Here is a 115,343-nt window from a genome sequence, read left to right on the forward strand (position 1 = left end):
CAACTATTTCTTGAAGTCCTTTCATAGCTATTGGAGGTATTATCGAAATTTTAAAGAAGCACTTGATATTATTGCTCAAGACTTTGAAAATGGCTTCATCGAAACAGCTGAAAACCGGAAATCTGAAGAAGTACCAAAATTCAAACTAAATACCTCCTTGTCAGTCGCCGAATTGGCCTATTTGTTTAAAGCCTTGCATGAATACGGTATCATCGAAAGCAAAACCAAAACAGACATCTATCGGTTTGTTTGCGAAAACTTCAGCTCTAAACAAAAAGATACCATACAGGAAAAGTCATTCGCCAACAAGTTTATAAACCCGGAGTTTAACGCCATCGACCGCTGGCAGGAAATTTTCTACAATCTAGGAGCGATTGCCAAAAAAAATAAAGAAAAACAAACGAATTAACTATTTGTATTTCAAATAATTAAGTCGGGGTGGTGCCACCGTTAACCACTACCCCGACCTTCTCCTTCTGCATTCCTTTGCTTCCGGAATAATCCACAAAACAAAAATTTCGGAAACACATGGAATCAAAAATTATTTTCGAAAAGCTCATCCAACTCGAACAAAAAATCGATGAGCAAAACCTCTTGAAAAAGGAAGTATTAACCTTTGCCGATGCCTGCAAATACCTCGACATTTCAGCATCGCACCTCTACAAGCTAACCAGCCAGAAGAAAATCCCGCACTTCTGTCCGCAAGGAAAACGACTGTACTTCAACCGCACCGAAATCGACCAATGGCTACAGTCGAACCGGCAGGATACCTCCGATGAAATCGAAACCGCAGCGGCTAACTATATCCTAAAAAACAGAAGGAGGTAAACGATGGAAAAGCAACGATTTTCTAACGACGAATTGGTCTGCATTAACCAACGGCTCGATGAATTAACCCGCAAACTCGAAGGCACACAACGAACCTCTCCCGACCAGATTTGGTACGACAACCAAGAGTTTATCCAGATCATGAATATCAGCAAACGCACCGCTGCCTATTGGCGGGCAGTAAATATGGTGGGCTATTCGCAGGTTGGAAACAAAATTTACTACCGTCTTTCCGACATCCTTCAACTGCTCGCCAAAAACGCAATTCCCCCGGTTGAATCTACAAACCCTAAAAAACTTCCCAATGAACTCGACAACGATCTATAGAAATTTCAATATACCCATTGAAGACAAACTGCTGACTGCTGTTTTGCGTGAAATTAAGAATGGTAAATACCAAGTCGAAATTAACAGGATTCGGGAATGTGTCAGTGCCGGGCAAGACACGAAAGCCGACGAACTGAAAAAAGCTCTCCTGGCATTCACCCCATCGGCGACCTTTAAAGCAGGCCGGAACCAGAACACGATAAAACAATACAGCGGTTTTGTCCACCTCGACTTCGATAAACTTGATCCGGATCAAATTCAATCGATTACCGAAAAAATCGCCGCAATCCCATACTCCTTTGCTTGCTTCAGGAGTCCAAAGGGTGCCGGGTTGAAAGTCTTTGTTAAGGTCAGTAACGATTTGAACAGCCATGCGCTGGCTTACGCAAATGTTAAGTCTTACTATGAGGCGCAGCTAGCCATCGAAGCCGACCCGAAATGCAAAGACATCACCCGCCTTTGCTTCGTATCATTCGACCCCGAACTGTACCTGAATCCAAACTCATCGACATTCGAAATCACTTCAACTACCCAAAGCGAAACAGCCTATATGACAGCCTCATATCACAACCAAACAACCCGGCTCGATCAAATAGTTGCCTTCACCAATCAAAAGGAAACCTACATTAATGGCAGCCGAAATAACTACATCTATCTGTTCGCCTGCAACTGCAATCGATCCGGCATCCCGCAGCAGGCAACCGAAGCCTATGTCGTGGCTAATTTTCAACACGAAAACCAAGCTGAGATCTTAAAATCGGTTGATAGTGCCTATCGAAACAATGCTGCGGATTTCGCAACGTTTGCAAACACTGCAGCCTTGCAGAATCCGGATACCGAAGAACATCCCACCGAAAATTACCTGAAAGCAACTCCACTCATCCCCGGAAATATATACGAAAGCTTGCCCGACATCCTGAAAAGTGGAGTCTTGCCTTTTGATGGCGACCTTCGTAAACGCGATGTTTTCTTCACCGCAGCAATTACCATCCTCAGTGGGTGCCTGCCAAATGTAACAGGCATTTACGCCGGAGAACGAGTCTATCCGCATTTGTTCTCTTTCATTATCGCTCCGGCTGCCAGCGGGAAAGGAGTAATGAAAAATGCCAAGCGTCTGGCCGATAAGTATCACGACAAGCTGGTGGCCGAAAGTAAAAAAGCACACGAGGCATACAACCAGAAGCTCATTGAGTACAAAGATACCCTGGCAAAACGAAAAAAGAACGACCCAATTCCCCCCAAACCGGAAGAGCCAAAAACACGCCTGCTTTTCATTCCGGCAGATTGCAGCCAGGCCATGCTGCTACAATTACTGCAAGATAACAACGGGCAGGGAATTATTTGTGAAACCGAAGCCGACACCATGAGCGGAGCAAACAAACAGGATTGGGGAAACTACTCTCCCATTCTGCGTGGCGCGTTCCACAACGAAAAAATATCGGCTGCCCGTAAAACAAATCGCGAACTCATCGAAATAAACGAACCTAAACTCGCCGTATGTCTCTCCGGTACACCTGCTCAGGTGCCCAAATTAATCGGTTCGGCCGAAGATGGCCTCTTTAGCCGATTCCTGTTTTATGCCTACAAAAACGAAATTGTCTGGCAGGATCCATCGCCAAAACCACAGGGAATTGTTATGAACGATCATTTTGCCAAGCTCGCCAACGATATTTTAACCATGATCGACTTTCTGGAGCAGTCCCCAACCGAAATCTCGCTGACCCAACAGCAATGGGGTACATTAAACCGAACATTTTCTCTTAGGCTGCGTGAGGTAACACTCTATAACAACGAAGAAGCCGCCAGCGTGGTCTATCGCCTTGGGCTCATGCTTTACCGAATGTGTATGGTGCTAACCGCATTACGAAAATTCGAAAATGCTGAAAACTCCCGACAAATGGTTTGTACCGACGACGATTTTAATACGGCCCTTGTAATTACCGGCATTTACCTCGAACATAGCCTAACCATGTTTTGCAATCTGGCATCGCAACAGGAAGCAACTGTTTACAAAATGCCAAACAATAAAAAGAAGTTTTTCGAAAACCTTCCCGACGAATTCCAACGAAAGCAAGCGCTTGAAATAGGTAAAAATTTCGACATGAGCGAACGCTCTATCGATGAGTTCTTAAACAATTGTATCCCTACTCTGCTCGAAAAAATAAAAACCGGCTATTACAGAAAAATAAAAAATTATGAAAACAATAACTGAAAACCTCTTAAATTTAACCCTTCGTTGCCCTTACCGAAGGGAAGCCCCTTTTTCAGGGCAAAAACACTTAAATTGTTTTCTGTAAAAACTGATTATAAAATCCAAATCCCAGACTTGCAATATCTTGTCTGAAGGCATTTTAACCACTAGATAAAAATGAACCAGGAACTCGAAAAAACACTTTGGGCTACCGCCGATAAGCTCCGAAACAACATGGATGCTGCCGAATACAAACATATTGTATTGGGCCTTATTTTCCTTAAATACATTTCCGACAGCTTCGAAGAACTCTATGACAAGCTGAAAGCCGACGAATATTCCGATCCGGAAGACAAAGACGAATACCTGGCAGAGAATGTTTTCTATGTGCCTCCTTCTGCAAGATGGAACTATTTACAACATCAAAGAGCAAAACTTCCGAGCATAGGCAAGGATATCGACGATGCCATGGATGCCATCGAAAAAGATAACCCCAGCCTGAAAGGCGTTTTGCCTAAAGACTATGCCCGCCCGGCGCTCGACAAAAAACGCCTCGGCGAATTGGTCGACCTCATCGGTAATGTTGGCTTTAAAGAAAAAGGCCACAGCAGCAAAGACCTGCTTGGGCGTGTTTATGAGTATTTCCTCGGTATGTTTGCCGATGCCGAAGGCAAACGTGGTGGACAATTCTACACGCCCGAAAGCATTGTAAAGCTTCTGGTAGAAATGTTGGAACCCTACCAAGGGCGTATTTACGACGGCTGCTGCGGTAGCGGTGGTATGTTTGTGCAAAGCGAAAAATTCCTCGAAGCGCATGGCGGTAAAATTGGCGATATTGCCGTGTACGGGCAGGAAAGCAACCCAACTACCTACAAACTGGCGAAAATGAACCTCGCTATCCGGGGTATCGATGCCAAAATAGAGCTGGGCGACACCTTCCACAACGACCGCCACAAAGACCTGAAAGCCGATTTTATCATGGCCAATCCCCCATTCAACATTTCCGACTGGGGCGGCGAGCAATTACAGGATAGTCACCTGTGGCGTTTCGGCGTGCCTCCAGTTGGTAATGCCAACTATGCCTGGTTACAGCTGTTCATTAACAAGCTCAACACCAACGGCACGGCCGGTATTGTACTGGCCAACGGCTCTATGACTACCAATGCCGGTTCCGAAGGCGATATCCGCAAGCAGCTCATCACCGAAGGGCTGGTCGACTGCATGGTGGCTCTGCCTACTCAATTATTCTACAACACCCAAATCCCGGCTTGCCTGTGGTTTTTGGCGCGTAACCGAACCAACCACAAATTCCGCAATCGTTCCGGCGAAATCCTGTTTATCGATGCCCGCAAAATGGGGGTCATGACCAGTCGCAAAAACCGGAAGCTTACCTCAGGCGCCGAGGGAGAAGAAATCAACGACATTCTGCAAATTGCCCATACCTACCACAATTGGCGAAACATAGGCGGCAATTATGAAGATATTCCCGGCTTCTGTAAATCGGCTAAGCTGGACGAAGTCGAAGCTAACAACTACGTGCTTACTCCTGGTCGCTATGTGGGTACCGAAGAGGCCGAAGACGACGGCATCCCCTACGAAGAAAAAGTAGCCGCCATTTCCGAAAACCTTAAAACCTACTTCGACAAATCAATCGAATTGCAGGAGCGCATTAAAAATAACCTGGCTAAAGTGGGAATTGAGCTATGAGTAAGAATTTTAAATACCAAGAGGATATGAAGGCCATTCGCGAACAACACAATTGCGAGTGTCCTGCCAAACATCTTAAGGCAATAAGCCATATGGAAGCCTATCGATTTGTTCATGAGGACATCAACCACAAAAGTAATTTTCTCCCTCAACTCAAAGATGAACCAGCTCGTTTTATAGACAATAATGGGAAAAAGAAGTGTGACTATTTAAGTTTGTCATTTTTTACAAAAGCTGAATCTGCAAAATCAAGATTTTCAAGCTTGGCTAAGACTGTTAAGAATATACACAAAACACTCGGCACTCATATTGCTGTCGGCGCTTTGGATTCTAACGACGGACTAAAAACGGAAGATTGCTCTTCAAATCATTTTGATTTATACGAGTTTGAAGAAGCTGACCTGAAAAACAAATTTGCTATTATAGACAAACTCTAATGGAAAAGGTAACTGGCATAGATATACAAGCTGACTGGCTAAACGACTTAGTCAAGGTAAGCGACCTTATATACTTCGAGGGACCTTTGCTATCCCATTATCAGAGTATATCAGGCGATGATTATTTGTTTTATTGGGTCGATACCGACGATACATACAACCGCTGGTTAGTATTCAATGTCAACATTGTTAAAATTCAGGACTACTTAAATCGAAGAATATCACTTTACAAACTGATTACAGAAATTGATTCCGGCATGCTTTACAAAGTTGATATCGATAAAGATATTCAATACCATAATGTGGTCATGCTATATGTCCATAAATTGCCGGAAAGTTATATCCCGGATACCGACAGCATTTATTGTTTCGAACCAGTACAGGAGCAAGTTGACCTGACGAGTTTCTCAAAGAATCACAATCAAGGTATTTTTCAAGCGTACTTCGGTAATTCAGGTAAGGTGGGGTATGGCACCATCGATGCCGAACTATGGGCAAATTCATTGATCCAGCTAGTCGAAATACAAAAAGGTTTAAAAAAGGACTTCATAAACCAAAAAAGAAAGCAAGCCAAAGAAAACGATAGCCACATCGAGTTGAAGGTTTGGCGCGAATCGACAACCTTTCAATATATTGGGAACACCCGAAACTCGTTTGGAGCGCTTTTTAAACCAATCCACGAAGGCATTATGTATCCTGGCACCAAATCCTATGAAGATGAATTTGTCGACTATGTGATTGGCTTTTATGAGTCATCTAGTGACCCCGAAGTTTTCCGGAAGTACATTCAAGGTCTGGATAAAAAAGTTTTGAACAGCTACAAAAGCTTTCTGAAAACAATTACAGCAGCAAAAACCAACTTCAAGTTAAATTGGGTGAATGCCGGATCCCTGCATAAATCGTCAAGTGACATGGATTATAAAAAAGCTGGCTCGATTTTAACACATTTGGAATCATTAGAATTTTCCGATTCTGAGGACATTATCATAACAGGTAAATTCACTGCTCTAAATTTGAGGACAGGTCACTACGAATTCGAAGATTTCGAAGACGAAACAAACCGGTCGAAAGGATATTTCGACAAAGACCGCCTCGATGCTGCGTACCAAATAAAATGGGACAAAATTTATGAGGTGGTGATAAAGCGTAAAGAAGAGCTGAAAACCGGCAATAAAAAACCGACGATTACAGATTTATTAATCTCATTTGTTGAGCAAAATTAAACTATGACCAACTGGAAAGAATATAAATTAGAAAATGTAATTAAAGTAAAACACGGTTTTGCTTTTAAGGGTGCTTTTTTTTCTAAAGAGCCGACTAATGATATTTTATTATCACCAGGAAACTTCAATATCGGTGGTGGTTTTAAAGCTGACAAATTCAAATACTACAATGGCACTTATCCAAAATCTTACATTTTAAAAGAAGGTGACATAATAGTAACAATGACCGATTTAAGTAAAGAGGGTGATACTTTAGGTTATAGTGCTAAAATCCCGCCTCACAAGGGTATTAAATATTTACACAATCAAAGATTAGGGTTACTTCAATTGATTGACAAAGATTTTAACATAGACTTTATATATTGGCTATTAAGAACAAGGGAATACCAACACTTCATAGTAAGTTCAGCAACAGGTACAACTGTAAAACATACTTCACCAACAAGAATATGTGAGTATGTATTTAAAGCACCTAATTACAACACCCAAACCGCCATTGCAGAAATCCTTTCATCCCTTGACGACAAAATAGAACTCAACAACAAAATAAACCAAGAGTTAGAAAACCTTGCCCAAACCCTCTTTAAGCAGTGGTTTATCGATTTTGAATTTCCAAACGAAAACGGAGAGCCTTACAAATCATCAGGTGGTGAAATGGTAGATAGTGAGTTAGGCGAAATCCCTAAGGGATGGGAAGTTGGTACTTTTGGTGATTTATGCAAAGTAGTAAATGGTTATGCCTTCAAGAGCAAGGATTTTGAAGAAACTGGAAGTAATGGCATTTTAAAAATTAGGAATGTCAACGGAAGCGTAGTAGATATTATAAATACTCAATTTGTAGCATCTGATGTTGTAACATCTGTTCAAGAGAAATTTAGAGTTTTAACAGGGCACATATTAATTGCAATGACAGGAGCAGAAGTTGGTAAAACTGGTATTGTACCCGAAACTAATAAAAGCCTTTGGTTAAACCAACGTGTTGGCAGATTTGAGCCTATCATTGAAAACACTATCGTTTTTATTTACCATATGTTTAATGTTCTCAACTTTACACAATCAGTTAGAAATTCAGCAATGGGTAGTGCTCAACCAAATATCAGTGCATCAGGTATTGAATCAATAAATTGCATAATTCCACCTAAAGAAATTAGTCTAATGTTTTCATCCATTAATCAAGATAGTTTCAATTTAACACTAAAAAATTTAGGTGAAAACCAAGAATTAGCATTTTTAAGAGACACTATATTACCAAAATTAATATCTGGAGATTTAAGTATAAATGAATTGGATTAAAGAAAGTATAGCTATTTCTCCGAGCTTTAACCCTTGTTTAGACCAAATTAGGGTTATTGATGAAGAAGTATGCAATAACCCTTCATTATGTGTTGACACCTGTAAGACCTTAATTGAATCTATTTGTAAAACAATTTTAACTAATAAGGCAGTTGTTTTTCAATCAAATATATCTTTCAATGGGTTAGTGCATTTGACTGTGTCTAATATCTTACAAGCTGATGATTTATTCAGAAATGATTTAACAGAGTTAGCAAGAAGAATGTCATCAGTTGCTCAAGCATTAGCCGATTTAAGAAATAATCACGGCTTTGCATCTCACGGCTTAGATGTACTTAATCCACGTTTAACCGAAACAGTTTCTCAATTCGCATACAAAATCACAGATTCTATAGGTGGTTTTATTCTTAATTGTTACTTAAACAATAGAGTTGTTTCAACTGATATTCGCATTCATTATGAAGATTGCAAAGATTTTAACGAAGATTTCGACCAAAATAACCCTTTAAATATCGGTATAATATCACTCTCAGCTTCAGAGGTTTTATACAAGCAAGATTATGAAGCATATAAAGAGGAATATTTCATATTCCTTGAAGAATTAGAAAATCAATTAACTCAAAATGTCGAGTAAATGGCAGTAATATCAGAAGACAACATAGAGCAAATCATCATACAGGAGTTTATAGCGTTAGGCTACCAATACATTAATGGCACAGCCATTTCGCCTGACGGCTCAATGCCCGAACGTGAATACAACGAAGTAGTACTCAAAAACCGCTTACAAGAAGCCATTGCCAAACTCAACCCCACTATTCCGTATGAAGCCCAAGAAGAAGCCTTGCGTAAAGTGTTGCGTTCTGATAGTCCAGAGTTATTTCAAAACAACTACCAATTCCATAAATACCTAACCGAAGGTGTTGATGTAGAATACCGCAAAACAGACCGTATTGCAGGCGATAAAGTTTGGCTCATAGATTATGAATCCCCAAGCAATAATGAGTTTTTAGTCATTAACCAGTTTACCGTAATAGAAGGCAACACCAACAAACGGCCGGATGTTATTCTGTTTGTCAACGGCTTGCCTTTAGTAGTTATAGAACTAAAAAATGCAGCAGACGAAAATGCAGATGTCAATGCAGCGTTCAATCAATTACAAACCTACAAACAAACCATACCAAGCCTATTTCAATACAATGCTTTATTGATAGCTTCTGATGGTTGGGATGCTCTCTATGGTTCGCTTACTTCACCCAAACAGTTTTTTGTGCCTTGGAAATCTATTGATGGTAAACTTGTAGCAGACGAGAATATCCCTCAAATGGAAGTAATGGCAAAAGGGATGCTCAACAAAGAAGTATTGCCAGACCTAATTCGTCATTTTACCATATTTCATCAAAACAAAGAACAGATTACCAAAATAGTACCTCGTTATCATCAATACTTTGCGGTCAATAAAGCCATTGAACAAACTAAACGGGCAACAGGTTTTTCTCTCCCTCCTTCGGGGGGAGCTGGAGGGGGGCTTGGAGACCAAAGAGCAGGTGTTATCTGGCATACACAAGGAAGCGGAAAGAGCCTTTCTATGGCGTTTTACGCTGGTAAATTAGTGTTGGCACTCAACAACCCAACCTTAGTTATTTTAACCGACCGTAACGACCTCGACGACCAGTTATTCGAAACCTTCTCGATGAGCCAGGACATTCTGCGCCAAACACCGGTGCAGGCCGAAAGCCGTGAAGATTTAAAACGGCTGTTGTCTGTAACTTCCGGAGGGATTGTGTTTACCACCATCCAGAAGTTCCTGCCCGAAGTAACGGAGCGTATCGAGCTCGAAAACGGAAAAACAAAGGCCATAAAAGGGCAGTTCGAAGAATTATCTGACCGACGTAATATTGTAGTCATAGCCGACGAAGCACACCGCAGCCAGTACGACTTTATGGATGGCTTCGCCAAGCACATGCGCGATGCCCTGCCCAATGCCTCGTTTATTGGCTTCACTGGAACACCCATTGAAAATACAGACAAAAACACCCAGGCCGTTTTTGGCGATTATATAGATGTGTACGACATTCAACAGGCTGTCGAGGATGGCGCAACTGTGCGCATTTTCTACGAAAACCGCCTCGCTAAAATTGCTTTAAAAGAAGACGAAATACCGCGCATCGACGAAGAGTTCGAAGAGCTCACCGAGAGCGAAGAGCTCACCGACCGCCAAAAGCTGAAAGCCAAATGGGCACGCCTCGAAGCCATCGTGGGCAACGAACACCGCCTCTCTCTTATTGCTGCCGACATCGTGAAACACTTCGAAGAACGGAACGCAGTACTCGACGGTAAAGCCATGATTGTGTGCATGAGCCGTCGCATCTGTGTCGACCTCTACGACGAAATCATCAAAATCCGCCCCGACTGGCACTCCGCCGATGATGCCGAAGGTGTGGTAAAAGTCGTCATGACGGGCTCTTCGTCTGATCCACTCAATTATCAGCCGCATGTACGCAATAAAACCCGCCGCAAAGCAATGGGCGAACGACTAAAAGATCCGAAAGACAGCCTCAAACTGGCCATTGTGCGCGATATGTGGCTCACCGGCTTCGATGCCCCAAGCATGCACACCCTGTACATCGATAAACCCATGAAGGGACACAACCTCATGCAGGCCATCGCTCGTGTAAACCGGGTATATAAAGATAAAGAAGGGGGCTTGGTGGTCGATTACATCGGTATTGCTACCGACCTCAAAAAGGCGCTTTCAACCTATACCGAAAGTGGCGGAAAAGGAAAACCGGCCTTCGACCAGGACGAAGCCGCTTCGGTAATGATGAGCAAATACGAAGTGGTCGCCCAGATGTTCGCCCAACAACCGGCCGATAAATCGGAACCACGTGGGTTCGACTATAACAGCTTTTTCGGACTTTCACCCAAAGAAAAACTATATTTCCCAATCAAAGCAGCCAACTACATCCTTGGCCTCGAAAACGGGAAAGAACGCTACCTGCAGGCTGTAACAGCCCTGAGTAAAGCCTTTGCCATTTCGGTACCTCACCCCTATACCATCGACATCCGTGACGAACTAGGCCTCTTTCAGGCCATTAAAGCGCGAATCGTTAAGGTCACCCAAAGCGGAAAAACCCGCAGCGACGAGGAAATCGAAACAGCAATAAAGCAAATCCTGTCCGATGCCGTTGTAGCCGACGAAGTGGTCGACATCTTCGATGCCGCCGGAATCAAAAAGCCCGACATCTCCATTCTGTCCGACGAGTTCCTTGCCGAAGTAAAAGGAATGAACCATAAAAACCTGGCTTTCGAGCTGCTCAAAAAGCTGCTTAACGACGAAATAAAAATCCGGCAAAAAACAAACCTCGTGCAATCAAAAAAGTTCTCCGAAATGATTGAAAACGCCGTTCGAAACTATCAAAACAACCTGATAACATCGGCCGAAGTCATTGAAGAACTCATTCGCCTGGCCAAAGAAATCAAAGATGCCGACCGCAAAGGACACGACCTCGGCCTCGACTTCCGCGAATATGCCTTTTACTCCGCACTCGAAGTAAACGACAGTGCCGTAGCCGTACTAGGAGACGAAATCCTTCGCCACATCGCCCGCGAACTGGTCGGCACCGTCCGCAAAAACACCAGCATCGACTGGACAGTCCGCGAAAACATACAAGCCAAAATGCGCATCGCCGTCAAAAAAATCCTCCGCAAACACGGCTACCCACCCGACATGCAAGCCAAAGCCACCGAAACCGTCCTCGCCCAGGCAAAACTCCTGGCCAACGACCTAAACGACAAAACCTACCAACTCGGAAATTCAAGCTACTTATATGCAGCTGAACCGGGAGAATAGAAACCCTAAGTTATGAACAGCTTTTCGTTTATAGGAAAGATTACTACAGACCACAACGGCACACAACAATTAGTTGACTTCTATAACTATGCATTAAAATTCGAAAATTGCTGGTTTACAATTGAACTTAGCCAATTAATTTGGTTTGACGCAAACCTGTCTGCCGAATTGTTTTTGTATTGTCATTTACTAAAAATTAAAAACAAGCTAAGATTCTTTATTGACTATTCGGTATTAAAAGGGGAATTGGGAGTATTATCGCGCAATGGCTTTGCATATTACGTCGTGCATAATAAAGAATTTTTTAAACCATGCGATGACCGGGATTCGGTTATTCCGCTAAAAGCATTTAAGATTGACGATGTTGACAATTTTGTCTCGTATATAGAACAATCTTTCCTGAAACAAAGAGGTTTGAATTCCTTGGATAAAGAGTCAAAGGAACGAATAAAAAGTAGTTATTTTGAGATTTTCGACAATGTTGGGATTCATGCAAATTCAGAAACTCCTATCTTCTGCTGTGGTCAGTTTTTCCCTGCTTCAAAAGAAGTGAAATTTACGCTGACTGATTTTGGTGACGGGTTTTTAAAGAAAATAGCTTCTTACACGCTCAATGAAATTAAAACAGCAGATAAGGCAATCAGTTGGGCTGTTAAGGGAGGAAGTACAAAAGAAAACAATATCAAAGGAGGAAACGGCCTAAAGAGGATTATGATGTATTGCTTTAAGAATGGAGGAGAATTAAGTATCGTTACGGACGGCTGTTTCTGGTCTCTTCAAGGGCAATCGATAAATTCATACACACTTCGAAATCACAGAAAAGGTGCAACAATCCATCTTACTTTTCGTTATTTAAAATAAATATTTTAATTTTGCAGCCCTTTTTGTACATTTGAAACATGAGACAAGTGAGAATCTATATTAAAGACGTTATTGGTACATCTAATGCCATTATTCAAAAGTTTGGCATCCAAGTTTTTGATAAGACTTCTGAGATTATCTCGCAAGGGGATTCTGCAATTTTGGATTTTGATGGGATTACAAACCTCACTTCAGGCTTTTGTAATTCTTCCATTGGCCAAATCTATACCAAATTTCCAACAGAAGCACCGGTTAAAGTTTCTATTGAAAACATTAAAACCAATTCTGTTTGGTTTGAGAAAATTAATGATGCGATAGAACTGGCTCAGAAACCAGAAAAAGCAAAAATTATTGACGATGCTATTTTAGCACTATTTGAATAGTAATGTCAAAAATATTAAGCTTAACAGAGTGTGCTCCTGATTCATTTCCTTGCTATTTTTTTGATGCTAATGTTTGGATTGCATTATTGAGATACAACCAAACGGATAAGAAAGAAAAGCGCTTTGTTCCTTACATTGATTTATTCGAAGCAATTATCAACCTCAATACAATTACCGATCCCAAAATTGTAAAAAGGATCAAATATCAACCCCAAATTGCTGTCACGAGCATGCTGGTCTCCGAAATCATAAATGCATACTTGCGTAACGTTGCAATGCCCGCGTTCTTCCCGAATAGCAAGCCAGGCGAAAAAAACTTCAAACGGGATTATAGACAGTTTAAATATTCAGATTACGACAAGCAACTCAAACTTATCGTAGATGATATTCAAGCTTACTCTTTCGTTTACAAACTCATGTGTGACAAATTTGATTCCTTGAATTCTATTGATATGCTGAACTCATTAACGCGTGATATTGACTTCAACGACCTATATTATCAACAATTAATGGAGGTAGAAAACGTCGCAATAGTGACAGACGACAAAGACTTTTCTTCTTGCTCCGTTAATGTCATAACGGCAAACCCCAAATTACTACGATAAAACGCCCTGTGCCTTAGTAGCTTTTTAGTGCGCAAGCTAAAGAAAGCACCCGAACACTCCACCCAATTCCCTGTCTTGCCTCACGGCGTTTGTGCCACGCTTGTGTTACCACAATCCCGTCACTCACTTGTTCGTCTCTGTCAGCTCATTACGCTTCAGATGCTGCGGATTCCAATCCGCTGACTTTTCTAATTGCTGAATTGTTTCGATAACTTGCAGTTTCTGAAAACTGCTACTGATAACTGTCCACTTCCTCCCCTCCCGCCCGGCAATAGTTACATAATAGCTTCCTATAGAACACCCGCTACGCCTCCCGCTCCGTAAGCCCTAACGCCCTCCAGCCGGTACGCTCCGTGCCTACGCGTACCCGCTTTCAGGCTAACAGCGGCCTTGCTACTTTGCCTTTCCGTTGCACTCCAAGCCAAAGCAGCAAGAAGATTAATTATGGGCTTACTTACGCGCTTAAGCGGCTCCGCTCTGTCCTATAGGGCCATTATGTAAAAGTTGCCTCCCCCCGCACGCATGACTGCAACTTCTGCACTCTCTGCAACTCTGCAAAACGGCCACAAGAATTCCCCACCACCCGTCTAAGGCGCAGGGCATAAGTGTTTAACGGCCATTGCCTGCGGCAGCTTCGCTGCACTTCACTTCAGGACACTTCGGCGCTGCGCTACCGCGCAACGAACCTCCGTGCCCTTCCGTTCAGTTTCGCTCAGCCACCTCGGCAACCCGCACAAGCTTGCTGTCTTCACTCCATTCCATTTCATTCCATTCCGTTCCGCCACCAAACTTGCCTTTCCCACCCCAACCAGCGGCTTGCCCTGCAATAGTGTCTACCCCTGAAAAACCCCACAAAACGGAACCTATTCCGGTGGAAATGAACAAAAAAAGGAAGCAAAGTTAGGGGGCTATTCACAGGCCAGCCCACTGTCCGTTCAAGGTCAAGCCCTTCGGGTTTTGGTGAAAAAATCTCCACCCTCCGGGTCGTATTTTTTCACCAAAAACCTTGACCGTACCCCACGCCCCCAATGGCAAAGGCTTTCTTTTTTTTTCCTTTTTTTCTTTTGGAAAATGTTCTACGGGATCTGAATAACAAGTCTAAACCCCTAATAATGATCGAATACTCTCGTAAAACCTACAAACCAAGCTTTGAACCTACCAATGATTTTTTGATCCCAAACTGGCACTGTATCGTTGCGAAAAATTGATGCTTTTTCATTTGATATTTACAGCAAATCAGGCCAGACAGAATTTGGCCTTTCCTGAAGATGTAAAACAATCGGTATTACGCTTGTTTCTTGCGAGTGGCTAAATACTTGAAGCATATTTAAGCAATGGTTTAGCCCTACATATTTTACCATTATAGATCAGTACGAAACAAAAAAGCCCTCTCCAAAAAAAGAGAAGGCTTCACGGTTTTGAAAACTCTATATACCCCGATCGGCTAATAAACCGCCGCAACTTTCATTGCGTTACCCTGCGAGAATTGGTAATAACTACCATTCACTTCCTGATAGAATTCTATTGCCAGAATATTGACAACAGACACATCATTCGAAAGGACTGGAGTACCAGGAAGAGCACTGGCCAATGAAATCAAAGTTGTTGGCTCACTTACCGAAGTATATTCGGAACGTTCAACAGCAGTTAATTCATTTACAGAAACGTCTTTGGGTTCATAAACCTTTGTTGTCTCATTGTACGAGAAGTCAGAAACAACGGTCAGTACATTTAATAACCTAAAATGAGTTGCACCTGCAGGCACATAAAGACTGTCAAGCGGATTAAATGACGGTACCTCCAACCTTGAACTTTCCCGGCCAGTTGAAGGTGTCAATGTGTATGGTGCTTTAAAAACACCACCAAATGAGGTGAACTTGTTGAACTCAAATCCTACTAAATAATGGGGAACTTGAGTAATCAATACCGCACGTTTGCCCCTTACTTCAGAACCATCTTCCAAATTGATTTTTTTCATAATGGCAGTAATACGGCCGGTAACCTGGCTGTCACCATTACTTTTTATCAATCCGGAAATTCCGTTTCGAAATGATTTTCCCGTTGTTGCACTTCCAGCAAACTCATTCATGTTTTCACGAGTACGCTTAAACGCTGGATCCGTTGCGATTTGTTCTGCACTTGGTCCTCCAACCATTCCGGCGAAATACCCTTTGTTGCCTTTGATACGAAAATGCCGGATATCACCGATTGTTCCAACATATTTCAAGGCACTTTTTTGTCTTGCCATATTAGTATTTGTTTAAATTATTAATATTATAAAAATACTGTATCTTGCTTATATGTAACACCATACAAAAACGCAACGAAATGCAATTTGATGTAAACGCTCAAACAATTATTAAAACTCACTTCGAAATTGACAAAATTGTTGACGGCGATGGTTTAATCGTCCGGAATATCATATCGAACGACAAAGTAGAAGTCCGTTTCTATGGGATTGATGCGCCTGAGTTGTCCCCCTGTAAGAAGCTTAAGCAAGATGAACTCGAAACCCACTTGGCAGGAAGCTTTTTAATCAAATTAGGATTCCTATCCTATGAGTATTTAATGTCGAAAGCACAAGTCGGAACACCTGTTACTTTGATTCAGGAGGTAGAAAACAAAAAAGACAAGTATGGCAGAACCTTAGCTTACGTAATACTACCAAATGGCAAATGCCTAAATGAAATCATGGTGAAGAACGGCTATGCCAAGCCATATGATAAGATTTATTGTGCAGAGCTCCCCAAGTATCAGCAATTAAATCTGAAGGCCAAGAAATCAAAAAAAGGTCTATATTCGTACTCCAATTGGTGATGTAACCGGTTATTTAACCAGCGTTTGGAGAAAATTACTTTCCTGCTGATATCTTCTCTACATTTGCACTTAGAAAGTACTTTTTGTTGCCTATTTGGTGCCCAATATGTGTAATATACTGATAATGAATCGATGTTACATTTTGTATCGGAAAGTAACCAGCACAAAACAAGCTTCCAGGTAACCATTATACAACCTACGAACAGCCGTGTTTATCAAGGCTTTTTGTAGGTTTTTCTTTTTGATTTTTTACGTAGACATCTGTTCTTTAGATGACTTAATTCTAGAATGGTAAGAGTCATTTGTCTCTGGTTACGATCCTTTTTTTAACCTGAAAAAGACAGTTTTGAGATTTTTATCCGGTTTTTTTAATCTTTCTTTCCGAATTCATTCTTCTTAAAAACTTCTATGACTTAAATCTGTTGAAATTTTAAACACTGTTGAAATTTTATACATCAAATCTAATCCGCTAAAGATCAGCACAATACTGAAATGTTCGTTACATTGTGTTGAATTATTCAGCACAATGTAACGAACTTTGATCAATTTGCTTCAGTCGCAAGTAGTTTTCGATCAGGCTGTTAGAGGTTTTTCCACATAGTGGCATTCAATTTGGGTAGTTAGTTTTGAAAGCAGATACGCTACAGAATAATTAAGCCTGTAGAATAATTCAATAAACCTCGCAAAACTCAATGTCATGAAAAAGCTTCTATGTACATCATTAATGCTGTCAATCCTGTTTTGGTGTGTTGCCATGGCAAGCATACAAACCGATGATAGCTGGAACGAAAATCAACCGGTGAGTCAAACGGGGCAAACGATTCAAATTATAACTTCGCCCGGACTAGCCGAAATCACGAACCAATGGGGCTCTGCCTTTATGCATATCAACCCGACGATCCAAATCTCGGTTACAGAATTGTCGGATGAGATCAACCTAAGTGATGAAATGCTTCTGGTGACTGACCAGTTTCAAACGGAACAAAATACTTGGAATATGGTCGTAGCGCATAGTGCTATTGTTACGATTGTAAACATTGAAAATCCATTTCTTAAGGAAATTTCGCAGCGTGGTGCAGTTGCCGGCGATTTCAATCAGTTCTTAGCCGAAAATGAAGACAACAGACTGAAATGCTATATTTTAGATGATCAGCAGCTCGTTGCCTCCGTCGCTTCGTTCAGCATGCTTGGAGTAAATGAAATTACTGCCCAAAAAATTTCAGCCCCAGCTAAATTGGTGGCCGCAGTGCAAACGGACAAACATGCGATCGGATTCTGCCGGCTTACCGATCTTATTCAAAACGGAAACAACTCCTTCCCTGCTCAAATCAACATTCTTCCGATTGATAGGAACAAAAATGGAATGCTGGATAGTTATGAGAAATTCTATGACAAACCCGACCGGTTTACAAGGGGTGTTTGGTTAGGAAAATATCCGCGGGAATTATGCAATTGTATCTACCTGTCGGCAATTGCAACGCCTACAGAACAAGGGGTTTTTGATTTTCTGACATGGATAAATAACGAAGGACAGCAGTATCTGAGTCAAGCAGGTTACTACCCTATCTCGAGATGGGAAAAAACGTCAAATTTAATGGCCTTTGAAATGACGAATCAGCAAGTTCAGGAAGCTGAAAATGAAGCAACCGGAACTTTGTGGAGATGGGGATTGGTGATCGCATTACTGGTAACCGCCTTGTTCGTAATAATTTATCGCCAGAAAAGGCAGAGCACGATGGTCGTACATAGTGAAGACATTGTAATGGCTCCCGCTTTAAATGAGAACTCGATCGTAGCACCTGCAGGCCTGTATTATGGCAGGACACATACTTGGGCATTTATGGAAAAGGATGGTCTGGTAAAGATTGGAATTGATGATTTCCTGCAGCATGTTACCGGTCCGGTGACGCAATTGAAAATGAAACTGCCCGGTGAGCTTATTCGAAAAGATGAACACATTCTGACGCTTGTTCGTGATGGCAAGCAGCTGGAGATTTCTTCACCTGTTTCCGGTGTAATTAGGGAAAACAATTCACTGCTGTTGTCAAAGCCTTTTCAGGTAAATAACGCTCCTTATGGTCTTGGTTGGGTTTATTCCGTTGAGCCGACAAACTGGTATCGCGAAATACGCTTTTTGTTCACCGCGAACCGCTATCGCGAATGGCTCGAAGATGAATTTATCCGTCTGAAAGACTTCTTGGCTGATTCAGCCAATGCCAACAAGGTAATTTTGCAGGACGGCGGAGAACTTGCCGATAATTTCCTTGGACAAATGAGTCCGATCGTTTGGGAAGATTTCCAAAAGGCTTTTCTGTCAAGATAACGGGTTATTCAGAGTTTTTGAATTGGGTGCATCGATTCAGGACAACGAGCATCGGCCATATGCTCAATAACAAAAGAGTCAGTTAACTATGGTTATCATTTAAAGCCTATCTTAGTTAATCATTGATGAAACAACGCCTGTATCACTATGCATTTGGGATCGAATAAAACGGATCGAAAAAATCGGATCGGGATGCCCAACTTCTCAGGATATCTCAGATTTCGGTCATCCATCTACGGGCGGGTTGTTATGATAATTGCCGGATCGTTATTTTTACTGTTCATAGCCTATGGCATCATTTTCCGTTCGGTTAATGAGGGGTATATGAAATCCATTCTTCGAGAAAACGGGAATAATGTCGGCTTATTGGTTGAACGCGCATTGTATCATTCAATGCTGGATAATGACCAAACTTCGTTACTCCAGATTTTGGATTTGATCAATACCATGTCGGGAATCGACAACGTGAGCATGTACGACAGTGAGAATAATCTGGTTTACACTTCAATCAATAATAATTCGACCAATCAAAGCAATCCGGATTGCATAGCATGCCACGAAAACTTCGGTCAGATGTTCTCGGAGCAACAACGCTCCTATCGCATTATTGACAGGCAAAGCGAATGTATCATGAATCCCGAAATCGGAAATATCAGGCACCTGATGATTAAATCGCCGATTTTGAATAATCCGTCGTGCTCGACCGCTGCTTGCCATGCGCACAACCCGAACGAAAAAGTACTGGGCTCACTATTGATTAAGATGCCCCTTGCCGGACTGGATAAAGCACTTCAAGAATCAACTACTGAGTATTTTCTGTTTGCAGCTCTTGTAACAATTTTACTCATCGTGTTTTTAATTCTTTTTACCAATTCCCAAATCAAACAGCCGCTGAATGAGATTATAAAAGCCAGTGAAGCGGTGGCTCATGGCGACAAAGACACCCGCCTGCAAATTAAACCGAACCAACTATCGGATATGCGTACAGTTTCGTATGCATTCAACGAAATGCTCGACAATTTGCAAAGTGCCAATGTTGAATTGAAAAACTGGTCGGAACAATTAGAATATAAAGTTCGAAAAAAAACAGAAGAGGTGAGTCAGGCACACAACGAACTGATCAATATCGAACGGATTGCATCGCTTGGCAAACTGTCCCTATCGGTAGCACACGAAATTAACAATCCGCTTTCGGGGATTTTGGTTTATGCCAAGCTGGCACAAAAGCAATTAGCCAAACCCGATCTGACTCCGGAGAAAATAAATAGTATACTCAAGCATTTGAAGTTTATTGAATCCGAAACCAGACGTTGCGGAGATATTGTAAAAGGCTTGCTCGACTTCTCACGAAAAGATCAGGAAGGGTTTGAGGCAAGACACTTGCATGAAATTCTGTCGGATACCATTGAATTGATGCTTCACCCCATGAAAATTGCGAACATTCACTTTATTTCCGATTTGGCAGCCCGCAAAGATCTGATATCATGCAGCCCAAATCAGATAAAACAGGCTTGTATGGCTATTCTCGTTAATGCTTCGGAAGCCGTGCGTGAAAATGGCGAAATCATTGTCCGGACATTAAATCCTGACGAAGAACATATCCGTATTGAATTCACTGACAACGGATTAGGAATAGCGGAAAAGGACATTCCATATATTTTCGAACCTTTTTTCTCAACCAAAGAAAAAAACAACGGCATAGGACTTGGGCTTTCTATTGTTCACGGCATTGTTCAAAACCACAAGGGAAAAATTGATGTCAAGTCAGACCGTCAAATAGAAACAACATTCGGCATTGTGTTGCCATTACATAGAGAATAACATAACCGAACAATTATGCATCGAAAAATTTCCATATTAATTGTTGACGATGAGCCTTCTGTTCGCGATTCGCTATACAATTGGTTTATCGAAGATGGTTATCACGTATCTTGTGCTGAGGATGCCAAACGAGCGCTACTCATGCTTGAAACTGAAAACTATGACATTATTTTAGCGGATATTAAAATGCCTGGAATGGATGGGCTGGAGCTACTGAGGCACATAAAAGCGATCGATCAAGATGCCATTATTATCATGATGACTGCTTTTGCAACTGTAAATACAGCAGTTCAGGCTCTCAAGGACGGCGCTTTCGACTACGTCACCAAACCCTTCGACCCCGACGAGCTTTCGCACCTGATTCGGAATGCATCCAGGCAAATCAGTCTTTTAGAAGAAAATGAAGTACTTAAGGAACGAGTGATCTCGCTGGAAAATGTTGAAGGATTGATCGGGAAAAGCGAAGCGATGCAAGGAGTTTTGCGCGATATTGAAAATGTTGCCGCATCCAATGCATCGGTCATTATTACCGGTGAAAGTGGTACCGGAAAAGAATTAGTCGCCCGGGCAATCCATGCCAATTCTCCACGAAAATTCTTCCCGATGGTCAGCGTTCATTGTGGCGCATTATCTGAGAGTTTGCTCGAAAGCGAACTGTTCGGCCACGAAAAAGGGGCTTTTACCGGAGCGATTTATTGCCGTAAAGGGCGTTTCGAAATGGCTGACAACGGAACAATTTTTCTGGACGAAATCGCGACCATTTCAGCCAAAATGCAAATCGAATTGCTTCGCGTACTCGAAACAAAAAGTTTTGTTCGTTTGGGTGGAAATAAGGAAATAAAATCGGACTTCAGGGTGATTTGTGCCACCAACCGCGATCTGAAAGTAATGGTAGACAACGGACTTTTCAGGGAAGACCTGTTCTATCGACTAAACGTGGTAAACATAGATATTCCGCCATTGCGTGAACGTTCTGAAGATATTCCACTGTTGGTGGATCATTTCATTAAAACATACTGCACAAGTATGAATAGAGAGTTAATGACTATTGAACCGGCAGCTCTGAGCCGATTGACTGAATTTCCCTTTCCCGGAAACATACGTGAGTTGGAAAATATGATTGAACGGGCGATCGTTGTGGGCAACGGAAAAAAAATATGTTTGAAAGACCTGCCAATCGAAAAGCTCGATACAATGCCGGCTTTTGAGAGTCTGGAAGAGTTGGAAAAACATCATATTTCACAGATCCTTCATAAATATGACTGGAATATATCGGCTTCAGCCAAAGCGCTTAAGATCGACCGGGTGACACTATACAACAAAATTAAAAAGTACAATTTGAATCATGGTAGCTGAGTCGGTATTCGTAAAATACCTGCTTTTATTGCCAGCTAATTAGCAAATGAAAGTCTGCTACCCCAAACTACCAGTTGATGAAACCGGAAAATATCACCATAATCTTAATGAGCTATCCTGAGAAGGATTTTCCGGCGGACATTTTACGCACTGTGGAGTTGCAGTTTTCTGTTCCGGTATTGTTGAAAGAAGAACACTGGGATTTAAGTAACTATTATGAACCTTCGCGCAGGCAATACAATGCCAATCTGCTTTTACATGAAATTGAACGTGGCCATGCTTCGGAACAGGGCAAAACGCTCGGGCTTTTAAACGTCGATTTATTCATCCCAATCCTAACCTTTATATACGGACAAGCATTTCTGAACGGACGATGTGGCTTGGTATCGGGTTACCGGCTCCGGAACGAACGCTATGGAATGGAGCCCAATGAACAGATATTTGCCACTCGATTGCAAAAAGAAATCATTCATGAACTTGGACACGCTTTCGGGTTAATTCATTGTCTGAATCCTTCTTGTGTCATGCGATCAAGTACCTATGTGGAAGAAATTGATCAGAAAAACGCTACGTTTTGTCTTAAATGTAGTCGTCAACTTCATGCTGAATGACGTGTTACCGAAGGAATCGAATCAAAATTACATTCTGCTAGCCATCTCTTGCCACACATCGATTCGTATAGAATCAAGTATACAAAAAACAGTCTGCTTACGGGGCATTCGCAGCGATCTCCGATTCGAGAAAGATGAGCGGCACCAATCTCGCATTGAAAACCGATTGATAAAGAATGTACTTACCGACTAGAAAACTGTAGCCCCGGTCATTTCTATCTTTTTTTTGTGCCTGTCACGTTTAAGCCGACTTTAATCCGTAGTTTTGCAGCCATAAGTTGAAGCGGTCGCTGAGAGGCAGCAAATGAGCGAGGGGCCTTAAAATACCAATTGCTTGTTTTAAAGACACTGAAGTGATGAAAAGCCTGTTTATCGATCCAGAAATAATACGATCCATATGAAATTAAAGAAGCTTGTTCCGGGTTTGGCCGAAGCAATTATTGAAGCCGGATTTGATCAGGAACCCAAAGAAATAGAGCGTGTAGCGGTACCCAAAATTATGTCGGGTGGCGATTTAATTGTTGTTTCCCCCGAAGGTACCGGAAAGTCGACCGCTTTAGTTATTGGAATTATTCAGCAGCTAAAGAAAGCCGTTGAAGAAGCTCCTCGGGCAGTTATAATGGTTGAAACGAAAGAAAAAGCCTATGAAATGGAAGAGCAATTTAAGTTGCTCGGTAAAAATACAGATCTGCGAACTTTTGTGGTTTTTGACAAAGGAATTCTACAATACCAGAAGGATATGATTTACGAGGGGCTTGACATTTTGATCGGAACGCCTAAACGTATTGATGAGCTGGTAAGTGCGACAGGTATTCCGATGAGCAAGATGAAAATTTTAGCCGTTGATGATGCCGAGCTGTTTTTTATTCCCAAATATCAACCTGTGATATATCGACTGGCTTACTTGCTCCCTAAATCACAAATTATTGTACTAGCCAATAGATGGCACGAGGGAATTGGAGATCTTGAAGAACGTGCCCTGAAGAATCCTTCAGTAGTTGATTTGATGGACGAAGATGATCAGAATTAAAAATTGAAAATAGCTTTTGGGGATCACAAATAGCAACTGACGAAGAAAATTCCGGGCACCAGGCTAATGGCTCTTCTGGATTATCCCGATCGTTACTATTTGTGATTCTGTTCTATTTTAAGCATCGCCTTGAATTTAACCTGCGGACATCTTATTCCAATTCGAACTTAAATACGGTGGCCAAATCGTTCATCCCAGCATCGGGCATTGTTAAATAAAAACTATCAGTTGTGAGTTGCCATTCTACTTTAGCGTCAGAACCAAGCAGCCGAACATTTCTTATTGGCGAAGGCGGAATATTACGATGATATCCGCCAATAGCACGCATTTCGATTCGCTTTCCGGCTTCGGGTTTTCCTAAAAAGAAAACATACATCGCCTTTTTATCTTTGGCTATGGTAAAGCGTACATCGTCAGCGGTGTAATTAACCGTTGCCGACTGTCCTCCATGGTGTCCGTCTCCGGCACTTGCTGTTCCGTAACCAAAAATGGTATGAGGATGGGTGCCATAAACGGCCTCTCCATTAATTTTCATCCAATCACCAATTTGTTTCAGAACATCGCGTTGTTCCTGGTTAATTACGCCATCGGCTCGTGGGCTCACATTTAATAGTACAATGCCATTTTTACTCCACACATCCACCATGTTTCGAATTACCAAGTCCGCCGTTTTGTAAGGGTGCCCTTCCACGTACATCCAACGGCTTTCTCCCAATGTGATATCTGTCATCCAAGGCAATGGGTGAACATCTCTGCGGCCTCCTTGCTCATAATCCAACACACTGCATTCCAAAGGCATATCGTCTTGTTTATGACAGGTTACAACTTCTTTGTTCTGTTTTAAACCGCTGTTGAAAAAGTTTGAAGCCATTTCCATCCGTTTCTCTTCTGGAATAAGGTTCAGCCACGAGTCGTACCAAATAATATCAGGACTGTATTTATCGACCACTTCATTTACCTGATCAAGCCAATATTGATTGAATTCATCTATGGTTTCGAAATTGCCAAAAAGCATACGCAACTTTGGGTCCTTTGTAGCTGTCGGAAGATCGGGGTGATAAACATAGTGACTATTGTACCCTATTTCCCAATTGGCAGTATCTTTCGCATTTCGCTGGCCGTTACGGGCATGATGAAATGTGGCAATCGTTTTTAAGTTTCTTTTTTCCAGTGCCTTAAACATTTCTCCTAAAACGTCGCGTTTCGGTCCCATATCGGCAGCATTCCACGGGTTTACTTCGCTATCCCACATGGCGAAACCATCGTGGTGCTGTGCCACCGGGCCGGCAAATTTTGCACCGGCCATTTTAAATAGCTCAGCCCAGTCATCCGGATCGAAATGCTCGGCTTTAAACATCGGAATGAAATCTTCGTAGCCAAACTCATAAATGCTGCCGTACGTTTCTTCGTGATGTTTACGTACTTTACCGTTGTCCATGTACATGTGATGTGGATACCAGGCACTTCCATAGGCCGGTACGCTGTAAGGCCCCCAGTGGAAATAAATTCCGAGTTTCGCATCGGCAAACCACTCCGGAGCAGCTTTGTGCTGTTTCAACGATTCCCAGTTGGGTTCGAACTGTTTTTGCAGTTTTTCTTGTTTGGTCGCTGAACACCCAGCTACTAAAATTGCACTTAGTGCAAAAAGTATGATTTTGTATCTCTTCATCGCCATGAATTATCAATTGATCGTTCAACTGTTTTCGCTTTATGAAACTCGAACACAATTTTTGGTTACTCTTTTATTTGTCTGCAAGCTTATAAACCCTGATATAATCAATCTGCGTTGTTCTGTCTTCTTTGCTCGCATTGGCAACCTTTCCTCCATCATCCGGTATGGGGTTCCAGTCGTAGGCTTCGATTGAGAACTGCAAGAACAAATTCCGATCGAAGGGCACCGGTGGATTTAAGGTGTACACATACTCTCCATCCAGATAAAACAATAGTTCTGTGGCACTTTTCCAATAGAAACCGTAGGTATAGAAGCGGTCTGAATTCTTTGTTGGCGGAGCCATTTTTTTCTGATCGCGTTTTTCGTCGTTGCATTCCGTTTTCCGGTGAATGGCATTGGAATGCATGATTTGATCCCAGTCGTTAGCCCATTTGTGGGTTTGTTCGGTAAGTTGACCAACCGATTCGGTAATGTCGATTTCGTGCTTATTGCCGCAAACTCCGGAGTGACACAACCAAAAGCCACCACCCATTTCGGTTTTATTCATTTTCATTCGGCACTCATAATAGTGCCCAACAGAACTTGTTACATATGAACGCAGAATTCCCCCATAATATTTGTAAGTGAAAGAGTTGCCCGAGGAGTTCATAGTCACGGGCTTGGGTAATTTACCTGCTTCAATGGTGAGGTATCCATTGCCAATTCCAAAACTTTCCTTTTGAAACAGTGCAGGCACACGTCCAGTCCAGTTAAGATCAGGATGTCCCAGTGGGTCGATATTCCATTTCTCCTGGTCGATTTCGGAACCATTAAATTCGTCGCTCAACGCGTCGACTTTTTGCCACATTTTGCCATCAATGGCAGGTTGTGCGTAATTCATGAGGCAGAAAAGGCTCAATAATACTGATGCTATAAATCGTTTCATTATGCGTTAATTTGTATTTATTTCAATTTCAGCTTGTAGTCGTGTGCCCCGGGCGCAAAATTGCTTCGGTATGTATCAGTTCCACTTCCCCATTTTTCCCAATTTACTTCAACACGGTTATCTCCCAATACAATCGCTAAGAGTTTATCTTTCATTGCCATAGCAATGGTTTCATACTCTTTTTCGAAGGCAAGATTGTTGACCTCTTTCGGATCTTTTGTAAAGTGATACAAACTTGGGTCTAATTCTTTATAGCTAGCGTTTAGAGCCCAGTCCATATTTTCACCACGGTTATGATTGGGTCTTGTTTGCAAGGAGAATACATACTCTTTGGTTCGAATAAATGCACGAGGACCAGTTGCGGCATGGCTTTCACCAATTACGTAATCCCTTACAGGGGCTTTTCCCTTAGCCACTTTGGCCAGGTCTAACCCATCAAGATAATCGAAATCTGTTTGTTCTAAGTTTGCACCTGCCGCAGCCAGAATGGTCGGAGCGATATCGACAAATTCAGTAAAATCACGCACTACTTTTCCTGCCGGGAATTGCTTTTTATCTGATGAAACTACCACCACCGGATTATGGCTATCAACATCCCAGGGTGTACATTTTGAAACAGCGCCGTGCTCGTTTAACTTCCAACCATGGTCGCCATTTACATAAACAATCATCCATGGTTGATTATGACTTTCGCTGTAGGCAATGAAAGCATCAACCGATTGACCTACCAACTGATCACCGTATGCACAAAAAGCGTAATAGTCCTGAATCATCTTTTGTTTTTCCACATCCGTAAGGTGGTCCGACGCGCCATAGTTCCGAAACTTTTTTATTTGAGCAGGCATCTTCTCAAGCTCTTTTTCATCTAGTTCGGGTACTTTGTAGGTGTGTTTTTGAAAACGTTCACGATAATCAGCCGGAGGTAACACAGGCGTATGCGGAAAGTCGTACCCCAGATGCACAAAAAATGGTTTTGAATGATCGATTCCGTTAACTGTTTGCGAACCAACGGAGAATGTAGATTCGGTGTTTTTAAGATAATCCTTCAGGACAGCGGTATAATATCCGTCTCTGGTTTTACCAGCGGGCTGCGAACTAACCCCGGAGAGAATCATTCCTTTGTCTAAATGTTTCCCTTTCGCCTGATTATAATGACGTAAAATATCGTATTTTTCAATAAGCTTCTCGCTACTCCCCTTGTAAACAGGCCTTTGCTCTTCCAATTCCAATGAGTTGTATTCGAACTCGCCATCCGGAGTTACGTAGAAAACGAGATTTTGAATCGGTTTATCCAGCTTTTCTCCTTCCAATTCAGTAAACCAGTCCTTTCCCCAATCTGTTAGGCCGTCTTTAGCCATTTTTTTAAAGTCAATATCATTTTGATAGATCGGGTGCGCACTCGTTTTTCCATCCTTTACGGTTTTTATTCGAACCCCAAGTTTGCCAACATGAAAGGTTTGATAGCCCAAATTCGCCATCTGTTCGGGCAGAGTGGGTTTGCAATGCTCAGCATTATTGTTGTGATATTCGAACTCATAAACTCCTGAGCGAAAAGGGTATCGCCCGTAATGCATTGCAGCACGCGAAGGTGCACATACCGCAGAATGACAATACGTATTGATAAATGTTGTTCCCATTTGGGTTAAGCGGTCGATTTGAGGCGATTCAACGTAGCCTAACTCGCTCATTTCCCTATTGTGAAGTATTTTATTAAATGCTCGAATTGCATCATAGCGATGGTCATCGGTTAAAATCCAAAGCACGTTTGGTTGTTGCTGAGCTAAAGCTGTTTTTGCGAAAGAGCTGACACAAACAAGCGCTGCAAATCCGATTTGTTTTATTTTGATCATTTTTTATCGATTAATTTTAAACACAAAGGCATACTCACAAGGTTTAGCCTTAGGAAGTTGGATTTCTAAAGCAGATTTGTTTTGTTCCCATTCAAGCGTATCGCTGTGACCAATAAGCTCCACCGATTTAATTTTCACATTATAGAGCGTTGAACTGAGGGATTTAATGGGTAGAATACCCGTTTCGGGCCAACCCAAAGCAATTGCATACAATTGCCCGTCGCGGGTTGTGAAGCGGATGTCTTCATCGCCAAATCCATCAAACTTCTGGTCGGCCAAATGACCTGTAAGCGTTTTTGTAGAGCCCTCGCCGTAAATTAACCAGGGGCGACTTTCGTAAATGGCTTCGCCATTAAGTTTTAGCCATTTCCCCATTTCGCGTAAACGCTCTTTTTGTTCATCCGGAATAAAACCATCGGGATGAGGTGCCACATTAAGCAATAAACACCCGTTTTTACTTACAATATCCACCAGATCATCAACTAAACGGTTGGTGGTGTAAAGTTCAATGTTTGATGACCAGCTCCAGGTTTTTGGGGAGATGGAATTGTCGGTAAGCCATGGTTCGGGATATATTTCCGGCATGCGTGAACGTTCCAGGTCTACCGTCCCTGTTCCAAGCGGAAAATCAGGACGCTTGAAAGTCAGTACAAAGTCTTGTTTGTTTTTTGCCGCATGGTTGTATGCATAGGCCATCATTTCCTGGCGAACACTTTCGGAGAGTATTTTTATGCGGTTATCAAACCAGAGCAGATCTGGCGAATAACCGTCAACGACTTCTTTTACTTTTTCCAGCCAAACGCGCTCAAATTCTTTGCTTGGCATGGGATCAACCGCATAAAATCCTTCAGAGTCTTTCACTTTCCAGGCCGATTCGGGAAGGCTTTCGCCATAGAGTGAACCTGGTTCCGGATTGTAACAGTCGGTTCCTTCATTCCAAGTTGGAAACCATCCCCATAGCCATGAATGATGCAAGCTCACGACATATTTTAGTCCACGGGCACGGATGGCTTTTTCCATTTCGGCCACGACATCGCGCTTAGGGCCCATATCAACCGAATTCCATGGGTTTACCTCAGAATCCCACATGGAAAAACCATCGGCATGCTCACCGGCAGGACCGGCAAATTGTGCCCCTGCTTCAACAAAAAGATCGGCCCATTCATCCGCATTGAATTTTTCCGCCGTAAACATGGGAATAAAATCTTTGTATCCGAACTCATTCAAAGGGCCATAGGTTTCTAAGTGAAACTTGTGATTTGGGTGCCAACTGTTGTACATATTGGTACCATACCAATCGCTTTGTCCGGTTGCTTTTGGAACGGAATAAATCCCCCAGTGCGTGTAGATCCCGAATTTCGCATCCTGAAACCAGACAGGGCATTCGTATTGGGAAAGCGATTCTTAGGTCGGCTCAAAGTGTTTTTCGATCGTCGTTGTTTCGCTGTTGACTTGAGCTGTACAGCTACTTAGTATCGCTAATACGAAGGCAATAAATGTGTTTGTGATTGATTTGTTCATTGTGTGTTTTTTTTATTCAGTTTTCAGCAGTATCGAATTTCCCAAACGACCAACCGATACGATATAGGTTCCTGATGGCAGGCTTGACAAGTCTATCGATGATTGATTATTATCGAATTGAATTTTTTTCAGCAATACCAGACCACCATTGACCGAGTAAATGGAAACCGGGCATAAACCCAAATTCTCTCCTTCGGTCTGGATATAAACAATTCCGGAGGTCGGATTTGGATACACCTTGTACTCCGCCGCTTGAACGATATTGGTTGATGTAACCACGGTTGATACAATATTTGAAGTCAAGGTTTGGGTGTAAATATTTTCACTCCAACTTCCTCCCTTTGGACGAATTGCGGCCAAGAAAATATAATCATCCGCCACTGCTTGCGTTTGCGATGTTTTTACGGTAACCAACACTGTATCCTGGCCTGCAGGTACGGTAAGGCGTCCCTGGCTGAGATAAACATCAGCCGGAGTACGGAAGGAAACAACAATGTCGCGTTCTGAAAACACATTGTAGGCAATCTTCAGCATAAAAACCGTTGTTGTGTCCGAAAACTCTGCCGGAAAGTCAACATACTTTATCCATTCGGTGTCTGGAATAAAGTTGGTTCCCTCCTCTTTGTATTGAGGAATGGATAGCGTTGCGCCTGCATATAACACCCGGTTGCCGCCTTCCAACGCGCCACAATCAGGAGTTGCTGAACTGGTAATGCCATCCAAAACGGTTCCGGCACCAATTGCAGCTGAACCTGTTTTCAAGGTGAAATCACCATTCGCCGCATCCAAAAAGTTAATATCTGCATCCGAAAAATTGAAGGATGCATTCGTTTGGGGGTTGAATTGATATCCCCATTGAGCGCAATGGCTGGTATAGGTTTCGAAATCATCGGTTTCGATGCTGGCACCGGCCGGACTTGTTGCCCACGAAACCAGTCCGCCGGTGCTTGTAATTACCTGACTGTTATAGCTCATTCTGTAGCCCGGCCCATTCATGAAGATATTGTTGGCAAAATGGCCATTTTCGATTAGGCCCGTAGTGTCGGGTGGTACTATGCCTAGTTCCGCCCAGTTGCTAATCACAATGTTCCAGATGCCAATATTTTCATCGATATTCCAAATGGTGTTATTGTAGTAATTTACCGGTTCGTGCATCGCGTTGTACCTTGGCCCCAGGTATAAAAACTCACCTACTTTTTCAATATCATACGGGCCATCGTAAGCATTGTGTTTAATATTGTACACCAGGTTGTGATGCGCGGTGTAGTTTTCAACATCTTCCATGTAAAAGGCCGTTGCTTTCACCCGCATATAGTTCCCGCTCGATACCGGCACTCCTACAACATCATGTACTTTGTTATAAGCGATCACACTCCCTTTCAGGTCGATCGAGCCTATTTTACCTGTACTCGTCGCTTCTATTGGGCCAGCATCTTCTCCAATTTTCATCGCGCCATAAAAATCGCAATCCATGATGGTAACTTTGGCATCACCGCCATCGATCCTGATCTGGAACCTCCCGGCATCGCCGAAAGTACATTTGTTAATCTGGGTATCGTCGCTTTTACTGATATGGATTCCCGATGTAAAAATTCCGATCCATCCAAAATCTTCAATCCGGCAATTCTCGAAGGCGTTCTGCTGGCCGCCGCTAAGTGCAACCATGTTTCCCCACGAGTGCGCGATATGGCAATCTTTAAACGTATTATTGGAACTGTTATACAGGTATATTCCTTTTTTATCCGATTCACCTTGTCCGTAGCCGGTTGGAATCCAGAACGGATACAGGTACCGCATGGAACACCCCTCAATAGTTGCGCTGCTGGTATTTTGCATATCAACATTTCCGGCAATAAAGTTTATGCCTTTGATGGTGACACCCGAACTATTGCTCAATACTAAAACACGCTCGCGAACCTGTACTTCAATGCGGGTCGAATCCATGTTTTCACCCGATTTGGGCAAATAGTAAAGCGTTCCATTGTCGGCAAACCATTCACCGGGATAATCAATCAGGTTTTTATGCATCACAAATCCCCAGCTGAATTTGTGCTTAGTCGTTGTAATCGCATCATCACTTTTCCAATCGCCGTTGTTTAGTGGCGTAAACGAAACGCTGTTGCCCGAATTGGCCGTAATGGTTCCGAATACGTACTCGGCCATTTTTCCGGTAAGTGCGCGTGCAATCCCGCCTGTTAAGTCCACATCGGGCATAGTGGTTTCTTCCAAAGTGATGTAGCCCGTACCCGAAGAGCCGGCATCTTTTTTAACGTTACTTAAAAGTGCATATCCATTATCCATGTCCATGGGCTCCATCATATTACCCGAAACATTGTTGGGGTGCCGGGCCATCATCTGTGTTTCCCCATTGGCAAATAACTGGGTGAATGGCGTTTCGATGGACAAGCCTGAAATATCGGCTTCCATTACGCCCTCAGTCATTCCGGTCGATTTTGTCCAGTTCGTCACAATATTGGCTCCCGAAACCAATACATAGTCATTCTGATAGTTTACAAGCTTAAGATTGTTTTTGGTTACTGTAATCTTCTCTCGGTAAATCCCTTTGTGAATGACAATTGAATCGCCTTCTGAAGCTTGGCTTATGGCCTCGGTTATGCTGTAAATCTTTTCGGTTTCTTTGGATATGGCCGACTGTTCCCATGGAATTTCGAGCGAATACACATGGATTGTGTTTTGACTTTGGGCAACTACCGGAAGGAACAATAAAAGAAAAAAGAAATAGTTGATACGTTTCATTTTTAACAGGTCGTTAATGATATTCTAAGTTTCTTGAACCCAATTTGAGAAAAGGCGCCCATTCTAATTTTTGTTATTAGCTGTGCCTTTCAATGCGTTCGTTTGTTGCCGAATCCGCTCCGTCTGTTTGGCGTTTAGCCTGTGTGTGTAGTGAAACTCGGGGCTATAGTTGTAGTGATGCTCTTTCATGTCGGGATCATCCACATCCTGACTCAGATCGCAATCAAAGCGCACGAGAATGGTGTGGTTCCACTTGCCATCGGCATTAATAATGTGCGAAATGCCCCAGGTGATGCCACGTCCGTCTTTGGTATCGGTAAAGGCGTCGGGCACAAAAGGCCCCGCAGCAACAGGAAGAAGTTCGGTGATGGATGCGATTTCGAAGTTCACCCAATCTTTAGCATACTGGATGGTGTTATGCTCCTGTCCGTCGCGCTGAACGATGGCCGCAACCCCTTCGCGGAAGGGAAACAAAGTAGTTTCATGCCCTGAATTGATGACCGGGTTGAGCGGGTGTTTCACGAATGGCCCAAGCGGATCTTCTGCAATCGCCAGTCCCTGCATCCGAATTTTTGAAGGCTTCAACTCTTCGCGTTTGTCAAAATCGCCTTTGTAGTATAGGTAGATTTTACCATCGTGTACCAACGGATAGGGATCGTGAATGGAATATTGATCCCATGAACCTTCGGGGCCGTTGGGGATGACGATTTTACCCGTGTGATGCCAGGGGCCATCTGGTGAATCGGCCCATGCAACCGAAACCGGACAGAAATCGCCGCGCAGGCCGCTGGCCTCCATAAATGCCTGAAAATATAAATAGTATTTTCCATTGAATTTCAATATATCCGTAGTGGTTACCGAACGCCATCCCGGTTCTGGTTTGGGCGGACGAGGCACGGCAATACCTTGTTCTTCCCATGTGAAACCATCTTCGCTGGTGGCATACCAAATGTCAGACAAGTCCCAGTCGGCCGATGGGATGACATCAGTAGCCTCTTTTGCACGAGCCATTCCAACAGGACGTACCGGCGATTTGCGGCCGGTATACCAAACGTAGTATTTTCCGTTTTCGAAAATCACTTTCGAGGGATCGCGACGGGTGATGGTACCATCTCCCCCATTGTAGTCAAATCCCTTCAACCCGGTATATTTAAACTGCGAGTACAGTTCTGTCTGTTCGGGTCGAATGGCTTCGTAAGCATCATAATTGCGTTCAACTGCCGCGCTTAACGGTCTATTCGGCTTTTCAGCTGGAATTAAAAATGGGAATTCATCCTGCGTTACTGATTCTGATTTTTGGTTTTGTTGGCAGGACGCGACTAACAGACTTGCTCCCAACAAATATAAAAATGTCTTCATAGCTTATTTTGTGGTTAAGTTTTATTGATTTATTTCTTTCGCCTGATCAGTCGTTAGTTGACCAAGATTTTGTCTGTCAATATCCTATTCCCAGATTCAATGGACAGAAAATATAGGCCTTTTTGAAACCCTGCAACATCGATTGTAACCAAGCCCTCCTGCCCCGCCAATGCACTGGAATACATTAGTTTTCCGCCGACTGAATATACCTGCAACGATTTTAAGGGCTCTTTCACAGCACTGAAATCGACGGTTAATCTCGACGAAGCGGGGTTCGGATACACCTTTAAATCCCCTATTTCAAAATCGTTGATTCCAACAGTAGAACCGACCGGAACCAACTCCCACAAACTGTCATCTTCGGGATCCAGCTGTCCCTTGTTTTCGATTTTCGCAAACTCGAGCTCCATATATTGTCCAACCTGCACATTCCTCGATTTCCGCTCATTTCCTCCGGGTAAAATTTCATAATAGGTTGAACCGTCTATTTCATATTTCCGCAAGTACCAACGAGGTTTTTCGGCTTTTTCATTGAAAAAATCGGTTTGTTCAACAAATAGTTGCTCTTGTGTATCATTGTTGTAATCCCCCATGGTATAGCTCCGGTAAACTTCCATGTAGTTTTTTGTTCCCCTGTTTTTCAGGTAATAGAAATACGGATATTCAAACGTAAACTCCCATACATCCGAGCTGTCGGTTTTCGTTTCAGGGGAAAGTTCCAGCTTCGACTGACCGGAAACGGTGTGCAGGTATTCGCCGGTGAGTTTATTTCTAATCCGATAATACAACGAGTTGCTGACAATCGACTTTGGTGCTTCTGTGATAGTCGTTATTTGTATTTTATCTGAAGGATATTCAATCTCGATCGTTTCATCGCCGTCGAGCGCCTTGTAGGCAAAGACGCCATGTTTCCCGTTATCAAGCCCGGTGTTATTCCGGAACTGAATGTTGTTTGTTGGGAGATCATACTCGGCGAATTGGATCTCCTCTCCGTGATCATAGGTCAGATCAATGGTCTTATCATCCGTACTCTTGGCCCACGCTTCAGTAAAATCGTTATTCTCAAACACCAGATTATAAGGCGAATGGGAGGAGATAATCCATCCGTATTGGCCAATCCATTTGTTGTTGGTGATGGTGATGTCGTGGCACTGCTGAATTTCGCGGTCGATATTGATACCTCGGGCCGGAGTGATATGCTCAAAGGTATTGCCGTCAATCAGAAAATGGTGCCCGAATTCTTCAATATGGATCATATCCACATATAGACTATACCCTTTAAAATGGCAATTGGTCACATTTACATACGAACATTTCGACGAAATGCCCAGCCCGGTGCCATCCATCAAGCAGCTGTCGATAGTGCTATTGTTTTGATTCCAAACGACCGGATACTCAGTATTTCCGGCATCGAGTGAAATGGCGCGTACATTAAAGATACCCTCAGCATTGAAATCCGGCTGGAAAAAACATTTTTTCATTGAGAAAAAGGGTGCCGAGTCAATGCTTTCACTTCTGTTCAAATAGTATCCTCCTCCGGTAAAATTGATGAAGGAAACGTTGGTAAAATCGACATTGGCTCCATTTCCGCCAAAACACTGTACCTGGCCATTTCTGAACACCACATTCTTAAAACTGATTCCGCTGTAGTAGAGCCCTCCATCCGTTGCATGAGAAACACGTGTAAACACGTATCCGGTTGATTCATCAGCACTTAATTCGATATTGGCCACCGTTACATTTCCCGACTGAATTTTAAGACTATTCAGGTTTTTAAAAACGGTACCTACTTCATAGGCTCCCATTCTTTCCGAAGTAATGGTTACAGGCATTTTTCCGGAAATACAGACTGCCTTAGATACGTTAAAAGAAGCGCCTTCAAAATCATAATCCACACTATTAAACAACAGGGTATCACCCATTTCCATGGCTGACAGGGCCGTATTGATTTTACTCACCAGGCTTGTCCCGCTTGCTGATTCATACACTTCATCAAAGTCAACAAGGGTTTGGTGCGGGGCAGGTAGGTCGGTAACCGTGAGATAGAGATTGGCAAAAATGCTGTTGTCGGTGTACGCCGCCCTGACCTGAACAAACTGCGAATTATCGGGATTATTGCCCAACATATAATCAGCTGGAACGACCAAAAAAGTATCCAAAATGCCGGTGAGGTCAGCGCTTTGATTGATGACCAACTCATGAGACAACAGCAACGTGTAAGGACTTTTTTGGTAAGTCAATAATTTAAGATGAACCGAAACGATGTTCTCGGCAGTGTAGGTTCCTTTAACAAAAAGAGTGTCTGTTCGGGCAATGCTTCCTACATTGTTTCCATGCACCGGATTGTCAGTGCCATTCACATTTTGCAGCGTTAGTACTTGTGCTGTGCCTACTGTTGCCAAACCCCAGAAAAAAAGAATAAATAGCACTGGCTTAACTAAAATGGGATGGATTTTAAATATTGTTTTCACTCGTATATTTTAAAATTAATGTGTTTTGAATCCCACACGGAATTCCAAGAGATTATATATTACCTGTTGTTGTAGTTTGTACCAGGCGACAATTTTCGCATAATTCCTTCCTTTTTTACTACATTTTAAGGGTGAAAACTTCCAACGCCTCGCCGTGGCGGATAAAGAGCTTGCCATTGTATATGGATGGGTGCGCCCAATGCGGGCCTTTCCCTGCTTCCATTTTAAAAACGCTCACGGGCTCAAATCCTTTTGGCGTGGGTTCTACCAGAGCCACGGTTCCGGTTTTGTCGATGTATGCGTACAACATTCCATCGGCAAAAATCACTGCCCCTTTGTTCTCATAGTCGGTGAGGTACATGATTTCTCCGGTGTTCCAGTCGGCACAAACCCATTTGCCTTTGGCATTGCTGTAAAAGTTCGACCCGTACAGGTAACCATCCACCAGCACCACCCCGTGATGATGGCAGTCGAAGGTCGGATTTACCCACTTTTCGCTTACCGATTTGCCATCGGCCGCCAGGGTTAACATCACCGATGGACAGTTGTAGCCGCTGGTGATGAAAATTTCGTTTTCCTTGTAGATGGGAGTATTGGTCATGTTGATACCGATTTCTTCCACCCCTTTTTCCACCGAATGTTTGAAGTAAGGATAGTGCCAAACCAGTTCGCCGTTTGCCGGATTCACTGAAATTAATTCTTTCGAGGTGAAAGCCAGAATCTGGCGGATGCCCTTGTGCTCGTACAAAACCGGAGCGGCATAAGAACGTTTTTGGTTCAGCGGCTGGCTTTGCCATACCAGCTCTCCAGTGTTTTTGTTGAAGGCCACCATCGTAGTTTTTGGGCCACCGGGAACGCTGATCACCAGATTGTCCACAATCAGCGGCGACTCGGCAAAACCGAATAAATGGTAATCGGCTGCAAACTGTTTGTCGACTTCCTGTGCCCAGATTTCGCCACCGGTTTTAGCATCGATACAAGCCAGTCGCCCTTGTCCGCTGATGACATACACCCGGTTGTTTTCGATGGTGGGTGTACATCGGCTGGCCGTGTACGATTTGGTCCAGGCTGCCCCGTAAGCGGTTTGCCAGAGTATTTTCCCACTTTGGTCGATGGCCGACAAATAATCGAGCGAATCGATTTTCCCGGTTACATAAATGAGGTTTTCGAATTCAACAGCAGAAGAATACCCATCGCCAATTCCTTCAATGGTGAGCAGTTTTGCAGGACCGGTTTCGCCCCACGATTTCAGCAAATCAGTTTCGGGGTAAATCCCGTCGCGATTTGGGCCACGCCATTGGGCTTGCTGAGCTTGAACGATCAGCATCCCCAAAGCGAAAAGTATTGTAATTGTAATTTTCATCTATTTCACTCCTTTAGGTTCTTATGGAATCAACATGCCGGCAATCAACAAACATTGATTTTCCCGAACAGGATATCCACTGATTTAGTTATGGTATGAAAGTACCTTCAAATCTGCTTTTTTACGGGGGAGTAATTATTCCTTTTGCAGGTGCATTTTCAGGGAAATGCCCGCCTTCAGATAATCGCTTCCTACTTTCCATGCAAATCCTTCCGGTTTCCAATAGACTCCGGGCACCCAGTATTCGCCGCCAACTTCGTAAGCTCCCAGGTCGGGAGCGCTGCCGTTGAACCCATCGGTAATTCCTTTCACCACAACTCCTTTGTCTATCAGCGGTGATCCGGCCATGGGGGCAAAGCGGTTTGCAGCATCTATGGAAAACGGAACTTCGGCAAACTGCTCGTTGTATTGGAAATCGTTGTCGGCCTCGTCGCCCATAAATTCTTTCTCGTCGACCCGGAATTTAGTTCCGTCTCCCGAATGCCACCAGGGACGAACATCCGAAATGTTGTTGTATAGCGTATTGTCTCTTACATTAAACCGTTCGTTATTTCTTACCGGCACCCAACTATCAATGACAGATTGCTCCGGGACACCCACATTCCAGAAAGTATTGTTGTAGATTTCATTTTTCAGGGCATTCCAGTTGAAATGGAGTCCGCCCCATTCTACGTCCCAAACTACATTGTGGTGCACAATGTAACCGGCTGCGTTATTGTCGAGGTAAATACCGGTCGCTTTTTTCCCGGCATGTTCGGCACCATAGGCATCGTGAAACCAGTTATGATGTAGCTCAACATTAACAGGAATGCTTCGTCCGGTGACGTAAAACAGTCCGCCATCGGCACCAGATATCAAACACTTTTGAACATGATTGTATCCGAATTCACTATCGTTACCAGTAACTTTAACACCATCGCGAGCCGAACCGTAAAAAGAATTTTTAAGAATTCTATTTCGTGCACCAGCACTGTTTAAAAGTTGAGCATGTATTCCGCTGGTATTAAAATATTGTACGATACAATTTTGCACCAGATTATCTTCCGATTCCTTGCTTAGATACAAGCCATTTATCGTCCCATTTTCCAATACGCATTTCTCGATCCGGTTATGATTGCCGGCAAGAACCTGTACAGCCGCATCATTGAGAGCTGCACCTTTCAAATTGGTAATTAATCTTTCGGCACCATGTTTTACCATGCAGTTGGTTATCTCATTGAAATTCCCTTTAATAGTGACCATGCCACCAAAAAAATTGAGTCTGTTCAATCGAATATGATCAGCCTTAATTTCGGCAGTCTGGCTGCGTGCTGAAACTTCCACCAGTTCGTTATTCGGATTTTTTCCTTCAGGAGCATAAAAATAAAGCTCCTTGTTTTTAGCATCGTAGAACCATTCGTTAGGAGCATCAAGAGCTTCCAATTTGTTCATCAGGTAAAAAATTCCACGATGGCTATTTTCAAATCGAAAGGGCGAATGCGTATCGCCAAAAGGCCAATGGTCGGGCAATGTGTCAAAATGAATCCGATTCAAATCTTTATTATAATCGGTAATGGTGCGTTCCCAACTGCATCCGCTATGAGCGCCGAGGTAATGAATGATTCCACCTGTCCAATCTATGTTTGGAATTTCGTTGTTACTTATGTACGACATCGACCAGGTTCCTTTCGTTTGATCTATGTACTTGGCATCCAACGAATACTCGTTGTTATCCGAGTCGTTTGGCCAACGGGCAATTTGCATCTTTTGTGAATTGCAAAAAACATTGTTTCCATCGCCCATGTCAAGCTTGATACCGCTTTTCTTATAGATATTTCCGGAGTGTTTTTGCCAGCCGGTAACTGGTTCGGTAGCCGAAACAATTACCACATCATTCTCGAAACCGGTGAATGTAATTGGTTTTGAGCTTGTACCAGAGTTCTTTGGCACAATGGTTTCGCGATAAGTTCCGGCGTGAATAAAGCAAATATCTCCTTTCTCCATGACATTTGCCGCTTGCGCGATGGTTTTGAACGGTTTGTCGGCCGAGCCATTGCCCGGGTTCAAAGCATTTCCGTTTACATGGTATTCCTTTCCGAACGCATTGAGCGAAATAAACAGGAATAGAAAAAACTGAGTTATTGATTTCATGGTATCGTGTTTTTAAAATTCAAACGTTAAGTCGATTTTGATTGGTTCGTCTACGTTGCCATAATAAGCTTTGTTTTTCCCTTGCGGCCCCGATTCTGTAGCCTCCATAAACTTGGTTCCCATGGCGGGGATGCTTTTCACAAACGAGATGTCGCCTTTGGGGAAATCAGTAACTGCTGCCCCCTTGCCCGGATCGGCTGGTTGTTGGGGGGGTGAGCATGCGCAAAAAAGTGAGGTCGGAATGGCAATACACCGTGAAGCCGTTGTTGTTTTTACCGTTCAGCTTCAGCCAGTTGATCCTCGAATAAAATCCTTTAAACTCGGGATAAACAAAACCCGAATCGCCCGTAACGGTGTTATTGTAGTCGTTTTCCCAAACCCTGAACTGAGTTCCCTTCATCCGGTTGCGCCACACACGATATGGCCCGTCACCCAGCCATTTCATGCCTTGTACCTCGTTTTCGGGGAATGAAAAAGTGATGCCCATGTAGCCTTCAACAATTTTCTGATTTTTCAATTCAACCTTCAGATCCAGCAAACCATCGGGATAAACGGTCCATGTGAAGAAATCCTGCGTCATCTCCGTATTGTCAGCCCAATCGTAGTACTTTTTGCTTTTCTTGAACAAGCCGGTTATTTCAACTTTTTGTTCGGTCGAAGATAGTTTGACCTCTTCCAAATTGGTTTTGTTGCCCAGGAAAACAGGTCCTTCGTGTAACGGAATCAACACCCCATTTTTCAATACTTCTTTTAAAAGTCCGGTTTTGGCAAAAAATTGATACGTCAGACTGCCTGCTTTTATCGTGATGGTTTCTTCTGATTTTTCAACCTTCAGGCTTCCCTCTTTACTGAAATTAATTTTGTCGCGATTGAGCTGTTCTGGCAATTTCACCGGGTAGCTCCAGGTGAAAATCTCCATCCCGTGTGGGTCGGTGGCCGTGAGGTAAAGTGCATCGGCTGTGCTCCAGTTGGCCGCTTTATCGACACTGAAATTGCCTTTCTCACCGGGAGCCAATGCTGGCAATTTCACCTGGCGTTTCTCCATCACGGTATAATCGGCAGAGCCATTTGGTCCATCGAACCGAACCCAGTTGGCGGTCATCGTGCATTCGTTCAGGTTGGTGAAATGGTAGCGGTTTTCAACTTGAAAAACACCGGAGAAATCACTTCGGACGTAGCGCACCGGAATGTGAACGGGCGACCAAATTTCCTTGATGGTGAAAAAACTCGCTTCCTTCTCGCCGTATGGGCCAACTATGCCATCAGCACCATGGTTTCCATCGGTGTCGATGATGCCACCTTTGTCGGTGCGCACCACCCCTTCATCGGCAAAATCCCATAGAAATCCGCCTGCTGCCAGTGGCATTTCCCACATCAGCTTCCAATAATCGTCCAAGCCGGCACCATGACCACCATCGTACAAACCGTGCAAAAACTCGGTGGGGAAATAGATTTTGTCTTTGCTGGGCGAGTCGAAGGCAAACTTATAATAATCCGGATAGTGCATGGTATTGGTCTTTCGGAACACATTCCATGGGTGAATGACTTCGCGCTGCTGGATGTCCCACCTGGCAAATTCGTCATCCAATTTAAGGTTCCAGCCGGTTTCGTTTCCGTTGGCCCAAAGCACAATCGACGGGTGGTTTACATCACGAACGATGAGCTCCTGAATCAGTTTTTTGCCAGCTTCGGTGTCGAGATAAGGCACATGCCAGGTGCAAAGTTCATCAATCACAAACAATCCGAGCGAATCGCAAACTTCCAGAAAGTGAGCATCGGGTGGATAATGGCTCATGCGCACGGCATTCATGTTCATCTCTTTCATCATTTTTACATGCTCTATGCTCAAAGCTTTGGAGGTGGTGCGGCCCGATTCAGGATGAAAAGAATGTCGGTTCACCCCTTTGAACTTTATCCTGGTATTGTTAACATAGATGCCATCACTCTCGCGGATCTCAACCGTGCGAAATCCAATGCGCTTAGAAATTTCGTGCAGCGTTTTGCCATTTTTATCAAGCAACTCAACCTGAAGTAGATATAAGTTTGGTTTTTCAGGATTCCAGGTTTTAATGCCCAAAGCCTTGGCCGAAAGGGAAATTTTACCTTCTGCTATCCGGATGTTATCCGTTTTCAGGTTTTGCAATTTGTTACCTTCCAAATCAGCCAGCGTTAGCTTAGCTGAAGCCGCGTTGGATGAAGAAATGAAAATATCGGTCTTGATATCGCCAGAAGCCTGTGCATCAATAGCAATGCGACTGATATGCTCTTTGGGCAAAACCTCCAGGTAAACCGGACGGTAAATTCCACCAAAAATCCAGTAATCGGCTCTGCGTTCGGCAGCATTGATAGATGAATTGCTTGACTCTTTGTTCACTTTCACTTCAAGCAGGTTTTCGGCTCCGAATTTGAGCAGTTTGGTGATGTTGTAGTTGAATTCGTAAAAAGCGCCCTGATGAATGGCTCCGGCAAGTTTTCCGTTGACTTTCACCTCGCAATCGGTCATCACCCCTTCAAACACGATTTTCACTTCCTTTTCTTTCCATGTGACCGGAACATGAAACTGGTGTTTATACAGCCCATATTCGTTTGAAATCTTTCCTCCGAACTTTTCATCGTGGCCATAGTTATAGTTCCCGAATCCCTGCAATTCCCAGCACGACGGGACGGCAATCTTTTTCCACTTCCCGCTTTGCATACCATCAGAACAGAAAAAATCCCATTGTACGATGTGGTCTTTATCGGTGCCCGAAAGGTAGTTTATGGTGGTCGTATTTTGGGCGATGACAACATTTGTCAGTCCGATAAGGATCATTAAAAAAGTTGCGATCAATGTTTTCATTCTTATATTTTATTTCAGTAATTTTTTTTTTAACAACGGAAATAGCGAAAGACACGGAACAAAGCAATCCATTCCTAATATTCATGTTCCGGATTAACAATACCATATTGTCATTTATATTTCCAAATCAATCGTTTTATTTCAGCCATCGGATAGGAACCAAAATTTACGAGCAATCCTAGTTCCATCCTCGTTGCTTTTAAGTAGTTGAGCACCTGTGCCTGATGTTCGTTGGTAAGCTCTTTTACCGCCTTTATCTCGACAATTATTTTGTCGTAACAGATAAAATCCGGCTTATAGACCTTCTCTAGCTGTTGCCCTTTGTATTCCAAATCGAGCAAAACTTGCGAACTAAAGGGAATGCCCTGTAACCCAAACTCTATTTCCAAACACTCTTGATAAACTGCTTCCAGAAAGCCACAACCTACTTCTTTGTAAACTTCGAAGATTGCTCCTCTGATTCTGTATGCTTCGTCGGCGTGAATTAACTCCATAGTCTTGATATTTAAATTACTCACGTCAAGTTACCACTTCTGGTTATAGCTATAATAATTATTTTTTATATACAATAATTTTGGGCATTCTCCCCGGGTTCCACAAGAGCAAAACGCTCAACCACGAATGGCACGGAAGCCGCGGAATAACAGCCAATAGTTTTCTGTTGTTGAAAAATACAATCCGTGTATTCCGTTTTTTCCGTTGTCCGAAAAAGAAAAACAACCACAGAAGGCACGGAAGCCGCGGAATAACAGCCAATAGTTTTCTGTTGTTGAAAAATACAATCCGTGTATTCCGTTTTTTCCGTTGTTCGAAAATGAGAAACAACCACAGAAGACTCGGAAGCCGCGGAATAACAGCCAATAGTTTTCTGTTGTTGAAAAATACAATCCGTGTATTCCGTTTTTTCCGTTGTTCGAAAATGAGAAACAACCACAGAAGGCACGGAAGCCGCGGAATAACAGCCAATAGTTTTCTGTTGTTGAAAAATACAATCCGTGTATTCTGTTTTTTCCGTTGTTCGAAAATGAGAAACAACCACAGCAGGCACGGAAGGCACGGAAAAAAGAGTAATTTTACTTCAGATATGAAATCTGTCCTCGTATTCTGTATTTTTCGTTGTTCTACCTCCATTTTCATCAGAATTCAAAAGTTAAATCCAACACAATCGGCTTGTCATCGTTCCCGAAATAGTGCTCCGTGTTTCCGTGTGGCCCCATGGTTTCCGGATCCTGAAACTTGGTCCCGATGCCCGGGATGTTCATCACAAACGAGATATCGCCCTGCGGAAACTGCGGATGTAGCCTTCCGTTCTTGTCTTCGGCCGGTTTCGCCGGAGTCAGCATCCTTAAATAAGTGTGCGGTGTTCGGCAATACACAGTGAAACCGTTGTCGTTTTTTCCCTTCACTTTCGACCAATAGAGGCTTGAGAAAAAGCCCTTAAACTCAGGGTAAACAAAGCCCGATTCGCCGGTAACGGTGTTGTTGTAATCATTCTCCCAAACCTGGAAACGTGTGCCTTTCATCCGGTTGCGCCAAACGCGGTAAGGGCCATCGCCCAGCCACTTCATGCCCGCTACCTCGCTTTCGGGAAATGAGAACGTGATTCCACGATAGCCTTTCAGGTTTCTGAAACCTTTCAATTCCACTTTCAGATCGAGTAAACCATTCGAGTGAACCGTCCACCGAATAATATCGGAGCGCGTTTCTTTCACGGTTGACCAGCCCGGCGACCAAACCGACTCTTCGAAAGTGGCCAGGATTTCCACATTTTCGCCTGTCTGATTCACCGTTACACTTTTGATTTTATCTTTTTGATTGAGAATGATCGGGCCGTTGTTGAGCGGAATTATCGTGTTACCTTTTTTTACTTGCTGAAGCAAACCGTTTTCTTCAGCAAAAATGTAAGTCATGCCATTGGCTTCAACAGTTATGATTTTATCTTGTGTTTCAACGGTAACAGTTCCACTTCCACTATTATCGACATCCTTAACATTCAACTGCTTAGGCGTTGAAGCCGGGTACGACCAGGTAAAAATTTCTTTGCCATGCGGATCGGTCGCGGTGAGATGTAGCACATCAGCCGATTGCCAGTTTTGCGGTATGGCGACTGTGAATTTTCCTTTTTCAGATGGAGCTAAATCAGGTAAACTAACTTCACTTTCAGCAAGGATTGTGGACTTTCCACTCCCCTCAGGGCCATCAAACGTCAACCATCTGGCTGTCATTTTACAATCACCCAAATTGGTATAGTGGTAGCGGTTTTCAATTCTGAAAATGCCGTTAAAGTCGGGGGTAATAAAGCGATCTTCGATGTAAATTGGCGACCAGATTTCCTTGATGGTGAAATAGCTGGCCTCTTTCTCGCCATAAGGGCCCACAATGCCGTCGGCAGCTTTGTTGCCCTGCAAATCAATCTCGCCATTGCGATCAGTTCGCGCAACCCCCTCATCAGCGAAATCCCATAAAAAACCGCCTGCGCTCAAGGGCAGACGCCACATTTTCTCCCAGTAGTCCTCCAGTCCGGCACCATGTCCACCATCATACAAACCATGCAGAAACTCGGTTGGAAACAATATTTTTTCTTTTGAATAGGCATCATTTACCAACGAATGATACTTGCTGTAGTGAATGGTGTTGGTTTTCTTGAAAATACTCCAGGGGTGAAGTACTTCGCGTTTTTGGATGTCCCACATGGCGTAATCATCATCCACTTCCGGATTCCAGCCCTGTTCGTTGCCATTGGCCCACAGTAAAATTGACGGGTGATTTACATCGCGCACCACGGTTTCTTTTACAATTTTGCGGGCGACCTCGGTATCCAACATGGGGTTGTGCCAAGTGCAAACCTCATCAATTACAAAAAGCCCAAGCGAGTCGCAAACATCCAGAAAGTGAACGTCAGGAGGATAGTGGCTCATGCGCACTGCGTTCATGTTCATGTCTTTCATCATTTCAACATGCTCAATGCTGATGGCTTTTGAAGTAGTGCGGCCTGATGTGGGATAGAACGCATGGCGATTGACGCCTTTAAATTTGATCCGCTCGCCGTTTACATAAACACCGTCACCTTCAAGCACTTCAACTGTTCGGAAACCGATTCGCTGGTCTACTTGATGAAGTACGGATCCTTTTCGATCTAGCAAACTGAATCGCAACACATACAGATTTGGCTTTTCGGGATTCCAGCTGAGAATATCGATTGCCTGAGCCGAAACATTCCATTTGCGAGTTTCTTTCTCCAGTTTGTCTATTTTGAGATCCTGAACTTTATTTCCTTTCAGATCAAAAAGTGAAAGTGAAATCTGATCGCCTATTTGGGTGTCAATAAAAACATCGGCAGTAATCCGACCATCCGCTTTGGCATCAATAGCCAAACGGTCGATGTTGTCTTTAGGTGAGGAAGTTAGATAAACCGGGCGATAGATTCCGCCAAAAATCCAGAAATCGGCTTCGCGCTCGGCGTGGTTCACCGATTGATTGGCCGATACTTTGTTCACTTTCACCTCGAGCAGGTTTTCAGCACCGAATTTCAGTTTATCGGTAATGGTGTATTTAAATTCGTAAAACGCTCCTTGATGAATTTCGCCCGCCAACTTTCCGTTGGTCTTCACCTCGGCATCGGTCATCACCCCTTCAAATACAATTTTTACGTCGCGGCTTTTCCAGTCGGCCGGAACCTGAAATTTGTATTTGTAAAGTCCGTATTCGTTGGACTGTTCTTCCAGTTTGTCGCTGCCGTAATTATAGGTACCGAAACCTTGCTGTTCCCAGCACGAAGGAACACCAATTTTAGTCCATTCGCCACTCATACGGCCATCGGAGCAGAAAAAATCCCATTCCACCAAATGATCTTTGTCGGTTCCGGATAAGTATTCAATTTGAGTGGTAATATTTGACACGCTTTGTGCATTCCCAGTCATGTAAGGAAACATAAGAGCAGTCAGCAGAAAGTAGTATAGCTTGATATTTTTCATTCTTGCCAGGTTTATCAGGTTATTCGTTTCGGGACGAAAAGTAGCGACAACGGATTTAAATATGTAACTTTAACGCTGCTTTAACGGTAGCTATAACGGTTTTAACGACCGGGATAAGGGGCAAAATTTCATTGAATTAGAAAAACACCCCCCGAAATAAACAAATGAATAAAACGGAATGCTTTCAACAGAGAAAAAACTAGAAATTACCGAACGAATCATAGCTAGTGATACGCTGAAAAATGCCCCAACGAGCATTGCCATTCTTCGCTATTTAGTTCAGGCAAATCTGGAAGAGCGCTCCCTGAAAGAAGGGATTATTGACATAGAGTTTTTTGGCGCCAAGCCAGAAGACGAGAACAATAATCCCCGGGTAAGGGTGAACATCTATAACTTGAGGAAGAAGCTTGCAAGTTACTACGAACAGGAAGGAGCCAATGATCCCTGGCAAATAAAAATTGAAAAGGGCCAATACGGGGTTACTTTTGAAAAAACAGAATTTAAACTCCGAAAGTTTCCGAAATCTGACCGGAAGCAAGTTTTGCCCTGGATGTTGGCTTTTCTGGCATTATCAATAACGGTAGTCAACCACTTTCCTCACCGAAAACCTCTTATTTGGAAAAATTTCTTCAACAATAAGCAACAAACCTATTTATTTGTTGGCGATGCGTTCGGCTATGGAGGGCATACGGTTTCAGGGTTGAACGGCTGGACTCGTGATTTCAGTATCAACAGTTTGGATGAATACTACGAAATGCTGGAGAAAAAGCCAGAGTTGAAGTCGATCACGGTCCCAACAGACTACAATTATTCAACTCGTATGGCAGAAAACGCCACACACGATTTGGCCCGTTTTTTTACCCGATGGGACAACGATTTTGAGATAAAATATGCGACACAGTCGACTTTTAGCGACATAAAAAAAGGCAACATCATTTATATTGGCCGCTTTAAGGATCAGAAAGATTTCACGTACTTATTTAACGAGGCCAACACGAAATTTAAAATACTGGATAATCAAATTCACTTTCTCGGAAACGAACAGCTACCAGCGGAAACGTTTGCCATGTCTCAAAACGACACCGAGTTAGACTATGCCTTGGTTTCGCGGGTTCCGGGACCAAACAACACCGAGCAATTTTTCTTTTTCTCGAACCACGATATTGGTGTGATGGCTACGGTGGAGTTTTTTACCAACCAGGATTCCCTCCGTGCATTCACCCAAAAGCATTTGGACGGGAACAGCTCCTTTACAGCTCTGTTTAAGTCTAAGGGAAAAGAACGCGTGAACCTGAGTCTGGAAGAAATTTTAGTAGTGCCGTTTAATCACTAATTGTACCCGACAGGCAGTCCCTCCTATCCCACCAATCTTGCAGGCTAAACTGAGATTGTTTATTTCCATCATTGTATTTCATAATGTTACGTCGACCCAAAACAATCCAACGGCACTTGCAAATCGTTGAATCGACTCTCACAGATCTAATTCAATTTGCATCACACCAATTAAAATGCCAGGAATACAGACTTAATTTTTAGTCCATGTTCCTGGCAATCGTTGGCTTATTTGTATGCGATTTTTTTGGCAGAAGTCCTTTTCCCTGAAGTAAAAATCGTTTACTACCGAGTTGTCACCTCAATTGCGTCGCTTTGCAATCCCTTTGACTTGGCGACGAGTTTAAGAGCGCCTGCTGCCCCATCGTTTGAGTTTAGGATCACTAGCGCCAGTCCGTTAAAGGCTTTGCGTTTGTTGTCCTTAAACGACTCCAAAGAAATTGAGCTACCATTGTCGACCCCCACAATTTTACCGGCACCTGAAACTTCGAAGTTGACCTGATTATCAGCCAGCGGACAGAAATTTCCATCTTTATCTTCAATTCGTACGGTCACATAGGCTAAATCTTTCCCATCGGCAACAATCGTATCTCGATCAACCGACAGTACGACCTTGGCAGGTTTTCCGGCAGTTTTGATTTCTTTGTCAGCCAGTGCTTTTCCGTTTTTGTAGCCCACTACTTTAATGGCTCCCGGCTGGTACGGCACATCCCAGCTAAGGATGTTGGGCGAATCGAAGGTTTTGGGTTCGTAGCGAAGAAAATCGACAATCAAGCTGGTTTTGTCCTTCCCTTTCACTTTGCGACCAACTGATTTGCCGTTCACGAACAACTCTGCTTCGTCGCAATTGGTGTAGCAATAAACCGGCACAATGTCGCCAGTTTTTATGTCGCAACCCGAGTTTTTGTCGGCCAGGTTCCAATGTGGCATTAGGTGAATCATGGGCTCGGTAGTCCACTGCGCCTGGTAGTTATAGAAACGATCTTTGGGAAATCCGGCTAAATCGACTGCCCCAAAATAAGAGCTTCGTGAGGGATAATCGCTGTTCCAGTGGTCGCTATTGTCGATATTGTCCAATCCGCCATACGGACTAGTTTCTCCCAGATAATCGAAACCGGTCCAAATAAATTCGCCTAAAATACGCGGGTTTTCTTTTTGGAAATGGAATTCAACATCGGGCGGGTAAACCCATGGCGGGCCAACAATATCGTAACTCGTAACCTGCAATGATTGGTGTTTCTCGTATTTATCAACCGGATAGTGGTATACCCCGCGACTGCTGGCCACACCCGAGGTCTCCGATCCGTACAGTGGCACATCAGGATAATTCTCAGAGAACCAACTATATTTCACCGGCTTGTAATTGGCTCCGGCAATATCTACCTGCTGCACCATATTAAAATCATAAGCAGCTGGAAACGAGTTGAAACCTGCGGTTGTTGGTCGCGAGGCATCCAGTTTCTTCACGGTGGCATTCAGTTCTTTGGCCATTTTCCAGCCAATGGTGGGTTTATGCTGTTCCAGAATCTCGTTGCCAATGCTCCACATGATCACTGATGGATGGCTGCGGTCGCGCAGTACCATATCACCCAGGTCGCGCTCCCACCATTGGTCGAAAAACTTGTTGTAGCCGTTTTTCACTTTTTCGATTCTCCAAACATCATACGCCTCGTCGATTACCAGAATACCCATGGCATCGCAAACCTCCAAAAACTCGCGCGAGGGTGGGTTGTGACTGCACCGGATGGCATTCACGCCCATGTCTTTCATGATTTCCAATTTGCGCTCGTCGGCACGTTTGTAAACCGCCGCTCCCAGGGCGCCGTTGTCGTGGTGCAGGTTAACGCCATTGAAACGAACCTGCTTGCGGTTGATGAAAAAACCATTGGCATCGTAGGTAATGTGCCGGATCCCAAATGTGCTTTTATAGGTATCCATGACTTTGTCGCCTTCCGAAATGGTAGTAATTGCCTTGTATATATTAGGTTGATACACATTCCACAAGGCAGGTTTCAGAATGTTTGTAAACACGCCCGACCAGCCTTTTTCGCCTGCAGGGATGGTAATTTCGTCCGAAGCAGTGGCAACACTTTTTCCGGCTGCATCGATATACTCATGTTTCACTTTAATGGTTTTGCTTTCGCCCGATTTGTTCACAATCGTTGTTTCGTGCTGCACCACTCCTTTTGCTTCGGTCGCGGTAGGTGTAGTGATGTAGGTTCCCCAAAGATCAACATACACCGGCTCGTCCACCTTCAGCCATACCGATCGGTACAGTCCTGCACCGGGATACCACCGCGAAGAGTAATCTTCGGGTGTAAGGCGCACCGCCACCACATTGTCCGAACCATCATACTTCAGGTATTTGCTGATATCGAACTCAAACCCGATATAGCCATACGGGCGGTGTCCCACTTCGTGCCCGTTTACCCAAACCACGGAGTTGTACATGGCACCTTCAAACTCAATGCGCACCACTTTGTCTTTTGCAGTGGCCGGCATTGCAAAATGCTTTCGATACCAGCCCGTGCCATGAACAGGAAGCGCCCCCATCCGGCAATCGTACTTCATATCGAATGGCCCTTCAATGGCCCAGTCGTGCGGCAAACTTAACTTTCGCCAATTCGAATCATCAAAATTTGACTGTTCTGCTCCCTCGGCTACATCGTTGTAAAAGAGCCAGTTCTTGTCGAAGTTTTCTTCGGGGCTGTACTGGGCAAAAGCGGCAGTAGCCCAGAGTGTAATCATAAGTACGGTTAATAAATTTCTCATATTCACTTTATCTAATTATTAAACTTAATGATCTATATCGCTAAACTCAGCAGGATACAATTCGATCCGATGAGTTTCTTTAACTGGAATCACCGCTATGGATTGTTCCTGAATGCCAGCCGCTTTGATGAAATGACCGAGTAGCCGTTAAAGCCCAAGTCATTTTTTTTAAAACTGACAGGACTTGACAGGCTGTAAATACCACCATACAGATGGCCAATAATGTCATCAGTCATATTTTTATTGACCATTGCCCCTTTTTGGTTAGCGGCCTCTAAGGAGTTAAAAGGAGAGTCAAGGCTTCCCTTGCCGTTTATTCCGGCTGATGGCGAAACATGGTAGTCAGTTTGAGCACCGGCTGCCCAAGCAACGGTGAGTCCCCAGGCAGATTGCATCAAAAATATTTTGATCATTTTTTTTGTTCGTTGGTATCATGCTGTGTTGCTAATTATTCAATAACAGCTCTAAACGTTTCAAGGAAATCGTAAAGGGTTCGTTTCCCTGACAGTGATCAGCTGCATAATCGACGTACAGAGTCGGGCAACAAGCATGTTGTTTCTTTAGAGTATGCCACTCGTTCCATTTGGTTGCATACGTTTCAAGAATATGGTTTGCCTCCTCGCTGTCAAAGAGTTTTCCGTCGTCCATTTGAGCAAATAGAATCTGGGTGCGGAACACCAGTTCGATCAGTTCGTATTTTATTCGTCCGTACGTAGTTGAAACCCTCAAAAACTCCTCGTCTTCTTTGTTCAGGAGTGAAATGCTTTGGGCAATTTTCTCCATTTTGTACCAAGTTGCCAGATTTGCTGCCTTCTCGGCCAGTACCTGTTCGGCTAAACCATTTTTCACGTAAACCGACATGTCCTGTGCAGAGAAAAAGTGGTCGCGAATCCACCACGGTTGCATCGTCTGCAAACTGGTGGTCTGCCCCTTAAAAACCGCATCAACCGATAGCAGACACAGTTCGCGCAGCTTGATAATATTTTCGGGAGACATATTTAGGACAGAAGAGGCATATTTATGGAAAAGCTCTTCTTCGGTTTTCTGTGGATTTCGGCAAAACTCGCGGATAATGTATTCGTTTAATTTAAGCCAGAATTCGTTGCCAAAGTAAGGGCCGTACCAGCCGTCGCCCCAGGTCCAGGTCCAAAAGCCTTTCACTTGCGGAGCATTGTACAAATCACGCAAACCCTTTTTCTCAATCATTTCGGGCCAGCCTTCGATGATTCCTTTCCCAATGTAATAAGGGTGAGCGTTTTTGCCATACATTCCCGCTTGATTGATCGACACTTCCACAATTTGCTGATGAGTTCCGATGCCAAGCGTTTTATTGAATGGAAGACCGCGCAGAAAGTCGCCATGTACGTGCTTTATCGAAAAATACAAATCAGGATGGGGCGCAACAGCATTCGTTACATCCAGATACATATCGGGATCGAGGTGAAGCTTTTTCTTCATTTTACCCCAGTCCCAGGTTCTATAAATCAGCTTTTTATTTCGTTTTACGCACACCTCCTCTCGCAACAAATTAAGGATGAGCACATGGTCTTCGGCAGAATATACCGGACGAGTTCCTTCGTGAAAAGGCGTATCGTGCAGGTAAGTTTCACCAAAGCGAATGGTCAAACCGTCTAATTTCGGAAACCTATAGAAGATCTCATCAATCTGTGCAACCAAAAGCTCCTGTGTGCGGGGTTTGTTAATCGACAACATGCCATCCAGTTGCATTTTGTCGCCATATTTCTGCATGATGGATCGGGGAACCACCAACACATCCATAAACGGGAACATGGGCACGCCGGCCTCCCCGGCAGCATTCACCATCAGGTCAATTTTGGCAGCATGGCGCTCAATCCATAGGCGCTCTTCACTATTTTCGGGCACAGCTGTAGTGTTCCACCGATCGTACGTGAGCGCACACTGAATTTCAAATTTAGGCACCTGCCCGTTGTAGCCCAATTGCTTAATATACTCAGGTTTTGTGTAGTTGGTCGTAAACAATGGTTCACCCGGATTGTGATGCACCATATTGAGCAACACCGGATAGCGTGTGGTCTGTTCTATGTGTTTTTGCGCATTTGCCTGCCAACCCGCAAAAGATAGAACCGCATAAAGTAAAAATGTAAATCGTATTTGCATTATTCTTTTCATCTGATTACTAATCGTTCCAATGTGCTTCTATAATTTTCTGAATTTCAGGATAGTTCTCGTCCGTTTCACGAAGTTCTTCCCGTTGTTTAGCGAGTTCTGTTTTTAGCTCACTAATTATCTCTTTGTAAGCCGGATCATGATAGCGGTTGTGCAATTCCTGAGGGTCGTTTCTAAGGTCGTACAATTCCCAACTATGTGGGGTTTCATTCGCAATGCCATGATAACTTTTTGCCCAATAATGCTTGCCGAATTCAGATTCGGGCAAATAGTGTTTTCCGTAGTAAAAAATCAGCTTGTAATCTTTGGTACGGAGTCCAAAATGTGCAGGCACGTAATGATGTACGATATGCATCCAGTAGCGATAATAGAGTCCGGTTCGCCATTTCTTCTCTGGCTTTCCTTCAATGGTATTGATGAAACTGTGACCCTGCATGTAATCGGGCGTTTTACTGCCAGCAATTTCAATCAGGGTTGGCGCAAAATCGGTATTGTTGATCAGCAGGTCGATGCTGCTCCCTGGCTTTATGGTTTTGGGCCATTGCATGATGAAAGGCATACGCATTGACTCCTCATACATCCAGCGTTTGTCCTGCAAATCATGTTCACCCAGCATCATTCCCTGATCGCTGGTATAAATGATAATGGTGTTCTCCCACAAACCTTCTGTTTTCAGGAACTCGAACAACCGGCCAAGGTTATCGTCAATGCCTTTGATGCAGCGAAGGTAATCCTTCAGATAACGCTGGTAGGCAATATGTGCCGACTCCAGCCCTTGCAATGAGTCACCGCAGAAATAGCTGTTGTAAGATTGGTATTGATGGCGATCGGAAACAGATGAACCGATATAGTTTCGGAGAGAATCATTCACTCCCCGGCTGCCTTCCGAGCCCCAACCGGGTTGGTAGTACATACTGGCAGGTTCTGGAATTTCAGTGTTTCTCAGGTAGTCGGAATAGCGTGGAGCATACTCAAACATGCCATGTGGTGCTTTAAAGTGATGCATCACAAAAAATGGCTTCTTCTTGTCGCGGTTCTCCAGGTATTCAATCACAGAGTTCGTAATTACATCACTGGAATGGCCTTCAGTTTTTACTGTATTTTGGGGCCAGTTGCCTTTACCTTTTTCATTAAAAACCGGGTTGAAATATTTCCCTTGGCTCGGCAGCACCTTGTAATAATCGAAATTGGCTGGTTCGTTTACCAAATGCCATTTGCCGATGATTGCTGTTTGATACCCCTGCCTTTTGAGTTCGATGGGCAAATATTGTTTTTCAGTTTCCAAGGAGCCGTCCAAATCCAACACTCCATTAGTTTGCGGATACTGTCCGGAAATGATGGAAGCCCGACTTGGCGTACAAATTGAATTGTTGCAAAATACATTTTTGAACAGCATCCCCTCCGATGCCAGTCGGTCGATGTTTGGCGTTGGATTCAGGCCAGCCAATCGCCCGCCATAAGCACCAATGGCATGCGCAGCATGGTCGTCGGCCATGATAAAGATGATGTTGGGCTGTTTGTATGTTTCTTGTGCAAAAACTGTTGCAGATAGTACCAGCTGCAAAAGACACAATTTAGCTTTCATTTGTTAGTGTTTTATTTTTAGTCAATTAAACCAATTTCAATACGGAATTTAATTAATTCCTTTTGAACAAAGTTTCATTATCGCTCCTTTTTCGACTACCTGTATTACAAACTCGTTCGACTTTTTGGAGTAGGCAATATCGGCGCTATTCCCATTTTTACAGGTAACTGATTTCTCCTTCTCCGAGTGCAAAATTTCGTTTTCAGGAAGGTTGAAAACAGTTGCGCTGTAATTGTTTCAAATTCGTTCGTATCGTTTCTGACATCCCTACATAGACCGCATTTTATTGGTGGCAATACACTAAACGCATCGTCACATTTTTTATAGCCATCGTTAGGTTGATTACTTATTCGTTCTGTCCTCAAAATTACACACATCATATCGTAAAACTCAGTAAAATAAACATTTAAACAGTAGTATAACGGTTAATTTAACTGTAAAACACCCCTGAGTTCGAATGAATTTACACCACTTGCTATCGCCGTGTTTTTGTACTTTTACGAAACTATGAGCAAGCCTATCAACCAAAATCAACTTGATGAATACCTAAGCAAAATTTGCAAAGACGAAATTTTTGCCAAATCGCCCCGCTATACTGAAATTTTATCCTACCTGGTTGAACAGGCTCTAAACGGAAACGACCTAAAAGAACATGTCATTGGGTTGGATTTGTTTGAGCAGAATTACAATGCTGACAAAAATGACGGCATTGTACGGGTTTATATGTATAATCTTCGCAAAAAACTGGAAACCTATTATGCCGGTCCCGGTCGGAACGACAGGTTAATTTTTTCAGTTGAAAAGGGTAGCTACAATCTTAAATTCGTATCCGTTGCAACCAACAAGAATTCGAATCATGAGCTTCAAAAAACAGCTCCCCCGAAACGACACAAAAATCTGGTACTTCCGGCAGTAATTTTAATTGTCTCGTTGATTGCGATTGGCTATTTTTCCTTTTTCAACAAAAAGCAATACTGCTGGAAAGCGTTTTTGGAAAAGGATGCGTCAAACCTATGCATTCTCGCCGATCAGGTGATATTGCACCGGAAAGGAGACAATCCAGAATATCTGGTTATTAATCCAGAAATCAATAGTTCGTCCGATTTTATTAGCTACACGAAAACTCACCATATCGACTCCTTAAACCTGATGGATTATACGTTCTTTACCAAGGCTATTCCTTATTCAATTCATCAATTGTCCCGATTTTTCACGATCCGTAATCGGGATTTTTCACACATCGCGGAGAGCGATTTCAGGTATAACGATACAAAAAAGAACAACATCATATACATTGGACAATATAAGACCATGAGTATTTCGAAAGAGCTTTTCCTGAAAAACAGCAAGATTTTCAAAGCCCACACAAACTACTTTGTCACCGTTAAAAACGCTAAGGAAACTCACTATAAACCGAAATTCGGAGAAGGTGTGCGCTCCGAATACGCGATGGTGTCCTATATGCCTGTGGGCAACGCGAGCAAAGCAATTTATTTTGTCTCCAACCACGATATTGGCACCATGGCGATTGTCAATAATTTTACAAACGAGGAGTTTTTAACCGATTTTTATAAGAATCTCCCATCATCATCGTCATATTTTAATGCCCTTTTTAAAGTAAACGGAGTGAATAGAACAGAATCCAGTTGTGAGCTGGTGGAGCTGGAGATTCTCGAGCAGCAGACATCAACACCCTACTCCACAGGTGATTAAACACATAAATGGCGATAATCTGGCAACTCTTCGGTTTCTTTCAAATAGTGACTCGATTGAACCATTCCTGAAGATATCGATGAGCTGTAGTCCATATTTCATTCAAATTGAAACATTATCGGAATAGAAAATGCGAAGCTAAATCCTGTGCCTGTTGTCATCGCGTCATTCACGCTAAAAAACTGAGGTCTGATGTATTGGAATCACAATACGCAAATCAGAATTGCTTAGCCCTCACAAACGAATGTATTAACTAATAATTTCAAATTACGCAAATTACTTCTTAATGTTGCTTAACACATTTTTAACGTTCGCTTAATAGCTAATTGTATTTTTGACTGTATCTTTGTAGTAGATTTTATTTCATAAGTTTAGGTTTGATTAGTTTTATTGGTTTAGTTAGGTTTGAAAAGGGTAGATAGAGATCTACTCTTTTTTTTTGCTCCCTACCCAACTACGCCATTACAATCCAATCCGTTCAGATCGTCGTAAGCAAGCACACTCCGGAATCCCACCCATCATTTTTTTTCAAGTATTCTCATTCTCAAACCACTTCAGATTTAATAATACCGCAAACTCTTTCACACCTGCTTTGAATGTTGTAAATTAATGGATTATTGCTCCTTAGATGAATCTATATGCTTACGTTTTCAGTATATGTACTTCAAGAGCTGTCGATTCCCGACAGCCGATTCTAGCAACCAAATTATTAATTTTAACTAAACAATATGGGTAATACAAATCACGAAAGCAAGTGCCCTGTTACGGGGGCAACTTCAAAACACAGTGCGGGTGGTGGTACATCAAACCGCGACTGGTGGCCAAATCAATTAAACCTGAATATTCTTCGGCAACATTCACCGCTGTCAAATCCTATGGAGGAAACGTTTAATTATGCCGACGAATTTAAACGTCTCGACCTTAAAGCTGTGAAAAAAGATCTGATGGATCTGATGCACGACTCGCAGGATTGGTGGCCGGCAGACTTTGGCCATTACGGTCCGCTATTTATACGCATGGCGTGGCACAGCGCCGGAACATACCGTACTGGCGACGGACGAGGTGGCGGAGGACGCGGCCAACAACGTTTTGCCCCTCTAAACAGCTGGCCCGACAATGTCAGTCTTGATAAAGCGCGTCGGTTGATATGGCCTATCAAACAAAAGTATGGAAAGAAGATTTCGTGGGCCGACCTGATGATTCTCGCGGGAAACGTTGCACTAGAAAGCATGGGGTTCAAGACTTTTGGGTTTGCCGGTGGTCGCGAAGATGTTTGGGAACCGGATCAGGATGTATACTGGGGAGCGGAAAAAGAATGGCTTGATGCTCAACGGTATTCAGGTGAACGCGATCTGGAAAATCCACTTGCTGCAGTTCAAATGGGATTGATTTACGTGAATCCCGAAGGTCCGAATGGTGTTCCCGATCCGCTTGCTGCAGCTGCCGATATTCGCGAAACATTTGCCCGAATGGCTATGAATGATGAAGAAACAGTCGCATTAATCGCTGGCGGTCATACTTTTGGCAAGACTCACGGTGCTGCCGATCCGAACAAATACGTTGGGCCTGAACCTGATGCCGCCGGCCTGGAGCAGCAAGGACTTGGCTGGAAAAATACATTTGGAACGGGCAATGCCGGAGATACGATTACCAGTGGACTAGAAGTTACCTGGACCAAAACTCCGACTAAATGGAGCAATAACTTTTTTGAAAATTTGTTTGACTACGAATGGGAGCTGACTAAAAGCCCCGCTGGTGCTCATCAATGGAAACCACGCGGTCAAGCTGGTGCCGGCAGTGTTCCTCATGCACACGATCCGGAGAAACGACTTGCTCCAAATATGCTCACAACCGATTTGTCGTTGCGATTCGACCCTATTTACGAGAAAATATCGCGGCGTTTCTATGATCATCCGGATGAGTTTGCCGATGCTTTTGCCAAAGCGTGGTTCAAACTAACCCACCGGGATATGGGGCCGCGTAGCCGTTATTTGGGACCGGAGGTGCCAGCTGAAGATTTAATTTGGCAGGATCCAATTCCATCTGTCACTCATCAGCTGATTGATGATCAGGATATTGCATCACTAAAAAGCAAAATAACAGCATCCGGACTACCCGTTTCCCAACTGGTATCAACCGCATGGGCATCTGCTTCAACCTTCCGGGGTTCCGACAAACGAGGAGGTGCAAATGGCGCGAGAATACGCCTTTTACCACAGAAAAACTGGGAAGTCAACAATCCGGCACAGTTATCCAAAGTTCTTGAAACTCTTGTCAGTATTCAGACAACATTCAACAAGGCACAAACTGGTGGAAAACAGGTTTCTTTGGCCGATCTGATCGTTTTGGCAGGATGCGCCGGTGTTGAAAAGGCAGCTAAAAATGCCGGACATGATATTATTGTGCCTTTTACTCCGGGTCGTGCAGACGCTTTGCAGGAGCAAACAGATGTGGATTCGTTTGCCGTACTTGAACCGAAGGCTGATGGCTTCCGGAATTATGTGAAAGCAAAATATGCGATACCGGCAGAAAAAATGCTGATTGACCGATCGCAGCTTTTAACACTTACGGTGCCTGAGATGACCGTTCTGATTGGTGGCCTCCGGGTATTAAATACGAATGCCGACCAATCCAAAAACGGAGTTTTTACAACACGCCCTGAAGCACTAACGAACGATTTCTTTCTGAATTTGCTCGACATGAATACGATGTGGAAACCAACCTCGAAAGACGAGGATCTGTTTGAAGGTCACGATCGTAGTACAGGCGAACTAAAATGGACGGCAACTCGTGTCGACCTGATTTTCGGATCCAATTCAGAACTACGCGCTCTGGCAGAGGTTTATGGATGCTCCGACTCACCGGGGAAATTTGTAGCGGATTTTGTTGCAGCCTGGAACAAAGTAATGAACCTGGATCGGTTCGATCTGACAAAATGAAAGGCGATTAGCAGTGCGGTGGTGTCAAAATCGTAGTTGCAAGATTAAAGGTGGTTCGACAACGAATCACCTTTTCTATTGCCCTTAACTCTCCGCTGTTTTAGTTAGAGTTACTTCCATCCCCTTCCATTCTATGAATAGGGATATCGCTCTGCCTGAATACAAAAAGAGCTGTCTGAAATGAATCAGACAGCTCTTTTATGCGTGCGTATATGATAACCTTATACTAGTCTAACATTAATGGCACTCAGTCCTTTTGGTCCTTCTTGAAGATCAAAAGTCACCTCATCATTTTCACGGATATTTTCTTTCAATCCGGTTGAATGTACGAAATACTCTTTTGGTGAAGTCGCATCTTTGATGAAGCCGAATCCTTTCGATTCATTGAAAAACTTTACTGTTCCTTTGTTCATGATATGAAATTAAATTATTGACGGCAAGGTACGCTTAATTATCAGAAGCCAAGCACTTATCGCAATTTAATTTCGATTTAAGGTGATATAAGGGATACTTTAGAGATCAAAGTGTTAAAATCGTGCGCTCTATTTTTCATGTAAGTCCTCCAACGAACAAATTTTTTGGAATTTGTTTTTCTTCAAGAAATCGCGATTGGCTACAATTGCTCAATTGTTCGCTCCAACTCACTCGTTGTAACTCCTAAGTCTGTGGCAATCATCTTGTAAAAGTCGGCTTTCGATTCGTGCCTCCAGATCAAATCAGCATTGGTTAACTGAGGAAACTCTCTTTTTAGCTTTATGGCAATCGCATTCCATTCATTCAAATCAAATTCTTTATCCATCCTATAGTTTTTAATTTATACCCAAACGTCCAACTCAATCCATCTTTTCGGAGATCTGTTAGGCACTTTCTGCTAATTGAGAAGTAAATTTCTACCAGAAAGTTCAAGCCAAGCCTACAAAGATACTGATTATTAGGACGAAAACCGCATAAAATTCAATAATAGTTTTCAAGCCAGTGCTTTCCTTACACTTTACAGTTTGAAAACGGTACTTTAAACTCCGATAAAGTGAGCAATTCTGCGGAAATCGAAGTCTTCAGCATTCTGTCGGCTTTGTTTCCCGATCGACTGGCATCTTACCTAATATTGTTGAACGAAAGCTAAAGTGCCTAGTCTCCAGCACCTTTAGTGTTCTACAATAAATAATTTGATTATGAAAATAGCACCATTTTAATTGAGCGGGCTTGTTTTTCCCCTCCCTCTCTCACCAACGGTGCCAAAGCATCAGGGCAGGGCAACGCCCTGTTAAAGGAATAGTTGCGATTTGTTGGCAGCCCTGCAGGGACGGGAGCGATAAATCAGTCCGAGACATGCCGCTCATCAAAATCAACTCGATATTTCTTTAGAAATGCCCGGAGTTCCTCCTGAAAACTAAAGAACAAATACCATATTTGATTCACAATTCGTTAGGGAGGGTTGAATAAATCGGGTTAAATGAACAATTAGTCAGCATGTTGACTAAAAACAAATGCCTTTTCGGAAGATTAATTGCTTCCGAAAAGGCATTGCTATCGCTACGAGGAATGCATGTTCGAATACTGTTATTTTTTATCGTCTAGCGGCACGTAGAATGTAGTTGTAGTTGGGCAATAAATCCCCCAGGTTAAACCATTGATTAGGCCATTCACAAATGATTGGTTTGTCTTAATAACATAGTTTTGTCTCCCTTTTACAAATTCTTCCGCTTTAAGATTCGTTTTTCCACCAGGAATCAAACCATATAGCCAATGACTGTTCCATTGTTTTTGAACTTCAACAACAGGGTCATTTTCAGACACATTGCCAACTAATATCCGATTATTGTAACACGAAGTTAATGCAACAGCACAAATGGCTGCAAACAGAATGTTTTTCATTGAGTATAGTTTTTAATTTATATTCCGCAAATATATGTCAAACTACAAAATGAGTCAATAGTATTATTTATAATTCTGTTTACTCAGTTTTTAGATGTCGTTTTCCGTCTGGAATTCGTAATTTTAACCGGCCGATTTTAACGGACTAAGTATTGAAAAACTCCAACAAACATGAATACCAATAAAGAACTGGAACTAGCCTATAAATTCGTCAATTTTACGAACCGAAATATTTTCCTGACCGGAAAGGCCGGAACTGGCAAGACAACCTTTTTGCACCGGCTAAAAACGTCGACTTACAAACGCATGGTTGTAGTTGCCCCAACGGGTGTTGCAGCAATTAATGCCGGAGGAGTAACCATTCACTCGTTTTTCCAGCTTCCGTTCGGCCCTATTCTTCCGGAGCAGGACGGTCGTGAGGAGGCAAACAATACAAAGCCAATTACCGGCTATCGGTTTACCAAACGCAAAATTGATATCATTCGCTCGTTGGACCTGCTGGTTATCGATGAGATAAGTATGGTTCGGGCCGATTTGTTGGACGGAATTGATCAGGTTCTACGAAAGTACCGCAACCGTTTTCAGCCTTTTGGAGGGGTACAAATACTCATGATTGGCGACTTGCAACAGCTTGCGCCGGTAGTGAAAACCGAAGAATGGAATCTGCTGAAACCCTACTACAGCAGCACGTTTTTCTTTGGCAGCCGGGCTTTTCAGCAAGCCAATGTTATTGGTATTGAGTTGAAACATATTTATCGTCAGGCCGACGAAACCTTTATTCGCATTTTAAATGAAATTAGGGAAGACAAGTTGAGCCAGCCTTCACTCGATATTTTAAACGGGCGACATATTCCGGATTTTAACCCCGATTCTACGGAAGGTTACATTCGATTGACAACGCACAATCTGGCAGCCGATCGGGTGAACAGTCAGGAATTGGAAAAACTGACTACCAAAGCGGAAATTTTCGATGCCGAAATTGTAGGCATTTTCCCCGAGCATGCCTACCCCACCGCTTTTCATTTAAGGCTGAAAGTTGGTGCCCAGGTGATGTTTGTTAAGAACGACAGCTCGATGGATAAGCTTTACTACAATGGAAAAATTGGTACCGTTGAAGCCATCGACGACAAATTGATTTATGTGAAATGCCCGGGCGATTATGCCACAATTCCGGTAGACCGCGAACTTTGGAATAACATGAAATATGAGTTGAATGATAAAACCAAAGAGTTGGAGGAAAAAATTGAAGGTTCCTTTTTTCAATACCCGTTGCGGTTGGCGTGGGCTATAACCATCCATAAAAGCCAGGGCCTAACCTTCGAGAAAGCCATTATTGATGCGCAAGCAGCCTTTGCACACGGCCAAACCTACGTTGCTTTGAGCCGTTGCAAGAGCATGGAGGGACTGGTGCTTAGCAGTCCGCTCTCGACCAAAGCGGTGATCTGCGATCGTGAGGTGAATGGATTCAACCAAAATGTAACCGAAAACCAGCCTGACGAAAAAGTCCTGTCACAATCTAAGAAAGCCTATCAACTCTCTCTGCTCGATGAGCTTTTCAACTTTAAACCTTTTGAATACCAAGCCAAACAAGGCCAAAAGATATTGCAGGAAAACAGCAGTTCGTTTATCGGTTCGTTGGCCGCTACAATGGATACAATTACTGCTCAATGCACCGACGAAATTATTCCGCTGTCGGCTAAATTTATGCGGCAGGTGAACGAACTAAGCTCCCACAGCGAGGATATTGAAAACAATGAGGAGTTGCAGGAACGCGTTAAAAAGGCGAGCCAGTATTTTCATGAAAGATTATTGAAAGAATGGCAGGAAGAGTTAAAATCAGCTTCGTTTGAAACCGATAACCATGCGGTAAAAAAAGACGTTCAGGAGAGGCTGCTTAAAATGAAAAGCATGTTGCAGGTAAAACTCACTTGCTGGCAATTGTGCACAAATGGCTTGGTGGTATCCGATTTTCTTTCAGTACGTGCGAAGGCGCTGTTAACCGGGGTTCCCGAAGCGAAGGAAACGGCAACTCCGACCAAAGGGATAGACACCAAAAACCCGGAATTATTCCGGAAATTACAGGTTTGGCGTAAGGAACTTTCGGAGGAACGCGACGTTCCTGCCTTTCAGATTTTAACTCAAAAAGCACTTGTTGCCATTGTAAACGAACTGCCGTCAAACAGCAAAGCTTTGCTCGCCATTAAAGGAGTTGGTAAAAAAACGATTAAACTGTACGGGAAGGATATCTTGCAATTACTGGCAGACTATGTCCGCGACAAAGATCTGGATGTGACGGTTCAAACCGAAATAAAGCTCGAAGAGAAAGCGCCGAAAGGTTCGTCGAGAGAGATTAGCTATCAACGATTTTTAGCCGGTGAAACCATCGGCCGGATCGCTACCGAGCGCAACATGGCTGTTACAACCATTGAAGGGCATTTGGCCCACTATCTCAGCACCGGCAATCTGGACATCAAGCAGTTTGTACCCGAAGAAAAAATTGCAGTAATTCAGTCTCATTTTGAGAAACACCCTGATCATGGTTTAACCGATGCCAAAAATAGCTTAGGCGAAGACTACAGCTACTCCGATTTGCGATTTGTAAAGGAATGGAGGGGGCAAAAATGACGTTTCTGCTCTAAGGAGCATGCATGTTCTAGTCGCAGCTATTTTTGTTGCAAATCCACCAATGGGAGGCTTACAAAACCGGACGCGATGTTGTGGTTTCTAAACAATCTCCGAAAACACAACTAACTCGCAGCAATCGGATAACATCAGATCAGATCGGTTTGCTGCGAATTATTGCAATTGAAATCGAATAATTGATGTTCCACTATTTGTTGATAAACCTTTGGCGGCAGGAAATTCATCAATCGCTTGTCGCCATTGCGTATCAGTTCTTTAATGTGTTCTGAGGTTTGCTTAATAAGCAAGTCAGAATCAATTTTGAGCAGCAATATCTTCTTGGTCTGGTTTAAATACTGCCATAGTAATTTTTTAGAATCGTTAAAATGGTTGTCATCGGGATAGACCACTTCACCACTTTTTGTATCGATATACGGAAACAGGTAAAGTTTCACATTTTCATGAAAAAGCTTACCAACCGATTCCAAAAGACCACCACGAAGGTCGCGGTACAACGTTTCGTCTAAAATGAGATCGAATGTTGGCATCCCCATAATAATCCGCAGCTTAATCATTTTAAACTGTCCAAAATAGTTCACCAACTCAAAATAACGGCTGAAGTTTGAAACCATGACACTCTGCCCTACCATGTTCAACAAATCAACACGTTGAAGGAAATCCGTTTCATCTACTTTACGATCCTGCATGAGATTATTCAACGAGATTTCGCAAAAGGCAATGGTGTTATCATCGCGATAATCTTCGTCTCGCTTAAAAACATCGAGACTTTCATTCAGAAACTCTATCACCAGATTATTCACCGGACGAAAGTAACCACGCATAAGCAGTACGTTCTTTTTATACAACATATCGCCCGGATGCTGTACTTTCCCGCTTTCGTCAAACATGATTGCCGGTGTCATGTTATTGCTTACGAGCATAAGGTTCAGAATCCGGTTGTCTACCCATTTTAAATCAGGTCCTTCAACATAGACATAATCCACTTCTACCCGCTCAATATCAAGGCTATCCAGCAAAGCCAGCAGTACTTTCCGGGGATCTTCCCACTGAAATAAAGCACCATAAATCAGGTTGATGCCAAGAGTCCCTAAGCTGTATTGCTGAAGCAACGTATCTCGTTCGTGCAATTTTACGTGAATAAAAATCTTGTTGGGATTTTTTCGTTCAGTTCCTTCAACCGCAATTCCCAACCAACCATTTCCCTGGTTCGTTTTGTTGTAGTTTAAGGTCTCTACCGTGTTGGCAAACGCGAAAAATTTCTGATCGATTTTCTCGTCCAGAATGGTCAACATCTCATTATATTCATATTCAACCATCTTTTTCACCCGGTCTTCGGCCACATATCGCGAAGGAGCTCCTTGATTGTAAAAGTAGTCACTGAAACTTTTGTCATAGGCTGAGATGGTTTTTGCAACTGTATTTGAAGCTCCTCCAGCCTGAAATAAATGCCTCGCTGTTTCCTGACCTCCGCCAATCTCTGCAATTGAACCGTAATAGTTTGAATCAATATTGATGTGAACCGATTTTTCTTTTGTACTAAGTGCTTTCGCCATAAATTAGTTGATTTTGCGTTGCCAATGTTTCAAATCGTATCCTAAAGGAAGAATAAAATTCCTTAAATGTAACAGGTTCCGGAAGCTTTTGTTTTCTGGAATTTACAATGCTTTTTGTCGATTATTACAATTAAGCATTTGACGCGATTCAAACAAATCCATTCGGTCCGGCAAAACGGAATAAAAACGGATTGCTTTACTCGTTTCCAAAACCTGAAGGCTTCATGATTGTTTATAGTTAAAAACCTAAATTATAAAGAATTATGAATTTGCTCGATCAATTAAAAACGATGACAGTTGTTGTTGCCGATACGGGAGATTTTGAATCAATTAAAGCGTTCAAACCTCGCGACGCAACCACAAATCCATCATTGATTTTGGCGGCCAGCGGCAACGCAAAGTATCAACCGCTCATCGACAGTGCGGTAAGTTTCGCAAGAGCAAAGGGCGGTTCCAAACGCGAACAACTCAGTTTATGCATGGATAAATTGTCGGTGAATTTTGGAACTGAAATTCTGAAAATTGTTCCCCAAAGGGTGTCTACCGAAGTCGATTCACGCCTGTCGTTTAACACTGAGGCAACGGTAGCCAAAGCCCGCCAACTGATTCAGCTATATGCAGATTCGGGTGTGCCAAAGGAGAAAATTCTGATTAAAATCGCGTCGACTTGGGAAGGTGTAAAAGCTGCTGAGGTGCTCGAAAAAGAAGGCATTCATTGTAATCTTACGCTGTTGTTCAGTTTGGCTCAGGCGATTGTTTGTGCCGAAGGTGGCATTCAGTTGATTTCACCTTTTGTTGGCCGAATATATGATTGGTACAAAAAGGACCTTGGGGTCGACGATATTCCGGCAACGGAGGATCCGGGAGTAAAATCGGTGACCGAAATATTTAAGTACTACAAAAAATACGGTTATAAAACTGAAGTTATGGGTGCCAGTTTCCGGAAAGCCGGGGAAATTATCGAATTAGCTGGTTGCGACCTGTTAACCATTTCGCCGACTTTACTCAAAGAACTGGGCGAGACCGATGGCACGCTAGTAAAAAAGCTCGATGCCAATGATTTAGGTGACTATAACCAACCAAAACTTTCGCTGGATGAAAATGCCTTTCGCTGGATGTTGAACGAAGACGCGATGGCGACTGAAAAATTAGCCGAAGGGATCCGAAAATTTGCAGCCGATATCGTTAAACTTGAGGCAATTATCAGCAAAAAACTATAATTCAACTTTACGGAAAATGCTAGTAATCAGTCACTATGGCTGCTTTGTACTATCCGAATTACGGTTGAACGGTTGCTGATTGCCTGTCTGCCGAGTGGGCGTCATTGCCTTTTCTTTTTCCCGGAGAAGACATTCAGGATCCAGCTTTCGCGAATCGCCTGAGCTGTCTCCACAATCTCGTCGATCCCGTTGTTTAAATTCGTAATGGTTGAATCAACTTTTTGAGTCATTTCGCTGTCGTAGGTCACCTGGTGAGCCAGGCCATCTCCTTGAGTCAGTTCATTGGCAAAAAGCTGTAATTCGCCCAGCAAACCGGCAACCTGCATCGAAACCTCGTTAAATTTATTCAGCAGTTGAACAGTACTACCTGTGATCAGCGAGTCGTTCACGAGCTTTCCTAAATCACCATCTCCGTGATTGATTTTTTGAATTACTTCATTGGTATTTGTCGAAATCAGGAGTAGCTGTTCGCTAATCTGATCGACACGGGTTGCCATCCGGTTTTCATTGAGTAACATGGCCAAATCGCCTTCACCATGATTAATTTTATTGCTAATATCGGCCAGGTTACTCAAGACTACCCGGCTGTTTGCAATCACTGTTTCAGCATCGCGAAGCAAATCATCAATCGTTAATGCCTGAATGGAAACCAGCACATCGTTGTCCTCAATTGGTCCTGCTCCCATAGTTCCGGGATGAATAAGGAGAATTTTACTTCCCATCAGTCCTTCCTGCCCAATTTCAACTTTTGAATCTTTACGGATAAACTCCCGCACTTTTTGATTGATCGACATACCGACCATCACCGAAGTGTCAGAAACAATTTGCACATCGGTGACCGTTCCGACAGTAACTCCGGCATACCTGATTTTATTCCCCTCGATAAGGCCGGCAGCATCCACCAGGTAGCTTTTCACCATAATTTTTGAGGTAAACAGGTTTTGGTTCGCACCCAGAAAATAAATGGCAAGAATGAACAAGAACAAGCCTGTTGTTACCAATAATCCGAGTTTTAAGGTATGGTGTTTCGAATTGATCATGATACATTGTTTTAATGAAAATACCCCCAGACTTCCGAATCATTATTTTCACACAAGTCCTGCCATTTTCCTTCAATATAAAACTGACCATTCATCATTATTTTCAGCTTGTTAGCTGTCAGCTTTACACATTTCATATCGTGTGAAATAATTAGCGATGAAGTATTATATTTTTCCTGAACACTTAAAATTAATTCGCTAATCTCGCCCGAAGTCACCGGATCGAGACCTGTAGTTGGTTCATCGTAGACGATAATTTCCGGTTTGAAAATTAGCGTCCGTGCAACTGCTACCCGTTTTTTCATTCCTCCGGACAACTCAGCCGGCATTTTGTCAATCGCTTCCGCCATGCCAACATTCAAAAGTGCCTCTTCAACCATGTTTCGCAAATCAACAGGATTGATCTCCTTTGAGGTTCGTCTCACCTGAAACTCCAGGTTTTCCTGAACGTTCATGGAATCATACAAGGCTCCTCCCTGAAAAATGTAGCCAACTCTTTTTCTGACTTCATCCAGTTGAATTACATCCAATTCCAGCAGATTCTGTCCAAGTACGTATATCTCTCCTTCGTCGGGATCGAGCAGGCGGACAATGCATTTAGCAAGGACCGACTTGCCCACACCCGATTTGCCGAGAATGGCTATATTTTCGCCTCGCTTAAGGGTAAAGCTGATGTCGTTCAAGACTTTGTTTTCCTGAAAAGACTTTCCCAAATGATTGACTTCAATTACCGTTTCCATAGCTTCAGTTTAAACGCCATAAATCAGATTTGAGAGCTGAACCGCAATCAAATCGATTAAAAACACAACTAACGATGCTGTAACTACTGCCGAATTAGCCGACATACCGACTGCTTCTGTTCCCTGTCCGGTGTTATATCCTTTATACGAGCCAATTAAACCAATAAAAAAGCCAAAAAAGAAGGTTTTAATGGTCGATGGGATAATATCGTAAAACTCGAGCGAATCGAACGCCTGCGAAATAAACAGGACAAATGATGTGCCTTCGTACATATTAATGGAAACGAATGATCCCAGAATTCCGAGCGCATCAGCGATGAAAACCAGAATCGGAACCAAAAAAGTGGTGGCTATGACTCGAGTTGCGACCACAAAATTCAAGGGTTTTGTACCCGACACCTCCATCGCATCCAATTGCTCGGTTACTTTCATCGCTCCCAGTTCGGCAGCAATACCCGAGCTGATTTTTCCGGCGCAAAGCAAAGCTGTTATCACCGGGCCAATCTCGCGGACAATTGAAACAGAAACCATTCCGGGAAGCAAAGTGACGGCTCCAAAATCGAGCATTACAGGTCTTGACTGCAGAGTGAGAACCATCCCCATTATGAATGCAGTGATGGCAACCAACGGAAGCGTCTTATTACCAATGTAATATCCCTGCTTAACTAATTCGCGGTATTCGAACGGAGAACTTAAAAACTGTCGCCCGACGTTTTGTGTAAATAAGATCAAGCTGCCAACTTCAACAAAGAAATTCTCCAATGAAACGTGCAATTTTAGGTTTTTCATGTCCTCTCGTTTAGTACGATGCTTACCCGTTTTACATATTACGAGCAAACGGCTGTTTACGTTCCGATTAACTAAACAAGAAAATCACCCTGTTAAAAAAATGTACGTCTAAATAACGATGTGCCAAGGACTAAAGAGCCCTGCGGAATGTTGGACAATTCGTAATTCGATGTTCGAAATTGATTCAAACAAAAAAAGAAAAAAGTTGATTCGTTGTATTAGTTATGAATGCCCGAATGGTAGACCCACTCCCCTTGTTCACGTTTGAAAAGTGATTTTTCGTGAATTTGCTGCATCTTACCCCCTTCAATATAAAGGGCTCTGAATTCGACAAACCCTGCCTGGTCGGGGGCTTCGCCAGCCTCAGTGCTTAAAATAACCAAGCCCATCCATTGCACCGACCTGGCCCAGTTTTCAATTGATCGACGCTCCTTGACCGGTCGTGTTTCGCTGTGATGGCTTTGCATAAGGTAGCTGCCATTGGCCAACGTGAAAGCCGTATAGCGTGACCGCATTAACTCCAAGGCAGTTGCGGCTGTACGTTTGCCAATAATAATAGCGGCACAACATTCTGCTGCTGGCAGATTGGAGCCACATGGACACAGCTTATTCATGATTGAATTGTTTTAGTTGAGACTGAATTGCTTTTCGAAGCGGACAATCAGCGGCAATTGTTTCGCCTCTTCGGTATTGTCGCAATAACTGAACCGACTGCTGCGCCAATTCTCTGCGAACAGCCCGCCGTTCGCCTTTTACACGTGCAATCTGCATCTTGTCGTAGGCTGTTGTTTTATGCCTCATCCAGGCTATAACAGCACGCGAAGCACGCTCTTCCAACGGAATTAATTGGGTGCGGGCAACGGTTCCACTTCCAACCGGAGTTGCATGTTCTGTTATTGCTTTGGCCATTGTTCGGGCAATCAATTTGTAGCAATCGTGGAAATTCAGATACTTTTCCACCGCCTCTAAAAATTCGCCTTCGTATAATTCTTGCTTCTTCTCTCGTCGTTGCAGATCAGCAATCCGTTTCTTTTGGTAGCCCTCGGTTTGACGAACGGCAGCCACCGTTTGTTGAGCCTCCAAAATTGTTTCTGCGGGCGCCCAAATGCCTTTTGAAATCGTTTTTCGACCCTTTTTGTATTGAACACGCCAGTATTTTCCCTGAGCAGTTACCTTGCGGGTCACTCCGGCATCTCCTGCCGGCAAAAAAATCCATCCTCTGGGCGGACTAACCGGTTCTCCGTATTCTCCGATAAGTTGCCCATTCTTTCCCGGACTGACTAATTGTATATTTTTCTCACGCATGGCTTATTTCGTTTTTCGTTTCACACCGCGCACTGCTTCCTCTGTCCAGGGATCATCGGGCCAGGCATGTTTCGGATAGCGGCGTTTCAACTCCTTTTTCACTTCAAAATAAGTTGAATTCCAAAAACTCCGCAAATCAGAAGTAACCTGAACAGGCCTGAAACCGGGTGAAAGCAAATGCATCAGCACATTGACGCGGCCATTATTCACCGTTGGCGTATCAGCCATGCCAAATACCTCCTGCAGTCGCACAGCTAAAACCGGCGGCATACCGTTTGCCTGATAATCAAGCTTAATTACAGAACCACTCGGAACAGTGATTTTCGATGGTGCTAAACGATTTAACAGGTCTTGTTGCCCGGGACTTAAATGGTAGTGCAAAATAGTAGCCAGATCGATTTTCTTAAGATCGTCGGCCTTGCGAATGCCCTGTAAATAGGGCGAAATCCATTCTTCGTTGGTTTGCAAAAGTGCTTGAGTTGACACATCAGGCCAGCTCAAATCCGGGCACCATTTGCGCAAACTGAGAACACGATTTTGCCATTGAATAACGTCGTCGCTGAAGTTCAGCAGTTGTTCTCCTTCTTTTTTTAGGGCATCGGAAATGGCTTTTTGCAAATGACTTTTATCCGGATTAGGTAACGCTTTCGACTGCAGAACGATGCTTCCAATCCGAAGCTCGCTTAAGGCGATCAATCCACCTTTTTTGCTGTCCCAGCTAATTACTTCGCGACTTTTTACGAGTGGCGCCAAATCTGTCGGATCTAATGGTGAAGCCAAAAAGATGGTTCCCATGCCTTCGCGGGCATTCAAATGGGCAACTGCCAGCCATGCTTCATGAGCCAGATCGTCTTTATGACCAGCCATTGCAATACTCCCGTTCGAAAGTTGAAACTGAGCATTATTGCCAACCCGGGCATGCGCTATTCGTTCCGGATAAGCGTGTACCAGCAACAAACCCGTATCATAGGGATTGACAGCCTCATTTTTCAAGCTACAGCCAATGATTGTTCGATACGACTCGGCAATCTTTTCAATCCGTCGCATTTTTTTACTCAACCGCTGCTCGGCTCGCTGCTTTCGCAACGCTTCAATTCTCAGATTGATATCAATACCTGCTTCTTTACCCAACGGATCCCGCTCCTCCAAAACTGCCGCTAAATCAGTTGCCAGCGCCACATTTCCGTGTTCTCTGGCCATTACCAACATGTGCGCAATACGCGGATGACAAGGCAAGCGATGCAGCTCTTTTCCCAGATTGGTAATTTTTCCATTCTCAAGCGCATCGAGCTGATGCAGTAATTCTGATGCCTTTAAAACCGCGCCTTTGGGTGGAGGTGTGAGCCAGCTTAACTGACTGGGATCCATCATTCCCCATTGGGCTAAATCGAGCATCAAATCGGCCAAATCTGCTTCCATAATTTCCGGAACCCGATGTTCTGCCAGTTGTTCGTGTGTTGCCGATGTCCACATCCGATAGCAACTTCCAGGTCCTAACCGGCCGGCTCGGCCTGCCCGCTGATCAGCCGAATCCTTCGAAATTCGGATTGTTTCCAATCGCGACAGACCAGATTTCGGATCGAAGCGTGCTGTCCGGGCAAAACCGCAATCAACCACCACCTGAACGCCTTCAATCGTTAAACTGGTTTCGGCAATCGAAGTGGCCAAAATTACTTTTCGCTTTCCTTTCCGACTAGGAAATATAGCTGCTAACTGCTGAGCCCTGGGTAGCATTCCGTATAGTGGATGTAGCTCGACGCCCAATTTCTCACCTTTTAAAATCCCTTCGCACTTACGAATCTCACCTTCTCCCGGCAAAAATACGAGTACATCGCCTTCTTGCTCGCGAAGAGCCCGAACAACAACCTGCGCCGCCATTTCCGCAAGCATCCTAACATCGTTTTCTCCGGCATAAATCACTTTTACCGAAAACTGCCGGCCTTCGCTTTGCACAACCGGCGCTTGCAGTATTTCAGCCAATTGCGGCAAATTCAACGTTGCCGACATGACAATAATCCGCAAATCAGGACGAAGAATCTGCTGGGCTTCGCGACAAAGTGCCAGGGCAACATCAGCGTAGATGCTACGCTCGTGAAACTCGTCGAAAATGACCATCGCCACACCTTCCAGCGAATTGTCGGCATGAAGCATGCGGGTGAGAATTCCTTCAGTAACCACCTCGATCCGGGTGTTTTTACCAATTCTGTTTTCGAAACGAATCCGATATCCAACAGTCTCGCCTACTTCTTCGCCCAACAACGAAGCCATACGCTCGGCTATACTTCGGGCAGCCAACCGTCGGGGTTCCAGCATAATGATCCTTTGGCCACTCGCCTTTAAATCGTTGAGTAAAGCCAGTGGCACCAGTGTGCTTTTACCTGCCCCCGGAGGTGCATTCACGATGAGCGTGTTTGAAGCTTGGAGTTTCTCGCTTATTTCATCGAGAATGGCCACAATAGGCAAGTCAATTAGATGCGGATTGAATGTCAAAATAAAAACAAATTAAAATGATGGCGTTTTTCATGCCCTGTGCACGAAAGATCAGAAGCAAAAATAGGAAAAGCTGCAAACTTCTGCCCCATTAATTGTTATTGTAGGCAACAAGTGCGCCGATTTGGCTGTACAACGTTGAAACAGAAGTCACGTATAATAAAAAACGAAATTAACCTGATCAGTCACTTATGCGGAAATGAAAATAATTTTCAGCAACGCGGAGTTTCAAAACTACGAGCTTAATTTTTAACAAAATAACTTCAATGCTGCCGATGAAAAATATTGTTATTATAAAAGGAAGTGTACGACCAAATAATTATACTTCGATGGCCGTCGACCTGCTGATCGATGAGATTAATAAGAATCACGAAGTATCGTATCAGGTCATCGATCCGAAAGACTATAAACTATCCTATCCGGGCCTAAACGAACACTCGGTAGATGCCGTGCGCCTGATAGCCGCTGTAAAACCCGCAACCGGAGTTATTTTCGCGACTCCTGAGTATCATGGTTCATTCAGTGCCGCCATCAAACTAATGATCGAGAATATGGGTTTCCCTTCAGCCTTATCGGGTAAACCAATCGCCTTGCTTGGCGTTGCATCGGGCGATATTGGCGCGATAAAATCACTCGAAAGCCTGCGCAGTGTGTGTTCCCATGTTGGAGGAATCGTTTTACCCGGACCGGTTTCAGTTCCGCATATCAACAAAGTATTTGACGAAACCGGCAAGTGTGTCGATCCTAAAATGGAGAAACGGATACGTTCTGTCTTTCTAAACCTGATAAACTACATCGACGAATTTAACTGTCCGACCGTGACATTGGAGGACTTGGTTCGAGATAAGAACTGACGGAAAATCAGCCATTAAATACTAAAATACACCAATCATGGATGAATTAAGCAAACAAAACTGCGAAGCTTGCCGAATTGGCGCTCCACTGGTTACTGAAAAAGAAACAAAATTACTGAAACCCCAAATTCCAGAATGGGAAATCATTATTGATGAGGGGATTCAGAAATTGCAGCGAACATTTAGCTTCGACAACTACACTGATGCTTTGAGCTTTAGCTATAAAGTTGGCTTGGCTGCAGAGCACGAAGATCATCATCCGCGTATGATTACTGAATGGGGGAAAGTTACGATTACCTGGTGGACTCACAAAATAAAGGGCCTTCATCGCAATGATTTTATTATGGCAGCCAAAACTGATAGGCTATTGTAGTCATCTCTTAGCTTAAATCTAAAACCATTAAACCGTTCTGATTATGAAATATTATATCGCAAAAAATCTACCCTGCACATTTGAAGAAGCAGTAAAAAAGACGACTGAAGAGTTGCAAAAAGAAGGTTTTGGTGTTTTGAGTGAAATCAACATTCACGAAAAACTGAAAGATAAACTGGGGGTTAAATTTAACCGCTACCGGATATTAGGTGCCTGCAACCCACCGAGTGCATACAAAGCCCTGCTATCTGAAATTCACATCGGGGTGATGCTGCCTTGCAATGTCATAGTGAGAGAACTCGATGACAAGACGGTAGAAGTTTCAGCTGTTGACCCGATGGCCTCGATGATGGCTGTTGAAAACGAAGAACTGGGGCCCATTGCCGAAGAAATTAAAGATCGCCTAAAACGCGTTATTCAGGCTATTTAGTCGGATACCGAGTAAGAAGGCAGCGAATTGGGCGGAAATTGCTTTCGCCTACGCTACCTTTTTGTTTTTATGAAGTGCTGACCTCTTAACCATAGGACCGAACGCACGAATTGGACTGATTGAATAGTTTGATTGATCAAAATCAACAGTCTGGTCTCAGGCTTTATTTAAAACGCTTGGGAATCTTACTGCATCTACCTCACAAGCAGACTATTGTGCAATAATCATTCCTTTTAGTGACCATAAAATAGCAAGAACATCCTTTTGCGATTCTTCATCAATTTGATGTTTGCTAAGCACAACGAATATGTCGTCCATCACATGCATGTACTCACCCGGGCTTATATTCATTCCGCGATGCGTTTCAGGCATTTCACGCCCGGTGTAGGTAACTGGCCCTCCACTTCCGGCACTGAAGAACTCAACGGTGTGTCTTTTTATCTCGCTAAGCTTTTCCGGTGTTTCCTGATAAGGAAGAAAACGTGAACTTACGGCTGAATTGTTCATGTGCTCTTCTACCACATCATCAACAATTTTAGTGATGCCCTCGGTACCTCCCAGTCGTTCGAATAATGTATTTCCCATGATAAATAAGGTTTTAAGTTTAACAATCTAAACCCAAATCGTTCCGATTTTGTGGCTATTGGAAATCATCAGGCAATACTATTGGAATGACATCGCACACAAGTCCGAAATGTTTGTTTATCAAAGGTATGGCAAATATTACAGTGCTAACTATCACTTATTGGTCAAACTATAGCATATTTAGGTCTTTTTATCTTCAAGCAGGCTATTTCTCAGATTAGGCTGAGTGTTGGTGATATTCGGAAGGCAACATGCCATATTTCTGATGGAAGCACTTTGTAAAATAAGAAGGACTGTTAAAACCTGAATCGTAGGCAATTTCAGCAATACTCCCTTTTCGTTTGTGGATGAGTTTTAGTGACTTATTTAAGCGATAATCTTTAATAAAACTATTGGGTGACATGCCAACCAAGGAGACGATCTTCCGGTAAAACTGGGATTTACTGTATCCCATATGTTTACTTAAGTCGTCTACTTTCAATTCCGGAATCTGCCACGATTCCGCCAAAAAGTCAAGTAATTCGTTCATAAACTGTTCATCGGCCGGCTTGAGTATTTTGAATAAGTCGTGATCCAGATAGAGATTCCGACTTTCCTGCTGATACAGTTCACTTATCTCCGAGCTTACATACACCTGGGTTCCTGATAAATAAAAAAGACGCTTCCCTATTTTCAAAGCATCTTCGAAAAACGTTTTATTCCCGTCCACCGGAACACCGGCACTAATACCCATTTTCAAATTACCTTGCGTAAAATTCGGAGATTCACTCCAAAACCGGTAACTGGCATACAGTTCTATGGCACAAAACACAGCCTGAGAAACTTTTCTAAATACTCCCAGCATTTGCCACGATTTTTGATCCGCTACCGCTCCCTCAAATCGTCTGATAATACCTTCGATCTGCCTCATACACAGCCTCAATTGAGCTGATTCGGATTCGTTATCCCCGAACAGGAAGGGCTGATTATCAAATCCAACAACCATGATTACACGAAAAGCTGAGTCCTCAATAATTTTCGAATTTGCATCAACTTGTTTTTTCGGATCTTCAATGCGTCCCAAAAAAGATTCTACAATTTCGGGATTTACTTCTATAATTTCGTGAGGTACTTCACCGTGAGCCTGATCGTGCATCTTTTGGATGGCCTCTTTATTTGGTGCATCTATCAAACAAAAAGCGGTTTTTCTCTTGCTGTCGAACCAATACGTCAGTCCCCGACATTTAAATTCGTGCTGTATTGCTAAGTCCTGTTGATGAAGTTGGGCTACAATAGCCGCTGTTACATTAGCTGAAACATCGTGTCGATCCATATAGATAGGCATAAGGCAAAAGTTTAAGTGAATACAACGTCAAACATTTCAATTTATCAGGGTAGAGGTCAATTTTTTATACTCCTTGAAATACTGAATAGTTTCAGACGTCTTGCCTATCGTACCGAATATTGCCCCATAAAATGGCAAATCGGATCCAATTTCAGACGATCTCAAAAGCAAAAAAGAGGTCGCCGTTTAATACAATCCTGGCAGCAGAAGTTGGAGAATTGGAGTTCTTAATGGAATCGGAGACGAACCGAATTGAATCGCAGTTACCTAATGCAATGGTGTAAAATCAAGCTATGCACCAGTCAGCTATAGCTTATTCATTTCGCAAAACTTCACTTGCCTGTCCTTTCATGGCCCACCGGTGGCCGGCAACAACCCACAACCAGGCACTGAACAACACTAAGGCAAACACACCGAGGCTCCAGTACAAAAGTTTGAAATAGCTATCCGAAATAAGCGTGGGCAAAGCCGAAAGAACAGCAGGAATCAATCCGCATAAAAGAGCCAGGAAAACGATAAACAAGTGGCCTTTCAGACTGATTGCACGAACTTTTTTCCTGGTAAACCCAACAGCCTGGAGCACTGCAAAAGCCGACCGCTGTTCGAACAGGCTGCGGAAAATAACAATCGCTAAACCAATGGTTCCGATAAGTAAGCCTAATGCGCCCAACATGAGGAAGATATTGAGATAAGTATTTTCGATCTGGTAAAACATCAACAAGCGGTCGCTGCAAGTTGAAATTTCCATGCCATAGTTTCGGAAAGCTGTTTTCAGCTCGGCTTCGGCATCATTCGGTGCATCAATTAAAAACACAGTGGAGCCACTTACCGAAGGAAAATTAGCTTGAAAAAGACTGTCTCCAATCAAAATATTTCCTTGAAAAACTGAATTTGCCACCCCGCCGATCAACTGCAGAATAATATCGTCGCCAGCTTCATTTTGATACACCAACGTATCGCCAACCGTTTTACCTAAACTCCATTTGATTACCGAGGCATCAGCAATTGCAGGGATAGCTCCGTTGGTCAATGGCCGTTGAAGCGATAGCCACGGATGATCCGAATTGAGATGTTCATCAGTTTCAGTAAATGTAAACGCCTGTCGGACATCCAGAGCAGACGGATCAAAGCCAAGCACTCGTGGCTTGCTCACCCTGTTCAGGTTTAAACAACTGGCATCGGCTCCATCCAGCGCTTGAAATTGCACAAAATGAGCCGGAGAGCCGTCCAGCCCAAATTGAAAACGGCCTTCCTCCGAATTCAAATCATATAAAATCGGGAAGCTACTCTCAGCGAAGAATTGATATCCACCCGTTCCGGATGAAGGCAGATCAGCATTTCGGGTCAAATCTTTTCGAAACAGTCCGGTTGACAAAACCAGAAAAATACCGATCGACAAAAAGCCGACTATCAGGTTATTTTTCCGGCGATCGGAAAAACTCATCAAGGTCATGAAATGCCCGAACGATAAGCCATTCGCCTCTCGCTGAAGTATGGATTGAAAGCCGTAATCGACTAGAAAAAGCAAGCCCGGCAACATTATAAATCCGGCTGTAAAAAATATTTCAGGCTGAATATCGCGGCCAATTCCCTGAGCAATCATCATCCCCAAAGCCAGAATCACCAGTCCGAGACCAAGCCATAAATTGCGCTTTTTAAGTTTTTCGGAAACCACCTGTTTCCGCTGAACAGCGGTAATTGCTTCGGTGGAGAATTTTCGCAGAATGAGCCAAACGCTTAGCAAACCAATCGCCAGAATGCTAATCACAGCTATAAAAACAGATTGGGTTCGAAGATGAACTTCGATTACTGCCGTTCGGACAATGTCGTGCCAAATGCCATTGATGGCATCTACGATGAAACTGTTATAAGCGAAGCCCAATGGTATTCCGAACAGAATTCCCGGAATAATTAACGAAAGCCCTTCGAGCAAAAACAATTTTTGAATTTGTTTCCCCACGAATCCCAACGCATGCAGGGTGCCAATTTCGTTGCGACGGAAATTCAGATACAGCCGAAACATCAAAAAAGCCAGTAACAAAGCCGCGAACAGTACAAAAAAACTAAGTCCGATGAACAGACTTCCAAAATCAACACCTTGGCTGGCAGCCTGCAATCCCTGCTCCCGAACAGCAGTGATAACAAAACCCAAATCGGCAGGTGATACCGATTGCAGAATGCTCGTCTCCAATTGCAATTGATTTACATTCGAAAACTGAATGGCTGTCGCTTTGCCGTATCGGTTTCCCCAAAGCTTTTGTGCTGTTTCGAGCTCCACAAAAGCCTTGGGCGTTCCTTTATAGTTGTTCCAATAGCTTTCGTCTTTCGGACGTATCAGCGATAAATCAACCGGCACGCCAGTTTCCCAATCGCTGCAATGTCCTGCGTCCGATAAGCCGGGAATTTCCGGCACGAGCGCCAAATCGGCCCATTTCCCCGAAATAGGAACAATGCCCGACACCGAAAAAGCTGCTTGTTTTTCTACCAGCCGCCGTAGCGGGCCCACTTCAAAATACGTGAGCTGAATGGAGTCACCTTCTTTGGCCTCCAGATCGTCTGCAAGCCACTGGTTAATGAGAATTTCATTCGCTCCGATTGGAACATCCGCTTGCGGCAGCCCGCTCACAAACGAATACGGTGTCAATTTTCCATTCGCATCAAAGCGATTTACAAAATAGGTTAAAATCGTCTGTGCCGAAGAATCAATTCGTTGCAGTTTATTCGCCAGACTATTCTCCAAAAACACGCGCTCCGATCGCACTCCCACCATCTGATCTGCCGAATCGGTGAAAATGTCAAAATTAAGGTCATCTAACTGCCAATGTTTCTGAATCTGATCAGTCAGTATTCGTTCATCCGTGTTGTCATCCGATATCAGAATCAGGTTCGCCTTATCCTCCAGTTTCATCTGTCGGTTTAGCCATTTCAACGAGACAAATACATTTAGCGGAGCCGATTGTGCCGGTTGTAAATTGAAGTTTCCGCAAGTTTTGGCCGAAGCAATCGCTTTTACCTTTACCCGAAATGAGACAGTGCTTTCATCAGCTGAGACAAAAGGCGTATTGGCAGGATAAGCACTCTGTCGGTTAACGCGCAGCATAAGCTCTTCGCCAACCTTCAAGCCCAAAACTGTCGCCAGTCGTTCGTTTAAAATCGCTTCATTTTCGGCCATCGAAAAAAGACTATCAGTACCGGCTATCTGATTAAACGAACCATCGACACCCCAAACCTGAAGATGATTGGCACGCGACTTTCCGCCATCGACAACCGCCATTCCGCTCGAAAATAAAACGGGAACACCGGAAATATCAGCAGCCAGGTTTGCCCGAAATAAACGTTCGCCCCCAGACACGGTCCAGTGAGTTTTGCCGAGGCGTTGCAAGCTTATTTTTTTCAGGTTGAAGGAGACCGTGTCGCCAATCATGAGAGCACCCAATAAGATGGCCGTGCTTAACGCAATCCCGGCAACAATAGTCAGATTAAGTTTTTTGAAATGGAGCAGCGATTTCAGGACGTAGCGGAACGTACTCATTGCAACTGAAGTTTTCCATCGGTTAAACGGTAAATTTTATCCATACGCGAAGCCAGACGAGTGGCGTGAGTCACTACTAGCAGGCTCACATTTTCTTCGCGATTGAGTTGCAACAAAAGCTCCGTAAGCTGATCGGAAGAATGTTGATCCAAAGCCCCTGTTGGCTCATCAGCCAGCAAAATTTTAGGGCTGTTAATCAAGGCTCGCGCAACTGCCGTTCGTTGGCACTCTCCCCCTGAAAGCATCGAAGGGCGCTGTTTTTGAAGCGAAGCGATGTCCAAACGGTCCATCAGATAATCAGCACGTTTCAATAGTGCATTATCAATCTTCCGACCTGGAGCCAATGCCGGCAGTAAAATATTTTCTTTTAAGGTAAACTGAGGCAAAAGGTGGTGAAACTGAAAAACAAAGCCAATCGAACAATTCCGAAAAGCAGCCAACTCAGCGTCAGACTTAGAAAACACCGGTTCTCCGTCGAGTAAAATGCTGCCCGAATCGGGTGTATCCAACGCGCCAATCAAGTTCAACAAAGTACTTTTACCCGATCCCGAAGGCCCCACAATAGCCAGTCGCTCTGCTGGTTTAATCGTCAGATCAAGTTGATCCAGTATAATTCGTTTTTCTCCGGAACCGGAAACAAAGCTTTTACAAAGTTGATTGATTTCAAGCATGAATCAGTTTTAAATTGAATGTTTTACCATTTCATTTTTTTGAATTGAAATGCGTTGCAGAGTATCCCCATGCTGGTTATTGGGCCGGTTTTCTCACTTTCTCATAAATTTCAACCAGCTTTCTGGCTTGCTCGTGTACATCGAAATGTTTCTTCACACCGGCTAATCCATTCGTGCTCAGCTCCTCCAGTTTCGCATTGTTCAGAATGAGTCCTTTCCAGGCTTTTGCCAACTTTTTCGGACTATTCGGATGATAGATCACTCCACCTTCCGATTGATTAACCACCTCAGGAAAAGCTCCTAGTTCGGGTTGAACTAAAGGAACGCCCGACGCCAATGCTTCAAGTTGGTACAAACCAAAAGCCTCACCGTTTAACACAGGAACCGACAGCAAGCTTATTGAATCGAAAAAACGCAGCCGGTCTTCACCTTCAAATTCATCAACCCAATGCACCGCATCCGTCAATCCGGCCTGCTCGATCACTTGTTTCTGTTCGCGGATAAATTGCGTATCGTCATTGGTTTTTCCCCCGGTGATTTTTAACTCAACCGATTCAAAAGACGGGTCTTCCTTCAACAGGACAAACGCATCGATTAAAATATCCAAACCATTATCTTCACACATTCTTGAAATATAACCAATTATAGGCTTCTTTTCAGCAATTGCTTTAACTCTGTAGTCTCCTGCATCAACACCAATGTGATTGACAAAAAGTTGTCGGTCATTTAAATGAAGGCGTCGTTTCATGTCTTTCGCGTAGAAGTCACTTACAGCGACAAACGCGTCGACTTCACGAGCCCTTTTCTTCATAATTTCCCAACATTCGTCACGGTTTGCATCACTCATCACATCAATCCATACATCTTCATCTTGCAACGAACAAACCACCGGTATACCCAGTCGTTGCTTAATTCGTCGTGCCAAACCCAACAAAAGCGCGTTCGACAAGTGTACCACATCCGGTTTTGCGACTTCCTTTAGCCAATCCACCAAGCGTTCCAACTCATCTTTTTGCACGCCGTCCTCGCCCAATAGCATTGATACGGTCATTTCCTCCAAGCCCTTTGCCCGGGTTGACCCGGCATTTTGCGCCGCCATGTGAAGAACTGCCTTCGAATTTAGCAGGCTATCGACAAAGGAAGGCATATGTCGGAAAACCGGAAAGCGTTGCTTTAGGTAGATATCTACAGCGCCGTAAAAAACAGGCACTTCTGACAAGTCACGACCATCTTCAAACAAAGGCAAATACATCGGTACTTTTATAACCTGCTGTCCTAAATCCTGCAAGGCTTTCATGTATTTACTGTCGCGAAGGCAATTTCCGCAGTAAAAACTTCCTCCCGATCCTGGAATTATATGGGCAATTTTCATAGCACTATGGTTTATCGGTTCCGAAAATATAAATGCGCCCATCGTTGGCTCCAATCACCAGTTTTCCGTCGTAAATAGCCGGAGAACCAGCAATCTGACTACCAATCTCGTAACTCCATAACTCCTCACCTGTTGTTAAATCATGCCGGTAAAGCATGCCATCCATGGTGGCTGTAAAAACAGAACTCGCGGAAATCACACTTGATGAGTTGATCCGGTTACTCAGGCGCTTTGTCCAAACTAATTTACCATCTTTTCGGTTAATGACATAGAGTTGGCGATCTTCATTTCCAAGAACAATCCAGTTATTTTGAATAGCAGGCGAAGCAATAAAAGGCAGGTCTTTTTGCGGGTTATCGTAAGTCCAGATCACACTACCGGCATCCAGATCGACTGCAAAAAACCGACCGTCATAATCGCCTACGTAAGCCATATTTCCAACAATTGCCGGCGACGAAGCCAGATAGGTAGACAATTCGATTTTCTTCGCGACTTTTCCTGTTTGCAGGTCAACCACATGCAGAAAACCATCGCAACCACCAAAAACGACCGATTTTTGAAATAAAGACGGAGCTCCGTTTATGAAATTGTTCGACTCGTATTTCCAAATTCCTTTACCATCCGCCAAATTCACGCCATGCAGATAATAATCATAACTACCAACAGCCAAAACCGTTTGCCCGCCAATCACTTTCCAGTTTGCGGAACCAACAATCTGATTGCCGGTTTTATACTGCCAGAACAACGAACCGTCTTTTTCGTTCAAACAGATTAAGCTTCCATCTAAACAGCCAAAAATAACTTTGCCATTCAACAAAACAGCCGGTGCTTCGATGCCATTTTCAGCTTTGTATTTCCATTTTAGGTGGCCATTCAGGTCGAACGCATAAAACCAGCTGTCGGTTGAACCGCAATAAATCACGCCATTTTTGATCACCGGCGATGCTTTAATCTCATCATCAGTTTGGAAGGACGCGATCAGTCTTAAATCAGCCGGCAAATCAGCTGAAGCAGAAGCCGTCAGTTCCTGATTTCCACGGAAAATGGGCCATTCGCTTTGGCAAAAGCCCGAAAAAGCAAAACCAACCAATACTAATATCTGTACTATTTTCTTCATTTAATCACAATTCAGTCCAGTTGTTCCTCGCTGTGTACCAGCGACAGCGCTCCTGTAGGACATTTGGCTGCCACCAGTACGGCCGTTTTACGAAGCGCTTTATCTACCGATTCGGAAAACGGAACACCAATGCGCACATCGAAGCCCCGGCCTATAAAGCTAAAACCAAATTCTTCCTGATGTTGTTTCGTTAATCGCACACAAATACCACATTTAATGCACTTGTTAGGTTCAAAAGCAACCTCTCCCGATGCAAAATGTTTCTCAACCATCACTCGTTCATCATATTGAAAACGTTTTTGTTCGGCGCCAAACTCGTCAGCCAACTCGCGCAACTTGCAGCTTTCGGGCTTTCGACAATCGCAGTGCAAACATCGATGGGCTTCAGCTTCGGCTTCGTCTTTCGAAAAACCTTTTGCCTTTCCATGGGCTGCATTTTGCCGGGCATTATGGTTCGATTCAATCAGATATGGGTCGAATTCAGCCTCGAATAATTTGCCGAATTTCGAATTAAACCGCTCCGGGTTTGCCTGTAATTTCCCTTCGTTAAAAAATCGATTTAATACAAATGCCAATTCCTTGCCCTGTCCAACCGAGCGAACGGCCAACTTCGAAGGCCGCAATGCATTACCAATGGCAAATACATTTTCAATCGACGTTTGGTAGGTTGTTTTGTCGACATCAATCCCTGATTTTCCAATCTTTAGCCCCCATTTATTCAAGTTATCATTTAAGCTCCCTGTTGCTAAAATAACCGCATCGTATTCTTTTTGCAGCTTCTCAAATCCAACACGATCAACCTCGACATTGCAGTTTACCGCTATCTTCTCGTTTAAAATTGAAGCGATCTCTTTTTCGCGAACATCAATCGGCAAAACAGATTCTTCAATTTGAAGTAAATCGCCACCTGCCCGTTCGTTGCGTTCATAGATTGTAACTTTGTGGCCCATTTGATTCAGATAAAACGCTGCAGCAAGTCCGGCGGGTCCTGCACCAATAATTGCAACCGACCGACCACTTTGTGGTGTCGCTTTGGGGCTCTTTGGAGTTTCCGAATCAGCAGCAAATCCTTTCAACAAACAGATAGAAACGGCATCATCGATCACTTTTCGTCGGCAACCCGCTTCGCAAGGCGCCGGACAAATACGTCCTAAAATAGCCGGCAAAGCGATATCGCGTTTCACCACTTCAATTGCTTTTTCGTGATTTCCGGCTGCTATCAAACGGTTCATAAGCGGAATATTCATATGCGCCGGACATACTTGCTGGCAGGGAGCCTGACAGTCGCCCACATGCTCGCTCAACAATAGTTCCAACGATACTCTCCGCGACTCGCGGCATTCTGGATCGTCGGTTAAAATTTCCATTCCCTCCATGACGGGCATTGAACACGACGCCATTAACCGTCCGTTTCGTGCGTCTTTCACCAGGCAAACCATGCACGAAGTAAAGTGCTCCGTTCCCTCGAGGTGGCACATCGTCGGAATTTCAACTCCAATTTGAGTCGCAGCTTCCAGAATCGTCGTACCATCCGAAACTTCGATCGGTTGATTATTTATTTTTAGTTTGATCATTATTCCTATGTTGCTTTTCATGAAATGAGCGATGGATTGCCGTCTATTCCTAGCTTATAATGACTGCATTTACCGGGCAAACCGGTCGGCAGGCATCACATTTAATGCATAATTCAGTATCGATGCTATGTATCTTATGCGGCTCAAACTTAATGGCATCAACCGGGCATTTTTGTGCACATTTTGTACATCCAATGCAATCGTCGGTAATCGAATAAGTAATCATTTCGGTACATTTACCTGCCGGACAGTGCCCTGCAATATGCGCTTCGTACTCGTCGTGAAAATACTGCAAAGTTGTGAGAATCGGATTTGGAGCCGATTTCCCCAGATTACACAAACTCCCACGCTTCGTCCAGTCAGCCAAATATTTCAGCTCATCGAGATCCTTGTGCGTTCCTTTTCCGGAACAAATACGGTTCAAAATATCGAGCATTCGCTTGGTTCCGATACGGCAAAAAGTACATTTTCCGCAGGATTCGTTTTGGGTGAACGACAAAAAATAGCGGGCAATATCCACCATGCAATCATCTTCATCCAATACAACCATTCCTCCTGAGCCCATCATCGCCCCGACGGCTGTCAACGATTGATAATCAACCCGCGTATCGGCCAGTGATGCCGGAATACATCCCCCTGAAGGGCCTCCAACCTGAACGGCTTTGAACTTTTTCTCATTCTGAACACCGCCTCCGATTTCTTCAACAATCTCACGAATCGTAATTCCCATGGGCACTTCAATCAGTCCTCCGCGATTAATTTTACCTGCCAGTGAAAAAACTTTCGTTCCTTTTGAGTTTTCAGTTCCTATGGCCTGGTATTTTTCTTTGCCTTCGCGCAGAATGTACGGAACCTGTGCAAAGGTTTCGGTATTATTAATCAAGGTTGGGAACCCCCACAGTCCTTTTTGTGCCGGAAATGGCGGACGAATAGTCGGGAACCCCCGATTGCCTTCGATTGAGGTCATCAATGCCGTTTCTTCGCCACACACAAAAGCTCCGGCGCCTTCGTAAATTTGCAGGTCGAAGTTGAATCCTGCCCCCAGAATGTTTTCGCCAAGCAAATTTTGCTCTCTGCAATTAATCAAGGCCTGCCGGATCCGAACCACTGCAAGCGGATATTCGGCCCGAATGTAAAAATAACCTTCAGTAGCCTGCACAGCATAAGCCGCAATCAACATTCCTTCGATCACCCGATAGGGATACGATTCGAGAATCATGCGATCCATAAAAGCACCGGGGTCTCCTTCGTCTCCGTTGCATATCAGGTATTTATGATTTGCCGTTTCCTTTTCAACCAACTCCCATTTCAGTCCGGTAAGAAAACCGGCACCTCCACGCCCCCGCAATCCGCTTTCTTTTACAAGCTGAATGACTTCTGCCCGATCCATTGCCAAAACTTTTCGCAAAGCATTAAAGCCGCCATGTGCAGAATATTCACTCATATCCAGCGGATTAATAACACCCCGATGTTCGGTAGCAACAGGCATCTGCCGATCGAGAAAACCGGACACCATTTCTTCTCTCACATCCAATGCATATCGCTCAACACCTTCCCATGCCTCATCAGTCTGCATTTTCTCCAGAAAACTGTACGATTTTGCCTTGAGACGCCCTAGTAAGCTTTTCGATTTAAAGTGCGAATTGATAATGTCGGAGACCTCATTCGGTTTCACCCGAGCATATAACTTGTGATTTTTCTGCTCGTCGATTACTTCGAGCAATGGAACTTGGTGGCACATGCCAACGCAGCCTACATTTTTGAGCTGCAGGTTAATACCAGTTCCAATAATTGTATTTTCGACTTCCTGTTTAACTTCTTCGCTCCCACTTGCGACACAACAAGACCCCAGACCAATACGAATCTCCCCCTGAAACTCGCTGCCATCGGCATTACGAAATTGCTTCCGACCACCTAGTTTTCCAACCTGGCTTTCAAAATCAGCGATTACCGATTCTACTTTATCGGAGGTCACATGTCCGTAAGTAACATCGTCGACCTGAACTACGGGAGCCAAAGTACAGCAGCCCAAACAAGCAACTTTTTCCAACGTATAAGTTCCCGTGTTATCGGTCAGCTCACCATCGGTCAGTTTAAAATGACGTTTAAATGAATCGTACACCTGCATTGCCCCTTTTACATGGCAAGCTGTTCCAACGCATACTTTAATCATGTGGCGACCCGCCGGTTTTAACCTGAATTGCGAATAGAACGTTGCCACTCCGGTGATATTTTCGGGGGTGATATCGGTATGTGTAACCAGGTGACGCAAAGCCTCTTCGGGTAAATAATTGAAGCGATTCTGAATTTGCTGTAAAATCGGTATCAGCGACTTCTTACTATGTCCCAGTTCTTGAATAATCTCATCAACCTGTTGGGTAATATTTTGAATTTCTTCTGCCATATCAATTTGCTCCAATGCAATAAAGTTTTTCAACTCCACGTAAATACATTTTGCCATTTGAAAAGATGGGCGTACTAAACGCTTTTTCGCCTAAATTCGATTCAGAAACCAAGCTAAATTCTTTGGCCATTTTCGCGACGTACATATTTCCACTCATATCGATGGCATACAAATTTCCATCGGCGTAAACCGGCGAGGAATAAAAACCGGCTGCGGCTTCGTATTCCCAGCATTTTTCGCCGGTCTTTGCATCGTAACAAGCTAGTACGCCATAACTTGTTGCAACCACCAACAAGCCGTTTGTTGCCAGCGGACTGGCTGCTTCGGGCAGATATTCCTGCTCTTCCCAGATAATTTCCGGCGTTGAACCCGGCTTTATGGCAGCCAAGGTAGCGTATTCGTTTGCAGCATAAACCAGTCCATTTGAATAGGCTATCGAAGGACCTACTTCACCCATCATACAATCAACCGACCACAATTCCTTTCCTGTTTCGGGATCGTAACCGGCAACCAATGGATCAGCCGTCAAAATGACTTCATCCCGCGAGCCTGTGTTAACCAGTACCGGCGATGCCCAGGAGATTTTCACATTCCTGGTGGTCTCCCATTTTGGTGAACCATCGGCAGTAGAAAGAGCGATCAACTTTCCCCCTTTGTTGGTATCATATTGAATCAGTAATTTGTCCTTATATACGATCAATGACGACGAATGACCGTAGTGATTATCTGGAACGCCCAGATTTTTACTCCAAACACGTTTGCCTGAGAAATCCAGCGCAACGACATCACCTGTCGCAAAAATCGCAAAAACAAAATTACCGTTTGTAGCAGCAGTAGACGCAGCCAACCCCGTATCCTCAGTAACTTTGGGCATTTTAGCCGGTGATCCGGGAATATTGTCTGCCGTTGCCTCCCAGAGTAGTTTGCCCGAATTTTTATCGAAGCAATAAATCATTCGCGCTGCATTGTCTGCTCCGGTCAGGAATAGTTTGTCATTCCAAAGTACCGGCGAACTGTATCCGTGTTTCGGAACTTTCACACTCCACAAAATATTTGTTCCCGATGCTCCATCGAAAGCCTTTGTAAATCCTTTTTGGTATGTGATCCCATCGCCATCCGGTCCACGAAAGAATGGTACATTTTTCCTGATTTCTTCCTTGCCGGGCAGTTTTGACGCTGTTGGCTTTGGAGCGATGTCCACTTCCTGTTTCAACTCAACCTTCTCGCTTTGCGCGGCCTGAGTAAGCTCTTCGCTTACTGTCTCAACGCTATTCTCATCCGTTTTAATATTTTCGACTACTGAATCAGCCACTACAACCGAAGTTTCATCAATTGGCTGCGCGACAATTAACTCGACAGATGAGTTAACGTTTGTCTGAACCTGGGCAACGGAATCGTATCGATCCAACAGATTATTGGAAAAGAAGCCAGACAGCAGAGCCAACAGGAACATTCCGACTCCTGCATAAATGACACCGTTTCGGGCGATTTTTTTATCCAGAAAAGGATTCTTTTCGATCGAATCGAGTTCATCGAGATCGTTTCGCAGTGCTTTTTGCCATTGGAGCGCCAAAACCAAGATCAAGACACCCAGAATTAGCATCCAACTACCGGTGCGTATTTGCCATTGGCTGGTGAAATAAGCTTTCCGAATCAACAAGTCCAGTGCACGAATATTTTCTTTCAACACCTCATCGTTCGGATTTTGGTGAAGCTGCTCAACCAAGGCTTTAAGAGCAGGGCTTTCCAACGGATCGATTGATTTTAGCTGAATAAAATTGGCAATCAGCATCACACTAACAATCAAGCTAAAAATAGCGGAAGCCCAAGCCAGTCCACGAGCTATTTTCTTTTTATCATTTAGACTCATCATTCTATTAATTTTCTTTTTTTACCGGGCAATAATCCAGACAACGTGCACAACTCAAACAATTGGTTCTATCAGCTTCATAGTCGGTACGTCGACGATACGACGACAAGTTCACCAACACAAGACCAACCACCAAGCCAAGAAAAGCGCCCATCAACCATCCTCCCCAGTAAAACTGGCTCTCAATTTTTTGCGCTTCCAAAACCAGTTCGTCCATTGTTTTGCCCATCTGCATGAATGTTCGGGCATCTATATTGTCTTGATCAAATCGGACATCCGGATTGGCAACCAGCATTTCTGCCAGATAAACTGTTTTGTTGAATTTCGCCAACGTACTGTGTATCATCGATCCGGAAAGTCCGCCAATGCCCATCCACAAAGGGATAAACAGCAAATAATTCATCAATCGTTTTACATTGGTTCGGCGATTTCCCTCGTCGAGTTGTGGTTCTTCAATGGCACCAAAGGGGCACGAATTGGCACACAACTTACATTGAATGCACGCTGATGGAGTTATTGTCAAATGCTTTTTCGAGAAAGAAGACATCCATCCCAGCAAAACACCGTAAGGACAAAAGAAACGGCAGTATGGACGAGCGACAAACACGCCAACCAGCAAAAACAAAGCTCCGAGTAACAACATCTCAAAGGTTCCATCGAAACGAAAAAAGCCAACAAACGGATCGTACCGACAGATTAGAAACTCGGTTTTGGTGGCCGCATACAACACTGCCAGCGACAAATAAACGTATGGAATCAATCCTAAAACCTTTTGCAACCATCGGGGCAGTTCGATCGGTTTAAAAGCAACCAAGTCCTGAATTGCTCCAAGGGGACAAACACCTCCGCAAAATGTTCTTCCCGCGAAGAGCGCGACAATCAATGGAATCAGGAAAAACAGCAAGGCTGAAAGGGGTAAAATATAACTTGGATCGAAGATCGCTAGTACCACATTCTGAATGGATCCGATGGAGCAAATACAACCTTCACGATAAAATCCAAAATACAACAAGGAAAAGACAGAAGTCCATAAAACACCTTTGCGCGAGCGCCGCTTCAACACCAGCCAACTCACCAGCACTAATGCAGCTATAAGAACCAGCACATCCAGATATTCCAGGGCTAAACCTCGAGGAAGCGGTTGTTGTGTTGAAGGTTGAACGTATCCGGTTTCGAATTCGGGCTTCGGAAAGCGCTGCTGTTGGGCAAACGAACTAAGAGTCAGGCAGGCCACAAACACCATCAGGAACAGTTTTATCACTCTCTTTTTCATTCGTTAGCTGGTTGGGTTTTGTGTTTCGGATGAGTGTTGGTTATTCCAATCGCCTTTGATGAGATAGGGCTGCGAGGCAGGAACACGCTGAAAAGCTTCAGCCGGACATACCCGCGCGATGGAACATTCGTTGCAGTTTACACAAACATTGTGGCGCACCTGCAGATGTAGCGATCCGTTGCCAAATGCGGTGCACCCTTCAACACATATGCCGCACCCGATGCACAAATCTTCTTCAATTTCATATTCAAAATAAGGTTCTTCAACAAACTTTCGGCGAATGGCAGATGTCGGGCACAATTGGTTCTCAGCCGCGGTTGAACGGGCATTCGCATTTGGCTTGAGATACCCGCCACACAAATCACAATAGCCGCACAAATCGTATGCATGGACACATTTCACCGCTGAAGGAGTCATCACGCAATAGTCGGCACAACGCCCGCATGCAACACATTTAAACGGGTCGAGCTGCCAAACCGTATCATCGGCATGCACACGCAATGCCGCCATTCCACCGATGGTTGCCAGTCCAAAGCCCATCCCCAAACGCATGGATTTCCGGATGAACTCACGGCGGTTGGTTCGTTTATTTTTTTGCTTATCGTCGTTCATTTTTTCTGTTTTTCTGAGCTTGTTCCAAATCGCACGAAGCATATTTCCGGCAAGCTTTGCAGGCCTCGTTGTCGCTGCAAGTCCAGTCGATTCTATTATTGGCAGTCAGTACTACCACGCCTCCGGTTATAGCCGCCAGAATTCCAACGCGAGCCGATTGTCTGAAAAATTCTCGTCGGTTCATTTGTCTTGTTTTTTCAGTTCAAAAAATCGAATTTGATTACGGCTGAAATCCAACAGCACGACCCGTCCTTCGGCATCGACACAGACATCGGGAGCCGGACTGTCCTCGTCAAACTGATCTGGAGCAGCTACCACACCGAGGTAGCTGCCGTGCTGATCGTAAACTTTAACACGTACGATTCCTTTTTCGCTCGTAATAAATTTATCTTCAGCCGCCATGCTGATGTGCACCGGGTTACAACAACCGCTAAACCCCTCCGTATTCGCCGATGAGCTGCTCCATGATGTGCGAAAACTGCCGTCGGCGTTAAAGTTAATTAGGCTATGCTCGCCTGGATTCACCGCCCACAGAAACCCATCTTCACTCAAATCCAAATCGAAATGGGGACTAGGAATGGTGAATCCATCAATCCCTTTCTGCTCATCGCGTTCGCCTAGTTTGTTAATTAATTTACCATCACGCGCAAACTGAAGAATCAATCGATTTCCGGCATCAGCGACAAAAACAAAATTGTCGTCGACGGCCAATGAAGTCAAAACCGAACGCGGCCCCATTTCAGGCCAGGCCTGCTTTTGATCGCCGTTTTTTGAAAACTCCATAACCCGGTTATTAAATGCAAGCCAAATCGATTGATCAATAGCAATGGCTGTGGCTACCGCCGGTAGTGGCAATACTTTCAATATTTGCCCCGAGGTAGCAACAAAAACAAGGCTGCTATCAACTGCCACAAATAAGGTGTCGTGACTAATAGCCAAGGCGTGGCATTCGTCTGCTTTAAGCTGGATCGCCTTGGTTTCCTGATATAAGATCTCACTTGAATCAACTTTTGCATATTCCCCTAAATTCAACTCATAGGGATTTTTCACCGATTTGCCCTTGCGATTGTTGATAAAATCGCGGCCAATGATAGCGCTAATCGCGATCGCCGCAACGACCAGGAAAATATTGATTAGTTTTCGGTTTTTCATTTTTTCTATTTACTAATGTCGAGGCAAAACATGGTTTTCGAATCACGAAGCAAAAGCAAACCGTCGGCAATAGCTAAAGGTGCCCAGGCATCGTGTCCTTCAAATATTTTCTTTTGAGCCAGTTGAATATATTCATTGGCATCGGGTTTCACCATTGTCAGGGTGCCATCATCGCTCAGGATATACATTTTATCGTCTGCTATCAGATAGGGGCCAAGGCCAAAACGGCTGACTTTCCCGGATGTCCAGCGGACCTTTTGCACATCATTTGGATCGACACAGACCAACTGGTTACGGAATGCACCGCCATCTTTAGGTAAGATGCCATACACGAAACCTTTATACAGGATCGGCGTTTGCTGCTCACTAGCCAGTCCGTCTTTGGGAGCGTATTTTGTTAAAACATCAACCTTGAACCCCTCTCCTTCAGGCGAAACCTTAATTTCCATTCCTCCGGCTCCATAGCCTGCTGTCAGAAAAATCTTTCCGTCCGGAAAAATTAATGGAGATGGCGCCACTACCGAGAACCGCCATTCATCGCAATACCACAAGACAGTCCCTTCATCGTCTCCTTCGGCTGAAATGCCACATATACCTCCATTGGCGCTGTACACATACATCTTTTTGCCGTTTAATGTCATTGGCATAATGGAGGAATGGGACATGTTATATTGAAGGTCGTTTGGGCATTCCCAAAGCTTTTCACCCGTTTGCAGATCAAGAGCAATCATCAGTTTGCTTCCGGCCGGAGCCAGTATCACTTTTTCACCATCAATCATCGGACATTGAGCAGTGTACCACTGTGGAATTTCTGATCCATACTCTTTAACCAGGTCTATTCCCCAGAGATAATCGCCGGTATGGCGGTCGACACACATCACCTGGCAACGAGGTCCGATGGTGACCACATAGTTTTCGGTAACCGCCGGGACGGTGCGCGACATGCCGTGATTACGTTTGACATGAATTCCATACGACCGTCGCCAGATCTCTTTCCCATCTTCAAGCGAAAAACAGCGCAAAGCGTCTTCGCGTGCTTCCTCATCGTAGTCCATTAAGTACACCAGTCCTTTGTAAATTGCAGGTCCGGCGTGCCCTTCGCCAAGTTCAACCGACCATCGTATTTTGGGTTCATCAGCATTCCAGGAGTCCTTTAGGTTTTGCTTTTCACTGACAATATTATCGTAATTCGCTCCGCGAAAACGAGGCCAGGTCCCCGAAAAATTAGACTCTTTAGATTCACCAAAAAGTTGAAATTTCTCTCCAATTTTAATGATCTCCTGCACCAGACTTCCCTTTTCGCGATTGTCTTCACCAGGAGTACTCGGTTTCATTTTCTTTACCGGATCGTTGCCAAGCCAAAAAACAAACGCTGACAGCCCCATGAGGACTGCCAACACGAGCAATATATTTACAACGTTTTTCTTCACTTTAGTTTTTCAAATCATAAACCTGAAGCACATCACCGTGCCTCAAAAACAATTTTCCGTCGCCGATAAACAGATGCGCCCAATGTGGTCCAGCACCTTTTTCAACTTGAAACGAACTGATTACGTCAAACTTTTCCGGGGTAGGTTTCACAAGTGCCACCGTTCCGCGCTCTTCGTAGATATATAGCAAGCTATCGGCATATACGATTGTACCCTTGGTATTCCACTCCTGGTTGTAGCTAATCTCACCTGTTTTCCAGTTTTTACACAGCCAGTTTCCTTTTTTGTTATTTTCCCAGTTGGATCCGTAGATCCAGCCATTCATTTCGACTAAACCATGGTGGTGATTGTCGAATATAGTATCGGTGTACAATTCGTCGAAACCAGTCCGATCAGCATTCACTTTGAGCATTTTTGCCGGATAGTCGTAGCCCATCGACAGAAAGATCTCGTCTCCCTTAACAAGTGGAATATTTGTCCAGTTTAAACCATCCCTACGCCATTTTGACGCATCGTAGTATTTGTAATTCATTGGGACAGAGCCATCATCCGGATCAACAACTAGAAGATGGGTTGCCGTTTCGGACAGAATATAGCGTTTATCGTCTAAAACAAAAGTAGAGGGAGAAGCATACGAACGCTGGCCGCCAATGCTTTCCGTCTCCCAAACTGTTTCGCCTGTATATTTATTGAACGCAACCACAGTGGTTTTCTTTCCTCCGGGAGAGCATACAACCAGATCACCAACAACTAAGGGCGATTCGGATACTCCCCAGACATGCCAATCAGCTTCAAAATCGCGATCGACATTTTGTTTCCAATTGATCTGGCCACTTTCAGCATCCAGGCACACCAATTCGCCAATTCCACTAATGCAATAAATTCGGTTATCCTCTAGTGTAGGTGTACTTCGTGTATCGGGGAACGATTTTTTCCAGGATTCGCCATAAGCGACCTGCCATTTCTTTTCCCCATCGAAATTAATACAGGTAAGATAATCCAGTGTGTCAATCATTCCGCTGGCATAAATATACCGACCATTCGACACTACCGAAGAATATCCTTTCCCAATACCTTCAAACTCCAATAGCAGCGTAGGCCCATCAGAAGGCCATTGTTTCTGCAAGCCAGTGCATAAAAATTTACCATCCCGGGAAGGTCCCCGAAACTGGCTAATTTGGGCAAAGGCCGCCTGCAACGGAATACTGAGAAGAAGAAAAAGAACAACCTTATTCATTCGTCATTAGATTCAATGGTTAATCAAAAATTTGTCAGGCAGAAATTTTGTAAGCTATCAGCGATTTTCCATGCCGTACATAGAGCACACCGTTATGCACAACAGGATGTGCCCAATGCTGTGCAGTTCCGAGTTCGATTTTAGTCTTTGAAAGCACTTCCATTTTTTCGGAATTCATCTGCGCCAAAGCTAATTCGCCGCGATCGGAGTAAAGAATGAATTTATCACCGGCCATTATGATGACGCCATTTCCAATTTCGGTAGACTGCCATTTTACGTCACCATTTTTCCAATCCAGACAAAACCATCCCCGGTTCCGGTGTCCCGATCCGTAAATCATACCATCATCGAATATGGCACCTCCCATTTGGTTATCCATTTGATTAGTACTCCAGACTTTTGTCACAGCCGAGCCGTCTTCATTCAAATGCAGGCGTACGCCACCTTGGCCGTATCCGCTGAAGCAATAGAGGTCGCCATCCTGAAAGATGGGAGTATTTGGGTGAATATTATACTGATTTGGGTGAGGATAAGTCCATAATACTTTACCATTGGCTGCATCAACAGCAACAATGTCGTTTGCCATGTGCGAAACCAGCAATTTTCGTCCTCCTTTTTCCACTAATTTTGGAGTACAGTAAGCCGAAAGATTTTGGTTTCCGGCACTTTTCCAGATCAAATCACCGTTAAGTCGATTCAAGGCCACAAAGTTAAATTCTTCACCGCCTGGCGTGAAATAGAGGTGATCGCCATCAATAAAAATTGACTGAGTATAGCCCCATCTGGTATTCTCCGATTTATAATCCTCTTTCATCCGCCTGTTCCAGACTTGCTTGCCTGTTTCCAAATCAAGGCAATAGAGAACGCCAAATCCACTAACCATGTAGGCTGTATTTCCAATAATAGCCGGAGTTGAACGGGAACCGGGAAAACTTTCGTTAAACTCATTTCCGTAAGCCACCTTCTTCAATAATTCACCATTCTCGCTTATTATGTAGATATAGCCAATGCTATCTTCCATGGCCGAGCAGTAAATTTTACCATTCGTGAACACCGGCGATGAAAATCCATCGCCTAATCCATCGAAATGCCAGATTATTTCAGGACCAGTTTCTGCCCATGCAGGCAAAATTTGAGGAGCCGGGTATTTTGCATCAGAATTAACACCCCGCCATGGGGAGCTTTCTTGTGCCGAAAGTTGCAATGCAACGACACAGATAAACAGCAGACTAATAATTTGTTTCATTGATAAAGTTGATTTTTTACTCTCAAATTTATCAATACTCCCCCACAATCTAGAATTTGAGCCTCAATTTAATAAGTTTCTAAATAGTTAGAATCATTAACAAATAAAAAACCTGAAACAACCAGCTTTAATTGAGTCGGTTACTCCAATTCTTTATAAGATGGCACTTGCCTTCTTATCTGGAAACACGAATAATTTTGAACTCAGTTCTTCTGTTTTGCGATCTTCCGTCTGGGGTATCGTTCCCGGCAATGGGGCTACTGTATCCGTAGCCTTTGTAGGTTAGTCGGGCTTTTTCGATCCCGGAATTTGCTAAATACAGGTAGACTGCCTTCGCTCTGTTTTCGGAAAGAATCTGGTTATAATCCTCCGCCCCAACATGGTCGGTGTGTCCACCGATTTCAATTTCAACGTTCGGATTTTGATTTAAGAACGCAATAAGTTGCCCCAACTCTGCTTTTGACTGAGTCAGCAATTCATACGAATCCGTTTCGAAGAAAATATTCCGCAGCACAGCCGAATTGCCAACTTGCACCGGACTTAATTGAATTTGAAGTATGAACGGATCATTTACGTCGCGACTCTGTTTCAGGGCAAAATTTTCGGAGAAAAAGAGATAACCCGTTTTTGAAACATTAAAGGCATATTCCTTTCCCATGGGCAGACACATCAAAAATTCGCCATTGCCCAAGCCTGTTTCGGTTTTAGCGATTAGCCGGCTCGTTTCAATATCCATCAATTCAACTTCCGCGCTGAGTGGATTACCACTTATCCGATCAACTACGTATCCTTTAACATAGGATACCGGAATCGGCTGAACGTCTTTATTCAGTTTAAAACGATAGATATCAATCCCTTTTGAGCCTGGTCGGTTTGACGAATAGTATGCATTAGTTCCGGAGGCGTCGACAATCATTCCACGTTCGTCAAGAAAAGAATTGATAGGATACCCTAAATTTACTGGCTTCGACCAGCCAAGATCATCTTTAAAACGGGTTTGGAAGAGGTCTGCTTGTCCTAATCCGGGCCAGCTATCGGAGGCAAAGTACAATGTTACTCCATCAGCATGGATAAAAGGCGACATTTCATTTCCAGTGGTATTGACAGAATCGCCCAGATTTTTCAACTCGCCCCAAACTGGTCGTCCATTGGAGCTGAACCCATTCAATTGACATTGCCATATGTCCATCCCACCAAAACCACCTTTTCGGGAACTTGCAAAATAAAGATATTCTCCATTCGCGGAAACTGAAGGTTGCGATTCCCAGGCAGCGCTGTTTACCGGAGCGCCTGCATTTTCAGGCTTCGTCCAATAGTCGTCAATCCGGCGGGAAAAATAAATATCGCAACTCCCCTGCCCTCCGGGTTGATTACATGCTGTAAAAAAAAGTAGCTTTCCATCGGCCGAAATACTCTGTGCTCCTTCATTTTGATTTGTATTGATCGTGGTAATCGGCTGAGCACAATCCCAGACACTATCGTTAAATACCGATTCATAAAAGTCTTCCTGATAACGCGGCAGCAGTTCATTTTTGTGGTTGCCGATCGGTACAAGGCGAGTAAATATCAAGGTCTTTCCATCAATTGTTAATGAGGGCCAATATTCATCCAATTCTGTATTTACCGCATCGCCCATATTCTCGGCATTAAACGGAACTTCGTTTCGCACCAACTCTGCAGCATATTTACAGTCAACGATCCGCTGCTCTGCTTTACTTGTCAGGGTACCAGCCGCGCCTGTTGCTATAAAATGCTCATAGGCATCTGATGCATTTTCATATTCCCCAATCCGGTAAAAAGCGTTTCCGAGGACATAATAAGCCTTTGGGAATTTAGCGGGATCAATTGAAATTGCTTGTTGTAAAGCTGCTATTTGGAGTTCCGTCGAATCGATCTCGTTGTATATGTCAGCGGTCAATAATAACGCGTCAACAAATTGAGGATCCTTCCGAATTGATTCGTCTAAGCTTGCAAGCGCCTTTAGATTCTCTCGCTTGCTATATAGCATCTTGCCTTCCTCAAATAGTTTGAGAGCCTTTTTGCTTTGGGCAGTGCTTTCAAACGAGAAAAAAATTACCATGAGAAAGACAGCCCATCTTAAACAATTCCTTTTTCCATGCCCCCAGAAGTAGGGTTTGCATTCAGTTATATTTTCAGTTTTTTTCACATTCATTAATTCAGGTGCATGAAACAAATATAGTCAAGCGCATTTTGCGATCGTACAGATCTATTCAAAAAAAATAAACAGGAATTAAAGGAAATGGTATTTTTACGGCAAAAAAGTGATTCGAAACCCGGTTTCCGTTTTTCATTTTAATCCGACCTGCGAACTTGCTATCGCCAATGGTTCCTCCTACTATATGCCACCAGCTAGGCTTCGGAAATTCGAAACCGATCTGGATGCTATAATGGGTGTTTTGGGCAATGAGAATGATTTCGTCATTTGTGAACATTTGCCGGCCCCTGAGTTTATCAATCAATTTAAAATGCTGGGATGGAAACTTCCTGCCTATAAAACGTTGGAACAACTTGAGGCATACCTCTCAAGCCATCCTGAAATTTCATTCAATCATAAACCATGGGGACATAGCCCGGCTGAATATAACTTGTTTCGTTGCTTACACTTGGACGACCAGCTATGGAATGAGAACAGGAAACAGTTATTTGAACGTAAAACAGCGGTCACTTTTTTACAGCAGTTCCTGAACCAAAACGGGTTGCCGAGTTGTATCGGATCGGATATCAACCAACAGCAAATTCAGTCTGAAGAAGAGATTGAGTCCCTGCTGGCAATTTCGCATCCACTTGTATTAAAAGCTCCGTTAAGTTCGTCGGGACGAGGCTTGCTGGTGATCAGGAGAACTAAGCTAAATGAGGCTAATCAACAGTGGATCAGAGGCATTCTTGCACAACAGGGATATCTGATTGCAGAACCTTGGCTCAACAAACAGATTGACCTCTCATTTCAGTTTGAAATTGAAGCAAACGGAAACGTTCGCTATCTGGGAACTAGCTATTTTCAAACTAACACGAACGGACAATATAATGGTCACTATTTAAATTTTCATCGAAATCATCAATTTCCTATCAAAACTGAAATGATCGATCGTATCGGTGAACGACTTAGTGAAGAGTTGGCAAATTCAGCGTATACGAAATTTCACATGGGTATACTGGGTATTGATGCGTTGATTTATTTAGACACGGACGGACAAATCAAGCTACATCCTTGTATTGAGATTAATCCCAGGTACACAATGGGATATTTGAGTCAGCGAATTGAAACGAAGATTCATCCGGAAGCCTACGGTAGTTTTAGCATTAACTACTGGCCGCAAGCGAACTATGAAAATTTTATTGAAATGCAGTCGGCAAACAACCCGATGGAGTATACTAATGGGCTACTCCGCAAAGGCTTTCTTTCGTTGACTCCGGCCAATGAACAAACAAAATTCGGTGCTTACATTGAACTATTTTAAATGCTTTTGGATCGCATTCATCAATGCAGTTAAGCGAACTGGCTTTGCCATAAAGTAGTCGCAGCCGGCTTCATAGCTTTTCGATTCTTCGCCCGACAAAATGAATGCGCTTTGTACGATAATACGAATGGCTGGATTCATTGTTTTGATTTGCCTTGTCGCCTCAAAACCATCCATCTCCGGCATATCCAGATCCATTATAATTAGCTCAATCCCTGGCTCTGATTTAACGACCGAAAGCGCTTCCATGCCATTTTTTGCCCAATAACTTGAAGCATTATATCGCCCCAATGCAATTTGATAATAATAAAGGCTTGTTTCGTTATCCTCTACTACCAGAATTTTCTTACCCGTCAAATCTATTTTTTCAGTTGGTAACATACGACTAATAAAAATGTGTTTAAACTCGGTTTAAGTTTAGGTTTCTTTTTAAAACCATCTCAAGTTCAACTGGTTTAAATGGTTTCCCCAGATGATCGGTCATGCCACTCTCTAAATATAGCTTTGCATCTTCGCTGTATTTATTCGCGGTCATTGCGACTATTGGAATGGGGTGATTGTTGCCAGTTTCAGATTCAATTTTACGAATTTCCTGAGTTGCTTCAATACCATCCATCTCAGGCATTTGCACATCCATCAAAATCAGATCGAAATGCTCCTTTCGATACATTTCTAAAGCTTCGATCCCATTTTGCGCCAGCACCACATTGTGTCCTAGTTTTTTGACGCTTATCATCGAAACCTTGGCACTTATTTCATTATCTTCTGCCAATAAAATTTTCAAAGGCTCTTCAAATGCACCAACTATTTCGCTGGTGTCCCCGCCTTCAACATCCATGGTAGTTAGCTCAAATACAGCAGTAAACCAAAAACGGGATCCTTTGCCAAGTTCACTATCAACGTTAATTTCCCCGTTCATCATATGTACCAAGCTCTTACTTATTGCCAACCCTAAGCCCGTACCGCCATATTTTCTGGTTGTTGATGAATCAGCCTGTGTGAAAGACTGAAATAATTTAACCCGATTTTGAGGGGCTATTCCGATTCCGGAGTCTTCAACCTCAAATTTCAATTTATAATTTTCACCGATAATTTTATCCAGGCTAACATCTAACTTAACATAGCCGCGCTCGGTGAATTTAATGGCATTGTTCAATAAATTAATCAAAATTTGCCTCAGTCGAAGAGGATCTCCAACAATTGTTTTAGGAACCGAGTCGCCAATGCTAACTATAAACTCGAGCTTACTCTGCTGTATTTTGTAGGCGAGTAATTTCTTAACATTTCCAATCTCCTCCCGGATGTTAAAGGCAATTTTTTCAAGAGAAATTTGCCCTGCCTCTATTTTTGAAAAGTCTAGAATATCATTAATAATCATCAACAAAGTCTCGCCGGAAATCTCTATAATATTAAGGTATTCTCGTTGATCCTTGTCTAGCTTGGTTTGCTTCATTATATCAACCATTCCTACAATTCCGTTTAAAGGAGTTCTGATTTCGTGCGACATATTTGCCAAAAACAATGATTTAGCATTTGCCGCTTTTTCGGCGATATCTTTTGATGCCCGAAGCTGATCCTGAGCACGTTTTATCGCCAAATGCAGCTCAATACGAATAATTAACTCTTCTAGTTTGAATGGTTTTTGCACGTAATCGAACTCTCCTGGCCGAAACATCTGAAGTAACCGACCTTCATCTTCGACGGGCGTAATAAAAATTAACGGCACACCCGGCAGTTGAATTTCGTCCTGAATTTTCCGGCTAATTTCAATGCTGTTGGTCGCTGAAAGCTCTACATCAAGTACTATTAGATCAAATTTCTCACGAGTTGTTTTCAAGACTGTTGTTTGAGTAATATCCATCCATACCGACAAATAACCTCTGCTGATTAATGCAGAACGTAATTGTTCTATATTAATCATTGAATCAGAAACTATTAGTATTACTGGTGAATGCCTCTTCTCTGTCATTTTAAACGAGCTAAATAGAAATATGAACCGTCTGTTGAAAACCGCTTTTTATTTTATCTGTCAACAAGTTAAGTCTTTTTTATAGTTTAGCTAGCAATTTTGCGGTGATTATTTCACCCAAAACTGAATACGAATCAAAAAAAAAGGTTGACTTCTGTCAACCCGTTTTTCTATTAAGAACTAGTCAATTTTGCGTTTTATACTACAGCCAATAGGCTTTGTTTCAGCTGTGACAATAGGTTCACCTTTAGCTAAACTTGTAATCGCATCTTTCAAATAGTTTTGTTTTACCTCCGATGCATTTTTGAAGTTGTCGTCAATTGCTCCTTTGAAAACCAGCTTAAAATCGCGATCAAACAAAAATACATGTGGTGTGGTTTGTCCGCCAAAAGCATTTGCTACCAGACTCTCCTTGTCGACCAAATACGGGAAATTGTAATTCTTCTCAGATGCATGTTTCTTCATGGCTTCCAGCGAATCGTCTCCACTTCGTTTCATGTAATTCGAATTTAACATCACCAGACCGACATTGTTGTTGTTGGCCCACTCAGCAATCCCGTTGTAACGATCTTCCCAGGCTATCACAAACGGACAGGTATTACATGAGAAAATTACGACAAGTCCATTCTCCTTTTTCAAATCCAACATCGAAAAATTCTCGCCTGTGGTTCCTGTCATCTTAACGTCCGTATGAGGGGCCTTATCGCCCAACTTCAACTGGTTAACTTCTGCCACCGCCAGACCAGCGATCAATAAAAAGCAAATCGCAAATAAACCTTTCATAACTATTAATTGTATTGATTATGCAGTTCAAACAAACGTATTTTTCGCATTGTTTAAAAATCGATTTTATAAATTCTAAATAAATTGTTAATGCTCAGAGACATCCGCAAAAATTATCAGAAAAGTGAGCTAATTGAAGCTAAACTGCCTGGCGAACCAATTGAGTTTTTTCAACGATGGTTAAACGAAGCAATTCAACATGAGGAGGAAGAACCAACAGCCATGACTTTATCAACGGCAGTTAATGGTGAACCCGATTCGAGAATAGTTTTGCTGAAAGGAATTGATGAATCAGGCTTTGTATTCTTCACAAACTACCTAAGTACAAAGGGAAAGCAGTTGAATGAAAACGGCAACGTTGCCCTAAATTTTTTCTGGCCTAAGTTGGAACGACAAGTCCGGGTAAAGGGATTCGCCAGAAAAATGGATGATGATCAATCTTCCGACTATTTTAAATCGAGGCCACGCGATAGCCAGATTGGCGCATGGGCTTCTCCTCAAAGTCGAGAAATCTCATCGAGAGAAGAACTGGACAACAACTTTGAGTACTATGTGAAACATTTTAAGAAACGCGAAATCAATAAACCGTCCAACTGGGGAGGATATTTGGTAAAAGCGGTTGAAGTAGAATTCTGGCAAGGTCGCCCTAACCGATTACACGATAGATTCAGATATTTTTTGAATACTGAAAATGCCTGGGAAATAAAAAGGTTGGCTCCGTAGCTAGCCAACCCAACTTGAATCCTTCTTATTTTTAGATATTGACCAGGTCGTTTTTAAGTGCATAGATAATTACCTCGACAATATTTTTTGATCCGGTCTTTTCCATCAAACTCGCCCGGTGCTTCTCGACTGTTCGATCCGAAATTGATAGTTCGTCTGCGATAATCTTGATTGGCAGTCCTTTACAGGATAGAGTAAGTACTTCTTGCTCCCTTTTCGAGAACAATTTCTCCGCCCCCTGGGTTTTCACATTTCCGGAGCGAGCAGCCGGAAAATCAAAAGCTCGTTGCAATTTCACCGCTAATTCACCACTAACAGCGACTTTTTCCTCAGACAATATAGAAACCAACCTTTCATATTCAGGTTGATCCAACGTTTTCATGCCATCAACCGGAGCAAGCAAACCTATAAGGAAGGTGAATCCTTTATATTTTTGACTTGTTGTTACATATAGCTTAAACTTGTCGGCCGTACGATTTGGAGTTGTTATCTCGATAACTTCGTCGAAATTTTTTATTAAACCATTGGTACATTTGAATATTTTCGACTGTATGGCTGCATAGCTATCTTTATTGATGAAATCTCTAATTGTTAGCCTTTTAATATCATCGGCACTAATCCCGATCATTTTCGAGAAAGCTTCGTTGATTTCGTAAATGGTATCGCCATCAAATAGAAAAATTCCATTAGGCGAAAGCTCAACCAATGCCCTGTAATCACTTTTACCGGCATTCATCAGTTTTTCGTATTTCGCCATTCGCACTTTAATCGACTTCAAAAGTTCTTCGTTACTAAAGGGCTTAACAATATAGTCGTCAACTCCCAGCTCCATACCAAGTCGAATCTCCTCCAAGTCTGATTTACCTGAAATGTATATAAACGGAATTTTATTCGTTACAGAACTATCATTTAGGATATTATAAACCTGATATCCATCAATTGGCGACATGTTTATATCACATAAAATTAGGTCAGGACCGTACTCATAAGCTTTTTGAATACCTTCTGCACCCGAATTTGCAATTTCCGCATCATAGCCACTCAACGAGAGCACATTTTTCAATGTTTTGGATAAGGCATGATCATCTTCAATGATTAATACTTTTTTAGCACTCATGGTTACGAATCTTAATAATAAACGTAGATCCTTGATTCAACGTACTTGTAAAATCAATATCCCCCTCAAGTAATTCAATACACATTCTAACAATTGCTAATCCTATACCACATCCAGAGATCATTTTTACATTGCTGCATCGTTTAAAAGGCTCAAAAATTAAGTCTTTCTCATCTGCAGGAATCCCAATCCCATGATCTTCAATTGTTATTACCAGTTCATCTTTAACAGACGAAAGTTTCAACTGGACGTCTTCTGATGAAAAATTCAAAGCATTTACCAGAAGATGTTCCAAACAGCGCTTTAGTAAAACTTTATCTGTAAAAAAAGGATCACTCAAATTCTCTTTTGTCACCTGAATACGGTTGTGGTTGAACTCACTACCTGCGACTTTTTCAACTAGTTCATTGATAAATGTTACCAGATCAACACCGCTATAATGAACCTTAACCTCGCCTTTAAAAGCCGTATTCAAGAAATACACACTCTCTATAAAATCGGTCAACGAACCAATGGCTTCTTCACATAACAAAAATGTGTCATTCACCATCGTATCATTCAATTCGTAATTGAATGATTTTAAAAGCTGCACATTAGAACTAATAATCGAAAGTGGCGTTCTCATCTCATGAGAAATCAAGCTGATTATCTGCCTGCCGGATTTTAACTCCGCCAGCCGAACCAGCTTCTTTAATTCGTCCGTATTACTATCTTTCAAACTAAAAGTCATGTCTGTGCTTTTCAAATTTACCACCTATTCTCTATTTTTCTCGCATATAATAGCCAATATTTCACTAACATCCTTTCTGTTTATTTATGATTGATGCTATTTCTTTACGAATCACGAGAGAAAATGGAACAGTGTTCTTAACCTGCCACAATTTATACTCTTAATCCGACATATGGGTTAGTAAATTCAATAAATTCACATAATATTCACGTTTCAGTAATGTCCTCAGGGCTTAGAAATCTAAAGAGTTGAATGATCATTGAATGGTGTACGTCGCGAATATCCAATATAAGTTCAAATAGTTACAACTTAATTTACCAGAAGTTTGTTCGAATGAAGTCTAACTTTTTGTGAATATTGTATATTCGCAAAAAAAACTTTAAAAGCATGATTCCAAAAATAAAATTTCAGGGTGAGAACTTTATCTTATTAGCCGGCCCTTGTGTCATCGAAGGTCGTGAAATGGCCTTTGAAATAGCCGAGAAGATTTTAAATATCACGACCAAGTTGCATATTCCGTTTGTTTTTAAAGGTTCATATCGCAAAGCGAATCGTTCTCGGATTGATTCCTTTACCGGAATTGGGGATGAAATGGCCTTGCAAATTCTCAAAGATGTAAGTGATAAATTCCAAATTCCAACTGTTACTGATATTCATTCGGCAGCAGAAGCAGCTCTGGCGGCTCAATATGTTGATGTACTCCAAATACCTGCCTTTTTATGCCGACAGACAGATCTTCTGATTGCGGCTGCTGAAACCGGGAAAGTAATCAATATCAAAAAAGGTCAGTTTCTATCTGCTGAAGCAATGCAGTTTGCAGTCAATAAAGTTCGCGATTGCGGTAACGAAAAGGTAATGCTTACCGAACGAGGAACAACTTTTGGTTATCAGGATTTAGTTGTTGACTACCGTGGAATACCGGTTATGAAACAAAACAATTGTCCGGTTATATTGGATGTTACGCATTCGCTACAGCAACCAAATCAAAGTAGTGGTGTTACCGGAGGGCGCCCTGAATTGATTGAAACCATCGCCAAAGCGGGTATTGCTGTTGGTGCCGATGGTATTTTTATTGAAACACATCCAAACCCAGCTGTTGCAAAATCGGATGGAGCTAATATGCTTCAGTTGGATCGCCTCGAGGAACTACTGACGAAACTGGTTCTATTGAAAAAAACGGTTGACCAATTGTAAAGACCAGTTAGTAATTGGCTGTTATACAACTAAACAGTTCGGGTTCAGCGATTTTGTGATGACAGACTCAAGGTGCCGAACGAAGAAGAAGGCCAGATCAAATTCGAAAAAACACTACCAACATAGCAATGCAAATACCAACGGATGTGACTGCCATGTCCGTTGGCTTATTTGCTGCATAGTTCGATGATTGCTAGGGTGCCTGGGAATCCCCACCCCTAACTCACGACAACAGCTAGCCATCTTTACTTAAATTCAAAGAGACACTTGGAATCGATGAACGTGACCTTTTTTTTCAGAGCGACACATCGGGGTTCTGCTATAGGCTTGTCATCGAAAACGGACTAATACTCCGGTCAGAAACATGCACCAAATATCAATTTTTCACCATATCCATCTAAAGTATGGGAATCAAGTTTAATATCTGAAGAAGTGTATTAAATTTGAGCTTGGCGATTAGCCTTGATTAAAAACGATCGACTCCATTGAAATTTTATTTTGATCAAACATATTCTTTCCTGTTTCTCATTCTGGCAGCTTTGCTGGCGGCGTTGTTTGTATATTTGGTTTATCAATCAAAATCGCAACGAGATTTCTATAACAAGAGCCAATTGACTTTGTTAATGTCGGTCCGATTTGTAACTCTCTTTTTGGTGTGCTTTCTACTGCTAGGTCCCGCGATTCAATTGTATCAGCAACACAAGATTCGTCCGGTACTTGTATTTGCAACCGACAACTCCGCGTCACAAAAGGAGCAGGCAGACATCTGCGAAGAGCTTATAAATAGGGCAAAAAACGAATTAGAAAATTTCGACATTGACTATTGGGCTTTTGGTGAAACCGCGCGTGAAACGGCAAAAAATGATTTTGCCGATAGTCGGTCAGACTACGGCAACCTACTCGAAGAAGTACAGAAAAGTTACCTCCCCAATACCGTTTCGGCGATGGTTCTGGTCGGAGACGGAATTTTCAATTCAGGAATAGACCCCAGATACAGTAGCCGCAAAGTGCCCTATCCGATATACACTGTTGGGCTTGGTGACACCATACAACAAAGCGACGCTGCCATTTTGAAAGTCGCAAACAATCCTTCTGTATTTCTGGGTAACTATTTTAATATTGAAATAGACCTCATGTATCGACAACTGTCTACAAATAGCTCTAGACTAAGCATTTGGCAAGAAGAACAGTTAGTGTATGAATTGAACTTGGAAATTGAGCGAGATAATTTTTTCACACAACGTTTTGTGCAGTTGAAAGCAGAAAAGAGTGGAATACTGAACTTCCGTATTGAACTAGATCATTTTGAGGGCGAGCAAAACACAGCTAACAATAGCTACGAATTTTCAATCCAGGTGATCGACCAAAAACAAAAAATATTAATCGTCGCCCATGGTGCCCATCCTGATATCGCTGCAATAAAAAAAGTTCTTTCCCCGCAGCAAAGCTATGAAATCACGCACATCTCAAATGCCCAAAGTCATCCGGATCCGGCCGATTTCGATTTAGTGATTCTGCACCAATTACCGGACAATAATGATGCGAATAGCCCATTCATACAGAAAATCATTCAATCGAAGAGGCCTGTTCTTTGGATCATTGGATTACAAACATCACTGGCCCGAATAAATGGCTTGCCCCTTGGATTTAGTTTCGACAACCAGCGTGGATATGAATACTCAAACGCAGTTTTAAACACTGATTTTAACTTGTTTAAATACGAAAAATACTGGCACGATCAGTTTTCGAATTGGCCTCCATTACATGTTCCGTTCGCCGATATTCGCTTAAAGGGTGATTGGCAAGTTTTTGCCGATCAACAAATTCACCAAGTCGAACTATCACGCCCGCTAATCTTTGTCGGACGTGAATCGGGTGCTAAATATGGGGTATTTGCCGGAGAAGGGATCTGGAAATGGCGGATGCATGATTTTGTACGAAACAACTCCACCGAAATCTTTGATGGATTTATTCATAAAATAGTTAATTACCTGATTTTAAAACCAAATGAAGATAATTTTACGATTTTAACCCAAGCATATTTAGACGAAGACCAAGCAATAAAGTTCGATGCTGAACTATTAAATGAAAGCTTTGAGCCAATTACTGATCCTGATGTTTCACTTAAAATAACTTCAAACGACAGCGTTAGCTACGACTATGTATTTGATAAGTCAAACGACGGATACAAATTGAATATTGGCAAGTTCCCCGCAGGAACCTATGCTTATGAAGCGAATACTCAGTTGGGAAAAATCCAGTACCGTGAAAATGGATTGTTCCAGGTTAATCGAATACAGCTTGAACAGGTCGATTCGAAAGCGAATTTCAATGTGTTATATCAAATAGCAACTGCCAGTAATGGTAAATTTGTGCCGAAAGAAAACTTTTCATCCTTATTGGATCAGCTGAAATCTCTTGCTGAAGCGAGAAAGCAAAAAGTAAAGCAACTTATTTTTAAGTCGTTAATTTCACTGAAGTGGTTGGCTATTTTTATTTTATTTTTGTTCGCCTTGGAATGGTTTTTGAGAAAATATTGGGGATCCTACTAAATAGCTCTCGAAGATTTTCTATCTTTCATTGTCTTAATTTGACTCAAATTATTTGCCCATCATGAAAATACCAAAAGATAAAAAGCTCCTGATCAAATCGTTAATCCTGATGTTGTTTCTAACATCATGCGCTACTCCATATCGGTCGCTACTAATTGAAACCGCGAGGCCATCATCACAGCTTCTACCCGATAAAATCAGAAGCCTAACGCTTGTAAACCGATCAATAACAGGCGACTTCAAAAACTTCAACGAGGATAGTATTCAACAGTATTTTTTTAATCGAGGCTTCGATTTCGATGCCGTAGTACTGGACAGTATTGCTGCAGACACAACACTAAGAGCATTAGGTGAATTGCTCTTTGAATCCGGAAGATATGATGTTGTAATCCCAGAGGAACGTAATTTGGATCGCAACGCCAAGTTTTATATGGTTCCGGAAAGCTTAGATTGGGATGAAGTTTCAAGATTGTGTGCCGAATTCAACACCGATGCTCTGTTGGTAGTTGAGCGTTATTTTAATAAAATAATGACCGACTATGATATAAACGTATTTCCTCAGTACGCCTCCGCTTCTATTAATTCGAAGTACGATGCTGTTATAAAGATATATGACCCATTGAAAAAAGAAATTATTCGGCATTTTTCCGTTAGTGATACCATCTCGTGGCAAGATGCAGATGGTTCGACAAAGAAACTATTTGCCCGGCTCCCTTCAATTAAGGAATGCTTGATTCAAACCGGTATACAGGTAGCCTTGGATATCGATGACCGCCTTTCGCCCAACTGGGCCAAAGAAACCCGCATCTATTTTTTGCTTGAAGATACAGATCAGTCGCAGATTAGCCTTATTGCCAGAGAACAAAGATGGCAGGAAGCCTATGATTATTGGTTGACCTTTTCTACCTCCAGCAAAAAATCGATCAAGAGCAAAGCTGAATTTAATCTGGCATTGGCATCTGAAATGTTGGGTAATTTAGAATTAGCCATCGAATGGGCCAATAAATCATACTACACCAAGTACATGAATCAAACGAACAATTATTTGCTAAAGCTTAAACAACGCAAGCAAATACTCGAACGTTTTCAGAACTAACGAACTGAGTTAGCCTATATTTGGGAGAAGGCCTGCAGTTGATGATTTTTGATTTTTCTTTACCCTAAAGATGACTTAAGGGGTTATTTTCATTCGATCTTTTGCGTTCCACCCTCGAATGAAGAAACACGAAAGAATGAAATTAGAGCATTCTCAATACCGTTACGAGCGCTTATTATTTTTAGGGGCCGGATAAACCTTTTCCGGATTCTTGATGGCTCTGAATATTATATACAGCCCCCCTACAATAAAGGGGATACTGAGAATTTGCCCCATATTCAGTGCCATACCGGCCTCAAAGGCTTCCTGATCTTCCTTAATGAATTCAATTACAAAGCGTGCAAAAAACACCATCACAAAGAATAATCCAACGATAAAACCCTCATGCTTTCTTAACTTTGTCTTAAAGAAGATATATATCAACACGCCGAACGTGAGCAGATAAGAAAGCGATTCATAAATCTGAGTCGGATGCTTTGCCACAGTTTCTCCATTCCGCTCAAAAACGAAGCCCCAGGGCAGATTTGTTGCAACACCATAAATTTCTGAATTCATCAGGTTTCCTAACCTAATCATAGCAGCGACGAGCGCTGTTGGGACAACAACACGATCGAGCACCCATAAAACGGAACGTTTTGACACGTTTCGACTCCAGAAAATTAGTGCGATCAGAATCCCCAAAGCACCTCCGTGGCTCGCCAGTCCACCATGCCAAACCTTAACAATTTCGGCCGGATGTTGCGAATAATAATCCCACCCGTAAAAGAGTACATGTCCTAAACGAGCCCCGACTACCGTTGCAAGCAACATGTAAATAAAAAGACTTTCAAGCCACTTAAGATCAGCTCCCTCGAACTTAAACATCTTTTCACAAATATTATATCCGATAAGAAATCCACTGGCGAAAAGTAAACCATACCAACGAACCGACAAGGTGCCGATATGAAAAATTTCCGGATTGATATTCCAATGGATAAAAGCTAAAATTGATTGCATTTTCTGGAGTTTGTTGATTAAACACCTCCCGGTGTACAGGAAAATTCTATTTGTATTCCAGTAAAAAAAGAATAAGTAGCCTAAGCTACCTATTCTAATCCTTTACCGTGACAACTTTTATATTTTTTACCACTTCCACAGGGGCAAGGATCGTTTCGTCCTACTTTCTTTTCAACCCGAACCGGTTGAACCTTTTGTGGTTCTCTCTGCTCGGCACGACCACGACCGCCTGCCAGCTCCGGCACTTCTGATTTTTGCGTAGAATATTTGCTCATGTCCGTGCGACGGGCAGTGTCTGCTTCACGAACCTGATTTGGATCTGAGATTGGAATATGCCCTTTCATCAAAGTGGATACAATATCTTTATTGACCTTTTGGATCATTTGTTTGAACAGGTTGAATGATTCAAACTTATAGATCAACAACGGGTCTTTTTGCTCATAAGCCGCATTTTGTACCGACTGTTTCAAATCGTCCATTTCCCGGAGTTGTTCTTTCCAGGCCTCGTCAATCGTTCCTAGTACAATTTGCTTTTGATATGATTTTACAAGCTCTTTACCTTTATTATTGTAGGCTTTTTCGAGATTGGTAACGATTTGGAAAATACGTTTACCATCAGAGATTGGCACCACAATGTTCTGGTATAAGTGTGACTTCGTTTCGTAAACATCTTTTACGACCGGGTAAGCCTGTTTCGAAATCGTCTCAACCTTCCGGGTATATGATTCAATCATCGTATGGTAGATCTTATCGATGATTTCCTCTGGTTTCATTTGTTGGAAATCATTTTGACGAACAGGTGACTCGATCGACATTAGGCGCATCAACTCGAGATTGAAATCTTCAAAATCGCCTCCGTAATAATCGTTCACAAGATTCTCCAGTGAATCATACATCATGTTCAGCAAATCAACATCCAAACGTTCGCCATATAAAGCGTGCCGACGTTTTTGGTAAATTACTTCACGCTGGGAGTTCATTACGTCATCGTATTCAAGCAAACGCTTACGTATCCCAAAGTTATTTTCTTCTACTTTTTTCTGTGCCCGTTCAATCGATTTGGTAATCATGGAATGCTGAATCACTTCTCCCTCTTCCAGTCCCAGACGGTCCATAATTCCGGTAATCCGATCCGAGTTGAATAAACGCATCAAATCATCTTCCAACGAAACAAAGAACTGCGAAGACCCCGGATCACCCTGACGTCCGGCACGACCACGCAACTGCCGGTCAACACGACGAGAGTCGTGGCGTTCGGTACCAATAATGGCTAAACCTCCGGCCGTTTTCACCTCGGTTGTTAATTTAATGTCGGTACCACGACCAGCCATGTTGGTCGCAATGGTAACCATCCCCTGCTTTCCGGCATCGGCAACGATATCGGCCTCTCTAGCGTGCATTTTCGCATTCAGTACATTATGCTTGATTCCGCGAATTTTTAGCATCCGGCTCAGTAATTCCGAAATTTCAACGGAAGTTGTCCCGACCAGAACTGGTCTACCCGCCTGATTCAGATCAACGATCTCCTGAATTACGGCGTTATATTTTTCACGCTTTGTCTTATAAACCTTGTCATTCCAGTCATTCCGAACAATTGAACGGTTGGTTGGGATAACCACGACATCCAATTTGTAAATGTCCCAGAATTCTCCTGCTTCCGTTTCGGCCGTACCAGTCATACCGGATAGCTTGTGGTACATCCGGAAGTAATTCTGGAGGGTTACTGTTGCAAATGTTTGAGTTGCTGCTTCGACCTTTACTCGCTCTTTGGCTTCAATTGCCTGATGGAGGCCATCGGAGTAGCGACGTCCTTCCATGATACGACCGGTTTGCTCGTCAACAATTTTCACCTTATTATCGATGACCACATACTCCACATCCTTCTCAAACATGGCGTAAGCCTTTAACAACTGGTTGATGGTGTGAACACGCTCCGATTTAACGGCATAATTTTGCAGCAGCGTATCTTTTTTCTCGATTCTTTCCTCGGCGGTTAGCTCATTGCTGTTTTCAATTTCGGCCACCGATGAACCAACATCGGGTAGGATGAAAAATTCGGGATCATCCACATCTGACGAAATAAGGTCGATCCCTTTATCGGTTAACTCTACGGAATTCTGTTTCTCTTCAATAATAAAGAAAAGTGGATCGGTTACAATATGCATGTTTTTGTTATTGTCCTGCATATAGTAATTCTCGGTCTTCTGCATTAAAGCTTTGATGCCTTCTTCACTTAAAAATTTGATAAGCGATTTAGTTTTAGGCATTCCTTTGTGGGCACGAAGCAAATTCATTGCTCCTTCTTCTTTTTCTTCCTTAGTTGGATTCTCCTTCGACAAAAGTCGTTTCGCATCCGTCAAACATTGATTTGCGTAATTGCGTTGAGCGGCAACCAAACGCTCAACTCTAGGCATCAATTCCTCAAACTTCTGATTGTCTCCTTTGGGAACAGGTCCGGAGATAATCAACGGTGTCCGTGCATCATCGATCAATACCGAGTCGACCTCATCCACGATTGCGTAATGATGTTTCCGTTGAACTAAGTCGCGTGGATTGATCGCCATGTTGTCGCGCAGGTAATCGAATCCAAATTCATTATTGGTTCCGTAAGTAATATCAGCATTGTATGCTTTTCGCCGTGCGTCGGAGTTGGGTTGGTGCTTATCGATACAATCCACACTTAAACCATGGAATTCAAAAATTGGCCCCATCCATTCCGAGTCACGTTTGGCCAGATAATCATTCACCGTTACGACGTGTACCCCCCTACCTGCCAATGCATTTAAGAATACAGGAAGAGTAGCCACCAAGGTTTTACCTTCACCGGTTGCCATTTCTGCAATTTTCCCGGAGTGCAGCACAATACCACCAACAAGCTGAACATCGTAGTGAACCATTTGCCAGGTTACCTCAGTTCCACCGGCAATCCAGCTGTTATACCAGGTTGCTTGCTCTCCATCGATTTCAACATTATCTTTAATCGCGGCCAAGTTTCGGTCGAATTCATTGGCTTTGACTACAACCTTATCATTTTCTGTAAAACGTTTGGCTGTTTCTTTTACTAAAGCAAAAGCTGCAGGTAAGATTTCATCTAATACGGCTTCTATTTTTTCAGAGATCGCCGCTTCCAGTGTGTCGACTTGCTGATAAATCTGTTCGCTTTCCTGAATGTCTGAGTCCTCTGCTTTGGCTTTCAAAGCAGCTATTTCGTCTTCCTCCGGTTTAATCCGGTCTTTTAGTGTTTGCTTTAATCTTTCAGATTCAGCCCTAAGCTCATCGTTTGAGAGCTTTTCGATCCGGGCATATTCAATTTTAATGTTTTCAAGAATCGGGGTGATTTCTTTAATGTCCCGGTCTGATTTGTTCCCCAGAAATTTTCCAAGGAGTTTACTAATAAAAGCCATTCTATATAATTTTTCGTAAATCTACTTAATTGCCCACAAAAGTAATTATAATGAGTTACTATACTTACTGCAAGTTTATTTTTTTCAATAATAATCATGCCAGTTCGAATAAGTTGAAAATTCAAGACAGAATAACATATTGACGCACATTTCGTGACATAATCGCCGCTTTTGTTGCCAAATTGCTTAATCTGCCAAAAACATTAATTTTGCTGTTCTAACATACGAAACAATGAGCCTCGATTTTACAACTAAGTGTTTTGTTTGCGAAGAGCCTGTAGCCAACGACTGTTTGCGAAACAGTGAAATAAATTTGCCGGTTTGCGACAAATGCCGGAACACCGATGAAGAAATTCAGGCAGTTAAAAAATTGCAGGAAGGGATGGCAGATGGTTTTGTATGTGGCTGCATTTAATTCGATAGCCGCTTTTGCGAGCAAAAGCGGCTATCGAATTAATGACAACCAAACACCTAACGAACTAAATTAAAGTGTGTTATAACGGGTGTTTAATAAATCCGGCAAATAGGCTGCAATTAAAGTCAATGCCCGCTCATCATCAACTTTTTCGGAAGTTAGAATTTGCTGTCTGCCTATTTCCTCCTTATTAACGACGATCATGTTCAGTTCCTGAGGAATTGTGCTTTCTGATGCTTTCGCCTTACGGGCACCGAATCCTTTTCTTGAGCATTCATAGACCACTTCAAAATTCTCACCTCTCACACAATAAGTAGTACAACGTTTACTACACTGAAACTCGATAGAAATTGGACTTTCACTGGTAGAATACACCAGCGTCCAGGCTTTATCGATCCCGGAAGCTAGCTCTGTCTGCGGAACAGGAGTTATCCGATAATCCCCATCGGTGCGGTTTCCACTGGCTGCACTTAACGACAAACTTAAACTAAGCAATACGACGATGCCTACAATTTGGAAAAATCTGTTTTTCATGACTGTTCTTTTTAAATTTGTATTTCAGAAAAAAAAGGATAGATCAGATTGAATATCTGATGTTTTCCTACGTTTAAAAAGACGCTCGAAAAATGAAATAATTACATCTGTGCAGTCTGGTTTCGATAAACGAACGGAAATGTGCGGTAAACGACTTGTATTGATCGGCTGAAGTGGATGAAGAATGAAGAATGGGTTAAAGCTATCCCATTTTCAATTTATTGTGAAGGAAATTTTCAAGTCGATCAAGTCCTTCTTTGATATTTTCAATCGAATTTGCATACGAAAAACGCAAGTACCCCTCGCCTCCCGGCCCAAAGTCTATTCCGGGGGTCACCCCAACGTGTGCTTTTTCCAGTATTTCGAAAGCGAGATTATATGAATCCAACGACAAATGAGAGGCATCAACAAAAACATAAAAAGCGCCAGTTGGCTCAACCGGTATTTTAAAGCCCATCTTGATGAGTCGTTGAATCAAATAGCGCCTTCTTTCGTTATAAACTGTCACCATTGCCGAAACACGACTTCCACCATTGTTTAAGGCGGCAATACCCCCGCGTTGAGCAGTAGAACTAGCACAGATAAACAAATTTTGTTGCATCTTCTGAAGGGTTCGGATAAATGCTT

The 115,343-nt window shown here is 43.1% G+C and carries 87 protein-coding genes and 1 pseudogene (2 of these 88 running past the window's edge); 33 read left to right on the forward strand and 55 right to left on the reverse strand.

Annotated features, from left to right (window positions below; genetic code table 11):
• From ABZD21_RS01540 to ABZD21_RS01600, 13 genes are all read left to right on the forward strand, one after another.
• Positions 1-409 carry the 3' portion of a hypothetical protein gene (locus ABZD21_RS01540; RefSeq protein ID WP_372772354.1) on the forward strand. Its footprint begins 359 nt before the window's first position, so only the last 409 of its 768 coding nucleotides appear in the window; its start codon lies beyond the left edge, outside the window; the stop codon is at positions 407-409.
• A gap of 119 nt (positions 410-528) precedes the next feature.
• On the forward strand, positions 529-828 hold the full coding sequence (locus tag ABZD21_RS01545) for a helix-turn-helix domain-containing protein (protein ID WP_372772355.1): 300 nt from the start codon (positions 529-531) through the stop codon (positions 826-828).
• A gap of 3 nt (positions 829-831) precedes the next feature.
• Positions 832-1,155 carry a helix-turn-helix domain-containing protein gene (locus tag ABZD21_RS01550; RefSeq protein WP_372772356.1) on the forward strand — a complete coding sequence of 108 codons (324 nt, stop codon included), beginning with the start codon at positions 832-834 and terminating at the stop codon, positions 1,153-1,155.
• Positions 1,133-3,367, forward strand: a complete 2,235-nt coding sequence (locus ABZD21_RS01555) for a DUF3987 domain-containing protein (RefSeq protein ID WP_372772358.1) — start codon at positions 1,133-1,135, stop codon at positions 3,365-3,367. Before ABZD21_RS01550 ends, ABZD21_RS01555 begins: the two co-directional genes overlap by 23 nt.
• 156 nt (positions 3,368-3,523) lie before the next feature.
• Complete coding sequence (locus ABZD21_RS01560; RefSeq protein ID WP_372772360.1) at positions 3,524-5,053, forward strand: type I restriction-modification system subunit M; 1,530 nt, start codon at positions 3,524-3,526, stop codon at positions 5,051-5,053.
• Entirely contained in the window at positions 5,050-5,490 is a 441-nt protein-coding gene (locus ABZD21_RS01565; RefSeq protein ID WP_372772362.1) for a hypothetical protein, read from the forward strand. The genes ABZD21_RS01560 and ABZD21_RS01565 overlap by 4 nt, the downstream gene beginning before the upstream one ends.
• Positions 5,490-6,713 (forward strand): DUF6575 domain-containing protein, encoded by a 1,224-nt coding sequence (locus tag ABZD21_RS01570; protein WP_372772363.1) that lies wholly within the window; start codon positions 5,490-5,492, stop codon positions 6,711-6,713. The genes ABZD21_RS01565 and ABZD21_RS01570 overlap by 1 nt, the downstream gene beginning before the upstream one ends.
• Positions 6,714-6,716: 3 nt before the next feature.
• Complete coding sequence (locus ABZD21_RS01575) at positions 6,717-8,006, forward strand: restriction endonuclease subunit S (protein ID WP_372772365.1); 1,290 nt, start codon at positions 6,717-6,719, stop codon at positions 8,004-8,006.
• Entirely contained in the window at positions 7,993-8,640 is a 648-nt protein-coding gene (locus ABZD21_RS01580; protein WP_372772366.1) for an abortive infection family protein, read from the forward strand. Before ABZD21_RS01575 ends, ABZD21_RS01580 begins: the two co-directional genes overlap by 14 nt.
• Complete coding sequence (locus ABZD21_RS01585; RefSeq protein WP_372772368.1) at positions 8,641-11,856, forward strand: type I restriction endonuclease subunit R; 3,216 nt, start codon at positions 8,641-8,643, stop codon at positions 11,854-11,856.
• A gap of 12 nt (positions 11,857-11,868) precedes the next feature.
• Complete coding sequence (locus tag ABZD21_RS01590) at positions 11,869-12,717, forward strand: hypothetical protein (RefSeq protein ID WP_372772370.1); 849 nt, start codon at positions 11,869-11,871, stop codon at positions 12,715-12,717.
• 38 nt (positions 12,718-12,755) lie between these two features.
• Entirely contained in the window at positions 12,756-13,100 is a 345-nt protein-coding gene (locus ABZD21_RS01595; protein ID WP_372772372.1) for an STAS-like domain-containing protein, read from the forward strand.
• A gap of 2 nt (positions 13,101-13,102) precedes the next feature.
• A complete protein-coding gene (locus tag ABZD21_RS01600; RefSeq protein WP_372772373.1) occupies positions 13,103-13,705 on the forward strand; it encodes a hypothetical protein in 603 nt (200 codons plus the stop codon).
• Positions 13,706-14,407: 702 nt separating this feature from the next.
• On the opposite strand, the gene ABZD21_RS01605 is transcribed toward ABZD21_RS01600, so the two are convergent.
• Together ABZD21_RS01605 and ABZD21_RS01610 are read right to left on the reverse strand one after the other, a co-directional pair.
• Positions 14,408-14,590, reverse strand: a complete 183-nt coding sequence (locus tag ABZD21_RS01605; RefSeq protein ID WP_372772375.1) for a hypothetical protein — start codon at positions 14,588-14,590, stop codon at positions 14,408-14,410.
• Positions 14,591-15,149: 559 nt separating this feature from the next.
• Complete coding sequence (locus ABZD21_RS01610) at positions 15,150-15,953, reverse strand: hypothetical protein (protein WP_372772377.1); 804 nt, start codon at positions 15,951-15,953, stop codon at positions 15,150-15,152.
• An 80-nt stretch (positions 15,954-16,033) separates the two neighbouring features.
• Here ABZD21_RS01610 and ABZD21_RS01615 point away from each other — a divergent pair, with 80 nt between their 5' ends.
• The 6 genes from ABZD21_RS01615 to ABZD21_RS01640 all read left to right on the forward strand — a co-directional run bounded on the left by ABZD21_RS01615 (position 16,034) and on the right by ABZD21_RS01640 (position 23,663).
• Complete coding sequence (locus ABZD21_RS01615; protein ID WP_372772379.1) at positions 16,034-16,522, forward strand: thermonuclease family protein; 489 nt, start codon at positions 16,034-16,036, stop codon at positions 16,520-16,522.
• Positions 16,523-17,219: 697 nt separating this feature from the next.
• Positions 17,220-18,845: a hypothetical protein gene (locus tag ABZD21_RS01620; RefSeq protein WP_372772380.1), complete on the forward strand. Its 1,626-nt coding sequence runs from the start codon at positions 17,220-17,222 to the stop codon at positions 18,843-18,845.
• A gap of 324 nt (positions 18,846-19,169) precedes the next feature.
• A complete protein-coding gene (locus ABZD21_RS01625; RefSeq protein ID WP_372772382.1) occupies positions 19,170-20,666 on the forward strand; it encodes a sensor histidine kinase in 1,497 nt (498 codons plus the stop codon).
• A gap of 15 nt (positions 20,667-20,681) precedes the next feature.
• Positions 20,682-22,022, forward strand: a complete 1,341-nt coding sequence (locus tag ABZD21_RS01630; protein WP_372772384.1) for a sigma-54-dependent transcriptional regulator — start codon at positions 20,682-20,684, stop codon at positions 22,020-22,022.
• 77 nt (positions 22,023-22,099) lie between these two features.
• Complete coding sequence (locus tag ABZD21_RS01635; RefSeq protein WP_372772386.1) at positions 22,100-22,633, forward strand: archaemetzincin family Zn-dependent metalloprotease; 534 nt, start codon at positions 22,100-22,102, stop codon at positions 22,631-22,633.
• Positions 22,634-23,030: 397 nt separating this feature from the next.
• Positions 23,031-23,663 (forward strand): DEAD/DEAH box helicase, encoded by a 633-nt coding sequence (locus ABZD21_RS01640; RefSeq protein ID WP_372772387.1) that lies wholly within the window; start codon positions 23,031-23,033, stop codon positions 23,661-23,663.
• A 151-nt stretch (positions 23,664-23,814) separates the two neighbouring features.
• Here the strand turns inward: ABZD21_RS01640 and ABZD21_RS01645 are convergent, their stop codons facing one another.
• The 13 genes and pseudogenes from ABZD21_RS01645 to ABZD21_RS01705 form a co-directional block, all read right to left on the reverse strand.
• Positions 23,815-25,332, reverse strand: coding sequence for an alpha-L-fucosidase (locus ABZD21_RS01645; RefSeq protein WP_372772389.1), 1,518 nt, complete (start codon positions 25,330-25,332; stop codon positions 23,815-23,817).
• 73 nt (positions 25,333-25,405) lie between these two features.
• The gene (locus tag ABZD21_RS01650) at positions 25,406-26,260 is read right to left on the reverse strand and encodes a hypothetical protein (RefSeq protein WP_372772391.1); all 855 of its coding nucleotides are present in this window, start codon (positions 26,258-26,260) and stop codon (positions 25,406-25,408) included.
• A gap of 17 nt (positions 26,261-26,277) precedes the next feature.
• Positions 26,278-28,110, reverse strand: a complete 1,833-nt coding sequence (locus tag ABZD21_RS01655; protein ID WP_372772393.1) for a sulfatase-like hydrolase/transferase — start codon at positions 28,108-28,110, stop codon at positions 26,278-26,280.
• A gap of 3 nt (positions 28,111-28,113) precedes the next feature.
• Positions 28,114-28,485, reverse strand: a complete 372-nt coding sequence (locus ABZD21_RS01660; protein WP_372772498.1) for an alpha-L-fucosidase C-terminal domain-containing protein — start codon at positions 28,483-28,485, stop codon at positions 28,114-28,116.
• Positions 28,468-29,502: pseudogene (locus ABZD21_RS01665) on the reverse strand (alpha-L-fucosidase); the annotation flags it as partial. The pseudogene ABZD21_RS01665 and the gene ABZD21_RS01660, both read right to left, overlap by 18 nt.
• 141 nt (positions 29,503-29,643) lie before the next feature.
• Complete coding sequence (locus ABZD21_RS01670) at positions 29,644-32,388, reverse strand: right-handed parallel beta-helix repeat-containing protein (protein WP_372772395.1); 2,745 nt, start codon at positions 32,386-32,388, stop codon at positions 29,644-29,646.
• Between the two features lie 63 nt (positions 32,389-32,451).
• Positions 32,452-33,747 (reverse strand): glycoside hydrolase family 117 protein, encoded by a 1,296-nt coding sequence (locus ABZD21_RS01675; RefSeq protein WP_372772397.1) that lies wholly within the window; start codon positions 33,745-33,747, stop codon positions 32,452-32,454.
• A gap of 53 nt (positions 33,748-33,800) precedes the next feature.
• Positions 33,801-36,218 carry a T9SS type A sorting domain-containing protein gene (locus ABZD21_RS01680; protein WP_372772398.1) on the reverse strand — a complete coding sequence of 806 codons (2,418 nt, stop codon included), beginning with the start codon at positions 36,216-36,218 and terminating at the stop codon, positions 33,801-33,803.
• Positions 36,219-36,336: 118 nt separating this feature from the next.
• Positions 36,337-37,581 carry a PQQ-binding-like beta-propeller repeat protein gene (locus ABZD21_RS01685; RefSeq protein WP_372772400.1) on the reverse strand — a complete coding sequence of 415 codons (1,245 nt, stop codon included), beginning with the start codon at positions 37,579-37,581 and terminating at the stop codon, positions 36,337-36,339.
• A 135-nt stretch (positions 37,582-37,716) separates the two neighbouring features.
• A complete protein-coding gene (locus ABZD21_RS01690; RefSeq protein ID WP_372772401.1) occupies positions 37,717-39,711 on the reverse strand; it encodes a right-handed parallel beta-helix repeat-containing protein in 1,995 nt (664 codons plus the stop codon).
• 166 nt (positions 39,712-39,877) lie between these two features.
• The gene (locus ABZD21_RS01695; RefSeq protein WP_372772402.1) at positions 39,878-42,550 is read right to left on the reverse strand and encodes a glycoside hydrolase family 2 TIM barrel-domain containing protein; all 2,673 of its coding nucleotides are present in this window, start codon (positions 42,548-42,550) and stop codon (positions 39,878-39,880) included.
• A 110-nt stretch (positions 42,551-42,660) separates the two neighbouring features.
• Positions 42,661-43,044, reverse strand: coding sequence for a GxxExxY protein (locus tag ABZD21_RS01700; protein WP_372772403.1), 384 nt, complete (start codon positions 43,042-43,044; stop codon positions 42,661-42,663).
• 642 nt (positions 43,045-43,686) lie between these two features.
• Positions 43,687-46,524: a glycoside hydrolase family 2 TIM barrel-domain containing protein gene (locus ABZD21_RS01705; protein ID WP_372772404.1), complete on the reverse strand. Its 2,838-nt coding sequence runs from the start codon at positions 46,522-46,524 to the stop codon at positions 43,687-43,689.
• Between the two features lie 178 nt (positions 46,525-46,702).
• On the opposite strand from ABZD21_RS01705, the gene ABZD21_RS01710 reads away from it, so the two are divergent.
• Entirely contained in the window at positions 46,703-47,857 is a 1,155-nt protein-coding gene (locus ABZD21_RS01710) for a hypothetical protein (protein WP_372772405.1), read from the forward strand.
• Positions 47,858-48,141: 284 nt separating this feature from the next.
• On the opposite strand, the gene ABZD21_RS01715 is transcribed toward ABZD21_RS01710, so the two are convergent.
• The 4 genes from ABZD21_RS01715 to ABZD21_RS01730 all read right to left on the reverse strand — a co-directional run bounded on the left by ABZD21_RS01715 (position 48,142) and on the right by ABZD21_RS01730 (position 54,361).
• Positions 48,142-50,628: a glycoside hydrolase family 2 TIM barrel-domain containing protein gene (locus tag ABZD21_RS01715; RefSeq protein WP_372772407.1), complete on the reverse strand. Its 2,487-nt coding sequence runs from the start codon at positions 50,626-50,628 to the stop codon at positions 48,142-48,144.
• A gap of 95 nt (positions 50,629-50,723) precedes the next feature.
• Positions 50,724-51,041, reverse strand: a complete 318-nt coding sequence (locus tag ABZD21_RS01720; protein WP_372772409.1) for a hypothetical protein — start codon at positions 51,039-51,041, stop codon at positions 50,724-50,726.
• A gap of 31 nt (positions 51,042-51,072) precedes the next feature.
• Positions 51,073-52,779: a hypothetical protein gene (locus ABZD21_RS01725; RefSeq protein WP_372772410.1), complete on the reverse strand. Its 1,707-nt coding sequence runs from the start codon at positions 52,777-52,779 to the stop codon at positions 51,073-51,075.
• Positions 52,780-52,786: 7 nt separating this feature from the next.
• On the reverse strand, positions 52,787-54,361 hold the full coding sequence (locus ABZD21_RS01730) for a sulfatase (RefSeq protein WP_372772412.1): 1,575 nt from the start codon (positions 54,359-54,361) through the stop codon (positions 52,787-52,789).
• 507 nt (positions 54,362-54,868) lie between these two features.
• On the opposite strand from ABZD21_RS01730, the gene ABZD21_RS01735 reads away from it, so the two are divergent.
• Positions 54,869-56,074 (forward strand): hypothetical protein, encoded by a 1,206-nt coding sequence (locus ABZD21_RS01735; protein ID WP_372772414.1) that lies wholly within the window; start codon positions 54,869-54,871, stop codon positions 56,072-56,074.
• A gap of 728 nt (positions 56,075-56,802) precedes the next feature.
• Positions 56,803-59,013, forward strand: a complete 2,211-nt coding sequence (gene katG / locus ABZD21_RS01740) for a catalase/peroxidase HPI (protein WP_372772416.1) — start codon at positions 56,803-56,805, stop codon at positions 59,011-59,013.
• Between the two features lie 221 nt (positions 59,014-59,234).
• Here the strand turns inward: katG and ABZD21_RS01745 are convergent, their stop codons facing one another.
• The 3 genes from ABZD21_RS01745 to ABZD21_RS01755 form a co-directional block, all read right to left on the reverse strand.
• Positions 59,235-59,426 carry a cold-shock protein gene (locus ABZD21_RS01745; protein WP_372772418.1) on the reverse strand — a complete coding sequence of 64 codons (192 nt, stop codon included), beginning with the start codon at positions 59,424-59,426 and terminating at the stop codon, positions 59,235-59,237.
• A 200-nt stretch (positions 59,427-59,626) separates the two neighbouring features.
• Positions 59,627-59,812 (reverse strand): hypothetical protein, encoded by a 186-nt coding sequence (locus tag ABZD21_RS01750; protein ID WP_372772419.1) that lies wholly within the window; start codon positions 59,810-59,812, stop codon positions 59,627-59,629.
• Positions 59,813-60,573: 761 nt separating this feature from the next.
• Positions 60,574-60,888: a Bor/Iss family lipoprotein gene (locus ABZD21_RS01755; protein WP_372772421.1), complete on the reverse strand. Its 315-nt coding sequence runs from the start codon at positions 60,886-60,888 to the stop codon at positions 60,574-60,576.
• A gap of 171 nt (positions 60,889-61,059) precedes the next feature.
• On the opposite strand from ABZD21_RS01755, the gene ABZD21_RS01760 reads away from it, so the two are divergent.
• On the forward strand, positions 61,060-63,513 hold the full coding sequence (locus tag ABZD21_RS01760) for a helix-turn-helix domain-containing protein (protein WP_372772422.1): 2,454 nt from the start codon (positions 61,060-61,062) through the stop codon (positions 63,511-63,513).
• Between the two features lie 146 nt (positions 63,514-63,659).
• Here the strand turns inward: ABZD21_RS01760 and ABZD21_RS01765 are convergent, their stop codons facing one another.
• Complete coding sequence (locus ABZD21_RS01765) at positions 63,660-65,084, reverse strand: hypothetical protein (protein WP_372772423.1); 1,425 nt, start codon at positions 65,082-65,084, stop codon at positions 63,660-63,662.
• Positions 65,085-65,347: 263 nt separating this feature from the next.
• On the opposite strand from ABZD21_RS01765, the gene tal reads away from it, so the two are divergent.
• A complete protein-coding gene (tal, locus tag ABZD21_RS01770; protein WP_372772424.1) occupies positions 65,348-66,304 on the forward strand; it encodes a transaldolase in 957 nt (318 codons plus the stop codon).
• A gap of 101 nt (positions 66,305-66,405) precedes the next feature.
• On the opposite strand, the gene ABZD21_RS01775 is transcribed toward tal, so the two are convergent.
• The 6 genes from ABZD21_RS01775 to hrpB form a co-directional block, all read right to left on the reverse strand.
• Positions 66,406-67,344, reverse strand: coding sequence for an MlaD family protein (locus tag ABZD21_RS01775; protein WP_372772425.1), 939 nt, complete (start codon positions 67,342-67,344; stop codon positions 66,406-66,408).
• An 11-nt stretch (positions 67,345-67,355) separates the two neighbouring features.
• On the reverse strand, positions 67,356-68,084 hold the full coding sequence (locus ABZD21_RS01780) for an ABC transporter ATP-binding protein (protein WP_372772426.1): 729 nt from the start codon (positions 68,082-68,084) through the stop codon (positions 67,356-67,358).
• A gap of 9 nt (positions 68,085-68,093) precedes the next feature.
• Entirely contained in the window at positions 68,094-68,873 is a 780-nt protein-coding gene (locus tag ABZD21_RS01785; protein WP_372772428.1) for an MlaE family ABC transporter permease, read from the reverse strand.
• Positions 68,874-69,091: 218 nt separating this feature from the next.
• The gene (locus ABZD21_RS01790; protein WP_372772429.1) at positions 69,092-69,487 is read right to left on the reverse strand and encodes a YchJ family protein; all 396 of its coding nucleotides are present in this window, start codon (positions 69,485-69,487) and stop codon (positions 69,092-69,094) included.
• Positions 69,480-70,178, reverse strand: a complete 699-nt coding sequence (locus tag ABZD21_RS01795) for a DUF2293 domain-containing protein (protein ID WP_372772431.1) — start codon at positions 70,176-70,178, stop codon at positions 69,480-69,482. The genes ABZD21_RS01790 and ABZD21_RS01795 overlap by 8 nt, the downstream gene beginning before the upstream one ends.
• 3 nt (positions 70,179-70,181) lie before the next feature.
• Positions 70,182-72,668: an ATP-dependent helicase HrpB gene (gene hrpB / locus ABZD21_RS01800; RefSeq protein WP_372772433.1), complete on the reverse strand. Its 2,487-nt coding sequence runs from the start codon at positions 72,666-72,668 to the stop codon at positions 70,182-70,184.
• Between the two features lie 275 nt (positions 72,669-72,943).
• Between hrpB and ABZD21_RS01805 the strand changes: the two genes are divergently transcribed.
• The 3 genes from ABZD21_RS01805 to ABZD21_RS01815 are packed head-to-tail and all read left to right on the forward strand — an operon-like array spanning position 72,944 to position 74,325.
• Positions 72,944-73,522 (forward strand): NADPH-dependent FMN reductase, encoded by a 579-nt coding sequence (locus ABZD21_RS01805; RefSeq protein WP_372772434.1) that lies wholly within the window; start codon positions 72,944-72,946, stop codon positions 73,520-73,522.
• Between the two features lie 37 nt (positions 73,523-73,559).
• A complete protein-coding gene (locus ABZD21_RS01810; RefSeq protein WP_372772436.1) occupies positions 73,560-73,895 on the forward strand; it encodes a 4a-hydroxytetrahydrobiopterin dehydratase in 336 nt (111 codons plus the stop codon).
• A gap of 43 nt (positions 73,896-73,938) precedes the next feature.
• Positions 73,939-74,325 (forward strand): DUF302 domain-containing protein, encoded by a 387-nt coding sequence (locus tag ABZD21_RS01815; protein WP_372772438.1) that lies wholly within the window; start codon positions 73,939-73,941, stop codon positions 74,323-74,325.
• Between the two features lie 210 nt (positions 74,326-74,535).
• On the opposite strand, the gene ABZD21_RS01820 is transcribed toward ABZD21_RS01815, so the two are convergent.
• From ABZD21_RS01820 to ABZD21_RS01900, 17 genes are all read right to left on the reverse strand, one after another.
• The gene (locus tag ABZD21_RS01820) at positions 74,536-74,910 is read right to left on the reverse strand and encodes a group 1 truncated hemoglobin (protein ID WP_372772439.1); all 375 of its coding nucleotides are present in this window, start codon (positions 74,908-74,910) and stop codon (positions 74,536-74,538) included.
• A gap of 217 nt (positions 74,911-75,127) precedes the next feature.
• Complete coding sequence (locus ABZD21_RS01825) at positions 75,128-76,234, reverse strand: nickel-binding protein (protein ID WP_372772441.1); 1,107 nt, start codon at positions 76,232-76,234, stop codon at positions 75,128-75,130.
• Between the two features lie 313 nt (positions 76,235-76,547).
• The gene (locus ABZD21_RS01830) at positions 76,548-79,766 is read right to left on the reverse strand and encodes an FtsX-like permease family protein (RefSeq protein WP_372772442.1); all 3,219 of its coding nucleotides are present in this window, start codon (positions 79,764-79,766) and stop codon (positions 76,548-76,550) included.
• The gene (locus ABZD21_RS01835; RefSeq protein WP_372772443.1) at positions 79,763-80,437 is read right to left on the reverse strand and encodes an ABC transporter ATP-binding protein; all 675 of its coding nucleotides are present in this window, start codon (positions 80,435-80,437) and stop codon (positions 79,763-79,765) included. The genes ABZD21_RS01830 and ABZD21_RS01835 overlap by 4 nt, the downstream gene beginning before the upstream one ends.
• A 76-nt stretch (positions 80,438-80,513) precedes the next feature.
• Positions 80,514-81,809, reverse strand: coding sequence for a glycosyltransferase family 4 protein (locus tag ABZD21_RS01840; protein ID WP_372772445.1), 1,296 nt, complete (start codon positions 81,807-81,809; stop codon positions 80,514-80,516).
• A gap of 4 nt (positions 81,810-81,813) precedes the next feature.
• Positions 81,814-82,926, reverse strand: a complete 1,113-nt coding sequence (locus ABZD21_RS01845; protein ID WP_372772446.1) for a PQQ-binding-like beta-propeller repeat protein — start codon at positions 82,924-82,926, stop codon at positions 81,814-81,816.
• An 11-nt stretch (positions 82,927-82,937) separates the two neighbouring features.
• The gene (locus tag ABZD21_RS01850; RefSeq protein WP_372772448.1) at positions 82,938-84,500 is read right to left on the reverse strand and encodes an FAD-dependent oxidoreductase; all 1,563 of its coding nucleotides are present in this window, start codon (positions 84,498-84,500) and stop codon (positions 82,938-82,940) included.
• A gap of 49 nt (positions 84,501-84,549) precedes the next feature.
• The gene (locus ABZD21_RS01855; RefSeq protein WP_372772450.1) at positions 84,550-86,961 is read right to left on the reverse strand and encodes an NAD(P)H-dependent oxidoreductase subunit E; all 2,412 of its coding nucleotides are present in this window, start codon (positions 86,959-86,961) and stop codon (positions 84,550-84,552) included.
• Positions 86,906-88,777 carry a PQQ-binding-like beta-propeller repeat protein gene (locus ABZD21_RS01860; protein WP_372772451.1) on the reverse strand — a complete coding sequence of 624 codons (1,872 nt, stop codon included), beginning with the start codon at positions 88,775-88,777 and terminating at the stop codon, positions 86,906-86,908. Before ABZD21_RS01860 ends, ABZD21_RS01855 begins: the two co-directional genes overlap by 56 nt.
• Positions 88,778-88,781: 4 nt before the next feature.
• A complete protein-coding gene (locus ABZD21_RS01865; RefSeq protein ID WP_372772453.1) occupies positions 88,782-90,047 on the reverse strand; it encodes a 4Fe-4S binding protein in 1,266 nt (421 codons plus the stop codon).
• A 3-nt stretch (positions 90,048-90,050) separates the two neighbouring features.
• Positions 90,051-90,659: a hypothetical protein gene (locus ABZD21_RS01870; RefSeq protein WP_372772454.1), complete on the reverse strand. Its 609-nt coding sequence runs from the start codon at positions 90,657-90,659 to the stop codon at positions 90,051-90,053.
• Complete coding sequence (locus ABZD21_RS01875; protein ID WP_372772455.1) at positions 90,646-90,843, reverse strand: hypothetical protein; 198 nt, start codon at positions 90,841-90,843, stop codon at positions 90,646-90,648. Before ABZD21_RS01875 ends, ABZD21_RS01870 begins: the two co-directional genes overlap by 14 nt.
• Positions 90,840-91,811: a hypothetical protein gene (locus ABZD21_RS01880; protein ID WP_372772456.1), complete on the reverse strand. Its 972-nt coding sequence runs from the start codon at positions 91,809-91,811 to the stop codon at positions 90,840-90,842. Before ABZD21_RS01880 ends, ABZD21_RS01875 begins: the two co-directional genes overlap by 4 nt.
• Positions 91,812-91,816: 5 nt before the next feature.
• Positions 91,817-93,241, reverse strand: coding sequence for a PQQ-binding-like beta-propeller repeat protein (locus ABZD21_RS01885; RefSeq protein ID WP_372772457.1), 1,425 nt, complete (start codon positions 93,239-93,241; stop codon positions 91,817-91,819).
• 1 nt (position 93,242) lies between these two features.
• A complete protein-coding gene (locus ABZD21_RS01890) occupies positions 93,243-94,478 on the reverse strand; it encodes a PQQ-binding-like beta-propeller repeat protein (RefSeq protein WP_372772458.1) in 1,236 nt (411 codons plus the stop codon).
• Between the two features lie 34 nt (positions 94,479-94,512).
• Positions 94,513-95,724, reverse strand: coding sequence for a PQQ-binding-like beta-propeller repeat protein (locus ABZD21_RS01895; protein ID WP_372772460.1), 1,212 nt, complete (start codon positions 95,722-95,724; stop codon positions 94,513-94,515).
• A 175-nt stretch (positions 95,725-95,899) separates the two neighbouring features.
• Positions 95,900-97,804, reverse strand: a complete 1,905-nt coding sequence (locus ABZD21_RS01900; RefSeq protein ID WP_372772461.1) for an OmpA family protein — start codon at positions 97,802-97,804, stop codon at positions 95,900-95,902.
• A gap of 202 nt (positions 97,805-98,006) precedes the next feature.
• Between ABZD21_RS01900 and ABZD21_RS01905 the strand changes: the two genes are divergently transcribed.
• The gene (locus tag ABZD21_RS01905) at positions 98,007-99,203 is read left to right on the forward strand and encodes a hypothetical protein (RefSeq protein ID WP_372772462.1); all 1,197 of its coding nucleotides are present in this window, start codon (positions 98,007-98,009) and stop codon (positions 99,201-99,203) included.
• On the opposite strand, the gene ABZD21_RS01910 is transcribed toward ABZD21_RS01905, so the two are convergent.
• The 3 genes from ABZD21_RS01910 to ABZD21_RS01920 form a co-directional block, all read right to left on the reverse strand.
• Entirely contained in the window at positions 99,195-99,560 is a 366-nt protein-coding gene (locus tag ABZD21_RS01910) for a response regulator (RefSeq protein ID WP_372772463.1), read from the reverse strand. The two genes, ABZD21_RS01905 and ABZD21_RS01910, sit on opposite strands and share 9 nt — an antisense overlap.
• Positions 99,561-99,603: 43 nt before the next feature.
• On the reverse strand, positions 99,604-101,172 hold the full coding sequence (locus ABZD21_RS01915) for a response regulator (RefSeq protein ID WP_372772464.1): 1,569 nt from the start codon (positions 101,170-101,172) through the stop codon (positions 99,604-99,606).
• A gap of 180 nt (positions 101,173-101,352) precedes the next feature.
• Positions 101,353-101,955, reverse strand: coding sequence for a thioredoxin family protein (locus ABZD21_RS01920; RefSeq protein ID WP_372772466.1), 603 nt, complete (start codon positions 101,953-101,955; stop codon positions 101,353-101,355).
• A gap of 90 nt (positions 101,956-102,045) precedes the next feature.
• Here ABZD21_RS01920 and pdxH point away from each other — a divergent pair, with 90 nt between their 5' ends.
• Entirely contained in the window at positions 102,046-102,678 is a 633-nt protein-coding gene (gene pdxH, locus ABZD21_RS01925) for a pyridoxamine 5'-phosphate oxidase (protein ID WP_372772468.1), read from the forward strand.
• A gap of 31 nt (positions 102,679-102,709) precedes the next feature.
• Here the strand turns inward: pdxH and ABZD21_RS01930 are convergent, their stop codons facing one another.
• The gene (locus tag ABZD21_RS01930; RefSeq protein ID WP_372772469.1) at positions 102,710-103,795 is read right to left on the reverse strand and encodes a response regulator; all 1,086 of its coding nucleotides are present in this window, start codon (positions 103,793-103,795) and stop codon (positions 102,710-102,712) included.
• Positions 103,785-104,525: a sensor histidine kinase gene (locus ABZD21_RS01935; RefSeq protein WP_372772471.1), complete on the reverse strand. Its 741-nt coding sequence runs from the start codon at positions 104,523-104,525 to the stop codon at positions 103,785-103,787. Before ABZD21_RS01935 ends, ABZD21_RS01930 begins: the two co-directional genes overlap by 11 nt.
• Before the next feature lie 387 nt (positions 104,526-104,912).
• On the opposite strand from ABZD21_RS01935, the gene kdsA reads away from it, so the two are divergent.
• The 3 genes from kdsA (at position 104,913) to ABZD21_RS01950 (ending at position 109,367) form a co-directional block, all read left to right on the forward strand.
• On the forward strand, positions 104,913-105,719 hold the full coding sequence (gene kdsA / locus ABZD21_RS01940) for a 3-deoxy-8-phosphooctulonate synthase (RefSeq protein ID WP_372772472.1): 807 nt from the start codon (positions 104,913-104,915) through the stop codon (positions 105,717-105,719).
• 623 nt (positions 105,720-106,342) lie between these two features.
• Positions 106,343-108,271 carry a hypothetical protein gene (locus ABZD21_RS01945; RefSeq protein ID WP_372772474.1) on the forward strand — a complete coding sequence of 643 codons (1,929 nt, stop codon included), beginning with the start codon at positions 106,343-106,345 and terminating at the stop codon, positions 108,269-108,271.
• A 61-nt stretch (positions 108,272-108,332) separates the two neighbouring features.
• A complete protein-coding gene (locus tag ABZD21_RS01950) occupies positions 108,333-109,367 on the forward strand; it encodes a DUF6340 family protein (protein WP_372772476.1) in 1,035 nt (344 codons plus the stop codon).
• Positions 109,368-109,529: 162 nt separating this feature from the next.
• Here the strand turns inward: ABZD21_RS01950 and lgt are convergent, their stop codons facing one another.
• Together lgt and secA are read right to left on the reverse strand one after the other, a co-directional pair.
• Positions 109,530-110,363, reverse strand: a complete 834-nt coding sequence (lgt, locus tag ABZD21_RS01955; RefSeq protein ID WP_372772478.1) for a prolipoprotein diacylglyceryl transferase — start codon at positions 110,361-110,363, stop codon at positions 109,530-109,532.
• Positions 110,364-110,452: 89 nt separating this feature from the next.
• A complete protein-coding gene (secA, locus tag ABZD21_RS01960; protein WP_372772480.1) occupies positions 110,453-113,767 on the reverse strand; it encodes a preprotein translocase subunit SecA in 3,315 nt (1,104 codons plus the stop codon).
• Positions 113,768-113,999: 232 nt separating this feature from the next.
• Here secA and ABZD21_RS01965 point away from each other — a divergent pair, with 232 nt between their 5' ends.
• Positions 114,000-114,182, forward strand: coding sequence for a hypothetical protein (locus ABZD21_RS01965; protein ID WP_372772482.1), 183 nt, complete (start codon positions 114,000-114,002; stop codon positions 114,180-114,182).
• Positions 114,183-114,251: 69 nt separating this feature from the next.
• Here ABZD21_RS01965 and ABZD21_RS01970 read toward each other — a convergent pair whose 3' ends face one another.
• Positions 114,252-114,716, reverse strand: a complete 465-nt coding sequence (locus ABZD21_RS01970; RefSeq protein ID WP_372772484.1) for a hypothetical protein — start codon at positions 114,714-114,716, stop codon at positions 114,252-114,254.
• 202 nt (positions 114,717-114,918) lie between these two features.
• Positions 114,919-115,343, reverse strand: partial view of a pyridoxal phosphate-dependent aminotransferase gene (locus ABZD21_RS01975; protein ID WP_372772486.1) — the 3' end only. Its footprint extends 727 nt past the window's final position; the window shows 425 of its 1,152 coding nt (coding positions 728-1,152); its start codon lies beyond the right edge, outside the window; it ends in the stop codon at positions 114,919-114,921.

This window comes from Mangrovibacterium sp. (genome assembly GCF_041596335.1).
Taxonomy (GTDB): Bacteria; Bacteroidota; Bacteroidia; order Bacteroidales; family Prolixibacteraceae; genus Mangrovibacterium.

Bases quoted from the DNA above. Each gene is read 5' to 3' on its own strand.
- ABZD21_RS01545 (WP_372772355.1), top strand. From the start codon at position 529: ATGGAATCAAAAATTATTTTCGAAAAGCTCATCCAACTCGAACAAAAA.
- ABZD21_RS01550 (WP_372772356.1), top strand. From the start codon at position 832: ATGGAAAAGCAACGATTTTCTAACGACGAATTGGTCTGCATTAACCAA.
- ABZD21_RS01555 (WP_372772358.1), top strand. From the start codon at position 1,133: ATGAACTCGACAACGATCTATAGAAATTTCAATATACCCATTGAAGAC.
- ABZD21_RS01560 (WP_372772360.1), top strand. From the start codon at position 3,524: ATGAACCAGGAACTCGAAAAAACACTTTGGGCTACCGCCGATAAGCTC.
- ABZD21_RS01565 (WP_372772362.1), top strand. From the start codon at position 5,050: ATGAGTAAGAATTTTAAATACCAAGAGGATATGAAGGCCATTCGCGAA.
- ABZD21_RS01570 (WP_372772363.1), top strand. From the start codon at position 5,490: ATGGAAAAGGTAACTGGCATAGATATACAAGCTGACTGGCTAAACGAC.
- ABZD21_RS01575 (WP_372772365.1), top strand. From the start codon at position 6,717: ATGACCAACTGGAAAGAATATAAATTAGAAAATGTAATTAAAGTAAAA.
- ABZD21_RS01580 (WP_372772366.1), top strand. From the start codon at position 7,993: ATGAATTGGATTAAAGAAAGTATAGCTATTTCTCCGAGCTTTAACCCT.
- ABZD21_RS01585 (WP_372772368.1), top strand. From the start codon at position 8,641: ATGGCAGTAATATCAGAAGACAACATAGAGCAAATCATCATACAGGAG.
- ABZD21_RS01590 (WP_372772370.1), top strand. From the start codon at position 11,869: ATGAACAGCTTTTCGTTTATAGGAAAGATTACTACAGACCACAACGGC.
- ABZD21_RS01595 (WP_372772372.1), top strand. From the start codon at position 12,756: ATGAGACAAGTGAGAATCTATATTAAAGACGTTATTGGTACATCTAAT.
- ABZD21_RS01600 (WP_372772373.1), top strand. From the start codon at position 13,103: ATGTCAAAAATATTAAGCTTAACAGAGTGTGCTCCTGATTCATTTCCT.
- ABZD21_RS01610 (WP_372772377.1), bottom strand. From the start codon at position 15,953: ATGGCAAGACAAAAAAGTGCCTTGAAATATGTTGGAACAATCGGTGAT.
- ABZD21_RS01615 (WP_372772379.1), top strand. From the start codon at position 16,034: ATGCAATTTGATGTAAACGCTCAAACAATTATTAAAACTCACTTCGAA.
- ABZD21_RS01620 (WP_372772380.1), top strand. From the start codon at position 17,220: ATGAAAAAGCTTCTATGTACATCATTAATGCTGTCAATCCTGTTTTGG.
- ABZD21_RS01625 (WP_372772382.1), top strand. From the start codon at position 19,170: ATGAAATCCATTCTTCGAGAAAACGGGAATAATGTCGGCTTATTGGTT.
- ABZD21_RS01630 (WP_372772384.1), top strand. From the start codon at position 20,682: ATGCATCGAAAAATTTCCATATTAATTGTTGACGATGAGCCTTCTGTT.
- ABZD21_RS01635 (WP_372772386.1), top strand. From the start codon at position 22,100: ATGAAACCGGAAAATATCACCATAATCTTAATGAGCTATCCTGAGAAG.
- ABZD21_RS01640 (WP_372772387.1), top strand. From the start codon at position 23,031: ATGAAATTAAAGAAGCTTGTTCCGGGTTTGGCCGAAGCAATTATTGAA.
- ABZD21_RS01645 (WP_372772389.1), bottom strand. From the start codon at position 25,332: ATGAAGAGATACAAAATCATACTTTTTGCACTAAGTGCAATTTTAGTA.
- ABZD21_RS01650 (WP_372772391.1), bottom strand. From the start codon at position 26,260: ATGAAACGATTTATAGCATCAGTATTATTGAGCCTTTTCTGCCTCATG.
- ABZD21_RS01655 (WP_372772393.1), bottom strand. From the start codon at position 28,110: ATGATCAAAATAAAACAAATCGGATTTGCAGCGCTTGTTTGTGTCAGC.
- ABZD21_RS01660 (WP_372772498.1), bottom strand. From the start codon at position 28,485: ATGGGGAAATGGCTAAAACTTAATGGCGAAGCCATTTACGAAAGTCGC.
- ABZD21_RS01670 (WP_372772395.1), bottom strand. From the start codon at position 32,388: ATGAAACGTATCAACTATTTCTTTTTTCTTTTATTGTTCCTTCCGGTA.
- ABZD21_RS01675 (WP_372772397.1), bottom strand. From the start codon at position 33,747: ATGAAGACATTTTTATATTTGTTGGGAGCAAGTCTGTTAGTCGCGTCC.
- ABZD21_RS01685 (WP_372772400.1), bottom strand. From the start codon at position 37,581: ATGAAAATTACAATTACAATACTTTTCGCTTTGGGGATGCTGATCGTT.
- ABZD21_RS01690 (WP_372772401.1), bottom strand. From the start codon at position 39,711: ATGAAATCAATAACTCAGTTTTTTCTATTCCTGTTTATTTCGCTCAAT.
- ABZD21_RS01695 (WP_372772402.1), bottom strand. From the start codon at position 42,550: ATGAAAACATTGATCGCAACTTTTTTAATGATCCTTATCGGACTGACA.
- ABZD21_RS01700 (WP_372772403.1), bottom strand. From the start codon at position 43,044: ATGGAGTTAATTCACGCCGACGAAGCATACAGAATCAGAGGAGCAATC.
- ABZD21_RS01705 (WP_372772404.1), bottom strand. From the start codon at position 46,524: ATGAAAAATATCAAGCTATACTACTTTCTGCTGACTGCTCTTATGTTT.
- ABZD21_RS01710 (WP_372772405.1), top strand. From the start codon at position 46,703: ATGCTTTCAACAGAGAAAAAACTAGAAATTACCGAACGAATCATAGCT.
- ABZD21_RS01715 (WP_372772407.1), bottom strand. From the start codon at position 50,628: ATGAGAAATTTATTAACCGTACTTATGATTACACTCTGGGCTACTGCC.
- ABZD21_RS01720 (WP_372772409.1), bottom strand. From the start codon at position 51,041: ATGATCAAAATATTTTTGATGCAATCTGCCTGGGGACTCACCGTTGCT.
- ABZD21_RS01725 (WP_372772410.1), bottom strand. From the start codon at position 52,779: ATGAAAAGAATAATGCAAATACGATTTACATTTTTACTTTATGCGGTT.
- ABZD21_RS01730 (WP_372772412.1), bottom strand. From the start codon at position 54,361: ATGAAAGCTAAATTGTGTCTTTTGCAGCTGGTACTATCTGCAACAGTT.
- ABZD21_RS01735 (WP_372772414.1), top strand. From the start codon at position 54,869: ATGAGCAAGCCTATCAACCAAAATCAACTTGATGAATACCTAAGCAAA.
- katG (WP_372772416.1), top strand. From the start codon at position 56,803: ATGGGTAATACAAATCACGAAAGCAAGTGCCCTGTTACGGGGGCAACT.
- ABZD21_RS01745 (WP_372772418.1), bottom strand. From the start codon at position 59,426: ATGAACAAAGGAACAGTAAAGTTTTTCAATGAATCGAAAGGATTCGGC.
- ABZD21_RS01750 (WP_372772419.1), bottom strand. From the start codon at position 59,812: ATGGATAAAGAATTTGATTTGAATGAATGGAATGCGATTGCCATAAAG.
- ABZD21_RS01755 (WP_372772421.1), bottom strand. From the start codon at position 60,888: ATGAAAAACATTCTGTTTGCAGCCATTTGTGCTGTTGCATTAACTTCG.
- ABZD21_RS01760 (WP_372772422.1), top strand. From the start codon at position 61,060: ATGAATACCAATAAAGAACTGGAACTAGCCTATAAATTCGTCAATTTT.
- ABZD21_RS01765 (WP_372772423.1), bottom strand. From the start codon at position 65,084: ATGGCGAAAGCACTTAGTACAAAAGAAAAATCGGTTCACATCAATATT.
- tal (WP_372772424.1), top strand. From the start codon at position 65,348: ATGAATTTGCTCGATCAATTAAAAACGATGACAGTTGTTGTTGCCGAT.
- ABZD21_RS01775 (WP_372772425.1), bottom strand. From the start codon at position 67,344: ATGATCAATTCGAAACACCATACCTTAAAACTCGGATTATTGGTAACA.
- ABZD21_RS01780 (WP_372772426.1), bottom strand. From the start codon at position 68,084: ATGGAAACGGTAATTGAAGTCAATCATTTGGGAAAGTCTTTTCAGGAA.
- ABZD21_RS01785 (WP_372772428.1), bottom strand. From the start codon at position 68,873: ATGAAAAACCTAAAATTGCACGTTTCATTGGAGAATTTCTTTGTTGAA.
- ABZD21_RS01790 (WP_372772429.1), bottom strand. From the start codon at position 69,487: ATGAATAAGCTGTGTCCATGTGGCTCCAATCTGCCAGCAGCAGAATGT.
- ABZD21_RS01795 (WP_372772431.1), bottom strand. From the start codon at position 70,178: ATGCGTGAGAAAAATATACAATTAGTCAGTCCGGGAAAGAATGGGCAA.
- ABZD21_RS01805 (WP_372772434.1), top strand. From the start codon at position 72,944: ATGAAAAATATTGTTATTATAAAAGGAAGTGTACGACCAAATAATTAT.
- ABZD21_RS01810 (WP_372772436.1), top strand. From the start codon at position 73,560: ATGGATGAATTAAGCAAACAAAACTGCGAAGCTTGCCGAATTGGCGCT.
- ABZD21_RS01815 (WP_372772438.1), top strand. From the start codon at position 73,939: ATGAAATATTATATCGCAAAAAATCTACCCTGCACATTTGAAGAAGCA.
- ABZD21_RS01820 (WP_372772439.1), bottom strand. From the start codon at position 74,910: ATGGGAAATACATTATTCGAACGACTGGGAGGTACCGAGGGCATCACT.
- ABZD21_RS01825 (WP_372772441.1), bottom strand. From the start codon at position 76,234: ATGCCTATCTATATGGATCGACACGATGTTTCAGCTAATGTAACAGCG.
- ABZD21_RS01830 (WP_372772442.1), bottom strand. From the start codon at position 79,766: ATGAGTACGTTCCGCTACGTCCTGAAATCGCTGCTCCATTTCAAAAAA.
- ABZD21_RS01835 (WP_372772443.1), bottom strand. From the start codon at position 80,437: ATGCTTGAAATCAATCAACTTTGTAAAAGCTTTGTTTCCGGTTCCGGA.
- ABZD21_RS01840 (WP_372772445.1), bottom strand. From the start codon at position 81,809: ATGAAAATTGCCCATATAATTCCAGGATCGGGAGGAAGTTTTTACTGC.
- ABZD21_RS01845 (WP_372772446.1), bottom strand. From the start codon at position 82,926: ATGAAGAAAATAGTACAGATATTAGTATTGGTTGGTTTTGCTTTTTCG.
- ABZD21_RS01850 (WP_372772448.1), bottom strand. From the start codon at position 84,500: ATGATCAAACTAAAAATAAATAATCAACCGATCGAAGTTTCGGATGGT.
- ABZD21_RS01855 (WP_372772450.1), bottom strand. From the start codon at position 86,961: ATGGCAAAATGTATTTACGTGGAGTTGAAAAACTTTATTGCATTGGAG.
- ABZD21_RS01860 (WP_372772451.1), bottom strand. From the start codon at position 88,777: ATGATGAGTCTAAATGATAAAAAGAAAATAGCTCGTGGACTGGCTTGG.
- ABZD21_RS01865 (WP_372772453.1), bottom strand. From the start codon at position 90,047: ATGAAAAAGAGAGTGATAAAACTGTTCCTGATGGTGTTTGTGGCCTGC.
- ABZD21_RS01870 (WP_372772454.1), bottom strand. From the start codon at position 90,659: ATGAACGACGATAAGCAAAAAAATAAACGAACCAACCGCCGTGAGTTC.
- ABZD21_RS01875 (WP_372772455.1), bottom strand. From the start codon at position 90,843: ATGAACCGACGAGAATTTTTCAGACAATCGGCTCGCGTTGGAATTCTG.
- ABZD21_RS01880 (WP_372772456.1), bottom strand. From the start codon at position 91,811: ATGAAAAACCGAAAACTAATCAATATTTTCCTGGTCGTTGCGGCGATC.
- ABZD21_RS01890 (WP_372772458.1), bottom strand. From the start codon at position 94,478: ATGAATAAGGTTGTTCTTTTTCTTCTTCTCAGTATTCCGTTGCAGGCG.
- ABZD21_RS01895 (WP_372772460.1), bottom strand. From the start codon at position 95,724: ATGAAACAAATTATTAGTCTGCTGTTTATCTGTGTCGTTGCATTGCAA.
- ABZD21_RS01900 (WP_372772461.1), bottom strand. From the start codon at position 97,804: ATGGTAATTTTTTTCTCGTTTGAAAGCACTGCCCAAAGCAAAAAGGCT.
- ABZD21_RS01915 (WP_372772464.1), bottom strand. From the start codon at position 101,172: ATGACAGAGAAGAGGCATTCACCAGTAATACTAATAGTTTCTGATTCA.
- ABZD21_RS01920 (WP_372772466.1), bottom strand. From the start codon at position 101,955: ATGAAAGGTTTATTTGCGATTTGCTTTTTATTGATCGCTGGTCTGGCG.
- pdxH (WP_372772468.1), top strand. From the start codon at position 102,046: ATGCTCAGAGACATCCGCAAAAATTATCAGAAAAGTGAGCTAATTGAA.
- ABZD21_RS01930 (WP_372772469.1), bottom strand. From the start codon at position 103,795: ATGAGTGCTAAAAAAGTATTAATCATTGAAGATGATCATGCCTTATCC.
- ABZD21_RS01935 (WP_372772471.1), bottom strand. From the start codon at position 104,525: ATGACTTTTAGTTTGAAAGATAGTAATACGGACGAATTAAAGAAGCTG.
- kdsA (WP_372772472.1), top strand. From the start codon at position 104,913: ATGATTCCAAAAATAAAATTTCAGGGTGAGAACTTTATCTTATTAGCC.
- ABZD21_RS01945 (WP_372772474.1), top strand. From the start codon at position 106,343: ATGTCGGTCCGATTTGTAACTCTCTTTTTGGTGTGCTTTCTACTGCTA.
- ABZD21_RS01950 (WP_372772476.1), top strand. From the start codon at position 108,333: ATGAAAATACCAAAAGATAAAAAGCTCCTGATCAAATCGTTAATCCTG.
- lgt (WP_372772478.1), bottom strand. From the start codon at position 110,363: ATGCAATCAATTTTAGCTTTTATCCATTGGAATATCAATCCGGAAATT.
- secA (WP_372772480.1), bottom strand. From the start codon at position 113,767: ATGGCTTTTATTAGTAAACTCCTTGGAAAATTTCTGGGGAACAAATCA.
- ABZD21_RS01965 (WP_372772482.1), top strand. From the start codon at position 114,000: ATGAGCCTCGATTTTACAACTAAGTGTTTTGTTTGCGAAGAGCCTGTA.
- ABZD21_RS01970 (WP_372772484.1), bottom strand. From the start codon at position 114,716: ATGAAAAACAGATTTTTCCAAATTGTAGGCATCGTCGTATTGCTTAGT.